We start from the raw sequence: 114,120 nt of genomic DNA, 5'->3' as shown, positions 1-114,120 counted from the left end.
ACCTGCCGGCGGTCAACACCCACCTCGCCGAGCTGGCCACCGGGGTGAGCACCCGCTACGACCCCCGCATCCCCGGCGACCACCCGTGGCTGGGCAAGCTCGCACCGAACCTGGCGCTGGTCGCGGACGGCGTGCGCACCAGCGTCGCCGAACTGCTCCGTCCCGCCCGCCCGCTGCTCCTGCACCTCGGCGACCGCACCCCGCCGACCCACGCGGACGCCGGGGTGGACGCCGGGGTCGACGTCCACCACGCCCGCTGCCCCGAACACCCCGAACTCGACGGGCTCCTCATCCGCCCCGACGGGCACACCGCCTGGATCTCCACCACGACCGACCCGCAACCCGCCAGCACCCTCACCGCCGCCTGGTCGACCTGGTTCGGCACCCTGCTCGCCCGCTGAGCCCCGCACCGCGGACCGACCTCGGGGGCGGAGGCGACCATTCGCCGTCCCCGAGCGGTAGTAGCGGCAAGGCGGTGGGTGATGAGGGCTCGGTGGACGTACCTGAGGGGTTCGAGGAGTTCGTGGCCGGGGCATCGCCGCGTCTGCCGCGCACGGCGCACCTGGTGCAGGCGGCGCTGACGAAGGCGTGGCTGTCGTGGCGGCGGGTGCGGGGCGACCCGGAGCCGTACGTGCGCCGGATCATGGTCACCACCCGCGCCGTCGACGTCGACCACCACACCAACGACGAGAGCGCGCTGAGCGTGGTGTTCTCGGTCGACGGGGAGTCGGCAACCACCACCACAGCCGCCAGGGCGTCGTCGACGGTTCCGGCTACGACCCGGCAGGCGTCGTTCCGGGGGAGCCGGTCGAGATCGAGGTCGTGCCGGAAGGGGCGCGCGGCGACCGGGTGGCGTTGCTGGTGGAACGGGACTGAGGGCGGCCACTGGTCCAGGCCGGGTCGCCCGGCGGTGTCACGCGGTCGACTGGGCCAGCGCGACGAGGATGCCCGCGGGGCCGCGGAGGTAGCAGAGCCGGTAGCTGTTCTCGTACCGCACCAGCTCGCCGAGGAGTTCGGCTCCGTGGGGCCGCAGGCGGTCGAGGACGTCGTCGATGTCGTCGACGGCGAACATGACGCGGTGCGCGCCCAGCGTGTTCGCCGGGGCGTGCGGGTCACCGCCCCGGATCGCGGGCGAGTGGTACTTGGTCAGCTCCAGCCGCCCGTGGCCGTCGGGGGTGCGCATCATCGCGATGTCCGACCGGACCCCCTCAAGCCCGACGAGCCGGTCCACCTCACCGCCCTCGACCGTCGCCTCGCCCTCCAGTTCCAGTCCGAGTTCGACGAAGAACGCCACGGCGGCCGCGAGGTCGTCGACGACGACGGCGACGTTGTCCAACCGCTGGACCGTTCCCCGTCGAGCGCCCTGCGGTTCGGTGCCGGTCATGGTGATCCCTCCTCCGGGACGCGTGTGCGTGTTCGGCTGACGTCCGGCTCAGCCTCTCGCGCGGCCACCCGTTCGTCCAATGACAATGGTGGTGGGTGGGGGGAGTCGATCGGCCCACCGGTGAGGTTCCGGCAACGACGGGAACCGCACGGGCCGACGGTCGTGCTGATCGGCCTACCCCGCGGCCGTGTGGTCGGCGACGAGGTCCGCGATCCGCTCGGGCAGTCCTGGTGAGAACAGGTTGTGGCCCATGCCCTCGATGACGTGCAGCCGCGCACCGGGCACCTGTGCGGCCAGCGCCTCGGCGTGCGCGGTGGCGAAGATGGGGTCCTCGGTGCCGTGGATCACCAGCGTGGGCGCCGTGATGGTGGACAGCGGTACGAGTCGCTCGGCGGTGAACCGGCGGCCCGCGAGGTCGTGGTTGGCCGCCGCGGCGGGATCGTGGGCCCGCTGGTGCGAGCGTTCGACGAACCGCCGCACCGCGGGCTCGTCGAACGGCAGGACCTCGCCGTTGAGCACCCGCCAGGTCCGCAGTTCCGCGTCGAGGCGCTGTTCCGGGGTCGTGCGGGGCGCTCGCGCGGATTCCGCCAGGTGGTGGAGGAACCGGGGCGTCGGCGGCGGCAGCTCGTCCGGCGAGGCGGGTTGACCGGCCATGGCCCGTGCCCAGGCCGGTCCGGGGTTGTTGCCCATGGGGGAGGTCATGATCGTGGTCAGGGTCCGGACCCGTGCCCCGTGGTGCACCGCCAGCCACTGGCCGATCGCGCCGCCCAGGGAGAGGCCGACCACGTGCGCCCGGTCGATGCCGTGCCCGTCGAGCACGGCCAGCGCGTCGGCGACCATGTCCGCCAGCGTGTACGGGTTCGCGCTGAAGTCGACGCGGTCCGAACGACCGGTGTCGCGGTGGTCGAAGCGGATGACCTGGCGGCCGGCGCGGACGAGGCGCGCGACCAGTTCGTCCGGCCAGCCGATGCCCTGGGTCGAGGTGCCCATGACGAGCAGGACACCGGGATCTCCGCGGTCGCCGAACCGCTCGGTCCACAGCCGCGGACCGCTGGACGTCACGTACTTCTCCTCGCCGCTCACCACGCGTCGAACGATAGGCAGCCGGTGCCGCCGAACTCGCGGCCACCACCTCTGCTCTCCCCGGCACGGCCTGGGACAATGACACGGTCGCCGCGGACGAGCCGGTCGGGCTCGACGCGGGCCCGCCTGCCGGACGACCGCCGCCCGCCGTAACGTGCGTCGCCCCTGGGCCGACAACGAGAGGTGAGCACGTCGGTGCCGGACGACCGGCCGGTCAAGCTGGTGAACGTCGGCACGGGGCAGGTCCTGGAGGCCGGTCCGGGTGGCACGCTGGCCGACACCTGGCGCCGGTCCGCGAACGACGCGTCCCAGCGGTGGCGGTTCAGCCGGGTCGACGGCCGCGAACACCTGTGGGAACTGACGAACGTCGACACCCGTGCGAGCCTGACCGAGGACCTGACGCTGGCCGCCGACGGGGTGACCGGCCGGTGGCGCGTGATCCCGGTGGGGGAGCAGGAGTTCGCCGTCGTCTCGGCCGCGAGCGGTCGAGCGTTGAGCAGCGCCGTCGACGACTCGTCGTACTACCACGACCCCCGGCAGCGCTGGAGGATCACGGCCGGCAACGCCGAACGCCCGACGCGCGCGGTGTTCACGCTGGTGCGCGACGAAGAGGTCTTCCTGCCGATCTGGTTGCGCTACTACAGCCGGTTCTTCGCACCGGGGGACATCCACGTGCTCGACCACGGCGGCGCCGACCGGTTCGCCGACGAGTACGGGTTCACCCGGATCGCGGTCGACCAGCCCGTGTTCGGCGCGGAGTGGCAGCGGGAGACCGTCCAGCGCCACCAGCACGACCTGCTCGACCGCTACGACGTCGTGCTGTTCGCCGACGCCGACGAGATCATCGCTCCGGAGCCCTACACCGGCGACCTGGGCGACTACCTCGACAACGTCGACGAGGACTTCGTGACCTGCCAGGGGTACGAAGTCCTGCACCTCACCGACGGCGAACCGGCGTTCGACCCCGAGCGGCCCGTGCTGGCGCAGCGGACGCACTGGTACCGCAACGAGATGTACTCGAAGTCGCTGATCGCGCGAGCCCCGTCGTTGTGGAACCCCGGATTCCACCAGCGACTCGACCAGCGCACGAACGTCGACCCGCTGCTGCACCTGCTGCACCTGCACCGGATGGACTACGACATCTGCCTGGACCGCCACAAGAACCGCGCGGCCTTCCCCCGCGCGGAGAAGGACCGCGCGCGGGGCTGGGGCTACCAGAACCGGATCACCGACCCGGACGGCTTCCGCGAGTGGTTCTACCAGGACAGCAGCGGCGGAGGCGCCATCCGGCCCGAGGAGATCCCGTCCCGCTGGCGCACCGTCGTCTGAGCACGGCTGGTCGGATGAGCACGGCTGGTCGGACGAGGACGGTGACGGCGTCGCCCGGCGGCACGGGCGGAGGTCACCGGTCAGCCCGTCGACGCGATGGCGTCCTTGATGGCTAGCGCGTCGCCGTCGAGGAGGACCCTCTCGCGCTCCGACGACTCGGCGTTGAGCGTCCAGCCGTCTCCCGCGTAGCGGGGGATGACGTGGAGGTGGAAGTGGAAGACCGTCTGGAAGGCGACCTCGCCGTCGCAGAGGAGCATGTTGATCCCCTCGCAGCCCATGCTCGAACGTCGCAGGGCTCGTGCCATGTCACGACCGACCGACCAGACGTGCGCGCTCGTGGCTCCGTCGAGGTCTTCGAGGCCCGCCGCGTGCTCGCGGGGCACGACGAGGAGGTGGCCGGGCGTGACGGGGTTCAGGTCCATGAAGACGACCACGGTGTCGTCTTCGTGCACCACACTGGCCTCGGCCCGTCGCGCCGCGATGGCGCAGAAGACGCACTCCCGCGCTGCCGGTGTTCCGTTCCGCGTCATGCGCGCAATGGTCCCCGGTGAACGAGACGGGCGCGATCCGGTTGTTGCCTGCCTGGTGTGCGAGCGGCTGGGTACGCTGCCGGCACCATGCGACGGCCTTTGCTGTTCCTCGATGTCGACGGGCCGTTGATCCCGTTCGGCGGAAGTGCGCGGGAGTACCCGGTATCCAGTGGTGTCGAGTCGTCCAACCCGTTGCTCGCTCGGGTCAACCCGGCGCTCGGGCCGCGACTGCTGGCGCTCGGTTGCCACCTCGTCTGGGCCACCACCTGGATGGACGAGGCCAACGAGTGCGTCAGCCCGCTGCTGGGCCTGCCCGCGCTGCCGGTGGTCACGTGGCCGGACTTCCCCGAGGACGGTCACGACGCCAGGACCGGGCTGCACTGGAAGACCAGGGGAATCGTCGTGCGCGCGGCCGGTCTTCCCTTCGTGTGGATCGACGACGAAACCACTGACGTCGACCGGACATGGGTGGCGCACCACCACTCCGGGCCCGCGCTGCTCCACACCGTCAGTCCCGGCGACGGTCTCACGAACGACGACGTCGACACCATCGCCAACTGGCTCGAAGCGAACTGACCGAGCGCGCCTGCACGGAGACCGCGCACCGCCGGGGACGGCCGTCCCCGGCGGTGCTGGGACTCAGCGGCCGCCTAGGGCTGGACGCGTTCGAACCGCACCCTGCTCATGGCTCCGGGGAGGTCGCTGAGCACGTACAGCTCACCGTGCACGTCGGTGTCGATCGCGGACGGCTGGGTGGGGAAGTTGCCGATCGTGGCGGTGTCGTAGCCGCCGCCCGCCTTGGGGCGCACGGCGAACACGCGGGTCGAGCAGTAGTCGCTCGCGACGTAGGTCCCCCGCGCCTCCGGGGTGCGGGAGCCCCGGTACACGACGCCGCCGGTCACCGAGCAGTTGTCGTTGTAGTGGTCGTACTCGAAGACCGGGTCGGTGTACTTCACGCCCGGCCTGCACTGCTGCGGGTCGAACACGGGGGTGCCCTCCCGGCAGGACCAGCCCAGGTTCGCGCCGCCCTGCGACGGGCGGATGTGGTTGATCTCCTCGACCAGGCCCTGGCCGACGTCGCCGATCCACAGCGAGCCGTCGACCGGGTCGATGGAGAACCGCCACGGGTTGCGCAGACCGTAGAGCCAGATCTCCGGTCGGGCGCCCGGCACGCGGACGAACGGGTTGCCGGAGGGCACGCAGTAGAGCTTCGTCCCGCAGGTGCGGTTGACGTCGATCCGCACGATCTTGCCGAGCAGGGTGCCGAGGTCCTGGCCGGACTTGTACGGGTCGTTCGCGTGGCCGCCGTCGCCGGTCGACCAGTAGAGGTAGCCGTCGCGGCCGAACGCCACCTGCCCGCCGTTGTGGTTGCCGTACTCGGCGTGCTCCTGGGTGAGCAGCACCTGCGTCCGGTCAGCGGCGCCGATGGGCACGCGCGCCAGGGTCAGCGCGCCCGCGGGCAGGCTCGTGTAGGCCACGTAGAGGATTCCGGTCCTGGCGAAGTTCGGCGCGGGCGTGATGCCGAGGAGGCCGCGCTCGTTGTCCGAGGTGTCGATGCGGTCGCTCAGGTCGAGCACCGGTTCGGCCGCCAGGCCGGTGTCGGGGTGGTAGGAGCGGACGGTGCCGTCCTTCTCCGCGATCAGCATCCGGCCGTCCGGCAGTCCGGTGATCGCGATCGGACGCCGCAGGCCGGACGCCACCTGCTCGGACACGACGGTCAGTTCGGTCAGCGGCACCGCGGGTGGTGTGCCTGCCGCGGCGGTGCCGCCCACCGCCAACGAGGGCGACAGGAACGCGGACAGGGAGAGAACGAGCAGGCAGGCCAGCAGGGTGGCCGGGCGACAACGCCGTCGCAGCATGGGTGGGCTCCTCGAGCAGGGGTGACGGGCACGTTCTGGGAGCGCTCCCAACGTAGCGCGACTCGCCGGCCGCAGCCAGCCGCCGTCTTGGCTCCGCGGCCGGGGTCCGCCGGCGCGTTCGACTATCGTGGCGGTGCGGACCGCCGGGTCGAGGTCCCTCCCGGCAGCCCGTTCGCGTGTCGGACCGTTCCGCGTGATCCGGGGAGCAAGCTCGTGCCGCAGCGTTTCCACCCGTCGCACCAGGAGCCTCCTCCCGACGCCGCCCGCGGTGCCGAACTCCTCCTGATGGTCGGGCTCCCCGGCGCCGGGAAGACCACCCGTGCCGGGGAACTCGCCGCCGCGCACCGCGCGCTGCGGCTGACCCCGGACGAGTGGATGATCCCCCTGTTCGACGGGTCGCAGCCCGACGGCAAGCGCGACCTGCTCGAAGGACGGCTCATCTCGCTGGCGTTGCAGGCGTTGAGGGTGGGGACCGGCGTCGTGCTCGACTTCGGGCTCTGGGGCCGCGACGAGCGGTCGGCGCTGCGCTGGCTGGCGACGTCGGTCGGAGCGTCCTGCCGAGTGGTCTACCTGCCCGTGGACGAGGACGTCCAACGCGCCCGGATCGCACACCGCCGGGAAACCGCTCCGCACAGCACGTTCCCGATGGCCGACGCCGACGTCGACGCGTGGCGACAGCGGTTCCAGGCCCCGGACGCCGGGGAACTGCGCGGCGACCGACCGGTTCCGGCGCCTCCACCGGGGTGGACCGGTTGGCCGGAGTGGGCCGTCGACCGCTGGCCGTCGCTCGACCTGGCACCCGCGTTCCCACCCCGCCCCCCGTAGCCGCTGCCCGGCGTGGCCGCGGGGCGCTACCCGTCGAGGAGCTGTTCGCGCAGGATGTCCGCGTGTCCGCAGTGCTGGGCCAGCTCGCGCAGCACGTGGAGGTACACCCAGCGCAGCGGGAGCGGGCCGCGGCGGTTGCCGTGGACCAGGTCGTCCAGCGCCAACGACGAGGTCGCGCGGCGGGACGCCTCGCACGCGGCCCGGTGCGCCTCCCGGACGGTGGCGATGGTGTCCTCGTCGTCGAGGACGAACGACTCGTCCGGCGTCGCGGGGATGCCGATCTCGGCGCGCGACCGGCGGGTGACGGCCTCGTCGAACCACACCTTCTCGACGAAGGTCGCGTGCTTCACCAGGCCCAGCAGCGTGGTCCGGGACGCCACCAGCGACCGGCGGGCCTGCTCCTCGGTCAGCCCGTCCAGGCAGCGGTCGAGTGCCTCGCGGTGCTCGTCCAGGAAGGCGTCGAACTGGATGCGGACCTGCTGGTCCACCACGTCTTCGGTGGACGTCGCCGGGTGGGGGGACATGCGCGGAGCATCCCAGACCGGCGCCGGCCGCCCGGACGGCCCCCGACGCGGCGGGCTTTTAGACCGTGGTCGAAACGCGTCACCGACCCGGCTCCCCGGTGGGACAGTTCGCGGACCGCGGTCGATCCGCACCTGCGAGGAGGACGTACGAGCAGGCCGCTCGTACCGCGGTGTGCTGCCGCGGTCGCACAGGTGGGTGCGGTCCGGGCGGAGCTGTCGATCGGCAACGGCCGTCTTTCCAGGGGAGGAAGACCAATGCGCAAGGCATCGATCCTGCTGCCGGCACTGCTGGTGGCGCTGACCGGGATCAGCGGGACCGCGAGCGCGACCGCACCCGAGCAGGACCGGGGAACCGACTACCGCCCGGTGGCCGCGGAGGAGGTGACCGTCCAGGCCTGGTCGTGCGCGGCGGGCGACCTCTGCGTGTGGGACGGCTACGACGGCACGGGCAACAGGTGCAGCTGGACGAACGCGGACAACGACTGGTGGAGCACCCCCGTCGTCTGCTCCTGGGCGGACGACCGACCGGTCAAGTCGATCTACAACCGCGGCACGAGCACCAACTACCTCGGCGTGAACCTCTACTCGGCCGCGAACCACGCGGCCTCCAGCCTCGTGCTGTGCGCCTGGCAGGGCACCCAGTGGGAGGCGAGCGGCACCGGCGTGAGGATGCGGTCGCACCGCTGGACCTCGGGCTCCTGCTGACCGGGGGCGCGGCGGGCGAGCAGCGGGGCTGTCAGACGGGTGTCGACGCGTCCCCCCGGTGGGCGGCGGTCTCCACGTCGTCGGCGACCGCCAGCGCGAGTTCGCAGAACATCGAGTCCGCCCAGGAGAACCACGGCCTGGAGAACGACGTCGGGTCGGAGGGGTCGAAGCTCTCGTGGACGTGGCCGGTGCCCGCGTCGGTGTCGGCGATCAGGTGCAGGAGGCGCTCGCGGTCCGCCGCCGTTCCCGTCAGGCCCTCGACGGCCAGCGCGATCGGCCACACCCACCCCGGCCTCGTGTGCGGGCTGCCGATGCCGCTCGCCACGCTGCCGCTGGAGTAGTACGGGTTGTCGGGGCTCAGGACGAACCCGCGGGTCGCCCGCCACACCTCGGCGTCGAGGAGGTCGGGCGCGTGCAGGGGCAGGGAGAGCAGCGAGGGTGTGTTGGCGTCGTCCATGAGGAGCACGCCGCCGAGCCCGTCGACCTCGTAGGCGTAGACGCGCGTGCCGCCGCGGTCGACGATGCCGTGCGCCTCGACGCCGTCGACGAGTGCGCGCGACAGCGCGCGGGCGTCGGCGGCCAGGTCCGCGTCGCGGTAGACCTCGTCCGCGATGTCGGCGATCGCCAGGAGCGCCTGTGCGGCGAACAGGTTGGCCGGGATGTTGTACCCGTGGGTGCAGGCGTCGTCCGACGGGCGGAACCCGCTCCACGTCATGCCCGTGACGGCGACCGGGGTGCCGCGGCCTCCGCGGGCGAGCGTCTCGGTGGGGATCGTGGTCGTCCGCTCGAAGCGGTACGGGGACTCGTCGTGCCGTTGTTCGCGGCGCAGCTGGCCGACGACCGTGCGCAGGACGCGGTGCGCGCGGGCGTCGAACGGTGCGGTGGAGCCGGTCGTCCGCCACAGCCGGTGGGCGAGGGTGATCGGGTGGGCGAGGCTGTCGACCTCGTACTTCTGCTCCCAGACGTGCGGGTCGCCGCACACGTCGTCCGGCTCGTAGTGGGCTCCTGTCGGCCCGTCGTTGAACGCGTTGGCGTAGGGGTCGTGGTCCAGGCACGCGAACTGCCTGCGCACGACGGCCGTGACGAGCGCGGCGAGCGGCGGGCACTCGGCGAGGAACCGCAGGTAGGGCGTGAGCTGCGTGGTGGAGTCGCGCATCCACATGGCCGGGATGTCGCCGGTGATGACGAAGGCGGTGCCGTCCTCGCCGATCGTGGTGGTGTCGCGCAGGGTGCGCAGCAGCGCGGCCTCGACCAGATCACCGATCCGGTCGCCGGTCGCGGCGCGCACGCGGGCCGCGGCGGCCTCGATGGTCCGGACGATCCACGGGTCGATCACCGTTGCCACGGCGTTGTCCCCTCCTCGTCGGTCACGCGCACGCGCGGCGCGTGGTCGGGTTCGTCGGTGTGCTCGGAACTCCAGACGCCGATCTCCACGGGGACCGCGACCGGCCGTCCGGTCGCCCACGAGCCCAGTTCGTCCAGGCCCAGCTCGAACTCGACGGTCCGCGTGCCGGGCGGGCACGTCGTGCGGCGCACGGCGAGCAGGGTCCGGCGGCGCGGGCGCACGCCGAGTTCGTGCCTGCGGCCGTAGAGCGGCACGGCGACGGGCAGCGGGGTCGTGCCGTTGTTGGTGACGTCCACCGCGACCCGCACGGAGCCGCCGGTGCCGAGCGCGTCGGCGGGGATGCTCCACCCCGCCGCGCGCACCCCGGTCACGACGGAGGGGTGTGCTCCGCTGCCGAAGGGGAGACCGACGGGCCGTTCGTGCCCCAGGTAGCCGCGGGCCGTTTCCAGGCGTTCGTCGTGGGCGACCGGGAAGACGCCGTCGGCGACGGGGAACGAGGCGGGCAGCCTGCCCGAGGCGGTGCCGTCGAACAGCGCGCTGGTGATGGCGGCCCCGCCGCTCGGACCGGGGAACGGGACGACGAGCAGCGCGTCCGCGAGGTCCGCCAGCGCGGTGAGCGCGCGGGGCCTGCCGTCGACGACGACGGCGACGACGGGTCTGCCGCTCGCCCGAGCCGTGCGGGCGAGGTCGAGCTGGGCCTCGGGCAGCGCGATCGAGGCGAGGTCGACGCCCTCCCCGTTGGTCGTGTCGTCGGCGGGGCCCTCGACCGCGCCGTTGTCGGCGAACTCGTCGTCGTAGCTCCGGCGGCTCGTGCCGCCGAGCACGAGCACGCAGACGTCGGCGCGCTGCACCGCCTCCTCGACCGCCGCGAGCGCGTCCGGGCCGAGGCCTCCGCGCACGCGGGAACCGGGGGCGTGCGGCACGCGGTCCGCGCCGATCCGCGCCACGAGCGCCGATCGCACGGTCGACGCGGCGGGGTCGTCCGCGGGCCGGGGCGGTGTGTAGTCGCCGAGCTGCGCGTCCAGGTCGTCGGCGTTGGGGCCGATGAGCGCGACCGTGGCCGCGGGGTCCAGCGGCAGCACGCCGTGGTCGTGCACCAGCACCACGGCCTGCCGGGCGGCTCGGTCGACGAGCGCCACGACGTCCCGAGCGGGCACCCGTTCCACCACCGCGGGCTCGCCGATCAGCCCGACCCGGCGTTTGAGCGCGAGCACGCGGTCGACGGCGCGGTCCAGGTCGCTCTCCCGCACCAGCCCGCGGTCCAGGGCCTCCCCGAGGTGGGTGAACGCCTCGTCCCACAGGCTCAGGTCGACGCCCGCGCGCAGGGCGAGCGCCGCCGCGGCGGCGGGATCGGGGGAGCTGTCGCGGAGGCGGTCGATCGCGGTGCCGTCGGCCATGACGACACCGTCCCACCCCCAGTCGCCGCGGATCGTGTCCGTCAGCAGCGCCCGGTTCGCGCTGCACGGCACACCGTCGACGTCGTTGTAGGCGGCCATGAACCCGGCGACACCGCCGCGCGCCGCGGCGTGGGCGGGGCGCAGGTGGACCTCGCCGAGTTCACGGGCACCGATGGGCGCCCCCGACCCGTTGCGGCCCCCGATGCCCGCGCCCTGCGCCGCGAGGTGCTTGGCGACGACGGCGACGTGCCCCGTGCCGATCGGCTCGGCACCGGTCGAGCCGCCCTGCATGCCGCGCACGGTCGCCGCCACCAGCGCGGCGGCGAGAGCGGGGTCCTCGCCGAAGCACTCCTCCGCGCGCCCCCAGCGGGGATCCCGCAGCACGTCGAGACCCGACACGAGGGCGACGTGCGTCCCCCGTGCCCGCGCCTCGGCGGCGACCACGGCCGCGAGCTCCTCGGTCAGCTCCACGTCCATGCCCGCGCCGAGCGCCAGGTTGACCGGCAGCGTCGTCCCGCCGAGCGCCTGGACGCCGTGCGGGGCCTCCTCGACGAACAGCACGGGCACGCCGTCCCCGTGGCGCGTCACGTGGTCCTGCACGGCCGCGTACGCCTCGGCGCTGCGCTCGGGCGGGACGCCGTTGTGCCAGTGGACGGCCGACCACGGGTCGGCGCGCAGCACCCCGTAGAGGGCGCCGAGGCCGCCGAAGCGGTCGACCTCGCGCCGCAGCACGTCGGTCACGCGGGGTGCGCCGTCGATCCAGCGCAGCGCCTCCCAGCCCTTGAGGCGCTGGTTGACCTGGCCGATCCGGCTCTGGAGGGAGAGCGAGGACGCCGAGAGGTGCGGGGTCATCCCTTGACCGCTCCGGAGATCAGGGCGCGCTGCATCTGGCGCTGGAGGACGGTGTAGACGAGGTACACGGGCAGCAGGGTGAAGAGCGTCCCGGCCATGAGCACCCCGTAGTCGGTGCCCGCGTCGACCTTGAGGGTCGGCAGCGCGACCTGGATCGTGCGCTGCGCGGTGTCGGGGCCGATGAGGATCAGCGGGTAGAGGTAGGCGTTCCAGAACGACAGGAAGTTCAGCAGCAGCACGGTCGCGATGCCGGGGACGCAGATCGGCAGGTAGACCTGCCGCAGCACCTGGAGCGCCGACGCGCCGTCCATCGAGGCCGCCTCCTCCAGCTCGCGGGGGATCGCCCGCATGAACGACGTGAGGATCACGATCGACAGCGGCAGCGCGGTCGCGGGCAGCAGGAACACCACGAACGTGCGGCTGTGGAACAGGCCCAGCGACGCCGCGAGCAGGAACGTCGGGAAGAGCGCCGCGAACGACGGGATGAGGAAGCCGAGCGCGAAGACGTTCTCGACGAAGCGACCGAGCCTGCCGTTCGAGCGTGCGAGCGCGAACGAGGCAGGCAGGGCCAGCAGCAGGGTCAGGACGAGCGCGGCGACGGTCGTGATCACGGAGTTCGCCACCGCGAGGACGAGTTCGGCCTGGTCGATCGCCGTGCCGAAGTTCGAGAGGTCCCACGTGCCGGGCAGCGCCAGCGGTGACTCGAAGATCTGCTCGTTGTCCTTGAACGAGGACACGACGAAGTAGTAGAGCGGCACGACCAGCAGGGCGCAGTAGATCCAGGCGAGCGCCCCGCTGGTGATCGAGCCGACGCGGTCGCGCCGGGGACGGAGGGCGGTCCGGGCCATGGTGGACTCCTTCGGTACTGGTCAGTGGGAGGCGCGGAGCACCCGGCGGATGGCTCCCATGCCCAGCAGCCCGAGCACGAAGAGGATGAGGCCCACCGCCTGGCTGTAGCCCAGGTCGGTTTCGACGAAGGCCTTGCGGTAGACGAGGTACGACAGCGTCGTGGTCGACGTGCCGGGGCCGCCCTGGGTCAGCAGCAGCACGGTCTGGGCCGAGTTGAACAGCATCGACAGGAACTGGAGCATCGTCACGACGCCGATGAAGTCGCGGGCGATGGGCCAGTACATGCCCCACGCGATGCGCCAGTCGCCCGCCCCGTCGATGCGCGCGGCCTGCACGATCTCGGGGGCCACGCCGTCGAGCCGCGCGGCGATGAGCACCGCGGAGTAGCCGATCCCGCTCCAGAGCTCGACGGCGATGATCGCGCCGAGCGCGGTCGAGGGGTTGGCCAGCCAGGCGGTGCCGTCGAGGCCGAACGGGCGCAGCACACCGTTGAGCAGGCCGTCGGGGTTGAGGATGGCGTAGAAGACCATCGCGGTCGCCGGCGCGGAGATGAGCGCGGGGATGAAGAGCAGGTAGCGCATCACCCTGTGGCCGCGCGGTTTCTGCACGACGTAGAACGCGAGCAGGAACGCGAGCACGATCATCACCGGCAGGCCCACGACGATCTGGACCGCCGAGTTCCCCGCCGCGGCCCAGAACTTCTCGTCGGCGAGGACGCGGCCGAAGTTCGACAGGCCCGCGAACCCCGGCTCGACGAGCATCCCCGGCCAGGAGAGGAAGCCGATGACGACCATCGCCACGACCGGGCCGATCATGAAGACCGCGTACCAGACGAGCGCGGGCAGGGCGAAGCCGGGGAAGCGCTCCCGCAACGGGGTGCGCGCCCCGCGCGCGGGCGGCGGGGAGGGCTCGGGGGTGGTCGCGGCGCTGGAGGCCACGTCGGTCAGAGCGGTCACGGTGGATCCCTTCCTGAGGCCTGCCCTCACGCCGTGGCGTAGGCCTTCTCGAAGACGTCGACGATGCGCTCGACGGACACCGGGCCGTAGGCCGTCGCGGTGGCCTGGATCATCGGCTCGAACGCGGACTGGGGGATGATCAGGTCGGGCAGCATGACCGGCGACACCTGCGCCGAGGTGAGCCGCGACGCCTGGGCGACGAGCGGGAAGTCGGTGCTGAGCGTGTCGGTGACGCGGCTCATGTCCCGGCCGGAGCCGAGGATCATCGCGTCGGTGACCTCGTCGCTGTAGAGGTACTGGACGAACGGCTGGACGAGGTCGAGCTTCTTCGCGCCGTTCTCGCTGATCCAGATGCCGTGGCCGTTGTAGCTCCGGATCACGCTGGGGTGGTCGAGCACGCCGCCGCGCGACGGCTTGGGCCAGCCGCCGACGACGACCTCCCGCGCGCGGTCGGCGGGCACCTTGGCCAGCGCCGAGGACATCGCCGGGACGATCGCCGCCTTGCCGGTGTTGAACTGCGTCAGCTCGGAGTCGGAGGTGTAGCCCTGCACGTTGTCGATGAAGACGCCCGCGTCGCGCAGTTCGACGAAGTGCTCGACGCCCGCCAGCGCACCGGCGCTCTCGGAGAGCTTGCCGCTGGCGAACACCCGCTTCGACTCCTCGGCGGTGAGGAAGCCCTGGATGATCTGGAGGAACAGCTTCTGGCCGCTCCAGTCGGAGCCGCCGACCGTCACCGGGCCGATCCCCTTGGCGCGCAACGCCTCCGCGGCGACGATGAGGTCGTCGGAGGTCGTCGGGATCCCGACGCCCGCCTGCTCCAGCAGCCTGGTGTTGAACGAGACGGGCCAGTTCGTGCGGGTGAACGGGAAGGCGCGGACGTTGCCGCTCCCGTCGGTCCACTCGGCGACGGCCTCGGGGATGATCTGCTCGCGCAGCCCCCAGTCGTCGAGCAGCCCGGTGACGGGGATCGTGGCCCCGAGGCCGGTCCACGACAGCGTGCGGCCCTGGAGGTTGACCAGCGCGACGTCGGCCTCCGCGCCCGCGAGCGAACTGGTCTCGAACACGATGGGCAGGTCGGAGCCGTTCTTCAGCAGCGCCACCGTGCGGGAGGTGCGCCGCTCGTAGGCGGCGACGGCGTCGGCGAAGACCCGTGCGCCCGCGACCGCGCCGCTGAGCTGGGTGTGCACCGAGAGGGCGCCCGGTTTGCCCGACGCGGGCGTCAACGCCCCGCACCCCGCGAGCAGTGGTGAGGCGATGCCTGCGCCGAGCGCGGCGCGCAACACGGCTCGCCTGCTGATGCCGTGGGTCACGAGTTCCTCCTCGGGCTGCCTTGTAAAGCGATACACATCAAGTGGCGGGCAAGGTATACCGCTTTACATCGCGCGGTCAATTACCTACTCTCGGCCTGGCCATGACTGAACCCACCACCAAGCGCGTGACGATCGCCGCGGTCGCCCGGCTCGCGGGCGTCTCGCCCTCCGCGGTGTCGCACGTCTTCAACGGGCGACCCAACGTCTCCGAGGCCACGGCGATCCGGATCCGCGCCGCCGCCGACGAGCTCAACTGGCGCCCGAACTTCGCCAGCCGCAAGGTTTCCGGGCAGGGCGGCCGGAGCCTCGGGCTCGTCATCGCGCGGTCGCGCGAGACGTTCGGCCGCGACCCCTTCTTCATGCGGCTGCTCGCCGGGCTGACCGAACCGCTCAGCCGGATCGGGTGGGCGCTGTCGCTGACCCTCGTGCAGGCCGACGAGGAGGAGCAGGTCTACCGGCAGTGGTGGGGCGAGCAGCGCGTCGACGCGTTCCTGCTCGTCGACGTGCGCGACGACGACCCGCGGCTGGCGCTGGTCGAGCAGCTCGGCGCGCCCGCGGCGCTGCTCGGCGCCCCCGTCCCCGGCCCCGTCGTCTCGGTCACCGTGCGCGACGGCTCGGCCTTCGCGGAGGCGGTCGAGCACCTGACCGGACTCGGCCACCGCGCCATCACGAGGGTCACCGACGCCCCCGGCCTCGCCCACACCCGCGCCCGCGACCGCGGCTTCCGCCGTGCCGCACGGGACCGCGGTGTCGTGGCGGGCCTGGCCGTGTGGCACCCGGACGCCGAGGACCCCGTCGCAGACCTGCTCGGCAGGCTCGGCGGGGCGACGGCGATCATCGTCGACAGCGAGACGATCGCCGCCGAGATCGTCGCCCACGCCCCCGAGATCGGCGTGCGGGTGCCCGAACAGCTGTCGGTCATCGCCTGGGAGGACTCCTGGGTGTCGTCGATCGCCCGCCCGCGCCTCACGGCCTTCGACGCCCCCGTCGAGGAGAGCGCCCGCACCGCCGTAGCCCTGCTCGAACGCCTCGTCCGCGGCGAAGCCGTCGAGGCGCAGACCGTCAGCGGACGCCGCCTGCTCGTGCGCGAGTCCACGGCGCCCGCCCCGCACACCCACGACCGCGAGGACCGCTCTTGACCACGACCGCGCCCAGGTTCGGCGTCAACTACACCCCGTCGCAGGACTGGATGTTCCAGTGGATGGCCGTCGATCCCGACGCCGTGCGCGCGGACTTCGAGGCCATCGCCGGGCTCGGCGTCGACCACGTGCGGGTCTTCCCGCTGTGGCCCGTGCTCCAGCCCAACCGCACCCTCGTCCGCCAGCGGGCGCTCGACGACGTCGCCCTCGTGGCCGACGTCGCCGCCGAGTTCGACCTCGACATCGCGGTCGACGTCATCCAGGGCCACATGTCCGGGTTCGACTTCGTGCCCGCCTGGCTCGTCAACTGGCACGACGGCAACATGTTCACCGACCGGCTCGCCGTCGAGGCCCAGGCCGCGCTCGTCGCCGCCGTCTACGACGCGGTGCGGGACCGGCCCAACTTCCTGGGGCTGACGCTCGGCAACGAGCTCAACCAGTTCCAGCCCCCCAACCCCGCGGCGATGCCCGCCACGACCGAGCAGGTGCGGCACTGGCTGACCTCGCTGCTCGACGCGCCGCGCGACCGCGACCCGCGCCACGTCCTGGCCCACAGCGAGAACGACCACCTCTGGTACCGCGACGATCACCCGTTCGTGCCCGTGCACGCCTCCCGCCTCGGCGACCTGACGACCGTGCACTCCTGGATCTTCAACGGGACGGCCGCGCGCTACGGCGCGCTCTCGCCGCAGTCGGTGCGCCACGCGGAGTGGATGGTGGAGCTGTCGAAGGCGTTCGCGACCGACCCCGCGCGGAAGGTGTGGCTCCAGGAGGTCGGCGCGCCGTCGATGAACCTCGCCGAGGCGGAGATGCCCGAGTTCTGCGCGCGCACGGTCGAGGCCGCGCTCACGACGACCGACCTCTTCGCGATCACCTGGTGGTGCTCGCACGACGTCTCGCGCTCGCTCGCGGACTACAAGGACCTGGAGTACTCCCTCGGTCTCCTCGACACCGAGAACCGGGTGAAGCCCCTCGGCCGCCGCTTCGCCGACCTCGTCGCCGAGGCGAAGCGCGGCACGCCACCCCCGCCCCGCACGGTCGGTGTCGTCGTCGACGTCGACGACCACGACCTGCCGCTGTCGCGCGCCGCGCTCGGCCCCGGCGGCCCGGTCTTCGAACGCTGGCACGAGCTGCGCGAGCGGGGCGTGGACGTCGCGGTCGTCACGAGCACCGCGGCGGGCTCCCCGGCGGCGCTGCGCGCGCGGGGCATCCGCGAACTGGACCGCGTCGCGGTGCGCTGAGCCACCACCCCGGCGGTCGGGGCCCGTCGTCCGCGCGTCGGACGGCCGGTGGTCAGGGGGTGCCGCCGAGCGCACCGAGGACGGTGCTGACCAGGAGGTCGGACCTGGCGCCGACCTCCTCGGTCGGGTCGGTCGCCGCGCCCAGCTCCGGCGAGCCGGTGGGCAGCGCGTCCACCTCGTGCAGGAGGGCCAGGTAGACCTGCCTGCACCAGCTCGGGCTGCCCGCGGTGATGGCGCCCGCGGCGTGCAGGCGGGTGAAGAGCAGGTCGAGGCCGTCGAGGACCTCCCGGCTGAGCAGGGGCTTGCGGTTGGCGGGGTCGGCGGCCAGCTCGATGGCGAAGCGGTGGCTGATCTTGAGTTCGAACACCCGCTCCGTCAGGCGGTGCAGGGCGACCACGGGTGGTGCCGTCTCCACCCGTGCCTGCTTCATGCTGAGCAGGTAGCGCTCGTTGAGCTGGTCGGTCATGGCCTCCAGCAGCGCCCTGCGGGACGAGAACCGGCGGTGGACGGTGGCGCGGGCCAGCCCCGCCGCGTCGGCGATCCGCTCCAGCGTCGCGTTCGGGTCGACCGCGAGCACGGCCACGGCGGCCTCCAGGATCCGGGCGGTGCTGCGTTCAGCGTCCGCCCGCACCCGGCGCGGACGAGTTGCCTCGGTCATCCCACCTCCAGTGTCGTGCCCAACCCTACCCAGCAGTTAACTGAGACAGATGTGTCGCAGATATTGACAGGGGTTGGACGCCCATGATGCAGTTGCGGCGTCACGTCACCCAGTGGGACAGGGAATCAGCCATGGATCTGCAACTCGCGGGCAAGCGCGTCCTCGTGACCGGTGCGAGCAAGGGCATCGGCCTCGCGATCGTCCGGGCCTACCTCGCCGAGGGCGCCTCGGTCACCGCCGTCTCCCGGCGGCGCACCGGGGAGCTCGACGCCACCGGCGCCACCTTCGTGTCCGCCGACCTGTCCGTGCCCGACGGTCCGAGGCGCGCGGTCGAGACCGTCCTCGCCGCCGACCCGCGCCTGGACGTCCTGGTCAACAACGCGGGCGGCGGCACCGTGCCCGACGGGGCGCTCGAGGACTCCCTGGACGGCGCGGACGTCGACTGGGCGGCCACGTTCGCCCTGAACCTCGGCGCGGCCGTCGAGACCACCCGCGCCGCGCTGCCCGCCCTGGTCGAGGCCCGCGGCGCCATCGTCAACATCAGCTCCGACACCGCCCGCCGCCCGCTCGGCGTGCCGCTCCACTACGCCGCGGCCAAGGCGGCCCTGAACGCGTTCTCCCGCGGGCTGGCGGAGAAGGTCGCGGGTGTCGGGGTCAGGGTCAACGTCGTCACGCCGTCCGGCACGCGCACGGACCTCATGGAGGGCGCGGACGGGTACGTCGCGCAGGTGGCGGCGCACCTGGGGATCGGCCACGCGGACCTGCTGGCGGCCTTGCCCGCGCAGAGCGGCATGGTGACCGGGAGGCTCATCGAGCCGGACGAGATCGCGCGCGCGGTGCTCCTGCTGTCGTCGCCGACGATGCCCAGTGCGATCGGGTCGAACTGGGCGGTGGACGCGGGCGCCCTGAAGACCGCCTGAGGCGGTTCGCCGCCAAGGAGGCCGTCAGGCGGCCGGATCGGGGAGGGCGGTCGGCTCGACGACGGCCAGGCAGCCGGTGGCCGGTGCCGCGCCGCCGGGCGGGTTCCACGTTCCCAGCACCACCCCGGCGACGTCCGGGCCCGACGGGGGAGGGCCGGGGGTGAGCACGCGGAGCAGCCTCACCCGTGCGACGTCGGGCGTCAGCGGGTCCGAGGTGCGCGCCTCGCCGCGCGCCTCGGCGAACCTCGCGGTGCCCCTGCCGCTCGGGTCGGAGGCACCGCCGGTGCGGACCAGGTGGAGCACGCGGTCGTGCCACAGGGGATCCGCCTGGCCGTCGTAGATCCACCGGCGCCCCAGCACGCCGTGCTCCGCCGTCGCGATCAACGCGTTCTCCCCGATCTCCCGCGCCGGGGCGCCCCGGTAGGTCATCGGGATCTGGTACACGGTCTCCCCGTCGGTGAGGAGGTGCGTTTCGAGGCCGACCTCACCGGCCGGGTCCTCGAAGCGGAAGAAGCCGACCGGCGCCAGCACGGGAACGCCGGAACCCCGGTACCACGGCTGGAGCGCCACCCACGGCGGCAGGAAGTCGCTGAACCGCGGCGTCATCGTCGCACCGCCCTGGATCTTCGCCACGGCCCGCCACGCTACCCCGGCACGACGTGCGCGCGGCCGTGGACCGGTGTCGCTCCACCGTCCGCCCCGCGGGGCGTCACGGCTCCAGCGCGGCCAGTTCACCGCGCAGGCGGTCCGCGTCGGCCACGCCCAGCGCGTCGTACAGGTCGAGCGCCCTCAGCCAGTGCCTGCGGGCGGTGTCGAGGCGGTCGGTGGCCCGGGCCACGCGGCCCAGGCCGTGCAGGGCGTTCGCCTCCTCCAGGCGGTCGCCGCGTTCGCGGGCGAGCGCGAGGGCGTCGTGGTGCGCGTCGCGGGCTCCGGGGTGGTCGCCGGTGGCGCACCTGGCTCGGCCCAGCCGGTTCAGCACCTCGGTGCGCAGGGTGGGCTGGGACAGTTCGGCGGTGATCTCCAGCGCCTCGGCGTAGCGGGGGAGGGCGGCGGCGTGGTCGCCGCAGGCCGCCAGCGCCGACCCGAGCCCCTTGAGGGCGAACGCCTCGCCCAGCCTGCTGCCCAGCGCGCGGTACGCGGTGAGGGCCTCCTCCAGCAGGGGCGTGGCCCGGTCGGGTTCGCCGCGCAGGTTGAGCGCGACGCCGGTGTTGGTCAGGGCGTGGGCCTCGCCCAGCGCGTCCCCCGCCTCGCGGAACGCCTCCAGCGCCTCGCGGTGGTTGGCCAGGGCACCGTCCACGTCCCCGCGTCGTTGCAGGACCACACCCAGGTTGAGCAGCGCCATCGCGGCGCGGTGCGGGTCGCCCAGCTCCCGGTTGAGCGCGATGGCCTCCTGGTAGGAGGCGGTGGCCTCGTCGAACCGGCTCAGCGCGTCGAGCATGACCCCGATGCTGCTCAGCGCCGCCGCGGTGCCGGGGCCGTCGCCCAGCTCCCGGCGGAGGGCGGCGCAGCGGCGGAGCCACTCCAACGCCTGCACGCGCTCGCCGAGCTCGCCCGCGGCGATGCTCATGTCGCGCAGCGCGGTGGCCTCGGCGGCGACGTCACCCGCGCCGCGCGCCGCGTCGAGCGCCGCGCGGTGCATCCGCAGCGCTTCCGGCCACTGGGCGGTGGTGTCGAGGTGCCGGGCGGCGAGCGCCGCCAGCCGGGCCGCCACGTCTCCGGCCCCGGTGGCGGCGGCCAGTTCCACGACGGCGACGAGGTTGTCGGCCTCCGCGGTGAGCCAGGCCCGCGCGGCGTCGGCGTCGGCGAGCCAGTGCGGCGGCGGACCGGTGTCCTCCTGGCGGTGGGCCGGGTAGGCGAGGCCGAACGCCGCCGCCGTCGTCGACAGGTAGTGGTCGAGCAGCCGGGCGGTGGCGGGCTCGACGACGTCCGGGGTCGCGGCCTCCGCGAGTTCGCGTCCGTAGTCGCGGAGCAGGTCGTGCCGGTCGTAGCGGTGGTTCCCGCCGTCCTGCACCAGGTTGGCCCGCACGAGCAGGTCCAGCGTCCTGGCGGTCTCGGCGGGCGGGCGGCCGACCAGCGCCGCCGCCGACGGCACGTCGAAGTCCCGGCCGGGGTGGCGGCCGAGCAGCAGGAACAGCGTGGCCGCGTCGGCGGGCAGCCGCCGGTAGGACCAGGAGAACACCGCCCGGACCATGCTGCGCGGGTCGCCGCTGCTGTCGAGCAGGTCCAGCCGGGTCCGCTCGTCGGCGAGCCCGTCCACGACGTCGCGCAGCGTCGTCGCGCGGGCCAGTTCCGCCGCGACGCGCAGCGCCAGCGGCAGCCGCGCGCACCGCTCCACCAGGTCGGCCGCCGCGTCGCTCTCCCAGCGCACGCGTTCGCCCAGCAGCGCGCGCAGCAGGTCCACCGACTCGGCGGTGGACAGCACGTCCAGGTCCAGCCGCTCCGCCCCGTCCAGCACGGACAGCCCGGCGAGCGAGTCCCGGCTGGTGACCACGGCGAAGCACGACCGCGTCGCGGGCAGCAGGTGGCGGACCTGCTCGACGCTGCCCGCGTTGTCCAGCAGCAGCAACACCCTGCGGTCGGCCAGTTCGCTGCGCAGCCTGCTCGCCCGTTCCTCCAGCGTCGGCGGTACGTCGGTGGCGCCCAGCGCCCGCAGCAGGACCGCGGCCGCCTCCGCCGGGGTCAGCGGCGCGTGCGCGTCGTAGCCGCGCAGGTTCAGGTGGAGCTGCCCGTCGGGGAACCGGTCGGCGACCCGGTGCGCCCAGTGCACCGCGAGCGCCGTCTTCCCGACGCCCGGCGTGCCCGCGATGGCCGACACGACCGCCGTCCGGCCCGCCCTCCGGTCGTCGAGCAGCCGGTCGAGCGCGTCCAGGCACGCGACGCGGCCGGTGAACGCGGGGACGTCCGGGGGCAGCTGCCGGGGCGCCGGGCGCGGATCGGTGGGAACGGCGCGGCGCGACTCGTGCTCGTGCACGGCCACGCGCTCCCAGGCGTCGGCCCACGCGGCCTGCTCGGCGGGCGTGGCGTCGAGGGCGATCACGATCCGGTCCACGACCTCGGCGGGCGGCAGCGCGAGACCGGTCAGGTAGGTGTGGACGGTCGAGCGCGGCACCGCGACCCGGCGCGCCAGTTCGGTGAGCGCCACCCTGGTCCGCCCGGTGCCGCGTGCGGCGACGCCCCTCAGCAGGTCCAGTTCGCGCGCGAGGTCCGCGCGTGTTCGGACGCGCCCCGGATCGCCCCTCACTGTCCCCCCTCCGCGCCGGCCGGTGACCGGGCGCGGTCCAGGGTAGCCGGCGGTCCGGCGCAGGGCGTCCAGTTCCGTCCAGACCTTTCCAGGATCGCCCGTTCGGCGGCGCGGGGACCGCTGTACTCGGCTCCGAACTCGAACGACGGAGGAGGAGGGACCGATGGCGAGAATCGTGAAGGTGCTGCTCGGCGTGGTCTTGGTGCTGGGTGGGGTGTTGGGGACGGCGTCGGCGGCGTCCGCCGCGCCGGGGGACTGCTCGTCGGCGGGGTGGGTGCTGCGGTCGGGGCAGGTCACCAACACCTCGACCGGTGCGCGCGTCGGCGTCGTCGCGACCTACGCGAACTCCTGCGACCAGTACTGGGCGCAGGTCAAGCTGGACAAGGCCCTCGGTGAGGGGCAGTGGGCGAACGCGTTCGTCGACGTGTACGTGGACGGGGTGCTCGCGGGCAGGCTGACCTGCGCCAGCGCCGACGGCGGGAACGCCGAGGTGTCCAAGGGGCAGACCAGCTGCTACACCGGGTACTTCACGACGTACTCCTACGGCGTCACGTTCCAGTCGCACGCCTACGCCTACAACTACCCGTCGCGGCTGTTCGCCTCGGGCATCACCGCCCAGCGGTGCAGCAGGCTGATGTGCGACAACTGATCCGGTGACGGTGCCGGTCACGCACGGGGGGTCGTGACCGGCACCACCGGCCGCGCCGGGGGTCAGGCCTGCGGGCTGGTCAGGTGCCTCACCGCGGCCAGGGTCTGGCCGATGGTGGTCGGGAGGTCGGGGTCGCCGTTGCGGTCGAGCCAGCGGGTCACCGCCACCCGGAACGCGGTCACGGCGATCTCGGCCGCCAGCCTGGCGGTCAGGTCGTCGACGCCGCGGTCGCGGAAGCCCTTCTCCAAGGCCTCCGACATCAGCGAGTACTTGCGCAGCTCGCGTTCGCGCAGGGCGGGTTCGGCGTCGATCGCGGCCCGCCTGCGCAGCAGGTGGTCGAGACCGCGGCCCTGGAAGACCTCGGCCGCGGCGGGGGCCAGGCCCTCGGTGATCAGGTCCATCGGGCCGAGCGACGGTGGCGCCTCGGCCAGGAGGCGGGCCACCTGTTCGGGCACCAGGTGCTCGCCCGCGAACAGCACCTCGCGCTTGTCGGCGAAGTGCCGGAAGAACGTGCGGGTCGTGAGCCCGGCCCGTGCCGTGATCTGCGGGACGGTCGTCTCGGTGAAGCCCTGGTCCAGGAAGAGGTCGAGCGCGGCCCGTTCGAGCCGTTCCCGTGCGCCTGGCTGCCATCGACCCATGCGCCGCAGTCTAGTGATGACACGTCGTGTCGTGCTGTGCCATAGTCATGACATGACGTGTCATGACTGGTGGAGGCGACGATGACGGGTGGGATCTGGGTGCTCGGTGCGACCGGACGGGTCGGCCGGGAGGTGGTGGAGCGCCTGCACCGGGCCGGTGCCGAGGTGGTGGTGGCGGGCCGCGACCGGGAGCGGCTGGCACGGGTGGACCCGGACGCGCGGGCGGTCGCCGGCTCGCTCGACGAGGTCTGCGCGCGGCTGGCCACCGAGGCGCCCGACGTCGTGGTCAACACGGTGGGCCCGTTCGCGGTCACGGGTCCGCGGGTCGCGCGCGCCTGTCCACCGGGCACCCACTACGTCGACGTCTCCGACGAGCTGAGCGCGTTCGAGCTGCTCGACGGCATGGACCGGGAGGCGGCGGCGACCGGTCGCACGCTGGTCCCCGGAGCGGGCTTCGGAGTGCTCGGGACCGAGGGGATCCTGCTGCACCTGCTGGCGGGCGAGGACAAGCCCTCACGGGTGCGCGTCGACGCCATCGCGTCGGTCGCGGTCGAACCCGGCGCCCTCGGCGACGCCCTGGCCGCCACGATCGTGCACTCGCTGCGCGACGGTGGCCGCGAGGTGCGGCGGGGCCGGGTGGTGCGCGCCAGGGCGGGCGGTGCCGCCGAGCGGGTCACCACCCCCGACGGCGACGTGGTCACCACGGCTTCCCTGGGCGGCGGCGAACTCTTCGCGGCCTGGCGGGCCAGCGGCGCCCCGTCGGTGATCGGCGCCTCCGCCCTCGTCCCGGCCAACCCGGTCCTCCGGGCGGCCGTGCCCGCGATCGGCGGCGTGCTGCGCCTGCCGGGCGTGGCGGGCTTCGCCACCCGGCGGCTCGCCCGCGTCACGACGACCACGGCCAGGGAACGCCCGCGTCGATCGTCGTGGGGCCGGGCCAGGGTCGAGTGGCCGTCGGGTCGGGTGCGGGAGGGCTGGCTGCGCACCGGCGAGGCCATGGCGTTCACCGTGGACGCCGTCACCGAGGTGGCCCTGCGCCTGGCCAAGGGCGAGGGCCGCCCCGGCGCGTTCACCCCGGCCAGGCTCCTGGGTCCCGAGGTGGCGCGGGCCGCGGGCGGCGAGTTCGTCGTCACGGACTCGACCGGCACCTGAGCACCCGGCCGTCGGTGACGATCTCCGCCGTGCCGTGGGACGACGGCGGTCAGCGGGACAGGGCCGCCGCCAACTCCTCCTCGCTGAACGTGCCGGACAGCACCGGCGGCCGTCGCGGTGTGACCGGTGCCGACGGGGTCGCCAGTCTGCGCAGGTCGATGGGGCGCTCGGTCGTGCTGCCCGCGCGGACCCTCGCCGCCACGGACAGGTGGGGGTACGTGCGGTGCAGGTCGGCCAGCGCGGCGCGCACGCGGTCGGCGGCGGCCCTGGTGGTGTGCTCGGTGGCTCCGGGCAGGACGAGGAGGAACTCCTCCCCGTTGAGCCTGGCCGCCCGGTCGATCGGCCGCAGGTCGGCGCTCAGGACGTCGGCGACGTTGTTCTCCGTGTGGACGGCGGCGCTGGCGCCGTGGGACGCCTCGATGGTCCGCAGGCCGGGCACCTCGATGATCACGATCCCCAGCCTGACCGTGTCGGACACCTCGGTGCCGAGCCAGGCGTTCAGGGAGTCCACCGTGTGCAGACCGGTCCACGGGTCTCGCGCGTCGCGCCGCTCGCCCGCCGCCCGTGCGGCCGCGGACTCCGCCCTGTCCCTCGACCGGACGAGCCGCGAGCTGAGGTGGTGCAGAGCGGCTTCCGAGCGCCGCTCCACCTCGCCGGAGGGGGGTTCGACGATGCTGTCCAGAACGGACTCGAAGCGCCTGCGCACGTGCGGCGGCAGGCGGTCGCCCAAGGCGTCGCGCAGCCGGACGGCCTCCGCGTAGGCCTCCTCCCGCCGGAAGCCCCAGCGCCCGCGGAACAGGCGGCCGGCTTCGAGCGAGGTGCCGTTGAAGTCGAGCTCCTCCAGGTCCGTCGCCACGACGCAGGCGCCGAAGGTCGACGACAGCACGACCACGGACCACTCGAGCGCCAGGTCCTCGTCCCGGCGCAGCAGCACCGGGGTGATGCCCGCGGGGAGGTCGGGACGTGTGTCCGACACCATGCCGACGATCGTCACCGGGGCCAGTGCGGCGATCCTGCGGTAGACCTCCGCCTCCCGCTCGAAGTAGGGCAGCCGCTGGAACATGGCGATCACGATCGCGGATTCGTCCCGGTGCCCGGCCAGCGCCGCCCGCTCGACGGCGTGCGACGCGACCACGAGCGTCCGCTTGGTGAGCAGACCCGCCCTGGCGTTGGTGTTCGGCCCAGCCACTCGTCCGCTCCTGACGTCAACCCCGGAGCTTCGAAACTAGGACCTCCGGTCCAGCAGCCCAACTACACGAACGGGTGATCAGCATCCGGGCGGCACCTCGCCGACGGGTTGCTCCACGAGGCGGGAATCACTGGTCCACTACTTCACTAGTGAAAGGTGTTACCTTGGCGCCAGTCGACGACCGAAGGGAGAGGGGCGTGAACGTGCGAAGCCGGCCTGAGCGGGCGCTTCCGGTCAACGCTCGTGGTGTGGGCAAGCGGTACCGCCGGGGGTGGGCGCTGCGAGAGACGTCGCTGGTGGTCCCGGAGAACCGGATCGTGGCCCTCGTCGGCCCGAACGGCGCGGGCAAGAGCACCCTGATGGGGCTGATCACCGGGCTGCTGCGACCGACGACCGGTGGGATCACCGTCTTCGGGGACCGCCCGGCGGGCAGGGGACTGCACCCCGCGGTCTCCTACCTGGCCCAGCAGAAGCCGCTGTACCAGGAGCTCACCGTGTCCGAGACGCTGCGGTTCGGGGCGCACACCAACCCGACCTGGGACCAGCCGTACGCCGAGCACCTGATCGAGCAGGCCGCGGTGCCGATGAGCGCGAAGGTGGGCACGCTGTCCGGTGGCCAGCGCACCCGCGTCGCCCTGGCGCTCGCCCTCGGCAAGCGCCCCGGCCTGCTGCTGCTCGACGAGCCGCTGGCCGACCTCGACCCGCTGGCCCGCGAGACCGTGCTCCGCACGCTGGTCGCCGAGGCGAGGGCGCAGCGCTTCACCGTGGTGCTGTCCTCGCACGTGCTGGCTGAGCTGGAAGGCGTGTGCGACCACCTCGTCCTGCTGCACCGGGGGCGGGTCCTGCTCGCGGGCGACGTCAACCGGCTCAGCGCGGACGGCACCCCGCTCGGCGAACTGGCCCTGGACCACATGCGCAGGGCGGCACTGGAGGAAGCGGCATGATCTGGGTCTCCTGGCGGCGGCAGCGCCCGCAGCTGATCACCCTGCTCGCGGTGCTGGTCGTCGGCGCGGGCGCCGTCGTCCTGCTGCGGTCGAGCATGATCGACGCCATCAACTCGTTGGGGCTGGCCGATTGTGTCGCGCGGACGGGGCCTGCGTGCCTGGACGGCGAGCGGACGGCCGCCTTCCAGGGAGCGTGGAACACCAGGCTCAACCTGGGACAGGCCGCGATCCTCTGCCTCCCCGTCCTGATCGGCGTCTTCCTCGGAGCCCCCCTGTTCGCCAGGGAACTGGAGCAGGGCACCCACGTCCTCGCCTTCACGCAGTCGGTGAGCCGTACCCGGTGGATGCTCGGCAAGCTCGTCATCGCGCTGGTGCCCGCGCTGGTGCTGCTGGTCGCGATGCAGCACCTGGTCTCCTGGTGGCTGTCCGCGGCCGGGCTGCTCGGCCCGCGCAACAGCGGGTCGTTCTACTTCCTCAACTTCGGGATCGAGCACGTCTCACCCGTCGCCTACGCGCTGTTCGCCTTCGCGCTCGGCGCCTTCCTCGGCGTGGTGTCCCGCCGCACCCTGGTGGCGATGACCGCCGGGCTCGCCGTGTTCGTCGTCGTGCGCTTCGCGCTGTCGGACGTGGTCAATCGCCTCGTTCCCACCCAACGGCTGGAGGTCGGGCCCGGCTCGACCCTGGACGTGTACCGCGACGGCAGCCTGGTGATCGCGAAGGGCTGGCTCGACACCGCGGGGCGACCGGTTCCCGGCGAGCGGGCCACCGCGCTGGTCCAGGCCTGCAAGTCGGCACCGGACGGAGCGCGGAACACGCAGGAGGGGTTCCTCGCGTGCCTGCCGCAGTCCGGTCTGGCCGAGCAGTTCGCGGTCTTCATCCCGGAGAGCCAGGCGTGGCAGGTGCACCTGGTCGACGCGTCGATCTTCGGTGGACTGGCGGTCCTGCTGCTGGTGGGCACCGGCTGGGCGCTGCGACGTCAGAGCTGAGCGTCGTGGGGCCCCTGAGCGGCGGGAGCACCTATGCTGGCCGATGTGATCGAGTTCCGGATCGACCGGCGCTCCGGGGTCTCCACCTACATGCAGATCATCCAGCAGGTCAAACAGGCCATGCGACTGGGGCTGCTGAACCCCGGTGACCGGCTGCCCTCAGCGCGTGAGGTGGTGGAGGCGACCGCCGTCAACCCCAACACCGTGCTCAAGGCCTACCGCGAACTGGAACGGGAAGGGCTCGTGGGAGCCCGCCGCGGCCTGGGCACCTTCGTGACCACGTCGCTGTCCTCCGAGGCCACCACCGGCGACGACGCGCCGCTCCGGCAGGAGTTGGCGGGCTGGATGGGCCGTGCCCGGCAGGGCGGCCTCGTCGTCGAGGACGTCGACGCCCTGTACTCCGCGGTCCGAGACGAGCACTACCCCGCCGAGGAACGATCATGAATCCCCTGACCGCCACCGCCGTGGGCAAGCGCTACCGCAGCCGATGGGCGGTCCGCGACTGCACGTTCGCCGTTCCCGAGGGCAAGGTCGTCGCCCTGGTCGGCCCGAACGGCGCGGGCAAGAGCACCCTGCTGGGCATGGCCGCGGGTCTCGTCCGCCCGACGACCGGTGACCTGAGCGCCTTCGACACCCCGGTCCGGGGCCGGATCCACCCCGACGTCTCGTTCCTGGGGCAGGACCGCTCGCTCTACCGCGACCTCACGGTGCGCGAGCTGACGCGGGCCGTCGGGTCCATGAACGCCCGCTGGTCCGCCGACCGGGTCCACGAGGTGCTCGGGCTGCTGGTGGGCGTGGACCACGACGCGAAGGTCGGCACCCTGTCCGGGGGCACGCAGACCCAGGTGGCCATCGCGATGGCACTGGGGAGGCTGCCCCGGCTGCTGCTCCTGGACGAGCCGCTGTCCGACCTGGACCCGTTGGCGCGCGACGAGACGCTGCGGATCATCATGACCGAGGTCGCCGACCGGGGGACCACGGTCGTGATGTCCTCGCACCTGCTCAGCGACCTGCGCGAGGTGTGCGACCACATCCTGCTGATCGACGAGGGCAGGGTCCAGGTCAGCGGCGGCATCGAGGAAGTCCTGGCGGAGCACCGGATCCTGGTCGGCCCGGCCGCGGAGGAGTCCGCTGTGGACGGAACGCTGATCAGCGCGACCCGCACCGCCCGCCAGTCCACCCTCCTGCTGCGGGGAGCCGAACCGGCACCGGCGGGCTGGGCGAGCACCGAACCCGACCTGGAGTCCCTGGTGATGGGATATCTGCGCGCGTCACGGGCCCGCCGCGGGTAGGCGTGCGCGCCGACACGCACGAAAAACCACTGGGCGACGACCGCGGGCGCAAATCTGTACAGCCAAGGAAAACGGTCGTAAAGTGAGATTTGTGGTGCACACCGACGGCAATCAGCGCAAACCCAACCCGAGGGGTGCGGGCGGTGCCCTGCGCGAGGAGATCGTCCAGGCCGCCGTCCGCCTGGTGCGGGGGCGCGACGGCCTCGCGGGCATCACCCTGCGCAGCGTCGCCCGTGAAGCGCGCATCACCGCACCCTCGATCTACGGCCACTTCGGCAACCTGGACGCCATCCTGGACGCGGTCGTCGACCGCGCCTTCGACGACCTGACCGCGACGCTGGAGACCGCGCGGGCCGCGCACGCCGCCCCGGTGCCGCGGCTGCGGGCGCTCTGCCGGGCGTACGCCTCGTTCGCGGTGGCCGAACCCCGGCTGTACGCGCTGCTGTTCGACCGGGACCAGGTGCCGTCGCTGCGGGCGGCGGAATCGAAGTCGGTGGACACCATGCCCGGCGCGCGCGCCTTCGCGATGCTCCGCGACGCCGTCCGCGCCTGCGTCGCGGCGGGCGACTCCACCAGCGCCGACCCGCTGCGCGACGCCGTGCTGCTGTGGACGGCGCTGCACGGCTACGTGAGCCTGCTGCGCTCCGCGGCCGATTTCCCGTGGCCGTCCAGGGAGGACGTGCTCGACCAGCTCGCGGATCGCCTCGCCCTCGTCCGCTGAGACGGCGGCTACCGGCGGCTCGCTGAGCCGAGCTCGCGCGCGACGTCGGCGGCGAAGAGCCCCGTCTCCTCCGTGGTGTGCGCGCGGATCGCGGGGCCGAGCGCGGACAGGGTGCCGAGCGCGCGCGGCAGCGGGTTCATCGTCAGCTCGACGGTGCAGCGGAAGTCCGACGTCTCCTCGTCCCGCGCGGTCACCCACATCGTCCAGCGGACCTGGACGGTCGCCGGGACGAGGTGGAACAGGTGCACGCGGCTGCGCTCCGACAGCATCTCCACGCGCGACGGCGTCGCGGCGACCTCCCGGTAGTGCTGGACGATCAGGTGCCCGCCGATGGCCTCGACGTTGACCATGCCGCGCACGCCGTCCTGGACGAACGTCCCCGCCGCGCGGTGGCCCCGCGAGCAGGCCTGGTAGTCGGCGTCGGTCAGCGTGAACAGCCAGTGCTCGAGGTCGACCCGGTCGACCGGGGCGTTCAGGACCGCGTGCCCGGTGTGCTTCATTTCCTTTCCCTCGTCCCGCGGAATGGTGGATCCGCCATCACCAAACGACTGTTAAGCGAACGGTAGCGTCAAGCCAAACAGTTGTAAAGCGACGATGGGCGACGTGGGACGCGGGCAGACCGCGCAGTCGGGATCTCCTCAGCGGCACCGCGGCCGTAGCGCCCCCGGTGTTCCGGTCACCGCGCGCGGTAGCCCCGCGAGCGTCAGTGCGCTCGCGCGTGGCTCTCGTCCAGCGGGAGGCCGCGCTGCCGCCCCTCGACGATCGCCAGGAACCGGGAGCACGTCAGGGGATCGTCCGCCGGGCACCGCCTGCCGTGGTCGAGCGCGGTGCGGGCGACGTCGACGCGCCTGCGCTGCTCGGCCAGTTCGGCCAGCTTGTGGTCGATCAGGGCCCGGCGGTCCCGCCGCTCGCCACCGAGGAAGCGCCCGATCTCCGCGAGGGAGAACCCGATCTCGCGGAAGAAGAGGACCACGCCGACGTCGTTGACGGCCGACGCGGCGTAGCGCCGCCTGCCCGCCGCCCGCGCCACGGGCCGCACGAGGCCGAGTTCGTCGTAGTAGCGCAGCGCGCTCGTCGGCACGCCGGTGCGTTCGGACAGCTCGCCGATGGACAGCGTCGGCGTGGCCGAGGTGCTTTCGCTGGCGGACATTGACTTCAAGCGTACTCGAAGTGCTTGGCTCGGCCCATGACGATCGGGGAGAGGGTGTTGGACCGCGTCCTGCGGTGGTGGGGTTCTCGCGGCGGGGTGGCGCAGTTCCACCGGCCGACCGGAGCCGCGGGTCACGTCGCGGGCTGGATCATGGGCAGGCGCTCGTCGAACGTGGCGCGCAACCACTGGGCCGTGCGGCTGCTCGCCGTCGGGCCGACCGAGCGCGTCGTCGAACTCGGCTGCGGTCCGGGCGTGGCCCTCGCGGCCCTCGCCGCCAGGGCGTCCGGGGGACTGGTCGTCGGCGTCGACCACTCGGAGGTGATGATCCGCCAGGCCCGCCGCCGCACCAGGGCCGCCGTCAGGGCGGGGCGGGTGCGCCTGGTGCACGCGCCGGTCGAGGGCCTGTCGACCGTCGACGGGCCGTTCGACGCCGCGCTCGCGGTCAACACGGTCGGCATGTGGCCGGACCCGGTCGTCCGGCTGCGCGAACTCGCCCGGCTGCTGCGGCCGGGCGGGCGCGTCGCGCTGGTGTCGCAGCCCCGCGGCGCCGGGGCCACCGCCGCCACGTCGGCGACGGCCGCCACCGAGTTGACGGGCCTGCTCGCCGACGCCGGGTTCGAGCGGCTCCGGACCGAGGTGCTCGACCTCGACCCGCCCGCGGTGTGCGTCCTCGGGCACGTCGCGCCGTGAGATCCACTGTGGACGGTTATTCACCCTGGGGGAAAACACCTTGACCCGCGCCCCGCCGCTGCGGCTCCATCGTCGTCTGGCCGAACTCCGCGGTCGTGCGCTCCGCGTCCGGCCGCCGCCTCCTGACTGGAAACCGGAGTCCCGCAATGCCCTTGCGCAAGAAGGTCCTGCTCCTCCTGGCCTGCGTCCTGACGCTGCTCACCACGGCGGTCGCCGGCGCGCAGGCCGCGGCCGCACCGACCGCGCTGCCCGCGGGCCAGTTCACCCTGCGGTCCGACTACCACCAGTTCGACACCCTGAACAGCGCGCTCGTGTCGAAGCTCGGTGTCGCGTCGGTCCACGCGGTCATGGCGAACGCCAACCACGACCGGTCGGCCATCACGGACTCGCTGGGCGTCGCGGGCTACGTGGGCGGTTTCACGTTCGACTCCGGCGACAACGGCGACTGCGCGAACTACCCGCAGGGCATCACCACGAGCCGGGACGCCGTGGGCACCGCCAACAGCGGCAACTACGACGGCCACCAGCTCGTGCTGGTCAGCTGGTACACCAAGGACGGCTGCGGGGGCAAGCAGTCCCGCAGCCGGATCACGCTGGTCGACTGGGACGCCACCTACCCCAACAAGTACCGCAAGATCCTGCTCGTGGAACCCACCGGCACCGCCGAGGCGCCGGACTTCAAGGACATCCCCGTGCACGCGGGCGGCGTGTCCTGGTACGGCGACCACCTCTACGTCGCCGACACGGGCCGCGGCATGCGCGTGTTCGACATGAGGAAGATCCTCAAGACCGACACGGGCGGTACCGCGAGCCAGATCGGCAGGCAGTCCGACACCACCTACTACGCCCACAACTACGCCTACGTCCTCCCGCAGGTCGGCACGGTCACCGCCGCCACCACGTCCGACGCCTCGCTCAGGTGGTCGACGATCTCCCTGGACCGTCCCACCGCGTCGATCGTCGTGACCGAGTACACCTGCCAGGCCGACTGCGCGGACTACCCGAACCGCCCCCCGCGCGCGGTCCGCTTCCCGTTCGCCCCCGGAGCCACCACCTTCGCCGCCACGACCACGGCCACCGAGGCGCTCCGGCTGCCCTGGTACAAGCTGAACGGCGTCGCCTCGCACAACTCGCGCTGGTGGTTCGCCTCGTCGGGGGCCAAGAAGCTGTACTACTGGGCGCCCGCCACCGGTCCGGCCACGCACAACTGGGTGGGCGGCGCGGAGAGCATCAGCTACTGGGAGGACGCCACCCAGCCCGACCTGCTCTGGTCCCTCCAGGAGACCGTCGGCCACCGCAACGTGTTCACCGTCGAGCAGGCCACCTACGGCTCCTGACCCCCGTAATGGACACGTCACAACCCGCCGGGGATGAACGACCCCCGTCCGAACGTTCTCCTGGGTGAACACCGAGCAGAGGAGTATCACCGTGACGGAGAAGGCTGTTCTCGCGGGCGGCTGCTTCTGGGGCATGCAGGACCTGTTCCGCCGCCACCCCGGCGTCGTCGACACCCGCGTCGGCTACACCGGCGACCCCAGCACGCCCAACGCGACGTACCGCCGCCACGGCAACCACGCCGAGGCCATCGAGATCGTGTTCGACCCCGAGCAGCTGAGCTACCGGCAGATCCTGGAGTTCTTCTTCCAGATCCACGACCCGTCGACCCGCAACCGCCAGGGCAACGACATCGGTGCGGGCTACCGCTCGGCGATCTTCTACGAGACCGATGAGCAGAAGCGGGTGGCCGAGGCGACCATCGCCGACGTCGACGCCTCCGGCAAGTGGCCGGGCAGCGTCGTCACCGAGGTGGTCGAGGCGAGCGCGTTCTGGGAGGCCGAGCCGGAGCACCAGGACTACCTGGAGCGCTACCCGAACGGCTACACCTGCCACTACGTGCGGCCGGAGTGGCAGCTCGGCGAGCGCTGACCGGGAGCCGCACACGGGTCGAGGGCCGTCCACCGGACGGCCCTCGACCCGTGTCGGGGTATCGCGGGCGTATCGGAAACCGGATACGCCCCCGCAACGGCCCCCCGCCTTCACTGGTGCGATGACCCGAGGTGCACCGTCCCGCCGCACGATCGTGATCGTGCTCGTCGTCCTGGCGACCGCCTGCTCGGCCTACCTGGCGTTCTCCGTGCGGCGGATGCTCTTCATGGCCGCTCCGGCGTGCGTGTCCGGGCAGTGGCGCGGCTGCTTCGGCACGGAGAACGGCGTCGTGCTGATGACGCTGGTCACCCTGCCGGTGGCCGTGCTGGTGGCGTGGGCACTGGCACGTCGGCGGCGGGCCGCCGGGGTCGCGTCGGCGTGGCGCACGTCGGTGGCCGAGGTGGGCTTGGTCCACGGGACGGTGCCGTTCGTGTGGATCACGCTGATGCCGGGGGAGGGGGCGGGCGTCGTGCCCGGTCGGGTGAGCCTGGTCCCGCTGCGGGACCTGGCCACGATGGGGGTGCTGGGCACCGTCGGCAACCTGCTGGTGTTCGCGGCGCTGGGGTTCTTCGCCCCGATGCGGTTCGCGGCGGTGGCGACCGTGCCGCGGGTCCTGCTGCTCGGGGCGGGCTGTTCGCTCCTGGTCGAGACCGCGCAGTACGTCCTCCAACTCGACCGGGTGTCGTCGCTGGACGACGTCCTGGTCAACGCGACGGGCGCCGTGCTGGCCGGGCTGGCGTCGCGCGGGTGGTGGCGCACGAGGGACGGGGTGCCGTCGGACCTGCCCGGCCCCGCGCCCGCGCGGACGGGCTGAGCCGGGTGCCCGTCACGCGCTGCGGGCGACCCGGATTTCGGATCGTGGTCCGCACGCCCGCGCCGGGCTCCCGGAGCACGACCCGCTCAGCGTGCTCGGCGGCTGGAACGCCCGCACCGAGGCCGATCGGCGCCGTTGACGGCGAGACCGCGGCTACCCCTGTTCGGCCGCCTCGATCACCGCGAGGTCGCGCACCGCGTAGCGGTGGTGCTCGGCCTCCTCCTTGAGCACGACCTTGAGGCAGCGGCGCACGACGTACTCCTGGTCGGGGTACGGGTCCGCCGGTTTCCGCCCGCACACCCGGTCGAGTTCGGTGGTGGTGAGCGCGTCGACCACGCGCCGGACCACGGCCATGCGGGCCAGCCGCGGCGCGAGCACCTCGTCGAGCGTCGGCGCGGCGTCGAGGGTGAGTCCCAGCGCGGTCGACTCCTCGGGCGGCATACCGCCCGAGGGGAAGCCCAGCGGGTGGTAGGGCGCGTCCTCTTCGAGGACGGCGTTGCCGAGCCAGGCGTCGGAGGCGAACAGCAGGTGCCGGTGGGTCTCGACGAACGACCACTCGCCATCGACCCGCTCGTGCAGCCGGGCGTCGGGGAGCAGCCGCGCCCGGTCGAGCGTCGCGCTCCACCGGGCCTCGACGGCGGCCCAGGCCGCCCGGTAGTCCTCGACGGAGGAGGCGTCCCGCGCCAGCACCCGCGCGGGGTGCAGGCGGTCGAGCTCACCCTCGACGTAGGCGGTCACGTCGACGTCGTTGACGACGAGGCGCTCGAAGTCGCCGCCGACGTGGACCTCGCCGCCGTAGCAGTCGACGATCTTCAGGCCGGTGACCTCGCAGTCGCGGATCTCCAGGCCTGCGAGGTCGGACAGGTGGATGCGAGCACCGCGGAACCGGTCGCTCTTGGTGTACTCGGGAACCATCGCAGCAGTCTGGCCCACGCGCCCCGCCCGTGTCCGGCGCTCGGGGAACACCAGCGCGGTCGGCCTCAGCCGCGGTCGCGGTCGATGCGGGCGAGCACCTTGTCGGAGACCCGGTGCAGGGTCCGCAGCTCATCCGGGTCGAGGACGTCGATGAACACGTCCAGCACCCGGCCGACGTGTCCGGGCGCCGAGTCGGCCAGGTGGGCGAAACCGGCGTCGGTCAGGATCGCCTGCGTGTAGCGGCCGTTGAGCGGGTCGGGTTCGCGGCGCACGAAACCCCGGTTCTCCAGGCGGGTGACCAGGTGCGACAGGCGGGACAGCTCCGAGCCCGCGAGGTCCGCGAGGTCGCTCATCCGCAGGCGGCGCTCGGGCTGCTCCGACAGGTGCGCCAGCACGTAGTACTCGAGGAAGCTGAGCTTCGAGTCCTGCTGGAGCTGCACCCCCAGCACGGCGGGCAGCGTCTGGAGGAGCCTCATGAACCCGCGCCACGCCGCCAGCTGGTCGCCCGCGAGCCAGCGCGGCTCGGGCACGTCGGACTCCCCTGAAGCGGACATGCGCGCAGTGTACTGAGAGCCCACTATGACTTGAATCTTCATGTCAGCATGGATTAGCGTGACACTTGAAAATTCACGTGTCACCTCCGATCGGCAGGAGCCCCCTGGTGAAGCTGTACGCACTCGAAGAGCACATGGTCACCGCCGACGTGGTCGAGGCGTGGCGGCGGCAGGACCCCGGGCTCTCGGAGCCGATGATGAGGTGGGCCCTCACCGATGAGGTCACGCGCGCGCTGCTCGACGTCGACGACGGACGCGTCGCCGCCATGGACGACGCCGGGATCGACACGGCCGTGTTGTCCCTGTCGACACCGGGCCTCCAGAACCTGCGCGCCGCGGAGGCGACCGCCCTCCAGGGGCCCACGAACGACGCCATCGCCGCCGCCGTGCGCCGCAACCCCGGCCGCCTCCAGGGGTTCGCGGCCCTCGCCACCCCCGCACCGCGCGCCGCCGCCGACGAACTGCGCCGCGCGGTCACCGAACTCGGGCTCAACGGGGCACTGGTGAACGCCCGCTCCGGGGACCGTTCCCTGGACGCGCCCGAGTTCTGGGACGTCTACGAGGCCGCCGAGGACCTGCGCGCACCCCTCTACCTGCACCCGCGCGCCCCGCTCCCGGCCGTCGACCGCGCCTACTACCGCGGTTTCGGGGAGCCGGTGGACGGCATGCTGGCCACCGGGGCGTTCGGCTGGCACTACGACGCCGGGCTGACCGTCCTGCGGATGATCGTCTCCGGTGTGTTCGACCGGTTCCCCGACCTCCAGGTCATCCTGGGCCACTGGGGCGAGGTCGTGCTGTTCTACCTCGACCGCGTCGCGGTCCTGGACGGGCTCGCGGGTCTGCGGCGCCCGATCGCGGAGTACTTCCGCTCCAACGTCCTCATCACCCCCGGCGGCATCTCCAGCCACCGGTACCTGCGCTGGACGCTGGAGACGGTCGGGGTCGAGCGGGTCGTGTACGCCTCCGACTACCCGTTCAACAGGGAGCGCGGAGGGTCCGCGCGGCGCTTCCTGGACACGGCACCGATCAGCGACGACGACCGCGAGCGCATCGCCTCCCGCAACTGGGAAGCGCTCGTCGCGGGCATCCGCCGCTGACCGGTCCCGACGCGTCCCCACGTCCGTCCACTCGACACCGCCACCGCACCGAGAAGGAGCCACCGCGCGTGAGCCAGTCCGAAAACCGCCTGCGGGTCGTGTTCGCCGACCTGCGCCGCGCCGTCGACGACGTCATCCTCAAGCACCAGGTCACCCTCGACGAACTGCTCGCCGCCACCGCGTGGCTGGGGCGGGTCGCCGACGCGGGCCAGTTGTCGTCGGCGAGCATCCTGTTCCACAAGACCGTCGTGAAGGCGACCGAGGGCGTCCCGTACGCCCACCCGGAGAAGGACGGCGCGAGCCACTGGGAGATGGAGGGCCCGGCGCGCATCCCCGGTTCCCCGCTCCTGCGCAGCCCCGCCGTGCTCCCCATGCGCCCCGACGAACCCGGTGAACCCCTCGTCGTGTCCGGAACCGTGCGCTCCACCACGGGCGACCCGCTTCCCGGCGCCGTCCTCGACGTCTGGCAGATCGACGCCGACGACGTCTACTCCGGCGTCGACAGCACCGCCTTCGCGCCGCTGGACATCCCCAACGACTCCACCGGCATCCCCACCCACAACCTGCGGGGGAGGGTCGTCGCCGACGCCGGAGGGCGCTACGAGTTCAGCACCGTCGTGCCCGGCACCGAGACCTTCGGCCTGCCGCCGGACGGCCCGCTCTCCGAACTGCTGGACGCGCTGCGCCTCGACGGCCTCCGCCCGCTGCACATCCACTCGGTCGTCTCCGCCGACGGGTGCCTGCCGCTGACCACCCAGATCTACTTCGACGGCGACCCGCTCGTCGTGAGCACCGTCGAGGGCGCCATCCCGGCCGACGCGGTCAAGTCGACCACCACCCACGACGACCCGGCCGACTACCGCGCCCGCGGACTCGACCGGCCGTACCGCGCGCTCACCTACGACTACGTCCTGCGGCCCGCGCGCACGCCGTGATCGGTGGGAGTCCGGTTCACGACCGGTTCCCCGGACGGAGGTCGCGGCCCGGTGACCCCGCGCCTGCCGTCCGGCTCCGGCGCGCCGCGTCCCCGCGCGCGGAAGGGGGGTCGCGCCAACACGGGCCCGCGCCGGTCAGGCCCGTGACAGCTCCTCGCCCGGCGCGCGGCGGCCCGCCTCCCAGGCGGCCTCGATCATGTGGAAGACCTCGTCCACCGCGGCCCGCGGGTCGGCGGCCTCGCGGGCCACCGAGTAGGCGGCGGTCACGAACCTGGCGACGGCCCGGCAGGCCGTCGCGTTCCCGCCCAGGTCGGGATCGGCGGTCATGGCCGCCGCCAGCGACTCGGCCTGCCGCAGCATCATCGACTGCTCGTACTCCCGCAGGGCGGGGGATTCGTCGATCAGGTGCCAGGTCGGGGCCGCGCCGTCGCCCGTGCAGTGCCGCACCAGGGCGTGGACCTCGCGGCGCAGCGCGGGGACGAGCGGCTCGCCCGGCGCCCGGTCGGTGACCGCCCGCGTGAGGCGCTGCTGGAACTCGTCCCCCCGCTCGAACACCAGGGCCTCCTTGGAGGCGAAGTGGGAGAAGAGCGTGGTGACGGCGACGTCGGCCTCGGCGGCCACGTCCCGGATGCCCACCGCCTCGTACCCGCGTTCCAGGAACAGCCGCAGGGCGGTGTCGGCGATCTTCTGGCGGGTCGCGGCCTTCTTGCGCTCCCGGCGCCCCGTCGGCACGGTCATCCGCGGAGGCTACCAAATCCAAAACCGTACCCGTTCCAAAAAGCTAACCGTTAGTGTTATGTTGGTCGGCATGAGGAGAGTGAGCTTCACCGAGTACGGCGGTCCGGACGTCCTGCGGCTCGTCGACGCCGAGGAGCCCCACGCGGGCCCCGGCGAGGTGCGCGTCGCGGTGCGGGCGGCGGGCGTGAACCCCGTCGACTGGAGGATCCGCGAAGGCCAGTTCCAGCAGGTCCGGCCCCTCTCCCTGCCCTCGGGGATCGGGCAGGACGCCGCCGGGGTGGTCGACGAGGTCGGCGACGGCGTCGCCGGGGTCGAGGTCGGTGACCCCGTGTTCGGCGAGGGCGTGAACACCTACGCCGAGTACGCCGTGCTGTCGGCGTGGGCGCGGATGCCCGACGGGCTCCCGTTCGACGAGGCGGCCGGGTACCCGTCCGTGGTGGAGACCGCGCTGCGAGTCCTGCGCGAGGTCGGGGTGCGGCCGGGGCGGACGCTGCTGGTGAGCGGCGCGGCCGGGGGAGTCGGATCGGCGGTGCTCCAGATCGCCCGCGACCGCGGCATCGCGGTGATCGGCACGGCCGGGCCCGCCAACCAGGACTACCTGCGCGGCCTGGGCGCGGTCGCCACGACGTACGGCGAGGGCTGGGTGGAGCGGGTGCGGCGGCTCGGTCCCGTGGACGCGGCGCTGGACCTGGCCGGGTCCGGTGTGCTCCGCGAACTGGTCGAGCTGACGGGGGACCCGCGCAAGGTGATCACCATCGCCGACCTCGACGAGCAGGGGACCGGCGTCCGGTTCTCCGGTGCGGCCGGGAGCATGTCGGACGCGCTCGCGGAGGCCGTCGACCTCATCGCGCGGGGACGGCTGCACATCCCGGTCGACAGGTCCTACCCGCTCGCCGACGCCGCCGCCGCGCACGTCGACAGCCAGGCGGGGCACACGCGTGGACGGCGGGTCCTGGTCGTCTGAGCCCGCCGCCCCCTGCGACGCGGGGGCGTTCTGCCACGGCGTCCCGACCACGAGGACGCCCGCCACTCCCGCACGACCGGCGGTTCCGGTGCCCACGAGCCACCCCGGCGCGCGCGATCCAGGCGGTGACCGTGCTGGAGCCGCCCGGACCGCCGCGGGCGCCGGGCCGGTCGCCGAGCGCCATCCCCCTGGCGGTGGGCGTGCTGCTCCTCGTCGTCGCCTGGCACCGGACCCGCCCCGGTGACCGGGTGGCGACGGTGCTCGGGGGTCTGAGGCACCTCCCCCTCGGCCTGCCGATCGTCGTGACCGGCAGGCCGAGGGGGAGGTCACCTCACGATCAGGTCCTCCGTGATCCACGTGGTGATCGAGGCGTGCTCGGGCCGCCAGCCGAGTTGCCGGGCGCGGGTGCCGCGGACACGGCTGTTCGACCCCAGGGCGAACCGGGCCAGACCCTCGCCCCACGCGCGCGCCGCGTCCTCCAGCGGCCACGGCTCGACCGGCCCGAGCCCGAGCCGCCGCGCGATGGCGGCACCGATCTCGGCGAACGAGGCCTCGCCGTTCTCCACGAAGTAGAAGCCGCTCGCGTTCGGATCGCCCAGCGCGAGCGAGTACAGCGCCGCCACGTCGTCGACGTGGACGGTCGACCAGGTGTTCGCGCCGACGCCCACCACGCGGACGACGCCGCTGCCGCGGGCCTGCTCGACCAGCGGCACCAGCAGGACGGTGTCGGGGCGCGGTGGACGACCGGTGCCGTAGACGAGCGAGTTGCACAGCACGACCGTGCGCACACCGGTGCTGGCCGCGGCCACGACGTCGGTGTCGATCGCGAAGCGGGCCCGGCGGACCGGGTGCGCGTCGGCGACCACCTCCCCCGCGTCGTCGAACACGGTGGGGGACAAGGCTTCCCCCTTGGCGTCGTCACCGACGACGCTGGTCCCGCTGGTGTGCAGCAACGGCCCGCCGGACCCGCGCAGGCCGCGCAGCAGCGCCTCGACCGCGCCGCGGTGGTCGCTGGCGGCCGCGTTGACCACGCCGTCCGCGCGCTCCGCCTCGGCGGTGAGCAGGTCGGCGTCGTCCAGGTCGCCGATCACCGGCGTGATCCCGGCCCGCGCGACCAGGTGCGCGTCGGCCGGGTCGCGGAGGAGACCGCGCACCGCGTGCCCGTCGGCGACGAGGCGGGCGCCGATGACGCCTCCGAGGAAACCGGTCGCGCCGGTCAGGAAGATGTCCATGGTGTCCTTCTGGGGTGTGCACGGCTCGACGGGTCGGCGGACGGTAGCCGGGGAGGGCGGGGGTGGGGCGAGAGAATTTGCCGTTCCGGCAGCAGTGACGGGAACCTCCTCGGCCGCACGTGCCGCACGACACCGTGGAGAGAAGTGGCACGCGGCCGCAGTTCTGCGGAAATACCTGCGTGTTTATCGAAAATGATCTTTGAGATACTCGCGCCATGTCGCCGCGCGAAGGTTCGCCTTCATCGTCCGCCGTGTCGAATTCGATCTCGGGTGACGTTCAGGGGAACGTGGTCAACGCGGGTACGATCTTGGGCGGAGTGCGCTACGAGCTGGCCAACGACCAGGCCGAGGTCACGCTCCCCCACAGGGCGGGAGCGGTTCCTCCGCGGGCCATGTCGTTCCAGCGACGAAGTGCGACTTCGTCTCGGCTCGGTGGAGCCGACACCACGGTGCTGGTCGGATTGGGAGGCGTCGGCAAGACGCAACTCGCCGTTGACTTCGCCGAACGCCTGTGGGAATCCGGGGAACTCGACCTGCTGGTGTGGGTCACCGCGAGTTCGCGGGAATCCGTGGTGGCCGAGTACGCACACCTCGCGTCCGCCCTCTTCGGGGATGACCGGTCGGATCCCGAACGTGGCGCGCGGCGCCTGCTGACGTGGCTGGCCACCACGTCGTGCCGCTGGTTGGTCGTTCTCGACGACATCCGCACACCGTCGGACGTGAATGGTCTGTGGCCGCCGGGGGCGGGTGGCCGGGTCGTGGCCACGACCCGCCGTCGTGACACCGCCGTGCGCGGTGTCGGGCGCGATCTCGTCGATGTCGGCGTTTTCGCCCCGGAGGAGTCCTACGCGTACCTGCGCACGGCGTTCAGCGATTCCCGGCACCTGTTGGCATCGTTCGTCGAACTCGCCGACGACCTCGGACACCTGCCGCTGGCACTGGCGCAGGCGTCGGCGTACGCGTTGGACAGGCAGTTGTCCTGCGAGGCGTACCGGGCTCGATTCGCCGATCGCAGACGTAGGCTGGCGTCGTTGTTCCCGGAGGTCGGTTCCTTGCCCGACGAACACCGGACGACGGTCGCCACCACCTGGTCGTTGTCCGTCGAACTGGCCGACCAGTTGACCCCCGCCGGTCTCGGCCGCCCGCTGCTCGCCGTGGCCAGCCTGCTGGACCCCAACGGAATCCCGGCGGAGGTCTTCACCACGACCGCTGTCCTGGACCTGCTCGTCAGGGCCACCGGCCGATCGGTCGACGTCGATGACAGCACTGATGGCCTGCACTGCCTGCACCGCTTGAGTTTGATCACGTTCGACTCCACATCGGTTCACACCGTGCGGGTGCACTCCTTGGTGCAACGGGCAACTCGTGACGACCTCCAACCCGGAGCGCTCAAGGGTCTTACCCATGTCGCTGCGCGCGCCCTGAACGCGGTGTGGCCGTCCGTGGAGCGTGACCAGGGTTTCGTGGAGGTTCTGCGCGTCAACGCCGATGCGCTGGAGGTGAACACCGATGGCGTGGTGTGGGACTGCCATTGTCGAAACCTGTTGTTCCGGGCGGCGATCAGTCGTGGGGAATCCGGTGCTGTGGCCGCGGCGAGGGACCAGTTCACCCGGTTCGTGAACGTTGCCCGCGCGCGCTTGGGCGAGGAGCACCCGTACACCCTCCACGCCCGTGACCACTGTGCCCGTTGGACCGGCGAAGCAGGAGGTCCCCGAGAAGCGCTGGCCCAGTTCGAGGCCCTCATCAGTGATTGTCGTCGAGTGTTGGGCGCCGATCATCCGGACACCTTGGAGGTCTACAACAACCTCGCGTACTGGCGCGCGCACAGCGGGGACGTCGAGCACGCGCTGCGGGAATTTCGCGACCTCGTGCAGATCTACACGCAGGTGTTGGGGCCGGAGCACCCCAGCACGTTGACCGCCAGGAGCAACGTTGCTCGTTGGACGGGGGAAGCAGGTGATCCCGCGGCGGCCGTGTCGTGTTTCGAAGTCCTGCTCCCAGATCTCCGCCGCGTTCTCGGTGACGACAACGTGCTCACCATGACGACCTCTCACAACCTCGCGCACTGGCGCGGCGGGAACGGTGACGTCGAGGGTGCCGTCGCAGGACTGGAACGCGTTCTGTCGAGCAGGAGCAAGGTGCTGGGAGATGATCATCCCCACACGTTGTCCACGAGGAACAACCTGGCTTACTGGCGCGCGATCGCTGGCGACACGGCACGGGCCGTGACGGAGTTCAGGGCGGTCCTCGCCGATCGGAAGCGCGTACTGGGGAACGAACACCCTGAAACCCTGGCAACTCTGAGGGAGTGCGCGTACTGGTGGGACAGGGCTGGCCTCTTCGCTGACGCGGCAGCCGCGTACAAGGACCTGTTGATCGGGGCGCGGCAGACGTGGAACGTGGACGACCACTCGGTGCTCACCCTTCACCGGAACATCATCACCTGCCTTCGTGACGCTGGTGACACGTCGGGGATGGTGGAAGGGCTGAAGGCCATGGCGGTCGAATTCGAACGCGTCTACGGGCCCGGTGAGGCCGAGGCCGCTGGCTTCGCGGAGCACATCGCCGCGCTGAGCGGCGCCGGAACCACAGCTGAGTGATCAACGCCGCTGTGTCGAGCAGCGCCACCGCACCGCGGAGGCAACCAGAAGCGGCGATGCGCCCCCGTGCCGGCCTTCCCGCGGCACCGTCGTGCGAAGGCCGGCACGAGGGGAGTGCGAACTCGACTGACGGTCAACCGGTCCACCGCCCGCGCAGCCCGTCCGCGTCGCACAGGGCCGTCTTGTGCGCGAACCGCCCGTCGCGCACCTGGTGGACGGCGAACTCCCCGTCAGATCTGGTTCAGGCCGCCGTCGACGTAGAGGTTGGCGCCGTAGACGAAGCTGCTCCGCGGCGAGGCGAGGAAGAGCACGGCGTCGGCGATCTCGTCCGGGTCGGCGACCCGCCCGGCGGGCAGGCCCGCCGCGACACCGGCCATCATCTCCTCGGCGCGCTCGCCGAAGGCCTCGTCCCACAGCGGGGTCTTCACCGGGCCCGGCGAGACCGCGTTGACCCGGACGCCCCGGCCGCCCAGCTCGGCGGCCCAGGCTCGCGCGTAGGCCCGCACGGCCGCCTTCGACGCGCCGTAGGCGCTCATGCCCGCCGCACCGCCCGCGCCCGCCGTGGAACCGGTCAGGATCACCGCGGCACCGGCGTTGAGCAGCGGGAGGGCCTTCCGCACGGTGAGGAAGGTGCCCTTCACGTTGACGTCGAAGATCGAGTCGTGGACCTCCTCGCTCAGCTCCTCCAACGTCGCGACCGGGTTGATGCCCGCGTTGGCGAACAGCACGTCGACACCCCGCCCGCGCTCCCGCACCCGCTCGTACAGGCGGTCCACGTCGGCCGCGACGCTCACGTCGCCGGGTACCGCGGTGGCGTCGCCGATGGCGGCGACGGCCTTGTCCAGCTCGGCCTCGCGACGGCCGGTGACGAACACGTGCGCACCCTCGGCGGCGAGCCGCTTCGCCGTCGCCAGACCGATCCCGGTGCTGCCGCCCGTCACCACCGCCGTCTTGCCCTCGAACTGCCCCATGTCCTCGTCGCCTCTTCGGTGCTCGAACCAGTGGATCACGTCCCCACCAGCGAACGCCGCGCGCCGGGACCGGACCAGTGCCCCGGCGGACCGGGGTGGTGACAGGTCCCCCCAGGGCGCCTCGCGGGCGGGTTACCGTGGTCCGGTGACCGACAAGCCGAACCACCTGGGCGAGTACCTCCGCGCCCGCAGGCAGCTCGTCACGCCCGAGCAGGTGGGCCTCACCGACCTCGGTGGTCGGCGGGTGCCCGGCTTGCGGCGCGAGGAGGTCGCCATGCTCGCGGGCATCAGCGTCGACTACTACCTGCGCCTGGAACGGGGTCGCGACCGCAACCCGTCCGTGCAGGTCCTCGACTCCATCGCCCGCGTCCTCCTGCTCGACGACGAGCACCTGGCCCACCTGCTGGCCCTCGGCGCGGACCGGCCCCGGCGGACGCGCCGCACGCCGCGGGTGGAGGTGGTGCCCACCGGTACCGCCGTGCTCCTGTCGACCCTGCCGCACCCCGCGTTCGTGGAGGGGCGCTACTTCGACGTCCTGGCCGTCAACGCCCTGGCGACCGCGCTGTCCCCGCGCCTGTCGGTCGGGAGCAACCAGCTGCTCGACGTGTTCCTCGACCCGGCCGAGCGGTGCCTGCACGAGGACTGGGAGGGGATCACGGGCTGCTACGTCGCCAGCCTCCGCCACTCCGCGGGCACCGACACCGACGACCAGCGCTTCGTCGAGGTCATCGGCGAGCTCACCGCCGCCAGCCCGCGCTTCCGCGCCCTGTGGGACCGCCACGACGTGCGCGACCAGCGCGGTGCCCCGATCCCGTTCGACCACCCGCGGGTGGGGCGGATGCGCCTGCACCGCGAGAGGCTCGCGATCAGCGGGACCGACGGCCTCACCCTCGTCGTCTACCACGCCGAAGCGGGTTCCTCGGACGCCGAGAAGCTGGCGCTGCTGGGCTCGTCCGCGCTCGCGCCGGCGGGCGGCGGCTCGCGGACCCCGTGCCGCACGGGGTGATCCCGGCGGTGCGCCCGCCCGTCGGCCGGAAACCCGGTGGCGGACCCGCGACGGGCGCTGCTACCTTCCCGGCGGCCGTGCGAGAGATCGAGGAGGTGGTACCCGTGACCGTTGTACCGACGTGGGTGCTCCCCTCCGGGGTCACGGCCGGGCGCTAGGTCGTCCGGGAGCGCCGCTCACGAGCACTCCCGAAAGGCACGACCCACATGCGATTCACGTCCGAACAGCGCCTCGACGACGGCGTCCTCGAACGCGCGTTCACCCTCGGCGAGGTCCCCGGCGTCCTGTGGACGGCCGGCTCCGCACCGGCCCCGCTGATCCTGCTCGGCCATCCCGGCGGCCTGCGCGGGATGTACCCCAGGCTGGCGGCCAGGGCCCGGCAGTGCGCGGCGGAGGGCTTCGCCGCGGCCACCATCGAACTGCCCTGGGCCGGGGAGCGGCCCCCGTCCGCCGCCGCCGACCAGGCCCGCGCCGACCTGCGCCGGGCGCTGGAGGCCGGCGAGCCGGTCGACGACGGGACCGTTGACCGGCTCGTCCTCCCCCTGGTCGAGCAGGCGGTCCCGGAGTGGCGGGCCCTCCTGGACGCCCTGCTCCCGCTGCCCGAGATCAGCGGCCCGGTCGGGTACTCCGGAGGGGTGATCTCCATCGGGGTCCGGCTGGCGGTGGTCGAGCCGCGCGTCCGCGCGGCCGTCCTGTTCGCCGGGAGCTTCGTGCCCCGCGCGGTGTTCGACGAGGCCCGGCAGGTCACCGTGCCGCTGCTGGTCCTGCTCCAGTGGGACGACGAGGGCAACGACCGGCGGATGGCCCTGGACCTGTTCGACGCGCTCGGGTCGGCGGAGAAGACGTTGCACGCCAACACGGGCGGGCACACCGGCGTCCCCGCGTTCGAGGGGGAGTCCGTGAACCGGTTCTTCGCCCGACACCTGAGGCCGGACCACCGCGGCGGCGGGCGGTAGGACGCGGTTGGCCGGGGTGCCGTCGTCGAGGACGCGTCCCGGCCCTCCGGGCACGGCCCACCCCCAGTGTCTGGGGAGGAAGAACGGGTGCCGGTCGAACGCGGCACCGGAACCGCGGAATTGCGGCGCGGTCGCGAAAGGGGAATCAGGGCAGGGTCACGCACGCCCTGTTGAGGATGACGTCGATGGTGTTGTAGGGGCCGCACGCGAGACCGAGGTGGAGGTCGGGGCCGCTCGGGTTGATCGGGTTGTAGATGTACGGGGCCGAGGTGATCCACCCGCAGTAGCCGCCACCGGCCAGGTCGGCGGTGCGGTTGTCGGCGCTGGTGGTCGCGGTGCCCGACGCGTCGAACCCGCCGACCTGGAAGGTGTCGGACAGGGTGAACGCGGTGCCGGTGAGGTCGATCCTGCCGACACCGCTGGCACCGCCGTCGCAGGACATGGCGACCGCGTAGGGCATGGAGGTGACGACGGAGGCCCCCTGGGACAGCGAGCCGGTGGAGGTGGCGAACGTGAGGTCGTTGATGTCGACGGTCAGGGTCGCCGGGTCGAGGCGCACGCGGGTGAACGTGGTGCGCACGCTCGTGCCCGGTGCCGCGCCGCCCGCGGTGTACTGCGAGAAGTTGGCGGCGCCGAGCGTGACGTACTCCCTCGGGTCGCCCGCCATGTCGTGGCAGTACACCGGCACGAGGTGGGTGCCGGTGTTGAGCAGGTAGTTGCCGTCGCCCGCGATCGGCAGCAGGGCGCGGACGGCGGCGCAGTCGGGAGGAGGGATGGTCAGCGCCTGCCGCGCCGAGGCCGGGGCCGGGGCGAGGACCGCCAGTGTCACCGCGGCAGCCACCGCGACGATTCTCCGAATCATGGTATTCCTTTCCCATGTGGATTCCGTACGGAATTAAAACCCAATGGGAGTAGGTGGTCGATAGGCTGCGGGAGTGACGTGCGGACGCGAATAACGGCGTGATTCGTGATATTCACCGGCATTCGCGTTGTTAGTTCGCCACGATCGAGTGCATTCCTCTGGAAGCGCTTGCCCGGCTCGCCGCGGAGCCGGGCGGGCCCGGCTCACCCGCGCGGCGTGTGCAGCTTGTCCACGCCGATGACCAGCACGACGCGCTGCTGCGTCCGGCCGCCGTACCACGGGTAGGGGCGCCCCAGGTACTTGTGGGCCAGCTTGTCGATGTGCTCCTCGGCGCCCTCGGTCGTGGCCGACAGGACGCGGCCCCGGACCGCCCAGTAGCGCGACGGCGACTCCGGGTCCGCGATGGCCACGGCGACCCGCGAGTCGCGCGCCACGTTGCGCGTCTTCTGGTGGGTGCTCACCGTGTTGATGACGATGTTCTCCCCGTCGGTGTCCACCCAGGTCTCGGTGATCTGGGGCGAGCCGTCCGGCATGAGGGTCGTGAGGAAGCACAGCGCCGGGGCGTGCAGGACGTCGAGCAGGTCATTCGGCAGTGTCACGGTGGACGACCTCCTGGTCGGGTTGTGCTGGCGGGACGCCGTAGAGGCGGTCGATGACGTGCTCGTCCGGCGGTGTGCCGGGCAGTTCGGCGTGGCGGAGCCCGGCCAGCGCCACGGTCAGGGAACGGCGCCACAGGGTGGGGTCGACCTCCCTGGCGGCGTCCATCACCGCGCCTACCATCAGGTGCACGGCGACGAGGTCGCCCGGAACCACCCCGGCGGGCAGCTGACCGGCGCTGACGGCCCGGTCGACCAGCCCCGCCACGAGCGGGGTGATCCTGGCCCGGCCCCGCACCACGAGGTGCGACGCCTGGTTCCCGCTGCGCAGCAGCTCGCCCAGGCCCCGGTTGTCGGCCTCCAGTTCGAACTGCCGCGTCAGGAACCACGTGAGCCCCTCCCACGCGTCCTCGGCCCGGCTCGCCCGCTCGGCGAGGCCGACCACGGCGTCGACGTGCTCGGTGAACAGGGCGTCCACCAGGTCCGTCCGCTCGGGGAACCGGCGGTACACGGTGCCCGTGCCGGTGCCCGCCTCGTGGGCGATCTTCTCGTAGGACACCCCCAGTCCGTCACGGGCCATCAGGGCGAGGGCCGTCCGCAGCAGCAGTTGCCGGTTGCGCTCCGCGTCGCGGCGCAGTGGCCGTTCCTCCATGCGCCGAACGTAGCAACTGGAAACCAGGTTCTCAAGTTGAAATGAGATTCCACTTCTGAGCTACGCTGCCGTCACCGCATCCCGAGGAGGCTCCGTGTCCAGTCAGCTCACGACCGTCGAACCGTTCCGCGTCGAGGTCGCCGACGGGGAACTCGACGACCTGGCCCGTCGACTGGCCGACACCCGCTGGCCCGACCGGGAGACCGGCGCGGACCAGGGTCCCGAGCTGGACCGGCTGCGCGCGCTGTGCGAGCACTGGGCCACCGGCTACGACTGGCGGCGCTGCGAGCGGGAGATCAACGACCTCGGCTCGTTCCGCACCGTCCTGGACGGACTGGGCGTCCACCTCCTGCACGCCCGCTCGCCCGAGCCGTCGGCCATCCCCCTCCTGCTCTGCCACGGCTGGCCCGGCTCCGTGCTGGAGTTCCGGCGCCTGGTGGGCCCGTTGACCGACCCGGTCGCGCACGGCGGGCGGGCGGAGGACGCGTTCCACGTCGTCGTCCCGTCCATGCCGGGCTTCGGCTTCTCCGACAAGCCGACCACGACGGGCTGGGGGCCGTCGCGGATCGCCGACGCGTGGATCGAGCTGATGGGCCGCCTCGGCTACGACGAGTGGGTGGCGCAGGGCGGTGACTGGGGGTCCGCCGTCGTGGAGGCGATCAGCCGCAGGGCGCCCTCGGGACTGCTCGGCGCGCACGTCAACCTGCCGATGGTGTTCCCCACCGCGCAGGAGGTGGCCGACGCGACACCGGACGAGCAGCGCATGATCGAGCGGGCGCGGCACTACCGGTCCTCTCAGGACGGTTACGCGAGGCAGCAGTCCACCCGGCCCCAGACGATCGGCTACTCCCTCGCCGACTCGCCCGCCGGTCTGGCCGCGTGGATCTACACGCTCTTCCAGGACGTCACGGACAACGACGGCGACCCCGAACTGGTCGTCGACCGCGACGAGATCCTCGACGAGGTGATGATGTACTGGCTGCCCAACGCGGGTGCCTCGTCGGCGCGGCTGTACTGGGAAGCGCTCCGGGAACCGGGGCCGTCCTCGGAGCCCAACCCGACCCCCACCGGTTTCAGCGTCTTCCCCGGCGAGGCCGTCCAGGCGTCGCGGCGGTGGGTCGAGCGGCGCTACACCGACGTCCTGCACTACCGCGCGCTCGACCAGGGCGGGCACTTCGCCGCCCTCGAACAGCCCGCCGTGCTGGTCGAGGAGATCCGGACGACCTTCCGCTCCCTGCGCTGACACCGGCTCGGCCGCGGGCGCGAGGTCCGGACGAGGTTCGCGCACGGGCCGGGTGCGACCTCGTCGGTGTTCGGTTCGAAGCCAGGCGGAGAGGGCGTCCCACGAGGCTCGGACGTCCGTCCTGATAGGACTGCTCCCGAGCGGTGGCATCGGCGTCCCGGCCGCGGCGACCCTCACGGCCGAGGCCGCGGCGGCGGCCCTGGACCAGTCGGTCGCGGCCTGCGTGCTCGGCAGGAGCGACCGGGACCGCTGCGAGCCGCACGACCTGCTCCGCGAGTTCGGGCGGGAGATCGAGGCGCTCCTCGCGGAGCCCGCTTGCTAGCGTCGGCGGCTGTCGGGGTGTCGGTGCGGGCGGGGTCGGTGAGCGGTGGATCTTCTGGAGGACGCGCTGCGGGTCTCGGGCGCGCGGGGGTCGCTCGGCGTGCGGCTCGACGCCGGTGGCGAGTGGGGCGTGTGGCTGAGCACCTTCCCCGGAGCCGCGCTGCACGCCGTGTCGGCCGGGACGGCGTGGCTCGACGTCCCCGGTGAGCAGCCGCGGCGGCTGGACGCGGGGGACGTCGTCCTCCTGCCTCCCGGCACGGCGCACGGCCTGTCGAGCGGGCCGGGCGTCAGGATGGGCCCGTGCGATGCGGACGCCGCGATCGAGGCCCGGTCGAGCGGTGGCGTCCTGCGGCTGGGCTCCTCGCCGGTCCAGACCCGGCTGCTCACCCTGCACTACGAGCAGGACCCCGAGGTGAGCACGCTGCTGCTGACCGCGCTCGACGCCCCGACGCACCTGCCCGCCAGGACGAACGCCTCCCTCGACGGGGCCATCCGGCTGCTGGACGAGGAGCTGGCCCAGCTGCGGATCGGGACCACGGCGGCCGTGAACAGCATCATCGACCTGCTGCTCGTGCGGTTCGTGCGCGCCTGGTGGGAGAGCCACCCCGTCGAGCGGTCGAGTTCGTGGCTGGGCGCTGTGCTCGACCCGGTCGTGCGCGACGCGCTGACGCACATCCACGAGCACCCGGAGCGGCCGTGGACCACCGCGACGCTGGCCGCGGCGGTCCGCGTGTCCAGGGCGACGCTGTCGCGGCGCTTCCCGGCCGCGCTGGGGCAGACGCCGGGCGCGTACCTGACCCGCTGGCGGATGGACCTGGCCGCGCTCCGGCTGCGGGACACCGACGAGCCGATCGACGTGATGGCGGGCGCGGTCGGGTACGCCACGCCGCAGGCGTTCAGCCGGGCCTTCCGGCGGGCGCGGGGGTTCGCGCCCGGTGAGTACCGCCGCACCGTCCGCGAGCGGTAGCCGCCTGCGGAGAGGCGGACGGGCACACACCTGACGCTCCCGGACGTGGTCGGCGCGGACGCGGTGATCGAGGCTCGACCTCACCTGTCGTTCCGCTGATGAGGAGATCACCGTGCGAGCACTGGTCGTCGAACACGGCGACGGTGGACCTGTCCGGTTCGCCGACGTCGACGAGCCCCGACCCGCCGTCAACGAGGCGCTGGTGGAGGTCCGGCACATCGGGCTGAACCTCGGCGAGCTGAAGCACGTCGACCAGTGGGCCGCCGGAGCCGTCCACGGTCACGACGCGGCCGGCGTCGTCGTCCGGGCCGCGGCCGACGGTTCCGGTCCGCCGGAGGGCACCCGCGTCGCGGTGGGGATGGCACCGCACGCGTGGGCCGAACGGGTCGCGGTCAGCCCCGCCAGGCTCGGCGTGGTGCCCGCCGGGGTGGAGCTGAGCGACGCCGCCGCGCTGGGCGTCGCCGGGGTGACCGCGCTGCGCGTCCTGCGAACCCGGTCGCTGCTGGCCCGCCGGGTGCTGATCACCGGCGCGAGCGGGGGAGTGGGGCACTTCGCCGTGCAACTGGCCGCGCTCGCCGGTGCGCGCGTGACGGCGGTGGTCGGTGGCCCCGGACGAGCGGTCGGTCTGGCCGAACTCGGCGCGTCGGAGGCGGTGTCCGATCTGTCCACCGTGGAGGGGCGGTTCGACCTCGTGCTCGACACGGTCGGAGGGCCGCTGCTCGCCGGTGCGTGGGACCTGTTGGCGGAGGGCGGCGCGATCCACCTCGTGGGCACCAGTTCGGGGCTCGACACCACGTTCCCGGCGGGCTCCCTGTTCGGGTTCGGCGCGCCGCGGACGATCAACACCTTCGGGGACACGACGTCCCCGGTCGCGGAGGAGTTGACGGACCTGCTCGGCCTGCTGGCCGGGGGCAGGCTGTCGGCCGGGGTCGGGACGAGGGGCGACTGGGAGGACGTCGGCGCCGCCGTCCGCGCGCTGTTCGGCCGCGAGGTGCGCGGCAAGGTCGTCCTCGACCTGTGACCCCGCGCGGTCGGAGCGGGGGTGTCCACGACCTGGTCGCCCGACACCCTCGCGACCGACCGCGTCTCGCTCAGGTGCGCGCAGGGGGACGCGTGACGTCGACCGAGGAGAGGTCGCTGTTCCCCTTGATGAGCGAGATCACCCGTTCGAGGAATTCATTGCGGGTGACCAGGTCGTCCCGGTCGGTGTCGACGGCGTTGAAGTTGGCGTCCGCGTCGGCGTCCGAGATCCCCAGGGTGGAATTGATGGTCCCCCACTCGGCGCGACTGATCTTGCTGTCGTTGTCGGCGTCCGCGGAGTCGAACAGGGCCAGGTGGAGAGCGACGGTGGATTCGAACACCGCGTTGTAGTCGGCTCCGGCGATGAACTCGTCCTTGGTCACGACGCCGTCGGAGTCGCGGTCCAGGATGGACAGCGAGTCCCACAGGGCGGCGACCTTGTCCTTGGCCCTGCCACCCGCCCTGGCCCCGAAGGTCTCCAGGTCGGACCGGTCGATCCCACCGCTGCGATTGCCGTCGAGAAGAGTGAACAGTCGTGTCAAGCTGTCCTGCGACATGGTGCACCTTTTCTTCACTGAGCAAGCCGACGTCGACGCTGCGAAGGCTGGAGTGAATGACGGCAGCGGCGTGCCGGCTTCGGCTATCCGGTCGCTTTTGCATTCCGCGCAAGTCGTGGAAATACCACGGTGCTGAAGCTAACACGTGGTTCAACTAGTGAAACTAGCCCTTTAGAGGGAAGTGCCTGCCAGTCGTGCCGGCAAGGAATTGTGCTAGTCTGGACGTGGTGTCGCGCGGCTTAGCATGGTGCGGATGTCCCTGGTCCGCATTTATCGGGGCACTAGGCTGAATTCGAATACCGGGAATTTCCCAGTAGGCATTCGGATGATCGGGCACCACTGGCCGCTATTGGCGTGATCAGCATTCACAATGGGTGGGCGCACGTGGCGCGGCCGAGGTGCTGGTGCGCGCGGGCATCCGGGACGGGCTCGCGAATTGGGCCCCGAACGGGCGGCGGCTGGGACTTTCGACTCACGACCCCCGTGGTGCCGCGCCCTACCTTCGGCGGGAAGTCCCGGTTCCCGCGGGTGGAGGAGGAAGCTGTGCCAGGTAAGCGGAAGAGGGTCGGAACCGCCATCGCCGCCGCGGCGGTGGCGGTGGTGGGGCTGGTGCTGGTGCCGAACGGCGGGACGGCGGCGGTGTCGCACTCCGGGCACCAGCACGGCGCCGTGACGATGGCGGCGGGCACGTGGATGCCGGTCGATCAGGCGAAGTGGAACGCGCAACTGGCCGCCTTCCAGGCGATGACGCCCAGGCCCGTGCCGCCCAACCCCAATCGGAACCCCGAGTTCAACGCCACGTGCGCCTACAGCCACTCCGCGCCGGACGACCCGATCGTGTTCCCCGGCCAGCCGGGCGCGTCGCACCTGCACTCGTTCATCGGCAACAGCGGCACCAACGCGCGCACCACGTTCGACGACCTGATGCGCTTCACCGCGTCGAGCTGCCAGCCGGTGCAGGACCACTCGGCGTACTGGGTGCCCACGCTGTTCGAGCGTGAGCAGCCGGTGCAGCCCAAGCAGGTGGTGGTCTACTACGGATCGCTGCTCAGCGACAAGTCGAAGACCGTCCCGATGCCGCAGGGACTGCGGATGGTCGTGGGGGACGCGGCGCGCCAGGTGCCGACCCCGGTCGGCGCGGTCAACCAGTTCTACTGCGCGGGTGGCCCGCTGGAGGGGAGGAGCCGCAGCCGGGACGGCAACTGGCCGGTGTGCGACGGCGGCACGCTGCACTTCACCCTGCGCTTCCCCGACTGCTGGGACGGCAAGCACCTGGACAGCCCCGACCACAAGAGCCACGTCGCGTGGGGTCGGGGTGGTCAGTGCACCGCGCAGTTCCCGGTGCCCATCCCGGCGGTCACGTTCTCCATCTCCTACGCGACCAGCGGCAGTGCGGACGGTTTCCGGCTGGCGTCGGGAATGGCGTCGTCCATGCACGGCGACGGGTTCTTCGCCTGGGACGAGGACGCGCTGGGACACCGGGTGAAGGACTGCGTCGTCCAGGTGGTGCAGTGCAACACCGCGGGCGGGTACTGACCCCCCGCGTCAGCTCAGCACGATCTCGTTGACGTCCGGCGCCGAGCCGGTGTCGTTGAAGAACCTGATCCAGCTGTCCCCGGCGGGCACGAACACCTCGACCGACGTGGTCGCCGGGATCAGCAGGCTCGCCGCGCCGGTGAGCCGCCTGCTCTGCGCGGTGCCGTCGTTCACCGCGACCATGAGCGTCCGCGGTTCCTCCGTCTCGTAGACGATCGTCAGGGTGCGGGTGCCCGCCGCGGGCACCCCGGCGACGCGGACGGCGAGGACGTTCGGACCGCCGATGTAGCCGACCCGGCTGCCACCGCGGCAGCTCGCGCACTCGATGACGCGGGCGCCGCTGCGGAGGTTGGCCGGGTCGGCCGCGTGCACGGTGATGCTCGGGAACGCGGCGGGCCGCGAGGACGTCGCCCCGACGGGTGGTGGGGGAGCGGCCTCCGACGGCGTGACGACGGGTGGGGGGACCACGACCCTGGTGATGACGACGGACGAGGTGACGGTGGACGGGGGCGTGGCGGCGGACGGGGGAGCGGCGGAGGGGGGAGCGGCGGCCTGCGGTGGCGACGTCGTCGGCGCGGGCGGCGGGGACGGCACGACCAGCGGCGGCACGAGCACCGCCGTCGCCGCGACCCCGACGGCGAGCACCGTCCACCCCAGACGCCGCAGCACCACCCGGCCGTCCCCGCCGCTCTTCCGGTCCACCCGCTACCGCCTGCTCGTCCAGCGCAGGACGGCCTCGGTGCGGTTGCCCACCCGCAGTTTGGTGAACGCGTGGTGCAGGTGGTTCTTCACCGTCTTCTCGGTGAGCACCAGCCTGCGGGCGATGGCCGCGTTGGACAGCCCCTCCGCCACCAGTCCCAGGACGTCCTCCTCGCGCCTCGTCAGCCCCCACCGGATCCGGTGCTGCCGCTGCCGCTCCAGCTGGTCGTGCCGCGCCCGTTCCCGGTCGGCCTGCTCGCGCACGGCCGCCACGGCGACGGCCGCCGCCGGAGCGGACAGCCAGCTCTGGCCGCGCGCGACCGCGAGCACGGCCCGGAGCAGCTCGTCGGGGTCGAACTCGCCGTGCACCAGGTAACCGCGCGCGCCACCGCGCAGCATCCCGCCCACCAGGTCGGGGTCCGCGTCGCTGGTCAGCACGAGCACCGAGGTGCACCGGCGCAGCTCACCGAGCACCGACAGCCCGTCCGCGACGGGCATCCGGTGGTCCAACAGGGTCACGGCGGGGCGCAGCCGTCGCGCGCTGGCCACCGCCTGCCGCCCGTCCCCGGCCTCGGCCACGACCCGCGTGGACCCGGTGCCGTCGAGGAAGCCGCGCAGCGCGGCTCGCACGATCGGGTTGTCGTCCACGACCAGGACGTCGATCACGACGCCAGCCGAACCGGACCGTCGACGGGCACCGACACCTCGACCGTCGTGCCGCGACCGGGCCTCGACGTCACGTCCAGCGCGCCGCCCGCGTGGCGAGCGCGTTCCGCCATGCCCACGATGCCGTAGTGGTTCCCGGCGGTGAGGGCGGAGAGGTCGCCGGGCACGCGGAAGCCGTCGCCGTCGTCGTGCACGCGCAGGCGGAGCCGGTCGGTGTGGGTGAGGGTGACCGTGATCCGCTCGGGGCGGCCGTGCCGCACGGCGTTGCGCAGGGCCTCGTCGAGGATGCGGCTCAGCTCGTAGCGCACGTCGGCCGGTGGGTCGACCGGTGCGGCGGTGAGGTGCACCGCGACCCCGGACGACTCGCCGCGGTGCTCGCAGATCCGCCGCAGCGTGGCGGCGAAGTCCTGGTCGGGGGCGTCCAGCCGGAGCCCGGTCAGCAGCTCCCGCGCCTCACGGGCTGCCGCGACGGCTCCCCTGGACACCGTGCTCGCGAGCTGCTCGGCGAGTTCGGGGTGCCTGCGCAGCGAGGTCGGCAGCGCGAGAGCGGCGAACGAGACGCCGCGCAGGGTCTTGCTGACCGAGTCGTGCAGTTCGCGCGCGAGGCGGGCGCGTTCCGAGGCGGCGGCCGAGCGCTGGGCCGAGGCGACGACGTCCACGGAGAGGTCGACGTACCGCCCGAGCGCGCCGGTGGCGACCGCGGCGGCGATCCCGGCGAGGACGTCCACCGGCGGGAAGGCCAGCGCGAACACGGCGAGGTGCGGGTTCGGGGGGCCGGTGAGCAGCAGGTGACCGGCCACGGCGTAGCCGAGCGCGGCGTGCGGCACCCAGAGCACCAGCCCGCGCACGCCGAGCACCACCCCGCCGAGCGCGCACGCCCCTGCCGCGAAGCAGAAGAAGGGCACGCCGCCGCGGGAGGCGACCAGGACCCCCAGCACCACGACCGAGTCCACCAGGACCACGGGAACCGGGTGCCGCACCACCTCGGGGCGGCGGGCGAGGACCACGAGCCCCGCGGCCGTGCTGACCAGCACCACGACGAGCACGGCGAGCGCCGTCCGCGGATCGGGGAGCACCCGCAGCCCGACGCCCGCGGCCGTCAGGGTGAGCGCGGCCCGACCGAGCAGCACGGCGCGGCCGAGCGCGGCCGCGGCCACGACCCGGTTGGCGGGGAGAGTCACGCGCCTACCACCTCCCGCCACTCCACATGACCTCGTCGTCGAGGCGACAGCACTGAGGGTGACAGCACTGTAGCGCAGATCGACGTTCTGAGAGAGCGCTCTCTCGGGAGGGAGGAGCTGGTCGACATCACCCTGATCGATAATTTCAGTGTGAACTGAAAATAATCTCGGCCAGCAGCGGTGCCCGCGCACCCACCTCCCGGCTGGGGAACGGGGACGTGGTCACGCGGGCGGCGTGACCGCCCACTGGACGAGGGTCGTGGCGTACCGGGCCGGGTCGACCTGGTGCACCACGTGCACCGCGTCGGGCATCGACTCGTGGTCGACGGACGAGCCAGCCTGACGCGCATCGGCGGTTCCGATGAGCGGAACGCCGGTACCGGTCCGTCGCCCAGGGCGGCCCGCACACGGCGAACTGGGCCTCGAACGGGCCCTGGCCGCCTTCGGGGAGGCGTCGCCGCTCCACGCGCTCGCGGCGCGGGTGGGCCCGCCCAGGAGCACCGCGTCGCGGCTCGGTCACGATGGCCGTGGTCGTCGAGCGCCTGTCGGCCAGGGGCGCGGCGGCGGTGGAGCACCGCGTCGGCAACCAGCTCCCCTGGCGCGGACGGGCATCGGCATCGCCCTGGGCACTGACCGGGGTCCGTCCACGGTGGACGTCGTCGCCCCGCGAGGCTCGCCCGGCCCCCGGTGGCCAAGTGGGACGGTGGTGCCGGTCCGGGGAACGGCACGGGAACGGGGCAGGAACGGCCGGTAGCACGGTGGTTCCAGGCGGCCGACGGCCGCCGGCGGGCCACCGGGTGCTGGAGCGGCCTCGGTGGTCTCGGTCCCGGAACCCGAGAGGATGTCCCATGGTGCTGGTGAGACACGCCGATCCCCGGTCGCTGTTCGCGGTCGGGCAGGTCGAGTGCGACCCCGGTCGTCTCGTGCCGAGCGGTGCGCGGAGGGAGAAGGTCCAGCGGGGCGTGGTGTCCGCGCTGCTGCTGGCGGTCGTGGTGGCGGTGGGCGTCGACGACGCGACGCACCTGCCGGACGGCGGGGCGGGCGGCACGTCGACCGCGGGGGCGCCGAGCCACCGCGAGACACCGCTGTGCTGCTGACACCTCCGTGACCCGGAGGTGAGGCGGGCGCGCCGGGATCGACCGCCACGCACGTCGGCGACGTCGACCCCGAGGGGCAGGCTCAGCCGTTCGCGGCGGACGGGCGGAGCGTCCCGGCGGTGAGGCGGCTCCGGTGCCCCATCAGCCTCATGCTGTGGCGGTAGGCCTGCACGGCGCGTTCGCTCTCCCCGCTCTCCTCCAGGATCTCGGCCAGCTCCGACCACGCGAACGCCGCCTGCCGGGTGGCCTCCGAGGCCTCCAGCAGCAGTGCTCCGCGCTCGCACGCGGCCTGGGCGCCGGCGCGATCCCCTTGGCGCAGGTGGGCCGCGGCGAGGACGAGGTGGGCCCGAGCGCTCTCCAGGCGGTGCTCGGGGCCGAGGACGTCGAGTGCCCGCGAGGCGTGCAGGACGGCGCTCCCGCTGTCGCCCAGCATCACGTTCGCGCGGGCGAGCGCGGTCTCGGCGTGCGCGACGTCGATGCTGCTGCCCAGTTCGGTCAGCACGCTGACGCTCTGCTCCAGGAGCGATCTCGCGGTCTCGACCTCCTGGTCTCCGGGGTCGGACTGGAGCAGGACGCTGGCGTAGGCGTTGCGGATGCGGGCCAGCGCGCGCTCGTTGTCGCCCTCGGAGTAGATCGCCACGGCTTTCGTGATCATCGAGAGCGCCTCGTCCGACCGGCCGCGGCGTTGCAGCACCACGCTGGCGTTCCAGTAGGCGGCGCCCAGCGCCTTGCGGTCGCTGATCAGCCGCGCCTGCTCGACCGCTCGGGAGGCGAGGTACCCCGCCCGGTTCAGGTCACCGCGTTCGGCGTAGATGCCGATCAGGGTGGACAGCAGTTCCACGGACGCCGTGGTGGGCGGCAGGTCCAGCTCCTCCAGTTCGGCGATGGTGCCCTCGGCGACCTCGACGGCGTGCGAGAGGTCGCCCAGTTCGCGGTAGCAGCGGCACAGCGACATCACCAGGGCCAAGCGCTGGTCCAGGCCCGGCTCCTCGGTGATCGCGCCCTGCCGCAGTTCCTCCAGCAGGGCCGTGGCCTCCTCCAGCCTGCCCGTGTGCTCCAGGCACTGGGCCACGCCGAGCGTCGCGGAGGTCCACAGCGACCGGTGCTCGGAGGGGGACAGCGTCGCCCGCACCTTCTCGTAGCCGTCCAGGGCGGTCTCGGCGTCGCCGTTGCGCAGGGTGAGTTCGGCGTACCGGAGTTCGATCTCCAGGTCGGTGTGGTCGGGCTCGTCGACGCCGTTGAGCAGGTAGCCGGGGGTCCGGCCGAGCCGCTGAGCCAGTTGGGCGAGGACGTCACCGGAGGGGACCCGCTTGTCCGACTCCAGCAGCGAGACGTAGCTCGCCGACAGCTCGGGCCGCGCCAGGGCCTCCTGCGACATCCCGGCCGCGCGGCGGAGCCGCCGGATCCGCGCGCCCACCGACTCCGTCGTCGACATCCGGTTCTCCTCCGCGCCTCGGCCTCCCCGCCCCAGTATTGTGACCGGAGTTCCCCTGCTGTCAAGCTGGATCCTGACTGTGGTCATGGCCGGTGGTGACACGCTCGCCGTCCAGGACGGTGTCGAGCAGTGCCTCGGTGGCCGCTCCCAGGTGGTGCATGTCCTGGGTGAGCCGGTAGCACGGGACGGAGCTGACCAGGGTGTCGGTGATCGCGGCCCTGCGGTCGGTCCTGCTGTCCGGGTACCAGTCGGCGAGGAACGGGTCGTAGGACAGCGCGGCCCTCTCGGAGTGGTCGGCGAGCGCCGTCCGCGCCTCGGCGGGCGACAGCCGCCGGACCGCCTGCCCGTCGGCGGAGTCGACGAAGGCCGGGAAGACGACCGCGTCGAGCGTCCCCGAGGCGAGCAGCCGACTGCCGGTGACCTCGGCCAGCTCCTGGCACCGCACCCACACCATGGGCGGCACGGACGGGTCCGGCCCGACGGCGGTCCGCTGCTCGTGGTGCAGGCCGGGGAAGCTGTTGGCGGGGTGGGTGGCGCCGCGCAGCAGGCCGCGCAGGGCGGGCCACCCCTCCGCGAGCGCCAGGAGGGAGTCCGTGCGCACGTTGACGCTGCGGGGGAAGCCGAGCCCGCGCAACCCCGGTCCGTCGCCGTCGCTGACGACCAGGTCGTCGTTCGACACGAAGTCCGCCCCGCCGTGCAGCAGCGCGCTCAGGATGCTCGACGTCTTGCCCGACCTCTTCCCGCCGACGAAGGCGATGCCGCGACCGCCGACCTGGACGAGCCCGCCGTGCAGGAACAGCTCGCCGTCGGCGAAGTGCTCCCAGCGCAGCAGGTTGCGGACGCACCGGAGGAGCTGCTGGGTCCGCCACGGGGACGGATCGCCGCAGACGGCGACCGTCCGGCTGGACCGGTGCGCCCACAGCACCCGGTCGGGCTCGTAGGGGGAGGAGTAGGCGACCCGCGTCCAGCCCCGGCCCTCCGGGGCGGCGGTGAGGGCGAGCACCGCGGGGCGCGGGCGGCCGTCGCGGTCCCCGGCCGGGGTGACGGCGAGGAACGGCTCCGCGAGGCGGAGGAGGTCCGAGAGGGTCGCCTCGTCGCACGTCACGTCGACGTGGTGCCGACCGGTCGACGAGGAGACGACGGAGGTGGTGCGGACGCACGGGAGGATCGTCACGGCGACACGTCCTTCGCTGACGAGCGCGGCGGGTCGACCGCCGCCAGGTGCCGGTCGAGGAGGTCGAGCAGCGGCGTCGTGCGACCCCAGGGGGCCACGGCGTGCAGCGGCTCGGGGCTGAAGCGCTCGGCGTACGCGAGCACGACGTAGGCGTGGAACGCGGCGTACAGGTGCAGCCGCCACCGGGGCGCGCCGCTGCGGCGGGCCAGGACGGCCTCGCCCCCGGTGCCCGCCCAGTGCAGGAGGGACTGGCCGTGCGCGGCGGCGGGATCCCCGCCCCACAGCACCGGGAGGTTCACGCACACGAGCCCGTCGGCGCCGATCACGAAGTTGCGGTTGTTGACGTCCGCGGCCACGAGCCGCGGCACGGGCGCGGCGGCGTCCAGCAGCGGTGCCGCCGCCGTCAGGACGGTGTGGAGCGCGGCGTGGCGGGCGCGGGCGAGGGCGGGAGCCTTGCGGCGCTGCTCCTCCAGGTAGTCCAGGAGGAACGACGACCACGTCGGCCACGGCGCCCGCAGGTCGTCGGAGAGCCTGCCGAAGCCGGTGACCGCGATCCCGGCGACGTCGTCCAGCAGGTCGGCGAGCTGCCCGGCCCACTCGGCGACCGGTCCCGGTCCGCCGAACGCCTCGGCGAGCAGCGGTCCCTCCACGTACTCGGCCAGGACGAGGTGCGTGCCGTCGGGGTTGCGCGACAGGGCGAGCACGGGCAGGGCGCGACGGCTCCCCCGCTCCGCCAGGTAGCGCCGCACCGCGCGCTCGGCACCCGGCTGGCTGGAGCCGTCGAGCAGGTGCTTGACGGCGAACCCGCCCCCGTTCGCGTCGTGCACCCGCCACACCCGGCTGTTCGAGGTGGACAGCAGGACGGGCGTCGAGGTCGGGCCCAACCGCTCGGCGACCCACGTGGTGATCTCGGCCAGCGACGTCATCCCGGCCTCCCGTTCCCCGGTGGCACGAGGAGGACCTCGGGTGCGCCCCGGCCGGGCACGGGCGCGCGGACCTCCGCCACGGCGCCGATCGGCAGGGTCAGCACGGGATCGGTGTGGCCGAACTCGCAGTCGGCCACGACGGGCCCGGAACACCGGCGCACCAGCGGTTCCAGCAGTCGGCGGCTCAGTCCCGGCGTCCACTCGCGCCGGTGGTCCTGGGCGAAGCGGCCGACGAGGAGCGCGGCGGCGCCGTCGAGCAGGCCGCTGTCCGCCAGCACCGCCACCGCGTCGCGCACCCCGTCCGCCGACGCGGAGTCCGACTCCTCCAGGCACACCACGTGGCCGTCCCACCGGACGCCCGCGTGCAGGCCTGCCCGCAGGTCGTCGGCGAGGGTGGCGACGTTCGCGGCCACCAGCGGACCGGTGGCCAGGCCGGGGACCCACGCCGTGCGCGGGGCCGGGCCGCCGACGGCGCGCGGCCGGTCGTCGTGGGAGTCCCAGGGCAGCGTCTCCACCACGACGTCGTCGGTGGACGGCAGTGCGCGGTCACCGTCCTCATCGGACAGACGCGCCCACGCGGAGTCCCAGGTGAAGTCGAGGGTTCCGCCGTGCTCCCCGAACTGCGGCAGCGCGGCCGGTCCGTAGTAGGTCGTCCAGCCGAGGCGGTGGTAGAGCCACAGCAGCAGCGAGGTGGTGTCGCTGTAGCCGACCACCGACGTGGGCGAGGCCGCCAGCACGGTCGGGTCCAGGTGCGGCAGCACGTCCCTGGTGCCGACGCCGCCGACGGTCGAGAACACCGCCCGCACGGCGGGGTCGCGCACCGCGGCGGTGAAGCGCTCGGCCCGCACCCGCGCCGGACCCGCGGTGCTCCCGGAGTCGAGCAGGACCGTCGGATCGGTCCGGGGGACCAGGCCCCGCTCGCGGAGTTCCCGCTCCGCGCGGGCGAGCCGCCGGGGGCAGCGGGCCGCCAGCGGACCCGACAGCGAGAGCAGCGCGACCTCGTCGCCCGCGCGCAGCCGGGGCGGCGTCACGGCCGCGCGGGCGGTCACATCCACGTCGGCACGCCCTTGAGGCGCGGCATGAGGTGGAGGTCGCGGATGTCGTCGTGGCGCAGCACCCACGCCAGGAACCGCTCCAGACCGAGGCCGAAGCCCGCGGTGCGCAGGGGTGCCAGCTCCTTCATCCTCAGGTACCACTCGTAGTTCGCGGGGTCCACGCCGTGCCCGACGATCGCCCGCTCGGTGGCGGCGCGGGTCGTGTGCCGCTCACCGCAGCCCGCCACCTCGCCCAGGCCGAGGAGCAGGTCGGCGCACAGCGCGGTGCCGTCCTCCCCACCCGCCTGGTAGAACGGCACGGAGTTCGCGGGCATCCGGCTGAGCCACACGACCCCGCCGAACCGCTCGATCAGCTGGAGCTCACCCGCCCTGGTGATCGCCCGCACGCCGGAGCCGCGGTCCTCCACGTGCTCGGGGTCGACCAGGGCGCACGCGTCCTCGAAGGTCACCTCGGGGAACCGGGTGCGGCCCGCGATGTCGACCACGTGGTCGAGGCCCCCGGCGAACGCGGCGACGTCGTCGGCGGCGGGGGAGTCGAGCAGCCGCGAGCACAGCGTGGTGACGTGGTCCTCCACCAGCCGCATGACGTCGTCCAGGCCGCCGGTGATCTCGGCCTCGGAGTGGAAGAACTGGTTGAGGTGGGTGCTGTCGGGGTCCTCGCCCCGGAACGTCGGCATGATGTAGTAGGCGCCGCGCAACCCCATGCGCAGCATGAACTCCAGCTGGAACTGCATGGAGTCCGCCAGGTACGTCGGGTCGCCGAACAGGTCGATCCGCACGGGCAGGCTGTCGCTGCCGAGCCCCATGGGGCTGGAGACCGAGTTGACGGTGATCGGCATCAGCACGGGGGCCACGTCGCGCGCCCGGTAGAAGTCCCCGGTGGCGTGGACGAGTTCGGCGTTGACCCTGGTGATCAGCCGGAACCACGCGCTGCTCAGCGTGGTCTCCAGGTCGTGCCCGGTGCGGGCGGTGGCGGTGAACGGGATCGGGGCTGCTGTGGTGCTCATGTCGACACTGCCTTCCTTCGGGACTGGGTTGGGTTCGTCGCTCCGGAGCGGCGCTGCTCAGGACGCGGTGCGGTGGGCGCCGTCCAGCGCGTCGAGCAGCGCCGCGAAGGCCGCCCTCGCCGCGGGGTCGGCGCCACCGGCGAGGGGCGCGGAGGGGGTGCCCCGCTCGGCCCCGGACGCCATCGCGGGCAGCAGCGGGAGTTCCACCAGGCGCGTGCCCGCGCCGCCGGTCTCGTCCAGCAGGGCTCCGGCCAGCCCGGAGTCGGGGAAGGGCTCGGTGCGGGCTCCGCAGCACGGGCACGGGAAGTACGCCATGTTCTCGACCACCGCCGGGACCGCGATGCCGAGGCGGGTCAGCATCGCGAGGCAGCGGCGGGTGTCCTCCAGCGCCATCCTCTGCCGGGTGGTCACGACGACGGCCGCCGCCACGTCGAGCAGGTCGGCGAGCGCCATGTGGATCTCGCCGGTGCCGGGGGGAGTGTCGACCACCAGGGTCTCGACGTCGCCCCAGTCGACGTCGCGCACCATCTGCCGGAGCGCGCCGCGCAGCACCGGACCCTTCCAGGCCAGCGCGCGCGAGGCGTCGGCCAGCAGGCCGGTCGACATGAGCCGCACGCCGCCGCGCACCACCGGGCGGATGCGCCCGTGCCGCACGGCGGGCCGCTCCCTGACCCCGAACAGCACGGGCAGGCTCGGGCCCTGGAGGTCCGCGTCGAGCAGCCCGGTGCGGACGCCGCGGGCGGCGAACGCGGTGGCGAGGTTGGCGGCCACGGTGGACTTCCCGACGCCGCCCTTGCCGCCGCACACCAGGACGACCCGGACCGCGGGCAGCGCGGTCATCGTGGCTCCCCGACCGCGGTCGCCCCGGTGAGCAGGGCGAACGTCCTGACCCACGTGTCGAGGTACGCGGGGGAGGTGTCGAGGTCGTCGCGCAGCAGGCCGAGGCAGGTCAGCTCGACCCACACCGCGCCCAGCGCGTGCGGCAGGCACTCCCGCTCGGCCGGGGAGAGGGGCGCGACCTCCTCGTAGGCGTCGAGGAACCTCCGCACGGCGGCCCGGTCGACCGGTGACCGCTGGTGCGCGGCGAAGTTCGTGGAGTCCTCCGCGTAGCCGAGGACGCAGAACGTCAGCAGCGCCTCGGCGACGTCGTGCAGGCGCGACTGGACGTCGCAGTTGTCGAAGTCCACCACGGCCGCGACCCGGTGGTCCTCGGTGAACAGCAGGTTCCACGGGTTGAAGTCCCCGTGCACCGCCGTGGTGGGCAGCGCGGCGAACCCGGCCGCGGCGGCCTGCCGCTCGACCGGCGCGAGGAGTTCCTCGAGGACGGCGGCGGCGTCGGCCGCGTCCGGAACCACCTTGCGCAGCAACGCGATGTGGTCGGCCGCGAGCGTGAACACGGTCTCGCGCGGCGCGTCGGCGTCGGTCACCGCGGCGGTGTGCAGCCGGGCCAGCACCAGGGCGGCCGACCTGACCTGCTCCGGGTGCGCCCGGTACCTCAGCCCGCTGACGTGGTCGAAGAGGACGAAGTGCTCGTCGCCGAAGGAGGTCCACAGGTCGCCGTCGCGGGTGGGCACCAGGCGCGCCACCGGCACACCGGCCAGCCGCAGCGCCTCCTGGATCCGGGTGGACGCGGAGATCTGCCGCGGGTCGTCGCAGTACCAGGGGACCTGCTTGAGGAAGTACCGCCGGTCCCCGGCTTCCAGGACCGCCTTCTTGCTGGTGTCCGACCGGACGTCCAGGAGGGTGCAGCGGTCGCCGTCGAGGAGGATCGGGAGGAAGCAGTCGGCCTCGGGGAGGGCGTACCGGTCGACGACGAGCCCCAGCACGCGGTCGTCGAGGTTGAGGAAGTCCTTGAACGTCGGCTTCTCACGCACCGGCACGGGCCGCACCCCCCACCGCGACGGGCGCCGCGGCCCCGTCGGACGTCACCCGCCCGCGGATCCGCTCGGCCAGTTCGACGTACGCCTTCGTCCACTCGGGAGCGTCGGACTCCGCGACCTCGCGCGCTGTCAGCCAGGCGAACCCGGCGACCTCGGACACGTCGCGGACGACGGGCTCGGCGTCGGGAGCGGGGGCGCAGAACACGACGTTCACGACGCTGGTGCCGTTCGGGAGGGTGAAGTGCGCGCTCGTCACGTAGTGCGGCGCGCCGACGGGCTCCAGGCCCACCTCCTCGACCGCCTCCCGGCGCAGCGCGTTCTCCAGGACGGCGCCCGGCGCCTCGTCGTGCTCGACCTTGCCGCCGACCAGCGCGAGCCGCCCCGCCGAGTGGCGCTCCCCGCCGCCGCGGCGGATCAGGAGCCACCGCCGCCCCCGCCACAGCGCGACCTCCACGTTGCAGACGTGGAGCGGGTCGGGGGTGCTCATGCCGCGCTCCGGCGTCCGGCGATGAAGATGTTGTTGCCGCGGGCGGCGAGGTCGGGCTCCAGGGCGAGCTTCTTCTCGATCGCCAGGACGTCGGCGAAGACCTCCGGGTCGCCGAGCAGTTCGACCACGGCGGGACTGGACCCGTCCAGCCGCGTCTCCTGGCGCGAGGGGTAGACGGCGCTGGGGAAGCCGGTGAGCAGGTCCACCCGGCAGCCCGCCGCGCCGTAGAGGCCGATGAGCTCGTCGGGGCTGAACAGCCGCAGCGGCGGCATGTCGTCGGTGAACGTGGAGACGCCGGTGGTGGCGGCGCTGCGGGCGGCCTCCAGCCTGCCGATGGCGAGGTTGAAGTAGACGGCGTGGTAGCGGTTGGGTGCCAGCGTCACCAGCGCGCCGGTGTCCGACAGCAGGCCCGCCAGCGAGGTGAGGACGGCGCCGGGGTCGGGCAGGAACCCGATGACGTTGTGGAAGTTCCAGATGACGTCGAACCTCCGCCCGCGCACCTGCTCGGGGAGGTCGCCGAGGTCGCCCCTGACCAGTTCGAGCCGGTCGGCCCGGTCGCCCGTCCGCTTGGTCTCGGCGACCGCGAGCATGTCGGGGGAGAGGTCCACCAGGACGCCGCGGGAGCGCGGGTAGGCGTCCAGCACGCGCCGGGTCCAGCGCCCGGTGCCGCCGCCCGCGTCGAGGAACGTGAAGTCCTCGGGCAGGTCGTCGAGGTAGGTGGTGGTGAGGGTGTGCCACAGCAGCTCGTCCGACAGCCGCCAGTAGACCTGCTGGTCCACCTCGTCGTACCTGTCGGCCTTCTGGTGGAAGTAGGAAATGACGTCGGTGGACAACGGATCCCCAATCTCTGGCTCGGAGGCGCGTGCGTCCACCAATCGTGACTGGAGTCAAGAATGTAGTCAAGCATGGTCTCAAATTCGAATGACTAGAGGCTTGACTCGTGTCATGGGTCTGGCTAGCTTGGTGTCGTCGAGAGCGGCCGGGCGGCCGGGGAACGGCGCAGGCGGCACTCGGCTCGCGATCACCCTCACCGGGAAAGGAGGCCAGCCATGACCCGCAACCACTCCGCCGGACTTCGTCCGCGCATCACCAAGCTCGTCGTGAAGAAGGCTGCCTAGGAGCAGCCGGACGGGGTTGCGCGTCGGCCCCTGTCGACGCGCAACCCCGTCACAACACCCGACCCGACCGCGGGAGGACTGATCCCCTTGCACCGCACGCGCGAGAGCGGCGCGGACGCGCTCCTCACGGAACACCGCCCGTGGCTGCGGACCACCACCCTGTGCGTGGCGCTGGCCAGGGGAAGCCGGGACGACCGGCCCGGCAGGGCAGGCGCGGCGCACCTGTTCGAGCACCTCGTCATGTCGGCCCGCGGCAGCGGAACGGCACTGACGGACCTCGTGGAGGAACGCGGCGGCACGGCCAACGCCACGTCCGGCAACGAGCTGACGCTGTACTGCGCACGGGTGGACAACGAGGACGCGCCGCGGGTCGCCTCCGCGCTCTGGCGGGCCGTCGAGAACCCGCTGATCACCGAGGCGGACCTCGCACGGGAGAAGGGCGTCGTCGCCCAGGAGATCGCCACCGCCCGCGCCGACGCCGCCGACGTGGTGCAGGACGCCTTCCTCGCCGACCTCTTCGGACCCCACCCGCTCGGCCTGCCGGTCGCGGGCGACCTCGCCGACGTCGAGCGCTTCAGCCTGGCCGACGCCGAGTCCGTGCGGGCCGAGGGCCTGCCCCGGCACCGCGTCATCGTGGTCGGCGGCGCCGAGCCGGACCGGGTCCGCGACGCCCTCCCCGCGCACGCCCTGGTGTCCGCGGGCACGGCGCGCACCCCGGGTCCGCCCGCGCCCCGCGCCGCCGCGGACCCCGACGGCACCCGGTGGCCGAGGGACGAGGACTTCGCCTGGGTCGCCGTGGGCGGCCGGGCCGTCCCGGCCCACCACCCCGACCGGGCCGCCTACACCGTGCTCGGCACGCTGCTCGGCTCCAGCCCCGCGTCCTCCCTGTACCGCGAACTGCGCGACGAGGCCGGGCTCGCCTACGCGTTCCAGGCCTGGTCGTCGCACTACTCCGACGCCGGTGCCTGGCGCGTGCTGATGGGGGTGGAGACCGCGAACGCCCCGAAGGCCGTGGGCATCGTCGAGGGCCTGCTGCGCCGGATCGCCCGCACCGGCCCGACGGCCGCCGAGCACGCCACCGCGGTCCGGCAGGCCGTCGGCCAGTGCCTGCGCGACGCCGAGGACCCGTGGCAGCTCGCCGTCGACATCGCCCTGCACGGCGACGTCGGCGACCACCCCTGGTCGCCGGAGGCCGAGCGCGACGCGCTGCGGCGGGTCGCGGTCGACGGGGTGCGGGCCGCCGCGGCCCACGTCGCCGACTCCCTGACGGTGGCGGTGAGGGCATGACGGCCCGCCGCGCGTACCTCGACGCCGCCGAGGAAGCGGGACTCCTGCACCGCGCGGGCGGGCTCGTCGTCATCGCCGACCCCGTCGAGGACCCGGTGACCGGGCGCAGGCGGTGCCTCGTGGAGCACGTCGGCGGGGATGGACCCGACCCGGCCGTCCTGCTCGGCGTCCTGCGCGACCGCTGGCCCGACTGCCAGGAGGCGCTGGTGCGCACCGAGGCTCCGGCCGGGCCGCTCGGGTCGCCGTTCGTCCCGTACCTGACCTACGTGGTGCGCGAGCCCCCGCCGCCCGGCGCCCCACCCGCTCAGACCGGGCCCGTGCTGGTCCGGGCCGGGACACCGGGGGACCGGGCCGCGATCACGTCCATGCTCGCCGAGGCCTTCGACCGCGCCGTCGGGCAGCACGGGCACCGCGCCGACCCGGCCGCCCTCGCCGCCGCGGCCGAGTCCGTCGTGGACGACCCAGCACGCGTCACCTACGTCGCCGAGCGCGACTCCCGCGTCGTCGGCCACGTGACGCTGCTGACCGACACGACCGACGACCCCACCGGCGCGCGGTACGTCGAACTGCTGGACGTGCTGGTCCGCCCCCTGACCGACCGCGAGGCCTCCCGGCGGCTGGTGGCCGCGGCCGAGGCCCACGCCGCCAGGACCGGCACGCCGCTGATGGGCCACGTCGTGCACGTCGCGGACGACCCGGCGCACGCCGAGCGCACGCTGGCGGTGCTGGGGCGTGCGGGCTGGCGGATCGCCCACCACTACTCGTGGGCCGACTTCGGTCGGGGAGGTGGCTGAGGTGCCCACCGAGATCTGCCTCGTGCGCCACGCCGCCTACGACGCGGCCGACGGCCGACGGTCGGCCGACGGCCGCTGGGACCCGCCGCTGTCGCCGGAGGGGCGGCGGCAGGCCGACGCCGTGGCCGCCCGGCTCTCCGCGTTCACCTGGGACCACGTGCGCAGCTCGCACCTGCTCCGGGCGACCGCCACCGCCGAACGGATCGCCGAGGCCTGCGGACGACGTCCCGACCGGGACCCCGCCTGGGCGGAGTTCTCCAAGGGGGAGCTGGAGGGGTTCGGGCCGACCGGCGTCGACCCCGAGGAGCACGCGCGCCACTGGCGGGACGGCGACTGGCGGGCCTGGCCGGGCGGCGAGCGGCGCACCGACTTCCGCGAGCGCGTCCTCACGGCCCTGCACGGCTGCCCCGCCGGGGCCCGGACGGTCGTGGTCACCCACGGCGGTGTCGTCAACGAGGTGCTGTGCGCCCTGCTGGGCGGGCCCCCTCGCGCGCTCTTCCGCCTCGACTTCAGCGGCGTGACCCGGATCGGCCTCGACCGGGGCCGCGCCGTGGTCGCCGCGGTGAACGACACGTGGCACCTGGAGGACTCCCTGTCGGTGCCCCTGACCGTCTTCTCGTCGAAGGACGTGGTCCGATGATCGGGCTCGACCACCTGTACGCGGCGGCGGACCTCGCCCCCGACGAACCGGTCCGCAGGCTGGTCCGCGCCCTCGGCCAGCGGTTGGCGCCGCTCGTGCTCAGCGCGGCCGTCGCCGAGGGGCACGCCCCCGGCCCGCTCACCGCGATGCTGCTGGACCGCCAGCGGCGTCGGGCCCACGTGTACGCCGAGGCCCTGCGGACCGTCCGCGCCGTCGCCGATCCCGTCGTGCTCAAGGGACCCGCCCTGGCGGAGTTCTACCCGTCGCACCTGCGCAGGCCGGTCGGGGACCTCGACCTCGTGGTGGACTCCGAGGAGGAGGTGTGGGCCGCCGCGCGGCGGCTGGTCGACACCTTCGGCGCGACCCCCTCGGTCTTCACGCTGATCGGGCACGGCGGTGCGGAGCACTGCCTCGTGGGCCTGGACTGGCCGTCCGACGACCCCCTCTGCGAGTCCGACCTCGAGGTGGAGATCAGCACCTTCGCCTACGCGGGCGACCAGGCGGGCCTCCCGCTGCGCGTCGGGTTCCCGGCGTCGGTGCCGATGGCCCAGCTGTTCGCCGTCGCGGAGGAGCGGTGCCAGGGACCCTTCACCGTCAAGCACGCGCTGGACTGCGCGGTGCTGCTGGCCGCCCACCCCGATCTGCTGGTCGGGCGGGGGGCGGAGGACTCGATCCGCGCCTTCCACCTCGCCCCCGAACTCCGGGAACTCGTCGCCTCGGCCGAGGACCTGGTCGGCGTCGCCGTCCGGGGGTCCCTCGACGTCCTGGCGGACGAGGAGCGGGAGCGCCGCCGCCGGGCGGGGGCCGCCGACGGTCCGAGCCGGTCGGGCGGTCGCTGGGCGAGCGCCGCCGACGTCCGCTTCGGCGTGCTGCTCCACGGCTACGCCCGCGGCGGGGTCCGCCACCGCGCGGGCGGACCCGCGCCCGGTGGGGACCTCGTGCACACCCCCGTCGGCGACTTCCTCATGCTGGACGGCGTCGAGGTGGCCGCCGCCGACGTGGAGGCCTCCCGCGAGCTGAGCGCGGACCTGCGGTCCGCCGCGACCTCGACCCCGGTGGTCTGAGGCGGCGGCCGTCGAGGTCAGCGCCCTGCGCCGGGTGTTCACCCAGCGCCGCGGGCCCGACCGCGCCGCCCTGGACGGGATCGACCTCCGGATCGGGGAGGGCGAGGCCTCGGCCTGCTCGGCCCCGACGGCGCGGGCAAGACCACCCTGCCGAGCACCCTCCTGCTGCCCACCTCGGCCGGGTGCTCGTGGCCGATCCCCTGGTGCTCGTCCTCGACGAACCCACCAGCGGCATGGACCCCAACGCGGCCCGCGGTTTCCGGGCGGCGGGTCTCGCCGACCGACTCGCTGGTCGTGTCCCGAGGCCGCACCGGCTGGTCGACGGGATCCTCACGTCGGTGGTCACCCTCGGCGTGGTGCCGGCCGCGCTCTCCGGGCTGGGCATCCGCCTGCCCGAGGCCCGAAGCGTTCCTCCCGAGTCACCCGGCGGGCCGCCAGAACTGCCGGGGCGCGTACCCGTCGCGCCGCAGCCAGTGCTCGGTGTAGACGATCCGCTCGGCCTCGACCACGACCAGCGGCCCGGTGGGCGGCTCGTCGAGCGGCAGGGACCGCTCGACGTGGTCGGACTGCCACCGGAACGCCGACCAGTGGTGCTCGTGGCCGGGGTCGCCGGGTTCGAGCACCCGAGCCCGGCCGAACACCTGCGCGCCCCGACTGCTGGCCTGCCCGACCAGCGGCGCGAACACCCCGACGGACACGCGGGGATCGGCGGCGATGTTGCGCATCTTCGGCGACCGGGCCGCCGCCGTGAACATCAGCGCGAAGTCGAGGTGGTGGTAGCGGACGGGTGTCGCCAGTGGACCGTCCACGCCGGACGTGGCCAGCACGCACATGTTCTGCGACGACAGCAGGTTGAGGATCCGTTCGGACAACCGGTCGTGGTCCAGCCGCTTCGTGGGAGCCGGTCCGGCCAGCCAGGGGTTCGTCACGGGCATGGACAACCCTAGCGGAGCGCCTCGCCGCGCCGTGTCGACGCCGCGGCCGGATGCGTTCGCGAACACCCCGCGTGTCTTCGGGCACCTTTCGGTGTACATCCAGCCACATTCGGCGGGAAAGTCGCGAAATCCCGAATCGAGCGTCTTCACTCCCGTGGTGGCGGAGCCGGAACGGGAATGTCGGCTGCCCGCGGGACGCCGTCGTGGACGAGAGGTGGAAATGGGTCGATCCACCGTTATCCGGACAAAGTCACCGGGTTCGGAGTCCACTTCGTCCTCCGGCGGTCTCCCGAGGTGAACAACGTCACCCGCTTTCGGGCCGCGAGCACGCGACCCGGTGAACCTCCGGCGGTGTCGGCACGTGCACCTGGTGGACGTCACCGCGTCATCTAGCAGGACGATCGTTCGGCTAGCATCCCCGTCGCCGCTCCAGCGGTGAATTCGTCGCCGATCAGGACAGCGCACCGGTGCCGCCGCAGGAGGCTTTTGTGAATCCCCAGCAATGGTTGGACGAGTTCGAGGCCAGGCTGGCCGACCTGAAGAAGAAGTCCGAGGACCTCCAGGAGAACTTCACCGCCTCCAACGCGACGGTCACGAGCAAGGACGGCTCCGTCACCGTCACCGTCGGCCCCAACGGCGGCTTGCAGAACCTCCAGCTCGGCCGCCGCGCGATGGAGATGAGCGCCGCCCAGCTGACCGCGGCGATCCTCCAGACGGCCTCCCTCGCCCAGCGCCAGGCCGCCGAGAAGGTGCTCGGCGTCTTCCAGCCCCTCGGCGAGGGCACCGAGGCGATGTCGATGGTCAGCGACGCGATCCCGGCCGACGAGACCGAGGTGGACGAGGACGCGGACATCAACCACGTCGAGGTCGAGGCCGAGGAGCCCGTCGCGCCGCCACCGCCGGTCCACCGGCCCGCACCCGGCGCGCAGCCCGTGCGCCCGCCCGGCAGGCCGCGCCCCGCGGCCGACGACGCGGACGACGACAACCAGCCGTGGTGACCGGCTCCGGTCTCGACAGGAAGTAGGAAGCGACGATGGCCGAGACGCCGATCGACTCCCCTCCCGGTATGCACATCACCGAGGAGAACAAGCTCAAGGGCACCCTGTTCGTCGAGGCCTTCGGCGGCATGATCGACGCGATCAGCAAGGACGCCGAGACCGAGACCGAGAAGGCCCTCGACATCACGTTCAACGCCATCGGCGCGGCCTCGTCGATGGTGATGTTCGCCATGGACCCCCTCGGGTCGCTGATCGGCGCGGGCATCGGCTGGCTGATCGAGCACGTCAGCTTCCTGCGCGACGCCCTCAACCAGGTGATGGGCAACCCGGAGGAGATCCAGGCCAACGTCGAGGCGACCAAGGCCAAGGCCGTGGAGCTGCGCGTGCTGGCCGAGGACCACCGCAGCGGCCTGGCCACGTTCGACGGCTGGACCGGCAAGTCGTCGGAGACCTTCAAGGCCAGCATGGACCAGATGGGCGCGGAGCTCGACCAGCTGGCCAGCGCGGTCGAGACCAAGGCCAAGATCGTCGGGATCACCGGCATGCTGGTCACCGTCCTGCGCGACATCATCCGCGACCTGATCTCCCAGCTCCTCGGCTCGCTGATCGGCGGGGCGCTCATCGCGGCGGCCACCTCGGTCATCACCTTCGGCGCCTCCATCGTCGCCTTCGTCGGCTTCGCCGTCGGCAAGGCCGTCGCGCTCGGCACCAACATCGCCGCCCGCATCGCGCGCGTGGTGGCGTCGCTGAGCAGGCTCGTGGGCAAGATCGGCAACCTCGACGACGTGATGGCGAAGGTCAGCAAGGGCTGGGACCGCTTCGACAACGCCGCCGACGTGGCCGAGATCAGCTACGAGGGCTACAAGGCCTCCGACGACGTGGACGACGCCATCAAGAAGGGCGTCGACGACGACAAGCAGACCGACAAGGTCACCGCGGCCAACGACAGGGCCAAGGAGGCCGCCGCGAAGTACGAGGAGGCCAAGGCCAACGAGATCAAGCAGGCCGACGAGGCCAAGGCCGCGGGCGACAAGCTCGGCAGCGCCTCGGACGAGTACTCCGCGGCCAACGACAAGCTCAGCTCGGCGGCCGACGCGGTCAACGCCGCCGCCGCGACCGGCGACCAGGCCCAGTACGACGCGGCCAAGGCCAAGTACGACTCCGCGAAGGTCGAGGCCGACGCGGCCAGGGCCGAAGCGGCCTCCGCGGCGGACGCCGCGGCCAAGGAGAGCCGCGACGTGAGCGACGCGGCCAAGTCGAGCTACGACGCGTTGCAGGCCGCGAAGCCGTCGGAGGACGCCGCCAAGACCGCCTACGACGAGTACCGGGCGAACAACCCGGCCGGTCCGAGCGGGGCGAACCCGGCGCAGACCGCCGCGGAGACCGACCTCAGCGGCAAGAACGACGCGGCCAAGGCGGCGAACGAGTCCTACGAGAGGGCGAACGTCGACTTCGCGGCCAAGAACGCCGAGGCGGCCGAGGCGAACGCCAAGGCCTACCAGTCCGGGTCGGAGGCCGACATCAAGGCCGCCGAGCGGGCGAGCGACAGCGCGACCGCCGCGGGCGCGAAGGTCGAGGCCGCGGCCGCGGAGGCCAAGACCACCGGCGAGGCCGCCAAGACGAGCTACGACGAGTACCAGAAGAACCACTCGTCCGGCACGCCCGCGCCGACCCAGGCGCCCGCGGACCCGGTGCAGCACGCCAGGGACGTCAACGCGGGCACCAGCATCACCGACGCGGGCAAGGGCGACGCGTTCTTCGGCGGCGCGAGCGATCCGTCCAAGACGGACGTCAACGGCCCCACCGTGCAGGTCTAGGCCCACCAGCCAGCCGCTCAGCGCACCACTTGGAGAGAACCGGTCATGGCTGTCAACTCGGGTAGTCCCAACGTCAACCCGAACGCCACCCCGTCGGTCACCACGAACCCCGCACCCCCGCCGCCGCCCGCGGGGATCGGGTCGGGACCGACGGGGAACTCCGGCTTCTCCCAGAGCGAGTCGACGATGAGCGGCCTCCAGAGCCGGGCGGGCGACATGCAGTCCCGGCTCAGCTCCATCTCCAGCGGCCTGCGCGGGCTCAACCTGGGCATGGGCGCGCTGGGGCCGATCGGCCTGTTCGCGGTGCCCGCGCTGAACAACTCCAATGACAACGCTGTCGCACAGGCCGAACGGGGCTCGAAGGCGTTCGGGGACGTCCAGCAGGGGTTGAAGGCCACCCAGCAGGTGACCGTCTCCACCGACACGAACAACGCGTCCGCGTTCCGGAAGATCGACCCGAACAACAACTTCAAGCCCGTGCCGGGCGGGTCGAACGCCATCGCGTCGGGGCCGAAGCAGGCCGGGGGACAGGTCTCGCAGAGGCCGACCATCCCCGGCGGGCCCGGCGGCGCTCCCCCGTCCACGCGCCCGGCGGGCGGCCCGGTGGTGTCGTCCGCGCCGACCGTGCCCGGTGCGGGTGCGGGCTCGGGTCCGCGCGGCACCGCCGGAGGTCCGGGAGGTCCGGTCGTCGGCAAGGCACCGACGATCCCCGGTGGCGGTGCGACCGTTCCCGGTGGCAAGGCCGGTGGACTCGGTGGCGGTGCTGTCGGTGCGGCGCCGACGATCCCCGGTGGGGCGAGTGGCGTGCCGGGGGGCAAGCCCGGTGGGTTCGGTGGCGGTGCTGTCGGTGCGGCGCCGACGATCCCCGGCGGTGGGGCGACCGTTCCCGGTGGCAAGGCCGGTGGACTCGGAGGCGGTGCTGTCGGTGCCGCACCGACGATCCCCGGCGGTTCGGCCTCCGTTCCCGGTGGCAAGGGCGGGCTCGGTGGTGGGGGCGTTGGCGCGCCGCCGACGATTCCCGGTGGGGCGAACAGCGCGTCCGGTGCCAAGCCCGGAGGGTTCGGCGGGGGACCGGTCGGCGCGACGCCCACCGTTCCCGGTGCGGGCGGGAGTGCGACGCTGCCCACCTCGGGTGCCGGTGGGGGGCCGAGGAACGTCTCCGGCGCGTTGAACCCCGGTGTCCAGACCGGTCAGGTCGGTGGGGCCCCGATGGCTCCCGGTGGCGGTGCGTCGCCCGGTGGTCAGTCGACGGACCGGAGCAGCAAGTTCACCGCGCCGGGTGCGGCGAAGGGCGCGTTCGACCTGCCCAAGGCCCCGGTCGGTGACGGCACGATCTCCAAGGCACCCGTCGGCGGCTCGGGCGCGCCCGCGTCGTCCGTTCCCGGCGGTGCGTCGATCCCGAAGCCGACCGTCCCCCCGTCCGCGTCGGCAGGCGTGACGACCCCCGGTTCCGCCGTGCCGACCCCCGGTTCCGCGGTGCCGAGCACCGGCGTCCAGCCGGGTGGTGCGCCGATGGCTCCTGGCGGTGGTGCGTCGCCCGGTGGTCAGTCGACGGACCGGAGCAGCAAGTTCACCGCGCCGGGTGCGGCGAAGGGCGCGTTCGACCTGCCCAAGAGCCCGGTCGGTGACGGCACGATCTCCAAGGCACCCGTGGGCACGCCCGGCGCCAAGCCCGCTCTCACCCCACCGGTGACTTCCGGGACCTTCACCCCACCGGTGTCCTCCGGGACCAGCGGCATCGAAACACCGAAGCCCACCGGCACGCCGTCGTTCGGCCCACAGCCCACCGGTTCGCCGCTGTCCGGTTCGCAGTCCGCTGGTTCGCCGCTGTCCGGTTCGCAGTCCGCTGGCACGCCGTCCAGCCCGCAGCCCACTCCGGCGGGCCCGCAGGCACCCGCCGCACCTCCGGCAGCGGGCCCGCGACCCGACGTGACCACTCCTGGTTCCGCCGCACCGAGCACCGCTCCCCAGCCGAGCGCGCAGCCCGGTGCCCAGCCGGGAGCCGCCCCGATGGCTCCCGGAGCGGGCGCTGCCGCACCGGGTGGCCAGCCGACGGACCGCAGCAGCAAGTTCACCGCGCCCGGCATGTCGAAGGGCTCCTTCGACCTGGCCACCAGCCCAACCGGCGACGGCACGATCTCCAAGGCCCCGGTGGACAAGCCGGGCACCCCCCTGCCCAGGCCCGAGACCACGCCACCGGTCTCGCCGGCACCGCCGAAGTCCGGCGGCCTGGGCGGCCTCACCCCACAGCCGAGCACCACCTCACAGCCGAGCACCACCCCACCGCTGTCGACCGCACCCACCGACGCGACGAAGTCCGGCGGTCCAGCCGGATTCGGCCCGCAATCCGGCGCCACACCACCGGTGCCGACCGCACCGGCTCCGGTGTCGACCGCGCCGGCGGGCACTCAGCCTGCTCCGGTGTTGACCGCGCCGGCGGGCACTCAGCCTGCCCCGGCATCCACCGCACCGGCCGACACCCAGCCGAAGCCCGCTGCCGAGCCCTCGCCGAAGCCGCTGGTCCCGCAACCGTCTCCGGCGGTCACCACCCCGAGCCCGGCCCCGCAGGTAGACACGCAGTCGCCAAAGGCAGCACCCCTGCCCGCAGCGACTCAGCCATCGCCCGCCCCGGTGCCCAACACGCCTCCGCCGACCACCGACACCCAGCCACCCAAGCCGGCCAGCGCCCCACCAGCGGCGACAGAAGCACCATCACCCAAGCCAGCCGCAGCCACCCCACCCTCCGCACCCGCCGCGTCCCCAGCTCCCGCTCCGACCACCCCGGCTCCGGCCCCAGCCACCCCGAGCCCCGCGCCCGCCGCTGCTCCGGCACCCGCTTCTGCACCTGCGACGCCGATTGCCGCGCAGCAGGTGCCCAGCAGTCCGCCGGTCAGCGCCCAACCTGCTCCGGCGGCTCCTGTTGCCGCGCAACAGACGCCGAGCACCCCGCCGGTCAGCACCCAACCTGCCCCCGCTCCGGCACCCACTCCTGGCCCGACGACGTCGGCCGCTGCCCAGCAGACGCCGAACAGTCCGCCGGTGACAGCCCAGCCCACCCCCGCTCCGGCGACGCCGGTCGCCGCGCAGCAGGTGCCCAGCAGTCCGCCGGTCAGCACCCAACCTGCCCCGGCGGCTCCTGTTGCCGCGCAACAAACGCCGAACACCTCGCCGGTGACCACCCCACCCGCACCGGCCGCCAGTTCGCCCACCTCGGCGAACCCGCCCGCGCCCGCCCCGGCCACGCCTCCACCGACCACCCCCGTCGGAACCCCACCCGCCGACACGCAGTCCCCGAAGCAGACCCCGGCAACTCCCACCACCCAGCCGTCCCCGACCACCCCACCGGCCGGCACCCAACCCGCACCGAGCACCCCGGCACCGAGCACCCCCGCACCCAAGCCGTCCGGCCCGTCGGCCACCGTCCACGACTTCCAGGACAGCCGCACCACCGACCCCACCCCGCCGAACGCCCCGAAGTTCCTCCAGAACATCCTCGGCACCACCCCGGCCCAGCCGCAGGTGGTCCCGATGCTGGTGGTCACCCCGACCACCCCGCCCACCAACACCCCAGCACCCTCACCCACCCCAGCACCCGCCCCCACCCCAACCCCGGCACCCACCCCGCCGCCCGTCCCCACACCGGTGCTGCCGTCGCGCGGCAACCTCCCCGCCTTCATCCAGCAGAACCAGGCCCTCGGCACCATCACCGCCTCCACCGTCAACGGCGGCGCGCGCGTCACGGCCGCGGTGAACGGGCTCCTGCCGTCGAGGCCGGGGGTGACGCCGGTCGGGGTGAACGACGTCGAGACGGCGCTGCACCAGAACTTCGAGTCGTTCCTCGACACCGGCCGCAAGTTCCCGATCAAGGTCGGCCGGAACTGGTACGAGGCGACGGTCAAGGCGACCCTCGGCCCGAGCACCGCGCTCACCGTGCCGGACACGAAGACCAAGGTCGACATGACCGTGAACAGCGGCAACGCGACCGCGCACACGGGCACGGCAGGCACGTCGGCCACGGTCGGCGTCGGCGGCGTGGTCTCCGCGGGTGTCGGGCCGTACGGTGCGGCGTCGGTCAGCGTGCCGCTGGGCAGGCCGGTCGAGTCCACCACGGCGGGCACGGCCACCACCGACCAGCGCGCCATCCGCTCCGGCGAGGGCTCGGTCGAGGCGGTCGTCCCGGTCACCTACACCGTGTCGCTGGCCGACGCGCGGAACAACCCGGTCGGCACGCCCGTCACCGTCGCGTCCACGCCCGCCTCGCCGGTCGACGTGACGCTGCACATCCCCGACGACCTCTCCACCATGACACCGCCCGCCGTGGCGCCGACGCCGGTCGTCCCGGCCAACGGCTGGGGCGCGGCGCTGGAGCACCCGGCGCCGGAGGCCGTGGTCGACCTCGACACCGACCTGGCGTTCGCGACCGTCGCGGCGCAGCTGCACCCGTCGATCACCCGGCTCGGCGCGCCCGGCCGCACCGCGCTGCGGAACTTCCTCGACCCGACGACGATCCGCGACAACCTCGGCCCGGCGCTCAACGGCTGGGTCGTGTCGCCGGACCTGGTCAGCCCGCACGGCAGCCGCGCGGGCGTGGTGCGGATGAGGGCCACCCCGGTCAGCGCGGAACTGGTCGGCACCAACCCGACCACGGTGCTGCGCCTGCACGAGTCGACCGCGACGAGCACCGGTCTGTCCTCGTCCACCAAGAGCGGGTTCGACGTCACCGTGGGCGTCGGCGGCGGCGCGGTCGCGCCCACCCAGGTCGGCGGCACGGCGGGCGTCACCGCCGGGTACTCGGCGAGGACCACCGAGTCGTCCCACGCGGGCACCGGTTCGTCGGTGAGGACCGGCGTCCAGATCAAGGGCGACACCGGCCTCTACAAGGTCACCGTGAACCTGGAGGTCCAGACCCCGCACGGGGCGACGATCACCGTGCCCGCCACGAGCTACGTGCGGCTGGGCGTGCCCGAGGCGAGCAGCGCGGGTCTCCAGGTGCCGCCCGGCACCTCGCCGGACCTGACCACCCCGACCCCCACCCCGCGCTTCGCCCCGCCGTACCTGGCGGCGGCCGCCGCGGCGGGCAACGTCAAGGTCGGCCAGTTCGCGCCCGCCAACCAGGTGCAGGGCCAGGTCGAGGACGCGCTGCGCGGCCTGCCCGGCTTCGACAGCTTCCTGCCGAGCTTCGCCGACCCGAACAGCGCCCCGCGCGACACCGGGCGGAACGCCTCCGACCTCGCCGACCAGATGGCCAACCAGCGCAAGCTGACCACGGAGCTGTCGCCGACCGCGCTGAAGTCCCAGATGGACAGCCTGCTCGGACCGGGCGTGCAGGTCCGGTTGAAGAAGCAGGGCCTGGCGACCAACGAGTACGTCAACGTCACGGTCAAGGCCAGGCTCACCAACCCCGTGCACCTCGGCCAGGCCGACGCCCGCAACGTCCGCGGCGCCGCGTCCACCGGCCCCAGGCTGGACAGCTCCACCACCACGCAGAAGGGCTGGAGCGCGGGCGTCGAGGGCAAGGTCGTCATCCCCTCGACCACGGGGAGCACCAGCGCGAGCCCGGCGCCCGCCGCGGGCGCGAAGTACACCAGCTCCACCTCGACGAAGAACGCCGCGGGCCCGACGGTCAGCAGCACCGCCCTGAACGTCGGCAGCCCGAACTCCCAGCTGTTCCAGCACGACGTGGCGTTCGACGTCGAGGTCACGAAGTTCACCCAGAACCGCTCGTGGGTCAAGCGGGTCACGCCCGGCTCGCCGTTCCTGAAGGTCCCGGAGCCCACCACCGTCGCGAAGACCGCGGGCGGGCCCGCGCCCGCGAACGCCGTCGCGCTGCCCGCGATCACCGGCACGGTCAACCTCTGGGTGTCCGACAGCTCCGCCATGACGTCCGACCCGGCCGTGTTCGCCCCCGGCGCGGCCACCGTGGCCGCCGCACCGCCGAACACCACCATCAGCACGGTGCTCACCTCGCCGAAGCCCGCGGTCGAACCGTGGCTGCACGTCGAGGCCGTCGCCAACACCGAGGCGGTGCGCAACCAGGCCATCGCGGCGCTCAACACCGCGGCGGGCGGCGATTCGGCGCTGGGCGTGCCGGGCACCGACGCCCGCAACCGCATCGACAAGCTGTTCAGCCCGGAGAGCATCAAGGCCAACCTGCGCACGCTGGTGGACAAGGGCGTGACCGAGGGCGGGATGAGGTACGGCCGCCGGGTCGCCGACCGCACCGGCGCCGTCGGCGTGTCGGTGTCGCTGAACAACCCGAAGCTGGTGTCCATCTCGGACGACACCGGCACGGAGAACGCCAGCACCGGCGGTGCCAAGGCCGGGGACGGCAAGACCGGCGCCCGGTCGGTCGACCTCACCGCGGGCGTCAACACGCCGATGAAGCCCGCGACCGGCGCGACCGGGTCGGGCGCGATCGGCGCCACCGCGAAGTGGACGCCGTGGTCGACGTCGTCCACCGAGGCCACCGAGATCGGCGGCAGCGTCGACCGCAACCGGGTCACCCCGGCGGGCGGGCGCACCGTGCTCGTCCAGCTCGACGCCGACGTCACCGTCGTGGGGGAGAGCCGCTCGGGCAACACCCTCTACGGGGGCACACCCCGCAGCTCGGCCTCCGTCGTCACGCTGCCGGGCGGCGTCTTCGTCCGGGTGAGCGAGGACACCGCGCGCGGCATGGGGCTGCTGCCCCCGCTGCCCGCCCACACCACGCCGCCGATGGGCGCGATGACCCCGCCCGCGACGCTGAAGCCCGGCGAGCCGGGCGCGCTCGGCCTCGGCCTGGTCGAGTCGGTGCCGAACCTGTCGGGCCTGGTGCCCGAGCTGAGGACCAACCTCGGCGCGCTCGGCACCGACCTGATGCCGCCGTCGGTCCTCAAGGACTCGATGAACAACCTCCAGCGCCTCACCGACCTCACGTCGGACGCGAGCGTGAAGGCGTTGGTGGACAGCGCGCTCGACGGCGGTGTGCCGCTGCTGGTCCACGACCCCGGCGTGTTCGGCAAGGACACCTACCAGGTGACCCTGAAGGCGACGCTGGGCACGCCCGCGTTCGACGGTGTCGTCAACGACGGCGTCGAGATGGAGCACACCACCACCGGCACCGCCAAGTTCTCCCAGGGACAGGGCAGGGGCACGGGCTGGAGCGTCGGTCTCAGGGTCCCCGGCAGCGGTCTGCCCGCGACCGGGAACCCGAACCTGTCCGGTTCCGCGGGTGCCGTGGCATCGGCCACCCTCGGCCAGGCGCACTCGAACTCCACGACCGGCTCGACCACCGAGCAGGTCGGCCACCTGCGCGCGGGCAGCGGTCCCGCTGTCAGGTACACCGTGCCGGTCACCTTCGAACTGGTGGTGGAGAAGGGGAACCAGGTCGTCGGCCGCGCCACCAGCGGCCCGCCGCAGGACATGTCCGTGCGGGTGCTCGCGGACAACCAGAAGGTCGCGGGCGCGACGCCCGCGAACACGGCGGCGTTCGCCCCGACCACCACGCCGCGCCCGGCCGCGCAGGGCGCCCCCGCCACGGCGAACGCCTGGCAGGCCAACCCCAGCCCGGCGACCCCGACCGCCGCCCCCGCCGTGCTCCCGCCGTCCGCGTCGGTGGAGAACCTGCGCGGCGCGCAGGCGCTGCGGGAGGCCGCGGTCAGCGCGCTGACCGCGGCGGGCGCGAACCGGGGCATCACCGGCAAGGGCACCGGCTCCATGAACGCCCTGCACTCCGCGCTCAGCTCGGAGTCGTTGCAGCCCAACCTGCCCGGCATGCTCACGGGTGCGCTGGAGGTGCCCGGCCTGCACGAGGCCGCGTTGACCGCGAGCACGCACGCCGACGTGAAGGTCTACGCCAAGCTGGTCAACCCCCGGCTCGAAGGCCTCAGCGACGGCGTCAACCTGGAGAACCCCAGGACCACCGTCACCACGACCTCCAGCGAGTCCAAGCACAGCGAGACCGGCGACGTCTCCTTCGGCGCGGCCTCCGGCGGCGTGTCGTCGAAGAACCCCGACGTGGGCTTCTCCACCGGCGGCGTCGAGGGCAGGCACGCGAGCGAGGACAGCTCCGCCACCTCCGGCGGCGCGACCGACAACAGGGTCGCCAACCTCAAGCCGCAGGGCCGTTCCGGCCTGGTCACCTACGACGTCGAGTACCGGGTCGTGGCCGACCTCGGCGGCGGGCGCGTCGGCGTGGTCGACCTCCAGGTGCCCGCCGCGGCCCGCGTGCGGATGCCCGCGCCCGAGGTGGAGACCGCGCTCGGCAAGCCGCTGCCGCCCGCGCTGGACACCGCGCAGACCGGGGTGAAGGACGCGGCGGCGGCCTGGCGCGCCGCGGAGGTCGCCTCCGACGCCGTCCGGCACGCCACCGACGAGACGATCAACCGGCTGGCCCCCGACCTGGCCACCGCGAACGCCGACGTCGCCACCCGGCAGGGCGCCGCGACCACCGCGGACGACAACCTCACCGCGGTCCGCGACAGCCTGCCCGCTCTCCGGGCGAACGCGGACACCGCGGCGCGGGCCGTCGCGGACGCGGCCACCGAGGTGGCCACCCTGGCCGAGGCCAGGGGTGCCGCGACCGCCCGTGCCGACCTCGCCGCCGCGGCCCGTGCCGACGCCGACGCCGCCGTGACCGCGCACACCGCCGCGGTCGCCGACCTCACCGCGGAGGTCGGTGCCGCCACAGCCGCCGTCACCGACGCGAACGCCAGGGCCGCCGCCGCCCAGACGGCGCTCGACACCCACCTGAACGCCCCGCGCCCCGCCCCGGTCGAGGGGCAACTGGCCCAGCCCGACCCGGTCGGCCCCCGACTGGCGGGCGAACTGTCGGACGCCACGATCGAGCTGACCACCGAACGGGGACGGCTCAACGGCCTCACCACGGCGCTGACCGAGGCCAGGGGCGAGCTCGACCAGGCCGTGGTCGACCAGGGCCTGGCCGTCGCCGAGGTGAACGCCGCGGCCGTCGCCGTCGCGGAGGCCGACACCGACCACGCCACCGCCGTGACCGACCTCGACACCGCGCGGAACACCCTCGACACCGAGAACGGCAGGCTCCGGACCGCGAAGGACGAGGCCCAGCGGTTGCAGGACCTGCTCGACCTGGCGAACGCCGACCTCGACACCGCGGTCGGCGCCCAGCAGGACGTCGCCGACCGGATCGCCAAGGCCGAGCAGGCACTGGAACGGGCCAGGAACGCCGCCGACGCCCGGCAGCAGGCGTGGTGGGACGCCAAGACCGGCGTCGACCAGCAGGTCGAGGCGTTCAACACCCCCGCACCGCCGGTGGCGGGCGGCTCCACCCCGCCCCCCGCGCCGCCGAGCGGTGGCGCGCCGCCGGTCCCGACCGCCACCCCGTCGCCGTCCGCGGCACCCGCGCCCGCCCCGCGCGGCCCGTCACCGGAGCGGTCGTTCGACTTCGCACCCGGTACGACGGCGCTGAACCCGGAGCAGTCGGCCACCGTCGACGCGCTCGCCGCCGACCTCGCCGAGTCCGCGGGCAAGCGCGCCGACCGCGGCTACCTGCCGCCCGTGGTCGAGGTGTCCGGCGCGAACGCCCCCGCGGTCAAGGCCGCGCTGGACGCGACGCTCGCCGGGGCGGTCGACGTCGCGATCGCCGAGGGCGGCCGTCCCGACGGCGCCGACGTCCACGTGGACTGGGACCTGGAGCGCCCCGAGGGCTACGTGCCGCCCGAGGCGCCGAAGTCGGTCAAGGTCACCGACACGGTCATCACGGCCTCCGGCCCGCGGGCCCCGCACCCGATCCTGTCCGACCAGTCCTGGCGGCACAGCGACGCCCCGAGCGCCGACTGGTCGCGCCCGAGCAACCCCGTGTCCTCCCAGGACGTCCTCGCCGCCAGGGCCGGCGCACCGGTCCGCACCGTGCGGTCCGAGGACGGCGGCCTGCTCAGCACGAGCACGATCGCACCGGGCAAGGTCGACTTCACGGCGTGGCGCGGCCCGATCGCCTACGACAGGCGCAGCGTCGACGTCGACGGCGTGACGGTGCAGGACTTCACCGTCAAGGTGTTCCTCGACCCGTCGAGCACCGCGACCCCGGCCCAGGTCGACGCGGTCAAGGCGCGCACGGTCGCGGGCGTCGAATCGGTGTTCAACCAGGGCCACCGGCTGCCCGGCGGCGACCAGCTCCACGTCACCGTCGAGTTCACCGCCAACCCCGCCGACGCCCACGGCCACATCGCCATCACCGGCCCCGACGGCCGCGCCAACCAGCTCAACTGGCCCGTGGACACCGATCCGAGGCGGCTCGCGCACGAGGTCGGCCACTTCCTCGGCCTCCAGGACGAGTACCGCGAGACCGGTGCGGCCAAGCCGATCTTCCAGCACCAGGACGGCAAGGGCCGCGTCGTCGCCGACAACGGCCCCATGACCGCGGGCATCGACTCGCCGACCATGGAGATCAAGCCGCGCAACCTGTGGCTGATCGAGACCCGCGCCGACGCGCTCGCCTCGCCCAACGCCGCGCCGCCGTCGGCGTCCTACGACTCGCCGCTGGCGCCGCCCAACGCCCCGTCGCCCGACGGGGCGAAGGTGACGCGGGCGCAGGAGGACGCGCTGAACGTGCAGGGCGGCTACGCCTTCGACGTCGGGGCCGTCGACACGCGCACCAGCCTCGTCGAGTCGATCGCCGTGACGCTGGCGCCGAACTCGCCGGACGCCCGGCAGGCCTTGGTGGACGAGGTGAACGCCGTGACGTCGTCGGCGACGATCGCCGACGTGGCGGCGGCGGCCGGGGTGCGCGTGCACGTGCTGGGAACGGACGGGGGGTTCACCTCGCACGGCCCGATCACCGGCCTCCCGGTGCACGTGGTCGAGAACGGCGTCACGGGCGACGGCGCGCGCTACCACGCGACCAAGGAGAACGTCCACATCGGACGCCCCGGTGTGTCCTACCCCGGTCCGACCACGATCCGGCACGAGGGCGTGCTGAAGACGGTCAACCGCGGCGAGTTCGAGATCGAGACGATCGCGGGCCGCCACCAGGTCCGGATCTACACGGCGGTCGTCAACCCCCAGACGATCACCCCGGACGCCGACGGCAAGCCGACGTCGCAGTGGAAGGACATCCAGCAGGACCCCAAGACCGGTGACCTGACCTTCTCCACGGGCAAGGGCGACGGCCCGCTGTGGGCGGGCGCCGGTCGTCCGCAGCGGGCGTTGCAGTGGCTGACGAAGTACGAGCACACCGACGGCGGCAAGCCCGACCTCCAGAACCCCTCGATCATCAAGCGCCCCGTGCTCCGGTCGTTCCTGGTCCCGCTGGACACGTTCAACAAGATCACCACCGAGACGAAGATCGAGGGCGTCGCCGGACCGACGGTGAACGTCGACCAGCGCGGCGAGCCCAACCAGTTCGGCATCGGCGGCGACCACCTCGCCGAGCTGATCAAGAACGCCGAACCCGGTTCGCTGACCAGCTACCCGGCCAACCCCACGGCCGGGTTCGCCCACGAGTCGCTGGCGGGCCGCGTCACGCCCCTCACCGAGATGAAGGGCAAGGTGGGCCTGAGCCCGGACTTCCGCAGCGACGCCGTCGGCAAGGCCTACGACCCGTGGTTCACCTGGAAGCAGGAGTCCGACGGCTCGTGGAAGTTCGACGGCTTCCGCAACGACGCGCACGGGCTGCACGACATGGCCACCCGGTTGCGCGAGCACGACGTCACCTGGCAGCAGGTCAAGCAGGGCGCCGCGAACCGCACCGACGACGCGCGGATCGAGCCCGACCACGAGTCCATCCCCAACCCCCGTCCCGGTTCCGAGGCCGCGGGGCCGAAGGACCTCGGCTTCGACGCCCGCGTCCAGCGCCTCAACCAGTTCCTCAACGAGGTGGGACCGGCGTCGGTCAACGTCCGCAAGATCACCGACGACGTCCTGTCCACCGGCCCCGCCGCGCTGCGCACCCACCTCGCGGGCAACGGCGTCCCGTCCGTCGACCAGGCCGCCTACCAGCGGGCGCTCGACCAGACCGTCTCCGACGCCGCCAGGGACGCCGCGAAGAACGTCGACGCCGCCGTCAAGCAGGTCAAGGGACCGGTCCAGGACAAGGCGGAGCTGCGAACCCTCATCCGCGACGGGTTCAGGGCGAAGAGCGGGCCCCAGCGGGACTTCACCGCCGAGGTGGCGGACCGGATCGCGACCGACTTCGCCGCGAAGGTCAGGGCGCACCCGAGCCTGGCGCTGCTCGACGACGCCAGCCGAGGGCGGATCGCCGACCAGCTGCGCGTCGACATGGACGCCGCGGTCCGCCAGGAACTCGGCAACCTCGACGGGTTGGACGCCCTCGCGAAGGGCGGCAAGAAGGGCGGCTGGCTCAGCGGTCCCCGTGGCGCGGAGTTCGGCAGGCAGGTGGCCGCGAACATGGCCGCGCGCCCCGCGCCGACCGCGCAGGTGGCCATCGACCCCGACCTGCTGGCGACCGTGGCGGAGAACAAGGTGCTCAAGCCGGTCGTCACCGGCGCGCTCGACGCCTTCACCGGGCAGGACCTCCTCACCAGCAGCCCGGACGACCTCAAGTCCGTGGTGTCCGCGGAGGTGCTGCCCGCGCTGTCGAACGACATCGGGACCGCGCTGCGCACGGACCCCGCGCTGGCACTGGCCGACCAGTCGTTCCGCGACACGATGGCCAACGCCGTGGCGAACAACGCCCGCGCCCGCGCGGGCCTCGCCCTGGCCACGTTCACGTTCGACCGCGTCGACCCGGCCGAGGTCGACGCGCTCATGGCCAGGGTGCCCGAGATCGCCACCCAGGCGGAGATCGGCGCGCTCGTCGCCGCCGACTCCGACCGCGCCGCGTTGGACTTCAACACCAGGACCGAGGGCGCGGACCCGTTCCTCAACTCCTACTTCCAGTGGAACGCCGAGCGCGGCCAGGTGTTCGACGCGCAGCGCGCGGCGGGGGACGACCTCAGCGCGAGCATCAACGCTCCCGACCGGGACCCGCACGCCGTCGTCGACCAGCTGATCGCGCGGTTCGGCGAGCTGGACCGGAAGTTCGACGAGGTCGCCACCGCTCCGCAGCTCACGCCGGGACGCGCGGCGGGCCACACCACGCCGTTCACCTTCTACGAGCACTCGCAGATGGTGCTGGGGCAGTACTTCAAGCTCACCGCCGCGGAGGACGCGGACGCCCGGCTCATCCCGGTCGACGCGCTGGCCAAGGCGATCCTGTTCCACGACATCGAGAAGAACAACGCGAAGAACCAGTTCGGCGACGGCCAGGGCAGGCACGACCGCGAGCCCGAGCACAAGCTCGCCGTCGAGATGATGGACCGCTACCGCGGCCTGTGGGCCAACCAGCGCGAGTTCGCCGCCGCGAGGGCGATCGTGGACTCCGACCCGTTCGGCTTCCACCTGCGCGGCAAGATCACCGCGGACGAGGCGTTCATCTTCATCCACGACCTCGCGGGCAAGGTCGACGGCACGAACCCGGACAACCCGAGGAAGCTCTTCGACGAGTTCCACCAGTACTACCAGGCCGACTTCTCGTCCTACACGCCCGACAGCACGTACGTCGACCGCGACGGGGCCACCAGGAAGGGCCCGAACGCGTTCACCGACCGCTTCCAGCGGGGGGCGGACGGCATCGAGCTGACGGGCGACGGGAGGCACTTCCAGTACGCCGGGAACCACGACGTGGCGCGGAGGATGCGCGACCTGGCCGCGATGTTCGCCGACCCGGCCACCGTCGCCGAGCACCACGCGCGCATCACCGGCCAGGACGTGGCGGCGCCGAACGCGCCCGCCCGCGCCGACGCCGAGGCGTACCCGCGGCCGCCCCACGCGCCCGCCACCGAGCGGGTCGCCGTCCCGGAGGACGCGGACCCGGTGGTGGTGACCGCCGAGGCCCGGCGGGTGATGGCGGACATCACCGAGAAGTACGGCATCGAGGTCGACTCCACCGCGGGTGCCTCCGCGGTCAAGGAGTCCCACCCCGGTACGAGCCGGGCCAACCTGGACAAGGTCACGGCCCGCGGGTGGGACCCCAGGGAGCTCAAGGGGCTCCAGGACGCCCTGGCCCACTACGAGCCGATCCTCGGCGCGGCACGGGAGAGCTCCACCCGCGCGGGCCACCCGCAGGAGCTGACCACCGTCGGCGCGGTCAGCCGGGCCATCAGGGGCACGTCACCGTTCCTGCTGGCCACCGGCGAGTACATCGCCTCGCACACCACGGTCACCCTCTACCCGATGGCCGTGGTCGGGAACTCCTTCGGCGGCGGCGCCGGGGAGGTCGAGGCGACGGCGACCCGCGAGCTGGCGCACGGTCTGCTCCAGTACGCGCTCCCGGAGTACACCGCGAGGTTCGGCACCCGGGACACCGACGGCAAGCCGGTGCTCGCCGCGGGCGCCGAGCCGCCGCACCAGAACACGAGGAACGCGGCGGACGACTTCAAGGAGTCCATCGAGTCGCACGTCCTGGGCGTCTCCACCTTCGCCGGGACCGCGCCCGAGCACGCCGCGGCCATCGCCGACCTCGCGGCCCGGCACCCCGACGTCTTCGAGCGGCGGGGCGTGGAGCCGGCCGAGGCGAGGGCCGAGCGCATCGCCGCGGCGCTGTCGGCCGAGCTGGCGGACTTCAGCGCCAGGGTGGGCACGTGGACGCCCGACGGCGGGCCCGACTTCGCGGGTGAGCCGCCCACCACGGGCTACGGCGCCACCAACCCGGACGAGGACCTGGCCGAGACCGCGATGGTCTACTTCCTCGACCCGGACCGCCTGAGGGCTCAGGCGCCGCAGCGCTTCGCGTTCCTCGACGGCCTCGTGGCGGGCTGGCGACCCGACACCGGTCCGGCGGCCCAGCCGCCCGACGTCCCCGCGCGGTCGCCGTGGACCGCGCCCTCCCCGGTGGACCCGGTGCCGTCGCTGGTGAGGGACGACGACGGCCGGACCAGGTCCATCACCGGCGACCTGTTCAGCGAGCCCGCCACCGTGTGACCCGCCGGGTTCGCCCCGGACCACGGCGCGGGGCCGGGGACCGGTCCTCCGTGGACCGGGCCCGCCGAGCTGCCACCGCTCCCGCTCGGCGTCGGGCACCTGTTCCCGGTACAGGGCAAGGGCTTCCGGCCAGGCTTCGCGGGCGTGGTCGTGCTGGCCGAGCGCGGCGCGCGGGTCGCCCGCGTCGCCCGCGTCGTCGAGGGTGTCGGCGACCTCGGCGGTCGGTCGTGCGTCCGGGGGCGGTCGGCGGGCTTGTTCGGTGTTCTCCGCGCGCGGGCGGGCGGTCGGTCGTTCGTGCGTCCGGGAGGGCCGGTCGGCGGGGTCAGCGGCGGCCGGTGGCCAGGACGACGAGGAACTGGCCGCCGCCCGCTTCGACGGTCGCGGTCACCGGCAGCCCCGGCACCAGGCGGGAGAACCGGTCCACCAGCCAGTCCGCGGCCTCGTGGGCGTCCTGTTCGGTGGGACAGCGGGCCACCATCTCGCGGCCCCCCTTGCGTTCCAGCCGTCCGGCGACGGTGATCAGCGGCGCGGGCTCGACGACGTGCAGGCGGTCCGGCCAGGCGATGACCACCTTGACCGCGCCCTTGCGGGTGTTGCACCCGCGGTGCGCGAGCCGTTCGGCGACCTTGGCCTTCCGGTCGGCGGTCCTGGCGTCGACGCTGGGCCCCCGTGCGTCGTTCACGGACATGTCGGGGTCGACCGGTTCGTCGCACACCCAGCACCGCCAGCCGTCGCGTTCGGCCACGTCGTCGAGGAGACTCACCGGAGCAAACTAGCCTGCCCGGTCGCGGTCCCCGCACCGGCCACCGGCTTCGGTGAACCGAAGAGCGTGTCCCACGGGCCAGGGGCCCTGGTCCTAAGCTGATCATGTGGTGGTGGCGGGTCGTACCCCCGAGCGGATCCCGGCAAACAGGAATTCACCGCTGGTGGTGAACTCCGGGTCGAGTGGAGCACGCGTCGCGTGGAATAGAGGGGTGCGGTCGGTGCGGCAAAGTCGGGCCGTCCGCTGAAGAAGTCGGGAAAGATGCCGAAAGTTCATGGTGCCTCCGCGAATAACGGGCAAGTCATTGCGGATTGCTGGACGTCTGCGAATCGATACCCATCTGCGGATGTGTCTGAGGTTCGTGGCCTTGGCCGGGGCGGCACTCTCGCGACTCTGCCGTGAAGCGTTACTTCGGTCGCGAATAGGAGTAAACCGCTGTCCGCCGTTCGGCTTATTGCCTGCATTGGTCAAGTCGCTATGCTCGGGACTTGGATAAATTGGCTTACGAAGTGTCCGGGTAGTGCCTTGTGCAGGCTCGCGTATTTCTCTTGGTGGAGAATAAGTGATGAAACTGCTGTTCTCTTTAGTGTGCCTCCGGGCAGGGCCGTGAATCGATTGGCGATTCTTGGGAGGTCGCCGCGGGCGCCCCGGAAGCACCGTCCGCCCCAGGCCCCCGCCGCACCCGCGTGACCCCGCCGCCGAGCCGCCCGTCCGTGTCCGGTTCGGACCGTCGCACACCGTCACGCACGTCGAGCGGGAGTTCAGATGACACACGCGGGAAGGACGTCCAGGCCGAGCGGGAAGGCGTTCCGGGGGACGGGGAGCACCAGACCGGGCACGCTGCACGCGGCCACCGTCGTGCCGATCGAGTCGCTGGTCGTCGCGGGTTCACCGAGGTCGGCGGGTGAGGACACCGAGCACGCCAGGGTGCTGTCGGAGGTGCAGGCAGACCTGCCGCCCATCGTGGTGGACAAGCGGACCATGCGGGTGATCGACGGCGTGCACCGCCTGAGAGCCGCCCAGATGCAGGGGCGCCACGAGATCGAGGTGTGCTTCTTCGAGGGCGGGGAGTGCGACGCGTTCGTCCTGGCCGTGTCGGAGAACGTCTCGCACGGACTGCCGTTGACGCTGGCCGACCGGAAGGCAGCGGCGTCGCGCATCATGGGGTTCCGGCCGGAGTGGTCGGACCGGGCCATCGCGCTCGTGGCCGGTCTGTCGGCCACGACCGTGGCCGCGCTGCGGCGCCGTCCAACCGCTCGCGTCGCGCAGTTGGACAGCAGGATCGGCCGGGACGGCAGGGTGCGGCCGGTGGACGGGGCCGAGGGAAGGCAGGCGGCGTCCGCCTTCATCGAGGACCACCCCGAGGCCTCCCTGCGGGAGATCGCTCGCTACGCCGCCATCTCGCCGGAGACCGCGCGCGACGTGCGAGACCGGCTCCGGCGCGGGGAGGATCCCCTGCTGCCCAGGCAGCGCGACCCGCGTCCGCGGGTGAGCGGCGCCCCCGCGGTGGGACGCGACGCCGCGCCGCGGCGGGTGACCCCGGCCGAGCAGTCGCTGCTGCTGGAGAGCCTCCGCAGGGACCCGTCGCTGCGGCTCAACGACGTCGGCAGGACCTTGCTGCGGCTGCTCAGCACGCACAGCATCGACCAGCAGGAGTGGGCGTGGCTGACCGAGGGCGTTCCGGCGCACTGCGTGGACCGCGTGATCGCGGTGGCCCGCGAGTGCGCCTACTCGTGGGGCGACTTCGTGGCCAACCTGGAGCGGTTGGCCGAGGACCTGGCCAACCGCGGCGAATCCGACCGCACCGGATGAGCGCACGACGCACGGGAGGCGGTCCGCCGTGACCGGGGTGGAGGACTGGGACGGGGACGAGCCCGTGGTGCGCTTGCGCCGCTGGCGGGCCACGTGGCCCGACGACGACCCGCACGCCAACTTCAAGGCCGAGGTCGTCTCGTACGGGCTGCTCGATCCGCTCACGACGGTGCGCGGGATGTCGGAGAACCTCGACATCCCGGTCGGTGCCATCGCCCGCTACGTGCTGGCGAAGTGGGCCACCGGCGGGAGCGGGGGACTGCTGGAACTCGGCCCGGTGATGGTGCACAGGCTGTGGGAACCCGTCGCCGCGGCCGAGGCCGAGGACAGCGACGAGCGCAGGCTGGCCGCCTACCACCAGCTCCGGCAGATGCTGTCGTGGCTGAGGCTGCCGCTGGAGGACCCGACGGTGTACCCGGCGCAGGACGCGGGTGCCGAGGCGGGCTGACACCCCTCAGCCGACGGTCGACCCCGCGACCTCCCTGTCCCGCACCGGTTCGCCCGCCGCTGTGGCCGCGGGCGCCAGCAGCACGGCGAGGCAGGCGGTGCACGCGATGCCGATGAACAGCGCCGCGACCGGCCAGGAGCCCTCCACCCCGCCGACGAGCGCGGTGGCCACGAGCGGGACGAAGCTGGAGGCCGTCGCGCCCACCTGGTAGGTCACCGCGATGGCGGAGTAGCGGGTGTCGGCGGGGAACCGGTCGACCAGGAACGCCGCCAGGCAGCCGTACGCCGCGCCGTGGCCGACCGTCATCGCCAGCACGAACGTCAGCACGACGAGGAACGGGTCGTCGGAGGTCAGCCACGTCATCGCGGGCACGGCGGTCGCGGCGGTCACCAGGTAGCCGAAGACCATGACCGGCTTGCGGCCCACCCGGTCCGACAGCGCCGCGTAGAGCGGCACGGACACGCACTGCAACCCGGCGCCCACCACCAGGCCCGTGAGCGGCAGGGTGCTCCCGCCCGCGCTGTGGCCGGAGGCGAACGACAGCAGGTAGACGGTGTACACCGAGACCACCGACCCCACCCCGAGCGCCGCGAGGGCCCCGCACACCACGTGCCGCCACCGGGTGCGCAGCACGGTGAGCACCGGCACCCGCCTGATCCGGTCCGCGGCGCGGACGTCGGAGAACTCCGGGGTCTCCGCGATGCCGACGCGGACGTAGACGCCGAGCACGACGAGGACCACCGACAGCAGGAACGGCACCCGCCAGCCCCAGTCGAGCAGGTCGGCGCGCGGCAGCGTCGACACGGCGCCGAACACCACGGTGCTGGCCAGCAGACCGAGCGGGAAGCCGATCAGCGGCCCGCTGCTGTAGAGGCCGCGGCGGCCCCGCGGCGCGTTCTCCACGGCCAGCAGGACGCCCCCGCCCCACTCGCCCCCGATCCCGATGCCCTGGAGCACGCGCAGCACGACCAGCATGACCGGGGCCCACACGCCGACCTGCTCGTAGGTCGGCAGCAGGCCGATGCCGAACGTGGCCACGCCCATGATCAGCAGGGTGAGCACCAGCATGGACTTGCGGCCGACCCGGTCGCCGAAGTGGCCGACCACCAACCCGCCGAGCGGGCGGGCCACGAACCCGGCCGCGTACGTGGCGAACACCGCGAGCGTGCTCGCGGAGGTCGAGGTGGACGGGAAGAACAGCGGTCCGAGGACGAGCGCCGCCGCGGTGGAGTAGAGGTAGAAGTCGTACCACTCGATGGTGCTGCCGACCGTGCTGGCGATCAGCGCCCGCCGTGTGCTCGTCCGCATCGCCGCCATGGGGCCGCCTTCCCGGTCGTACCGGGCACCAGCATCAGCAGCGACCGGCCCCACCGTCAACGACCGTTGCCGGACAACGCCTTCCGGCCCGGTCGCGGGTGGACCGCCCGCGCCGCACCGGTTCGGTGACCGGTCCGCGAGGATCGACGTGCGGGGGGTGTTGGGCCATGCTCGGCGGATGACCTTCGTGCTCACGGCCGCGGCCCGCGCCCTCTTCGACGGGCCGAACTTCGCTGTGCTGTCCACCATCGGCCGCGACGGCAGCCCGCACTCCAGCGTGGTGTGGGTGGAGCGGGAAGTAGACCACCTGCTGCTCGCGACGGTCCAGGGCAGGCAGAAGGAACGCGACATCCGCCGCGACCCCAGGGTGAGCGTGACCGTCTTCGACCCCGCGCGGCCCTACCACTACGTCGAGGTCCGGGGTCTGGCGACCGTCGAGTTCACCGACGCCGACGCGCTCAACGACCGCCTCGCCAGGAAGTACACCGGCGAGGACTTCAAGTACCACCGACCGGGCCAGGTGCGGGTGGCCGTGCGGATCGAACCCGTCCACGCCACCGGGTCCGCGGTCCGGGCCGTCGCGCCGGAACCCACCGACACCGCGGCCCGATGAGGCAGGACGTGGACCCCTTCGCCCGCCTCGGCCTCCGCGCCGTGGTCAACGCCAGGGGCAGGTACACCACGCTCGGCGGCTCGCTGATGGCCGAGCGGGTCCTCGACGCGATGTCGGCCGCGGGACGGTCCTACGTGGACATGTTCGAGCTGCACCGGCGCGCGGGCGCCCGCATCGCCGAGCTGACCCGCAACGAGGCCGCCTACGTGTGCAACGGGTCCGCCGCCGGGCTGTTCCTGGCGACGCTCGCGTGCGCCACCGGCCCGGACGACGTGGCCATCGCGCGGCTGCCCGTCCTCGGCGACCGGGACGAGGTGGTCATCCACCGCTCGCACCGGATGCCGATGGACCCGGCGATCGAGCTGACCGGCGTGCGGCTGGTGGAGATCGGCAACGTCATGCGCACCGAGGCGGCCGAGCTGCGGGCGGCGTTGAGCGCCCGCACCGCGGCCGTCGTGTACATGGCGGGCGACTTCTTCGCGCAGGGGGCGCTCGGCCTGCGCGAGACCGTGGACATCGCGCACGAGGCCGGGGTGCCGGTGGTCGTCGACGCCGCGGCGCTGCTCCCGCCCGCGACGAACCTGTGGCACTTCACCGAGGAGGTCGGCGCGGACCTCGCCATCTTCAGCGGTGGCAAGGACCTCAGCGGTCCGCAGGCGTCCGGGATGATCCTCGGGCGGGCCGACCTCGTCGACGCGTGCTTCCGGCACGGCAGCCCGCACACCAGGCTGGCCCGCGCGATGAAGGTCGGCAAGGAGGAGATCGCCGGTCTGGTCGCCGCGCTGGAGCTGTACCTGGAGACCGACCACGACGAGCGCCTCGAACGGATGGACGCCGTGGTCGCGACGTGGGTGGACCGGCTCGGAGCGCTGCCCGGCGTGCGCGCCGAGCGCTCCTTCCCCAACTCGATGGGACAACCCGTGCCCAGGGCCGTCCTGGAGGTGGACCCCGCGACGGCGGGCCTCGACGCGCGCGAGCTGGCGCGGCGCCTCGCCGACGGCGAACCGTCGGTGCTCGTCCGGATCCGCCCGCACGAGCGGCGGATCTTCCTCAGCCCGGACACGCTCGACGACGACGAGGCCCGGCTGGTCGTCGATCGGATCAGCGCCCTCGTCACCGGGCGGGGGTGAGGGCGGTCAGCCCCGCGTGAGCGACCGGAGCGCGTGGATCGCCGCGGTGAGGCCGCCTGGCTCGCCCGCGGTGGACACGCGGACCCAGCCGCCGTTCAGGCACCCGTTGAGGATCGCCGGGTAGACGGCCACGCACGCGCCCGCGAGGGCCTCGCGGAACCACAGGTACCCGTCGTCGCAGCCGTGCGGCCGCACCGCGATGTTGATCGAGTGGGTCGGCCGCACCACGTCGAAGTCCAGGGACAGCAGGGCTTCCGCCGCCCGGTCGCGCTGCACCACCAGCGCCCGGTCCCGGCGCTCCCGGTCGGACAGGTACGAGCGGTGGGCGCGCCCGAGCGACTCCGCGGTGAGCCCGTAGGTCCGCTCGAACTCGGCGAGCTCCACCCGGCCGACGCCGTCCAGCCCCTCGACGCGCCAGCGCTCCATCCGCGCCATGACCTCGATCAGCAGGTAGAAGACGGAGGCCGGGCTGCCGTAGCTGGTGGAGGCGTACTCGTAGAACTCGTCGACGAAGTCCCGCCCCGCCACCAGCCAGCCGAGCTTGAGCCCCGGCGTGGACAGCGACTTGGACAGGCTCACCACCCGCACGACCCGCGGATCGGCGCGCAGCGCGCTGCGCCGCACGGGACCGAGGCACTCGTGCGCCTCGTCGAGCACGATCGTCGTGTGCGGACCCGCGGCCCGGATCAGCCGTTCCAGCTCCTCCTCCGCCACGGCCGTGCCCGTCGGGTTGGTGACGGTCTGGAGCAGCACCAGCGGTGTCGCGGGCGTGAGCTGCTCGATGAGCGGTCGCAACGAGGTGCCGCCGCCGGAGGCGCACACCAGCGGCACGAGCCGCACCGGGGACCGCCTGGCCACCGCCTCCATGAGCGGCGGGTAGTTGGGCAGCCCGCACAGCGCGGGCGCGGTCTCCTCGGGGCGGTGCGCGGTCGAGGAGGCCAGCACGAAGTCGGCCACCGCGCTCACCCCGAACGTCCCGCCGAGGGTGAGGCAGACGTTGCCGACGTCGTAGGGGCTCCCGGCCACGGTCGCGTTCTCGAACGCCGCGATGGCCTCCCGGCTCGCCCGCCTGCCGCGCGAGTCGGAGTAGCCGTACCAGTCGCGGTCCAGCGCGTAGGACAGGCACGAGCGCAGCGTCGCGGGCAGGCCGAAGCACGTCTCGTCCACCGAGCCAGACGACAGGATCAGGTGCCGGTCCGAGCGCAGCCGTCCGTAGAGGTCGTCGCGGAAGTAGGAGTTGAACAGCTCCTTGACGAAGCGCACGGTCGTCCGCGACCCGAGCACCTCCTCTGCCGTCACCGTCCTCTGTGGTCTGCTGCTCCGCCAGAGGTCCGCGACCCCGCGGCGCCCGCCCGCCACCTCGGCCTCCACCCTGGAGAGGAAGAGGTCGCGCAGCGCCAGGGGATCGGTGGGGTCGGACACCCTGCCGTAGAGGTCGAGCAGCCGGTCGCCGACGGCCGGGTCGAGGTCGTGGCCGCCACCGGGGACGTGCGCCGCGACGGGCGGCGACGGGAACGGCACGGCGGTGGTCTCGGGCAGCCGCGCGAAGAGCGCGGTCGGAGGCAGGACTTCCGCCGTCACGTGGCAGCCTCCCCGACGAAGTGGCCGATACGCCGTGGGACACTATCCGGGTTGCCGGTTTTCCAGGAGTGGGGAGCACATGGGCGCCGACACCGTTCCCGTCCACGTCCGCGAGTGGGCGGCGCGGGAGTTCGGCCCCGTGTCGTCGTGGCGGCGGGTCGAAGGGGGCTACAGCGCGGCCACGCGGTTCGTCGTGACCACCGGGGCGGGTCGCTCGGTGTTCGTCAAGGCCGCCAGCGACGAGATGACGGCCGGGTGGCTGCGGCGCGAGCACGAGACCCTGTCCGGGTTCTCGGCTCCGTTCGCGCCCGCGCTCCTCGGCTGGTCCGACGGCCCGCTCCCGCTGCTCGTGCTGGAGGACCTCAGCGCGGGGGAGTGGCCCCCGCCCTGGCGCGCCGGTCTGGTCGGCGAGGTCGTGGGGCTGCTGGCCGAGCTGCACGCCCGCCGCGCGCCCGCGCACCTGCCGCGACTCGTCGACGACCGCGACGTCGCCGACGGCTGGGAGGTGGTCTCGGCGGACCCGGAACCCCTGCTGGGACTGGGGATCGTGGACCGCGACTGGCTGGCGGACTCGCTCGACGTGCTCAGGGCCGCCGCGGCGGCGGCTCCCCTGGACGGTGGTTCGCCGCTGCACTGCGACGTCCGCAGCGACAACGTCGTCCACCTCGACGGCCGCACCGTGCTGATCGACTGGGACCGCTGCGCGGTCGGGAACCCGTTGTTCGACCTGGCTTTCTGGGCGCCCAGCCTGCACGTGGAGGGCGGCCCGGAGCCGGAGCGCGTGGTGGGCCGGGCACCGGAGCTGGCCTCGCTGGTCGCCGGGTTCTTCGCCGCCCGCGCGTGGCGACCGCCCCCGCACCCCGGCAGCACCGTGCGCGAACTCCAGGTGGCGCAGCTGCGTTCCGCCCTGCCCTGGGCCGCGCGGGAGCTGGGTCTCGCCCCGCCCCGGTGACCTTGTCGGGACGTCGCGGCGTTCGTAAGCTCCACCGGGCGGGAACCAGGAGCGGAGGAATGGCGATGACCCGGTCCTCGAAGCGGTGTGCGGGCACCTTCCTGGCCGCGGACGACGCCCTCCTGCGAGCCCGCCGCGCGGAGGTCCTGGACCACCCGCGCTGGTACCCCGAACCGGAGTGGCTCCGCTCCTACGCGGTTCCCGCCGCGGACCTGGTGAACGACGAGGCCGTGGTCGAGGGCGTAGCGGGCGCGCTCGACGCGTTCGGCGCGGTCGAGATCGACGTCGACCGTCCACTCACGACGGACGAGTTCGTCTCCTTCGGGTGGCGGCTGGGGCGGCCGATGCCCGAGACGGCACCGGACGTGCGGCCCTACGTCGAGCGGGACGTGGTGCTGAACCTGGTCGCCGAGCACGGCGTCGTCGCCGACACGGGTTTGCAGCCGTTCTCCGAGACGGCGCTGGCGCTGCACACCGAGAGCAGCGGCAAACCCGCGCCCGACCAACCGCGCCACCTGGTGTTCCAGTGCCTGAGCGCGCCCGAACCCGACCGCGGGGCCCAGACGCTGGTGGTGTCCGGGACGCGGGTCCACGACGCGCTCGACGGGGCGGAGCGCGACGTCCTGGAGCACTGCCGCTACGACCTCGACCCGCCGGGCCCGCCGATCCTGCGGGAGCTGTCGGGCCGTCCCTGCTTCTCCTTCCGCGACTTCGCGGACGAACCCCTGCACTGGGTCCACGACGCCGCCGCCGAGGTCGACCCCGAGCGGGTCAACTCCGCGTTCCGCGCGCTGACCGCCGCCCTGTACGACGTCGGGGCGGTGCGCGGGATCCACTGGCGGCCCAACACGGTCCTGGTGCTGGACAACACCTTCGGCTTCCACGGGCGTTCCGCGGGAGCGGGTGGCCGACCACCCGCCGAGCGCAGGCACCTGATGCGCCTGCGGATCCTGGCCTCCTGAAGCGCAACCGTCGACAGAGTGGGAGGACGCCGAGGTGTCCGCTGCAAGGGTCGCACCCCAGCTCGCCGTCGTGGGTCTGGACGGCGTGTCGTTCAACGTCCTCATGCCGATGGTCGACAGGGGTGTCCTGCCGAACTTCCGCAGGCTGCTCGACCTCGGCGCGCACGGCCCGCTGGTGTCGACCGTGCCGTGGCAGACCCCGGTGGCGTGGACGTCGATGGCGACCGGCGTGAACCCCGGTGGGCACGGCGTGTACGGCTGGTGGAACCCCGACCTGCGCTCGGGGGAACTGGTGCCCGCGAGCGGCGCGCGGGTCGAGCGCGCCCGGTACTGGGAGGTGCTCTCCGGCACGGGCGTCGTCGTCGGCGTCGTCAACGTGCCCATGAGCTACCCGGCCAGGCCGGTCCGCGGATTCACCATCGCGGGGCTCGACTGCCCGTCGTCGGCCCCCGAGGACGACCCCCTGCTCGCCTACCCGCGTGGCGTGCTCGACGAGGTCGCCCAGCCGACACCGGACGGCGTCCGGCGCTACCGGGTGATGCCGGAGCGACTCGACGGCGAGGACACCCTCGCGGCGGCGGCGCGGTGGACGGAGGTCGAGCGCCACCGCGCCGACTCCTTCTTCGCGCTGGTCGACCGCTACCGGCCGGGGTTCGTGCAGCTGAACCTCTTCGCGACCGACCACATCGCGCACCGGACCCGGCCGGGAGACCCGGCTCGCGACCTGGCCTACCGCAGCGCCGACGAGTTCCTCGGCCGTTTCCTGGACCTGTACCCCGAGACCGACGTGCTCGTGGTGTCCGACCACGGCTCCTGCCCGATCGACGACTTCCTCATGGTGCACAACTTCCTGCGGGAGCTGGGCGTCCTGCACTTCGGCCCGTGGCTCGCCGACGAGCAGGTGCCCGTCGTCCTCGGTCCCGACGCGTCGGCGCGGGAGTGCGCGCGGCTGGTGGAGCGGTTGCGCCGCGAGGGGCGGGCGTTCCGCGCGGAGCTGTTCGAGCGCCACCGCGACCGCTTCCCCGGCGCGAACGTGGGGTTCTCCACGATCGACTGGGACCGGACCAGCGTCTTCTGCACCTCCGACTACGGCCAGCTGCGGATCAACCGGGAGCGCGGCGCGGGCGCGGTCGTCTCGGACGCGGAGCACGCGCGGCTGCTGGACCGGCTCACCACCGCGTACCTGGACCTGCGCCGTCCCTCCGGGGAACCGCTGGTGGAGCGCGTGCTCCGCCGCGACGAGCTGTACCGCGGCCCCCACGCGGCGGCGGGCCCCGACCTCACCCCGGTACCGGCGGCGACCGACGTGTACTTCTGCCAGGTCTACAGCTTCTACGGCGCGGGGGAGGATCGGCTGGTCGCCCCGATCGGCGACGTCGTCGACCCCGCGCGCACGGGGTGCGCGGGCGACCACCACGCGGAGGGGATCCTGATCGCCGCGGGACCGCGGATCACCGCACGGGGTCGGCTCGCCGAGTCGTCCGTGCTCGACATCGCACCCACCGTGCTGGACCTGTTCGGGGTGGATCCGCTGCCCGAGCACGAGGGCGTGGTGCTGGCGGACCTGCGGGGGCACGACCGGCCGGGGACGGGCGCGAGCGAGCCGGTGGACGAGCAGACCGAGGGGCTGCGGCTGCGGCTGATGTCGTTGGGCTACCGGATCTGAGTGTCGTCGGTGGGGCGGTGGGGTCGGGTCGTGGCGAGGGGGAAGTACTGGTTGGCCTGCTTGGAGCGTCCGATGGACAGGTGCCGGTCGAACAGGGTGCGCTGGGTGGGGGAGTGGAACTCGCCGCAGACGTCGTCGCCGAAGGGAGCGGCGTCCGTCCGCAGGCGCAGCAGGCTGCCCAGTGACGTCACCGCGCCCAGGTCCAGCAGGTCGCCCAGGAACGGGAAGTCCGCGAGGGGGTCGGAGCCGAACTCCGCGCGGTAGTCGTCCACGTCGAACTGCAACTCCAGGAAGCTCGACACCCCGAACGCGCGCCGGTCCTCCTCCGGTGACGGCGTCGACCGGCCCACCACCGGCAGCTCGCCCGCCTCCACCCGCGCCGTCCACGCCCGCAGGTCGAGTTCGTTCATCACCGCCGAGCCGCCGACGTAGCCGTAGGCACCGGGCCCCACGGGCACGATGTCGAACGACACCCCGGCACTGCGCCGGTTGTAGCGGTGCAGGCCCCCTGGGCGGTGGAAGTTGCGCACCCGCTGGTGCGCGTACCCGTGGTCGAACAGCGTCCGCCGGGTCGCCTCCAGCCACCTCCGCTTGTCGTCGTCGCTCTCGGCGAACGACGTCTTCGCGGCCCTGGCCGCGAGCGGCGTCCCGGCGGCGACCTCCAGCGCGTTGAACGAGATCATGCCCGGCTGCCAGGCGAGCGCCCGTGCCACGTCCTCCAGGTGCTGGTCGAGCCGCTGGCCGGGGATGTTGGCCATCAGGTCGATGTTGACGTTGCGCAACCCGGCGTCGCGCGCCATCGCCAGCGCGGCGTCCGCCTGCTCGGCGGTGTGGTGACCGCCCATGGCGGCCGAGACCTCCGCGTTCCAGGTCTGCACGCCCAGGCTGATCCGGGTGGCCCCGGCCGCGCGCACGGCGGCCAGCTTCTCCTCGGTCGCGTCGCGCGGGTACCACTCCACGGTGATCTCGGGCAGGTCGACGAACGGCATGATCCCGCGGATGCCCGTCAGCAGGTCGTGCAGCTGCTCCGCCGACAGCACGCTCGGCGACCCGCCTCCGACGAAGACCGCCTCCACCGGACCGGCCGCCCGGTCGCCGCCGACCAGGTCCTGCCAGAGCCGCAGCTGCGCCAACGCCGTCCTGACGTAGCGGCTCGCCGCGTCGTCCACGTGGTGGCCGGGGTAGAACCGGCAGAAGTCGCAGCGCTGGGCGCAGAACGGGACGTGGACGTAGACCAGCCCGGTCCGGGCGCGCGACGTCCGGCGCGGCCGGTACTCGGCGGCGAACCGCCCCGGCTCGACGCGCCGCGACGGCAGTGGGTAGAAGCCGACCGGTCTCACCCGCTCCGGGTACCGCCGCCGCAGCGCCGTCGTCAGCTCGTCCGCGTCGTGGTCGCCGATCCGCACCGGTGCGCTCCCATCGTCGTCGGAACCGCCAGGAACCGGTCACCGGAGACCAACGTAGGCCGACGCCGCCGCGCGCGGTAGTCGACCGGGTGGGGAGCCTCGCGCGGTGGTCGTCGATCACGTTGACACCGGTGTCCGCCCACCTACGATTCCGGTAGGCAGGGCCCCGACGCGGCGGTCCACTGTGGATCGTCCGGGTCCGGCGCGCCGTCCTTCCCACGGCAAGAGGGGATCATCGTGCAGCAGCCCAACGTCCTGTTCGTCTCACTGGACACCCTCCGGGCGGACGTCGCCTACTCGGGCAGGTTCCCCGGTGTCGAGTCGCTCCGCGCGCGCGGCGTGACCTGCACGCAGGCGATCTCGTCGGCCCCGCTGACCCCGATCAGCCACGCCACCGTGTTCACCGGCCTCCAGCCGCCGGGCCACGGCATCCGGCACCTGCTGCGCGAGCAGCTCAGGCCCGACGTGCCCACGCTGGCCGAGCGCCTCCGGTCGGCGGGGTACCGCACCGGCGCGGTCGTGTCCTGCCCCGGCCTGGACAAGTGGTACGGCCTCGACCGCGGGTTCGACTTCTACGACGACGAGATACCACTGCTGCCCGACGGGCGGAACCCGTTGACGGTCGGCGACGTGAAGATGCGGGGCCTCGCGCTCAAGCGCGCGCCCGTCGTGGCCGATCGCGCGGCCCGGTGGGTCGAGGAGCAGGACGGCCCGTTCTTCCTGTTCGCCCACTTCTTCGACGCGCACTGGCCGTACGAGCCGCCCGAGGACGTGGGCGTCGAGGTGGACAACCCCTACGAGGGCGAGGTCGCGTTCAGCGACCACCACCTGTCCCGCCTGCTGCGGAGGATCGAGGAACTCGGGCACCCGCTGGACTCGATGCTCGTCGTCTGCTTCTCCGACCACGGCGAGGACCTGGCCGGGTGGTACCCCAACGACCACTCCGGGGAACTCGGCCACCCGTACGAGGAGGGGCACGGCTGCCTGCTGTTCGACACCACGCAGCACGTCCCGCTGGTCTTCGCCGCTCCCGGCCTGCCCTCGGGCGCCGAGGTCGCGGCCCAGGTCCGGCTGGTCGACGTGATGCCCACCGTGCTGGACCTGCTGGGGCTGGAGGGGACGGCGTCGGACGGGGAGTCCCTCGAACCCCTGCTGCGGGGGCGGGCGCACGCGGACCGGCCCGCGTACTGCGAGACCTACTTCCCCGAGGAGCGGGCGCGGGCGGGTGACTACCCGGACCTCGAACCGCTGCACGCGATCCGGCTCGCCGACGGCGACGGCCGGACCAAGGTCGTGTGGCACCGGGGGAGCGGTCGCGTGGAGCACTACGACCTCGTGGCCGACCCGCACGAGCTGGACGCGCGGGTGCTGGTCGTCGGGCAGGACGGCGGGGACGCGGCCCTCCCCGCTCCTCCGGAGTAGCGCCCGGTCCGCCGCGGCGGTCGGCTGTCCACCGCCGACCGCCGGGCCTTGGACCTCGCGCGACGATCCCGGTAGCTTGCCGGGTGGACGTCCAACGTCGTCACCGTCACGGGATCCCGTTGGCGCACAACGGATTTCGGCCGTGGTGAGGTGCGGCGTGCTCCCGAATCCACCGACGGGGAGGGTGAAGTCATGGCACGCAAGGTTTCCCTGGCACTTGAGCTGTACACCGACGCCAACGATCTCGTCGACCACCGGTACATGACCCAGATGCGCGAGCAGGACATCACCCCCGTGCCGACGGACCCCTCGTTGCCGCGGTTCACGCTCGTCGTCGGACCGTCGCCGTTCACGATGCCGCGCGGCTGGGAGTTCTTCCTGACCTCCCCCTACGAGGGCGCCACGTACATCGGCACCGTGCTGCACAACGCCGGCTACCCGGTGCGGATCGTCGACGTGCGCTACACCCCCGACCCGCTCCAGGCGGCCTACGACCAGATCGTGGGCCAGACCGACGTGCTCGGGCTCTGCACGTTCGAGGACAACTTCCCGTGGTGCCGCGAGCTGATGGACCGCGTCAAGCTCGCCGAACCGGACGTGCCGATCATCTGCGGCGGCTCGCTCGTGACGTCCGTCCCGCACGTGTTCATGGAGAGCACGGCGTGCGACGTCGCGGTCATCAGCGAGGGTGAGATCACCATCCTGGAGCTGATGGAGAGCTACTCGGCGGGGCGCTGGAGCACCGACCTGCCGACCATCCGCGGCATCTGCTACCGCACCCCGGAGGGCGAGAACAAGCGGACCCGCCCGCGCGGCCAGATGATGGACCTCGACGCGCTGCCGAGGATGCGGCTGGACCTGTGGCCGCAGGCGCACAGCCCCATGGGGTTGCAGCCGCAGATCATCTCCTCGTACAGCAGGGGCTGCAAGATGGACTGCTCCTTCTGCTACCGCACGACCCCGCAGGTGCGGGCGAAGTCCCCGGAGAAGCTCGACCGCGACCTGGCGTGGCTGAAGTCCCAGTACGGCATCGACTTCTCCTTCTTCGTCGACCTGACGTTCAGCTCGCACCGCAGGCAGACCGTGGAGGTCTGCGACGTGATCAAGGACCACGACCTGCGCTGGACCTGCCTGACCCGGTGCGCCGACATGGACAAGGAGCGCGCCACCGCGATGCGCGACTCCGGCGCCGACATCATCCTCTACGGCGTGGAGTCGCTGGGGTCGGAGGTGTTGCGCGAGGCCCGCAAGGGCAACAGCGAGAACCTCACCGTGCGCGCGATGCGCACGACGTTCGAGGCGGACGTCAGGTTCGGCGCGCTGCTCATCGTGGGGCTGCCCAACGAGAACGAGGAGTCGCTCGACCACATGGTCGAGTTCGCCGAGAGCTACAACCACGTGACGAGGGTGAAGTACCTGTCCGCGATGCCGGGCACCACGGTGTACAAGCAGGCGCTCGGTTCGGGGCTGATCCGCTCGGAGATCGACCACCTGAACTGGCTGTCCGTGGAGCAGGCCCTGCACGAGGACGAGTTCCTCAACGTCAGCGAGCTGTCCGAGCAGGCCTGCCGGGACGCGTACAAGCGGATCTACGACGCCTACGAGCCCGGCCCGGTCATGGACTTCAAGCACTACCCCGAGCACTTCCAGTACTTCCACCCGCAGCCCGACGACGGCAAGGCGCGGTCGACGTCGTACGCGGGGAAGGGGTGGCGGAGCAGGTGGAGTTCCGCGGGCCCGGTGATGGTGCCGGACGCCGACCGCTTCACGTTGGACAAGTGCGCCGACCCCGAGGTCGCGAGCAGGGGCAGCAGCCTCGTGGAGTGCGGTGCCAAGACGATGGCGAAGTCCGCGCCCGCGAACTGAGCGCCGCCACGGGGCGGGGAGGAGGCCGAGTGGGGATCGAACGACACCGGTGGCTCGAACCCGGCGCGGGCAGTCCATGACGGACGCCGCACCGGGCGACGGGCCCGTGCTGATCATCGGGACGGAGCGCTCGGGCTCCAACCTGCTGCGCCTCGTGCTCAACGCCCACCCGCGCGTCGCCGTGCCGCACCCGCCGCACTTCCTGCGCTACCTGGCGCCGCTCGCGGACTCCTACGGCGACCTGCGGGAGGACGCCAACCTGCGCTCGCTGGTGGCGGACGCGGTGCTGCTGCTGCGGGTGCACCCGCACCCCTGGGAGCACCCGGTCGACGTCGAGCGGGTCGTCCGGGAGGCGGGCAGGTCCGTGTTCGGCGTCGTCGCGGCGATCTACGACCAGTACCGCGCCGCCGAGGGCAAGGCCCGCTGGGGCTGCAAGAGCACCTTCACCGTCGACCACGTGGACGAGGTCCTCGCGGAACGGCCCGACGCCCGGTTCGTCCTGCTGGTGCGCGACCCGCGCGACGTGGCGGCCTCCGCCCGGCGGTCGGTGTTCTGCCACTACCACCCGGCCCGGACCGCGGCGCTCTGGGCGCGCCAGCAGGACCGGGGGCTGGCCGCGCTCGACCGGCACGGCCCCGCGGTCGTGCACCTGCTGCGCTACGAGGACCTCGTGTCCGGACCGGGCGTGGAGGTCGGGCGGCTGTGCGCGTTCCTCGGCGAACCGGTCGAGGAGGCGATGTTCGCCCACCACACGTCGCCCGCCGCCCGGCGGACGTCGGCGCTGGCGGAGTCCTGGCGCAACGCCGGGTCGCCGATCACCACCACCAGCGTGGGGGCGCACCGGCACGGACTGACCCCCGCGGAGCGCGCGGTGGTCGAGGAGATCGCGGGTCGTGGGATGAGCAGGCTCGGCTACGAGGTCGGTCCGCGCCGCACGCCGGTCGTGCTGCCGTCCGCGCTCGACGTGCGCCTGCGGGACTTCGGGACGCGCGTCCTCGTCGAGGCGCGTTCGCTGCGGCGGGACGACAACGCGCGGCAGCGGCTCGCGCGTGACGCCACGGTCGCCTGGCTGAGGGTCAGGGCACGGCTCCGCTCCCGCGTGCCCGGCCACCGAACCGCGGGCCGGTACAACCGCGTCCGACCGAGGGAGGACATGTCGTGAACGGTGAGGGGCAGTCGGTGGTCGACCACTTCTCCGCGCGGGCGGGCAGGTACGACAGGTCGAGTTCGTGGTGCACGGACGACGACCTCGGCGACCTCGTCCTCCGCTCGGCCAGGCCGTGCCCGTCGGACCGGGTGCTCGACGTGGCCTGCGGCACCGGCCTGGTGTCGAGGCTGTTCGCGGGCCGGGTCGCCGAGGTGGTCGGTGTGGACGTCACCGAGGCGATGGCCGTCCAGGCCGCACCGCACCTCTCCCGGCTGCACATCGGGAGGGCGGAGGCGCTGCCGTTCGACGACGGCGAGTTCGACGTCGTGGTCTGCCGCCAGGGCATCCAGTTCATGGACCTGCCCGACGCGGTGCGCGAGATGGTGCGGGTGACCCGGCCCGGCGGCCGGGTGGTCCTGGTCGACCTCTGCGCCTACGGCGAGCGCGACCGCGACGAGTACTTCGAGGTGCTGAGGCTGCGCAACCCGGTGCGGCGGCACTTCTTCCTGCCGCGGCAGCCCGCCCACCTCCTGGAGTCGCAGGGGTGCAACCCGGTCGAGTCGTACCGGTACGTCTCGGTCGAGGACGTCGACGTGTGGTCCGACAACGGGGCCATCGACGAGAGCAGGCGGGAGGCGATCCGCGAGGTCTACCGGACCGCGTCCGACGACTTCAGGCGGCTGCACTCGGTCGAGGAGACCGGGGGGCGCATCGTCGACAACATGCTGTTCATGGTGACGGTCGGGCACAAGCGCCGGACGTGAGAGCGCGGGGGGACGATGACTGGACCGAGCACGAGGCTGCACCCCGGACTGCGGGCGGCGTTCGCCGCCGAGGCGGTCGCCGTGGTGCGCTACACCTACTTCGCCCAGGTCGCCGAGGTCGAGGGGCACGCCGAGGCCGCCAGGCTGTTCACCGAGGCGGCGCGGAGCGCCGAGTGCGCCGCGCACGGGCACCTGGACTTCCTGCGGTACGCCGGTGACGCCACGACGGACGAACCGATCGGCGAGACGGAGCTGAACGTCGCCTCGGCGGTGAGCGGGGTCCTGCGGGACGCCACCGAGTCCTACCCCGAGCTGGTGGCGGCAGCGCACGCCGAGGGGTTGGCCGACGTGGCCGGGTGGCTGACCACCGTCGCCGCGCTGAAGAACGCCCACACGGCCAAGTTCGAGCGCGTGCTCGCCCAGCTGACCGAGCACGCCTTCGCCTCGGCGCCCACCGGACCCGACCTGGAGTGAGTGCGATGACGACCGACGACACCAGGATCGGGGAGGTGGGCCCGATCGTGCTCACCGGCGACTACGCCGCCGCGTCCATCGTGGTCTTCTCCGGGTTGGAGGCCGTCCGCCGCAACCCCTCGATGTACGTGGGTTCCACCGACGCCGACGGGTTGCACCACCTCGTGTTCGAACTCGTCGACAACGCCGTGGACGAGCACGAGGCGGGCCACTGCGGGGACGTCCACGTGACCGTGCACGACGACGGCTCGTGCTCGGTGCGCGACGACGGCCGGGGCATCCCGACCGACCCGCACCCGGAGACGGGCCGTCCGGCCTGCGAGGTCGTGCTGACCACGCTGCACTCCGGCGGCAAGTTCGGGGGCGACTCCTACGCCACCTCGGCCGGGCTGCACGGCGTGGGCCTGTGCTGCGTCAACGCGCTGTCCCGGTGGTTGGCGCTCGACGTCTGGCGCGACGGGGAGCACGTGTGGCAGAACTTCGCGCGCGGCGAACCCGAGGGCGACCCCGTCCGGGTCGACGGCTCGACCGGCCGGGGCACGCTGATCCGGTTCGGCCCGGACGACGCGGTGTTCGGCGAGCACCGGTTCGACGCGGCCACCATCGCGGACCGGATGGAGGAGGTGGCGTTCCTGCACCCCGGTCTGCGCGTGCGCTTCACCGACGAGCGCACCGGGCGGGAGGACGCGTTCCTGCACCGGGACGGGGTTCGGGGGCTGCTCGAACACCGCAACCGGCACGCGACCGTCGTCCACCCCGCACCGGTCGTGGTGGACGAGCGGTCGGGCTCGCTGGCGGTCGAGATCGCGCTGTGGTGGACCGAGGGCTACGAGGAGGAGGTCTGGAGCTTCGTCAACGGCGTCCGCACCCGGCAGGGCGGGTCGCACGTGGAGGGGTTGCGCGCCGGGCTGGCCTCGGCCGTCAACCGGTACGCCGCCGACAACGGGATGCTGGACACGGTCGCGGGTGAGCGGATCACGACCGTCGACATCCTGGAGGGCCTGACCGCGGCGATGATCGTGCGCATGGACGCGCCGCGCTTCGACGGGCAGGTCAAGCAGCGCCTGCGGACCCCGGAGGTCGCGCACGTCCTGAAGGGAGTGGTCGAACGCGCGCTGTGGCAGGCGCTGCTGGACGATCCCGACCTCGGGCGCCGGGTCGTCGCCAGGGCTCTGGACGCCACCAGGGCACGGCTCGCCGCGCGCCTGGCGGGCCGGACGGCCCGCCACCGACCCCGTGAGCTGGAGATCGACTACGCGGTCTACCAGCGCCAGTTCGGCATCCGCTCGCGCAACTGGCACGACTCGTGCTCGTGGCTGACCGACGACGGCCTGCTCGCCAAGCACGCGGACCTGTGCGACGTGCCCGCCGACACCAGGATGCTGGACGTCTGCTGCGGCAGCGGTGTCGTCGGCAACGCCTTCGCGGGCAGGGTCGGCGAGATGATCGGCCTCGACATCACCCCGGAGATGGTCCGGCTGGCCTCCGACCGGCTCGACCGGGTCGACCAGGGCACGGTCTACGACCTGCCGTACGGGGACGGCTCCTTCGGGCTGGTCGTCAACCGGGAGGTGCTGCACCTGCTCCCGCAGCCGGAGAAGCCCCTCGCGGAGGTCTTCCGGGTGCTGCGGCCCGGCGGCCAGTTCATCGTCGGCCAGATCGTGCCCTACACCGACGAGGACGCGTTCTGGATGTTCCGGATCTTCAAGAAGAAGCAGCCGCTGCTGTTCCAGATGTTCCGGGAGCAGGAGTTCCGGGCGCTGCTGCTCGACGCGGGCTTCGTCGACCTCAGGATGGAGGAGTACTTCCTCTGGGAGTCCATCGACCTGTGGATCGACACCCACGAGACGACTCCCGCCCACCGCAGCGAGATCCGCCGCCTCTACTACGACGCTCCCGCCGAGGTGCGGGCCGTGCACCCGTTCGAGGTGCGGTCGGACGGCTCGGTGCGGGACAGGTGGCGCTGGTGCGTCTACTCCCTGCGCAAGCCGCTCGGCTGACGCCGATGACCGCCCGCACCGAGGTCTCACCCCCGTCGTTCGACCAGCGGCTCGCCGTGCTGCGCGGCCTGCGCGGTGCGGCCGTGCCCGCCTTCACCGAGCGGATCGGCGAACTCGTCGTCGTGGCGTCGAGTTCGCGCGGCGGGTCGAGCATGTTCACCGACCTGCTGCGCGAGTCGCCCGACCTGCTGCACCTGCGGGCGGAGATCAACCCGTTCCTGCGGCTGGCCGGTCTGGACTACCCGGACTCCGGCGACGACGACCGGCTCGAACCCCGGCACTGGCACGCACTGCCGCGAGCGCGCCGCCGACTGCTCGACGAGGAGCTGGCGCTGGACGCGGGCACGCCCGCCGCCCGCGTGGACGACGAGGAGCACCTGCTCGACGTGGCGTGGCGGCTGGCCGTGCAGTGGCCGTCGGTCGACTTCGACCCGCAGTGCGTGGTGCGGGCGGGCAGGCGGGTGCTCGACCGGGTCAGGCGGGAGTCCGGGTGGGACGCGGGCGAACTCCGCGACGGCGGCCGGTTCCAGCGGGAGCTCCTGCACGACCTCGCCGGGGACGGGTACGCCGTGGACCACCGGTACTACGACCTGCCGGGAACGGCCGCGGTGCGACCGCCGCGCGGCGCACCCGGCGACAGGCTGGTCGAGGAACCGCCCTTCGTGGCGCTGCGCGCGTGGCGGCGGGCCGACGAACGCGACTGCGACACCAAACCGCTGGTGGTGAAGACACCGAGCAACGCCTACCGGCTCGGGTTCCTGCGCGCCATGTTCCCGAACGCGCGCCTGCGGGTCGTCCACCTGACCCGCAACCCGGCGGCGTCGATCAACGGGCTGGTCGACGGCTGGCGCCACCCCGGTTTCCACGCCCACCGGATGCCCGAGCCGCTGCGCATCGCCGGTTACGCCGACGAGTGCCCGCAGGACCGCTGGTGGTGGAAGTTCGACCTGCCGCCGGGGTGGCGGCACCACACCGGGTCGCCGCTCACCTCCGTGTGCGCGTTCCAGTGGCGCTCGGCGCACGAGGCGGTCCTCGACGCCGTGCGCGACGGCGGGATCGACAGCGTCCGGGTGCGCTACGAGGACCTGGTGTCGGGGCCGGAGAGCAGGACGCGGTGCCTGGCCCGGCTGTGCGACTGGCTGGGGATCCCGTTCGACGGCGCCTTCGCCCGCGCGGTCCGGGACGGGCTCGACCCGGTGGTCACGACGGCGCCGCCGTCGCCCGGCCGGTGGCGGCGCCGTGCGGAGGAGATCCACGAGGTGCTGGTCCAGGACGTCCTGCGGACGGCGGAGGGGCTCGGGTATGGCGATTCCGCGCACTGGATCTGACGGGCTCAGCACCCACGGCGGTCCGGGGTGGCGGCCGAGGAGCGCGGCGCACGCCGCCGAACTGGGACGGATCTGGACCGAGTGCGGGTGCACGAGCGAGGTCGACCCGTTGCGGGCGGTGGTGCTGGTGCGCCCACCGGACAGCATGGCCTCGGCGGCCGACGCGCGCGCCAACCTCATGGTGGGGCCCGTCGACCTCGGCCTGATCCGCGAGCAGGCGCGGGGGGTCGCCTCCGCCTACGAGGAGCACGGCGTCCGCGTGCACTGGGTCGAGCCGGACGCGCCGGTCTCGCCGAACGTCGTCTTCGCGAGGGACCTGTTCTTCATGACCCCCGGCGGCGCGGTGGTGGCCCGCATGGCCTCGGCGCAGCGGGCGGGGGAGGAGCCGGTCGTCGCGCGGGCACTGGCCGCGCTCGGCGTGCCGATCGAGCGCACGGTCACCGGCACCGCCACCTTCGAGGGCGCCGACGCGCTGTGGCTGGACCGGACGACCGTGGTGGTCGGCGTCGGGTTCCGGACGAACGCCGCGGGTGCCCGTGCGGTCGCGGGAGCGCTGCGCGGGTACGGCGTGGACGTGGTCGAGGTGCGCCTCGGACCGGGCGTCCAGCACCTCCTCGGCAGCGTCGTGTTCCTGGACCACGGGCTCGCCGCCGTCCACGCCGCCGCCGCGGGACCCGGCCTGCGCACCCTGCTCCGCGACCGCGGCTACCGGGTCGTGGAGGTGCCGCCCGACGGGGAACTCCTGACCGCCCGCGGCATGAACCTGGTCGCGCTGGCACCGGGACGGGTGCTGATGCCCACCGCCGCCCCGGTGCTCCGCGAGCGCATCGAGGCGGCGGGGGTGAGCACCCACGTGGTGGACGTGGGCGAGTACGTCAAAGCCGCCGGAGCTCTCGGCTGTCTGACGGGAGTTCTGCACCGGTCGGCGGCCCGCTGACCCCCGACCTCACGGCCAGGGCCACCGCGACCAGCACCGCGAGCAGCGGCAGCCAGCTCGCGGCGACCTGCGTGAGCGGATCGCTGATGCGCAGGGCCTCCGCGGGATCGCGCGGAACGGCCCAGGCGTACGGCCGCAGCGCGATGGCCGCGACGACCACGCCCCAGCCCGCCCACCCCAGCGGCGTGCGGACCGCGGCGGCCAGGAACACCAGCCCCGGCACGACCCACACCCAGTGGTGCTCCCAGGACACGGGGGAGACGACCAGGCCGACACCGGCGGTCACCAGCACGCCCCACTGGTCCTGTCCGCGCCGCCACAGCCTGACCGCCAGCACCAGGCCCAGCACGGCGAGGACGACGGCCAGGCAGGCCCAGACGAGCGTCGTGTCCGTGGAGTGGGCGACGCGCGCGACGACACCGCGCAACGACTGCTGGAACCGGTGCTGGGTGATGGCGACGCGGTCGGCGTCGACGAACACACCGCCCCAGTACTTCAGGGTGTCCGAGGGCAGCACCGCCAGGCTGAGCAGCACCGTGGCCAGGAAGGTCGCCACGGCCGTCAGCGCGGGCCGGAAGCGGCGGGTCAGCAGGAGGTACACCAGGAACACGCCGGGGGTCAGCTTGATCGCCACGGCCAGGCCGATGCCGACGCCCATCGCCCTCGACCGGGACAGCAGGGTGAAGTCCGCGAGGACCAGCGCCACCAGCAGAAGGTTGACCTGGCCGGTCTCCAGCGTGGAGCGCACCGGTCCGAGCCACATCGCGGCCAGCGCGACGACCGCGGCCAGCGCGACGTGCCCGCGAGCCGGTCCCGATCGGACCCAGCGCAGCGAGAGCAGCAGCACCACTTCGAGGAGCAGCACGCCGACGAACGTCCAGGCGATCTTCAGCGCGCCCGCGCCCACGAGGGACAGCGGGATGAACAGGAGCGCCGCGAACGGCGGGTAGGTGAACTGGTAGCCGAAGGGCGGGACGACCAGTTGGTACAGCGGTTCGCCGCTGGTCACCGCCTGGCCGCCGCCGACGTAGACGGCGAGGTCCTCCAGCCAGTCGGGCTTGGCGCCGTTGACCAGGACCGCGAACCACGTGCCCAGCGCGGCGCAGCCGAGCACCAGCGCCACGAGCACGGCGGCGGGGAGCGGGCGCCGTTCGGCGCGGGCGGTCATCGTGGGATCCTGGTGAGCACGAAGGCGTGCACGGTGTCGATCGACTCCTCCGGTGTCTGGATGTGGGCCTGGACGACGAGGTCCGGTTCGGCGGGTGCTTCGTAGGGGTCGTCGACGCCGGTGAGCCCGCTGAGCCCGCCGTCGCGCTGGAGCGCGTACAGCCCCTTGACGTCCCTGCTGCTGCACACCGACACCGGGGTCGCCACGTACGTCTCGACGAAGTCGAGACCGAGGTCGGTGTGTCCGGAGCGGACCTGGTGCCTGCTCGACGCGTACGGGGCGATCACGGGCACGAGGGTGATGACGCCGTGCCTGGCGAGCAGGCTCGCGACGAAGCCGATGCGCCGCACGTTCTCCTCGCGGTCCGACCTGCTGAACCCGAGGTCCCTGGTGAGGTTCGTCCGGACCTCGTCGCCGTCCAGCACCTCGACCCGCCGCCCCTCGGCCCGCAGGCGGGCGGCCACGCCGTCGGCGATGGTGGACTTCCCCGCGCTGGGCAGGCCCGTCAGCCACACGGTGAGACCGGCGGCGGAGGCCCTGGCTCCCTGTGGTGCCGCACCCACCGCCCTCACGATCGAGCACCCCCGTACCGACGATCCCGCTCGACACCGACCTGTCGGCTGGGAACCCTAGCGACGGCGCCCCGGCGGCGGAAGTGTCCACCTCGCTTCGAATGACGTCACTGGACAGCGGCGTTCCCGGACGTCGCCCTGCTGCACGATGAGCAGGCCGAGGTGCCCCCTGAAGGGAGTCGGATGGTCCCGCCGGAAGCGGAGAAGCCGGTCCGCAGGAGCGCGGTGCTGCTCGCCCTGCGCCTGTACGGGAAGGAGTTGCGGCGCCACGGCGCCATGGCGGCGGGGGTGCTCGTGGTGCCCGCGCTGAGCGTGACGTGCCGGGTCTACCTGGCACCGCTGGCGGTGGGCGCCCTCGTGGCGCACCTGGCCGGGGGTGGCCGTGACGTGCTGCCGCACCTGCTGGCCTTCGGCGGGCTGATGCTGCTCTCGGAGGTGTTGTGGCGCCTCGGTGTCCACTGCCTCAACCGCGTGGACGGGCGCGGGATCGAGAACCTGTCGGCGTTCGCGGTGGACGAGCTGCTGGGCAAGGACGCGGCGTTCTTCCACGACAACTTCGCCGGGTCGCTCACGAAGCGGTT

The 114,120-nt window shown here is 73.1% G+C and carries 102 protein-coding genes and 1 pseudogene (1 of these 103 only partly in view); 54 read left to right on the top strand and 49 right to left on the bottom strand.

Annotated features, from left to right (window positions below):
• Positions 1–401: the 3' end of an FAD-dependent monooxygenase gene (locus AC156L_RS37555; RefSeq protein ID WP_484407715.1), read on the top strand. 1,060 nt of this gene lie to the left of the window's left edge; 401 of the gene's 1,461 nt are visible here — the last part of the coding sequence; its start codon lies off the left edge, out of view; the stop codon is at positions 399–401.
• A gap of 512 nt (positions 402–913) precedes the next feature.
• Here AC156L_RS37555 and AC156L_RS37550 read toward each other — a convergent pair.
• Both AC156L_RS37550 and AC156L_RS37545 read right to left on the bottom strand, forming a co-directional pair.
• Positions 914–1,384, bottom strand: a complete 471-nt coding sequence (locus AC156L_RS37550; protein WP_484407714.1) for a VOC family protein — start codon at positions 1,382–1,384, stop codon at positions 914–916.
• Between the two features lie 174 nt (positions 1,385–1,558).
• Positions 1,559–2,470, bottom strand: a complete 912-nt coding sequence (locus AC156L_RS37545; RefSeq protein ID WP_330877965.1) for an alpha/beta fold hydrolase — start codon at positions 2,468–2,470, stop codon at positions 1,559–1,561.
• Between the two features lie 180 nt (positions 2,471–2,650).
• On the opposite strand from AC156L_RS37545, the gene AC156L_RS37540 reads away from it, so the two are divergent.
• Positions 2,651–3,796, top strand: coding sequence for a hypothetical protein (locus AC156L_RS37540; RefSeq protein WP_330877964.1), 1,146 nt, complete (start codon positions 2,651–2,653; stop codon positions 3,794–3,796).
• Between the two features lie 80 nt (positions 3,797–3,876).
• Here AC156L_RS37540 and AC156L_RS37535 read toward each other — a convergent pair whose 3' ends face one another.
• Positions 3,877–4,326, bottom strand: coding sequence for an HIT family protein (locus AC156L_RS37535; RefSeq protein ID WP_330877963.1), 450 nt, complete (start codon positions 4,324–4,326; stop codon positions 3,877–3,879).
• 87 nt (positions 4,327–4,413) lie between these two features.
• Between AC156L_RS37535 and AC156L_RS37530 the strand changes: the two genes are divergently transcribed.
• The gene (locus AC156L_RS37530; protein WP_330877962.1) at positions 4,414–4,902 is read left to right on the top strand and encodes an HAD domain-containing protein; all 489 of its coding nucleotides are present in this window, start codon (positions 4,414–4,416) and stop codon (positions 4,900–4,902) included.
• A 74-nt stretch (positions 4,903–4,976) separates the two neighbouring features.
• On the opposite strand, the gene AC156L_RS37525 is transcribed toward AC156L_RS37530, so the two are convergent.
• A complete protein-coding gene (locus tag AC156L_RS37525; RefSeq protein ID WP_330877961.1) occupies positions 4,977–6,185 on the bottom strand; it encodes a PQQ-dependent sugar dehydrogenase in 1,209 nt (402 codons plus the stop codon).
• Between the two features lie 213 nt (positions 6,186–6,398).
• On the opposite strand from AC156L_RS37525, the gene AC156L_RS37520 reads away from it, so the two are divergent.
• Positions 6,399–7,010, top strand: a complete 612-nt coding sequence (locus tag AC156L_RS37520) for a P-loop nucleotide/nucleoside kinase family protein (RefSeq protein ID WP_330877960.1) — start codon at positions 6,399–6,401, stop codon at positions 7,008–7,010.
• Positions 7,011–7,036: 26 nt separating this feature from the next.
• Here the strand turns inward: AC156L_RS37520 and AC156L_RS37515 are convergent, their stop codons facing one another.
• The gene (locus tag AC156L_RS37515; protein WP_330877959.1) at positions 7,037–7,534 is read right to left on the bottom strand and encodes a DinB family protein; all 498 of its coding nucleotides are present in this window, start codon (positions 7,532–7,534) and stop codon (positions 7,037–7,039) included.
• A gap of 255 nt (positions 7,535–7,789) precedes the next feature.
• Here AC156L_RS37515 and AC156L_RS37510 point away from each other — a divergent pair, with 255 nt between their 5' ends.
• On the top strand, positions 7,790–8,239 hold the full coding sequence (locus tag AC156L_RS37510; protein WP_330877958.1) for a peptidase inhibitor family I36 protein: 450 nt from the start codon (positions 7,790–7,792) through the stop codon (positions 8,237–8,239).
• A gap of 31 nt (positions 8,240–8,270) precedes the next feature.
• Here the strand turns inward: AC156L_RS37510 and AC156L_RS37505 are convergent, their stop codons facing one another.
• The 5 genes from AC156L_RS37505 to AC156L_RS37485 are packed head-to-tail and all read right to left on the bottom strand — an operon-like array spanning position 8,271 to position 14,948.
• Complete coding sequence (locus AC156L_RS37505) at positions 8,271–9,584, bottom strand: glycoside hydrolase family 125 protein (RefSeq protein WP_330877957.1); 1,314 nt, start codon at positions 9,582–9,584, stop codon at positions 8,271–8,273.
• A complete protein-coding gene (locus tag AC156L_RS37500) occupies positions 9,572–11,833 on the bottom strand; it encodes a glycoside hydrolase family 3 protein (protein ID WP_330877956.1) in 2,262 nt (753 codons plus the stop codon). Before AC156L_RS37500 ends, AC156L_RS37505 begins: the two co-directional genes overlap by 13 nt.
• Entirely contained in the window at positions 11,830–12,681 is an 852-nt protein-coding gene (locus AC156L_RS37495) for a carbohydrate ABC transporter permease (RefSeq protein WP_330877955.1), read from the bottom strand. The genes AC156L_RS37500 and AC156L_RS37495 overlap by 4 nt, the downstream gene beginning before the upstream one ends.
• A 21-nt stretch (positions 12,682–12,702) precedes the next feature.
• Complete coding sequence (locus tag AC156L_RS37490) at positions 12,703–13,638, bottom strand: carbohydrate ABC transporter permease (protein ID WP_330877954.1); 936 nt, start codon at positions 13,636–13,638, stop codon at positions 12,703–12,705.
• 26 nt (positions 13,639–13,664) lie between these two features.
• Positions 13,665–14,948 carry an ABC transporter substrate-binding protein gene (locus tag AC156L_RS37485; RefSeq protein ID WP_330877953.1) on the bottom strand — a complete coding sequence of 428 codons (1,284 nt, stop codon included), beginning with the start codon at positions 14,946–14,948 and terminating at the stop codon, positions 13,665–13,667.
• Between the two features lie 101 nt (positions 14,949–15,049).
• On the opposite strand from AC156L_RS37485, the gene AC156L_RS37480 reads away from it, so the two are divergent.
• Both AC156L_RS37480 and AC156L_RS37475 read left to right on the top strand, forming a co-directional pair.
• Positions 15,050–16,087, top strand: a complete 1,038-nt coding sequence (locus tag AC156L_RS37480; RefSeq protein ID WP_330877952.1) for a LacI family DNA-binding transcriptional regulator — start codon at positions 15,050–15,052, stop codon at positions 16,085–16,087.
• Positions 16,084–17,328: a glycoside hydrolase 5 family protein gene (locus tag AC156L_RS37475; protein ID WP_330877951.1), complete on the top strand. Its 1,245-nt coding sequence runs from the start codon at positions 16,084–16,086 to the stop codon at positions 17,326–17,328. Before AC156L_RS37480 ends, AC156L_RS37475 begins: the two co-directional genes overlap by 4 nt.
• Positions 17,329–17,380: 52 nt before the next feature.
• On the opposite strand, the gene AC156L_RS37470 is transcribed toward AC156L_RS37475, so the two are convergent.
• A complete protein-coding gene (locus tag AC156L_RS37470) occupies positions 17,381–17,986 on the bottom strand; it encodes a TetR/AcrR family transcriptional regulator (RefSeq protein ID WP_330877950.1) in 606 nt (201 codons plus the stop codon).
• Positions 17,987–18,117: 131 nt separating this feature from the next.
• On the opposite strand from AC156L_RS37470, the gene AC156L_RS37465 reads away from it, so the two are divergent.
• Positions 18,118–18,906: an SDR family NAD(P)-dependent oxidoreductase gene (locus AC156L_RS37465; protein ID WP_330877949.1), complete on the top strand. Its 789-nt coding sequence runs from the start codon at positions 18,118–18,120 to the stop codon at positions 18,904–18,906.
• A 24-nt stretch (positions 18,907–18,930) separates the two neighbouring features.
• Here the strand turns inward: AC156L_RS37465 and AC156L_RS37460 are convergent, their stop codons facing one another.
• Entirely contained in the window at positions 18,931–19,539 is a 609-nt protein-coding gene (locus AC156L_RS37460; protein WP_330877948.1) for a maltokinase N-terminal cap-like domain-containing protein, read from the bottom strand.
• Positions 19,540–19,615: 76 nt separating this feature from the next.
• Positions 19,616–22,147: an ATP-binding protein gene (locus AC156L_RS37455; RefSeq protein ID WP_330877947.1), complete on the bottom strand. Its 2,532-nt coding sequence runs from the start codon at positions 22,145–22,147 to the stop codon at positions 19,616–19,618.
• A gap of 163 nt (positions 22,148–22,310) precedes the next feature.
• Here AC156L_RS37455 and AC156L_RS37450 point away from each other — a divergent pair, with 163 nt between their 5' ends.
• On the top strand, positions 22,311–22,796 hold the full coding sequence (locus AC156L_RS37450) for a hypothetical protein (protein WP_330877946.1): 486 nt from the start codon (positions 22,311–22,313) through the stop codon (positions 22,794–22,796).
• Between the two features lie 62 nt (positions 22,797–22,858).
• Here AC156L_RS37450 and AC156L_RS37445 read toward each other — a convergent pair whose 3' ends face one another.
• On the bottom strand, positions 22,859–23,434 hold the full coding sequence (locus AC156L_RS37445; protein ID WP_330877945.1) for a TetR/AcrR family transcriptional regulator: 576 nt from the start codon (positions 23,432–23,434) through the stop codon (positions 22,859–22,861).
• An 81-nt stretch (positions 23,435–23,515) separates the two neighbouring features.
• Between AC156L_RS37445 and AC156L_RS37440 the strand changes: the two genes are divergently transcribed.
• Positions 23,516–24,583, top strand: coding sequence for a saccharopine dehydrogenase NADP-binding domain-containing protein (locus tag AC156L_RS37440; RefSeq protein ID WP_330877944.1), 1,068 nt, complete (start codon positions 23,516–23,518; stop codon positions 24,581–24,583).
• A gap of 49 nt (positions 24,584–24,632) precedes the next feature.
• On the opposite strand, the gene AC156L_RS37435 is transcribed toward AC156L_RS37440, so the two are convergent.
• Entirely contained in the window at positions 24,633–25,772 is a 1,140-nt protein-coding gene (locus AC156L_RS37435) for a DICT sensory domain-containing protein (RefSeq protein WP_330877943.1), read from the bottom strand.
• Positions 25,773–26,020: 248 nt separating this feature from the next.
• Here AC156L_RS37435 and AC156L_RS37430 point away from each other — a divergent pair, with 248 nt between their 5' ends.
• The 5 genes from AC156L_RS37430 (at position 26,021) to AC156L_RS37410 (ending at position 29,715) form a co-directional block, all read left to right on the top strand.
• Positions 26,021–26,716, top strand: coding sequence for an ABC transporter ATP-binding protein (locus AC156L_RS37430; protein ID WP_484407711.1), 696 nt, complete (start codon positions 26,021–26,023; stop codon positions 26,714–26,716).
• A complete protein-coding gene (locus tag AC156L_RS37425) occupies positions 26,713–27,702 on the top strand; it encodes an ABC transporter permease (RefSeq protein WP_330877941.1) in 990 nt (329 codons plus the stop codon). Before AC156L_RS37430 ends, AC156L_RS37425 begins: the two co-directional genes overlap by 4 nt.
• A gap of 45 nt (positions 27,703–27,747) precedes the next feature.
• Complete coding sequence (locus AC156L_RS37420) at positions 27,748–28,146, top strand: GntR family transcriptional regulator (protein ID WP_414719972.1); 399 nt, start codon at positions 27,748–27,750, stop codon at positions 28,144–28,146.
• Positions 28,143–28,994, top strand: a complete 852-nt coding sequence (locus tag AC156L_RS37415) for an ABC transporter ATP-binding protein (protein ID WP_330877939.1) — start codon at positions 28,143–28,145, stop codon at positions 28,992–28,994. The genes AC156L_RS37420 and AC156L_RS37415 overlap by 4 nt, the downstream gene beginning before the upstream one ends.
• A gap of 91 nt (positions 28,995–29,085) precedes the next feature.
• Positions 29,086–29,715, top strand: coding sequence for a TetR/AcrR family transcriptional regulator (locus AC156L_RS37410; protein WP_330877938.1), 630 nt, complete (start codon positions 29,086–29,088; stop codon positions 29,713–29,715).
• A gap of 8 nt (positions 29,716–29,723) precedes the next feature.
• Here the strand turns inward: AC156L_RS37410 and AC156L_RS37405 are convergent, their stop codons facing one another.
• Entirely contained in the window at positions 29,724–30,215 is a 492-nt protein-coding gene (locus tag AC156L_RS37405) for a hypothetical protein (protein WP_330877937.1), read from the bottom strand.
• Between the two features lie 203 nt (positions 30,216–30,418).
• A complete protein-coding gene (locus AC156L_RS37400; protein WP_330877936.1) occupies positions 30,419–30,865 on the bottom strand; it encodes a MerR family transcriptional regulator in 447 nt (148 codons plus the stop codon).
• A 36-nt stretch (positions 30,866–30,901) separates the two neighbouring features.
• Here AC156L_RS37400 and AC156L_RS37395 point away from each other — a divergent pair, with 36 nt between their 5' ends.
• The 4 genes from AC156L_RS37395 (at position 30,902) to AC156L_RS37380 (ending at position 34,295) form a co-directional block, all read left to right on the top strand.
• The gene (locus AC156L_RS37395; RefSeq protein ID WP_330877935.1) at positions 30,902–31,555 is read left to right on the top strand and encodes a class I SAM-dependent methyltransferase; all 654 of its coding nucleotides are present in this window, start codon (positions 30,902–30,904) and stop codon (positions 31,553–31,555) included.
• Positions 31,556–31,701: 146 nt separating this feature from the next.
• The gene (locus AC156L_RS37390; protein WP_330877934.1) at positions 31,702–32,892 is read left to right on the top strand and encodes a hypothetical protein; all 1,191 of its coding nucleotides are present in this window, start codon (positions 31,702–31,704) and stop codon (positions 32,890–32,892) included.
• A 91-nt stretch (positions 32,893–32,983) separates the two neighbouring features.
• Positions 32,984–33,481 (top strand): peptide-methionine (S)-S-oxide reductase MsrA, encoded by a 498-nt coding sequence (gene msrA / locus AC156L_RS37385; protein ID WP_330877933.1) that lies wholly within the window; start codon positions 32,984–32,986, stop codon positions 33,479–33,481.
• A 121-nt stretch (positions 33,482–33,602) separates the two neighbouring features.
• Positions 33,603–34,295 (top strand): VanZ family protein, encoded by a 693-nt coding sequence (locus AC156L_RS37380; RefSeq protein WP_330877932.1) that lies wholly within the window; start codon positions 33,603–33,605, stop codon positions 34,293–34,295.
• A 153-nt stretch (positions 34,296–34,448) separates the two neighbouring features.
• On the opposite strand, the gene AC156L_RS37375 is transcribed toward AC156L_RS37380, so the two are convergent.
• Complete coding sequence (locus AC156L_RS37375; RefSeq protein WP_330877931.1) at positions 34,449–35,210, bottom strand: DinB family protein; 762 nt, start codon at positions 35,208–35,210, stop codon at positions 34,449–34,451.
• Between the two features lie 65 nt (positions 35,211–35,275).
• Positions 35,276–35,764 carry a MarR family winged helix-turn-helix transcriptional regulator gene (locus AC156L_RS37370; protein ID WP_330877930.1) on the bottom strand — a complete coding sequence of 163 codons (489 nt, stop codon included), beginning with the start codon at positions 35,762–35,764 and terminating at the stop codon, positions 35,276–35,278.
• Positions 35,765–35,871: 107 nt separating this feature from the next.
• Here AC156L_RS37370 and AC156L_RS37365 point away from each other — a divergent pair, with 107 nt between their 5' ends.
• Both AC156L_RS37365 and AC156L_RS37360 read left to right on the top strand, forming a co-directional pair.
• On the top strand, positions 35,872–36,861 hold the full coding sequence (locus AC156L_RS37365) for an amidohydrolase family protein (RefSeq protein ID WP_330877929.1): 990 nt from the start codon (positions 35,872–35,874) through the stop codon (positions 36,859–36,861).
• 68 nt (positions 36,862–36,929) lie between these two features.
• Positions 36,930–37,796 carry a dioxygenase family protein gene (locus AC156L_RS37360; protein WP_330877928.1) on the top strand — a complete coding sequence of 289 codons (867 nt, stop codon included), beginning with the start codon at positions 36,930–36,932 and terminating at the stop codon, positions 37,794–37,796.
• A 135-nt stretch (positions 37,797–37,931) separates the two neighbouring features.
• Here AC156L_RS37360 and AC156L_RS37355 read toward each other — a convergent pair whose 3' ends face one another.
• Positions 37,932–38,534 (bottom strand): TetR/AcrR family transcriptional regulator, encoded by a 603-nt coding sequence (locus tag AC156L_RS37355; protein ID WP_330877927.1) that lies wholly within the window; start codon positions 38,532–38,534, stop codon positions 37,932–37,934.
• Between the two features lie 70 nt (positions 38,535–38,604).
• On the opposite strand from AC156L_RS37355, the gene AC156L_RS37350 reads away from it, so the two are divergent.
• Positions 38,605–39,498 (top strand): NADP-dependent oxidoreductase, encoded by an 894-nt coding sequence (locus AC156L_RS37350; protein WP_330877926.1) that lies wholly within the window; start codon positions 38,605–38,607, stop codon positions 39,496–39,498.
• 326 nt (positions 39,499–39,824) lie between these two features.
• Here the strand turns inward: AC156L_RS37350 and AC156L_RS37345 are convergent, their stop codons facing one another.
• Entirely contained in the window at positions 39,825–40,730 is a 906-nt protein-coding gene (locus AC156L_RS37345; protein ID WP_330877924.1) for an NAD-dependent epimerase/dehydratase family protein, read from the bottom strand.
• A 215-nt stretch (positions 40,731–40,945) separates the two neighbouring features.
• Between AC156L_RS37345 and AC156L_RS37340 the strand changes: the two genes are divergently transcribed.
• Positions 40,946–43,330: a tetratricopeptide repeat protein gene (locus AC156L_RS37340; RefSeq protein WP_330877923.1), complete on the top strand. Its 2,385-nt coding sequence runs from the start codon at positions 40,946–40,948 to the stop codon at positions 43,328–43,330.
• Positions 43,331–43,560: 230 nt separating this feature from the next.
• Here AC156L_RS37340 and AC156L_RS37335 read toward each other — a convergent pair whose 3' ends face one another.
• Positions 43,561–44,340, bottom strand: coding sequence for an SDR family NAD(P)-dependent oxidoreductase (locus AC156L_RS37335; protein ID WP_330877922.1), 780 nt, complete (start codon positions 44,338–44,340; stop codon positions 43,561–43,563).
• Between the two features lie 106 nt (positions 44,341–44,446).
• Here AC156L_RS37335 and AC156L_RS37330 point away from each other — a divergent pair, with 106 nt between their 5' ends.
• Entirely contained in the window at positions 44,447–45,307 is an 861-nt protein-coding gene (locus AC156L_RS37330; RefSeq protein WP_330877921.1) for a helix-turn-helix domain-containing protein, read from the top strand.
• Positions 45,308–45,513: 206 nt separating this feature from the next.
• On the top strand, positions 45,514–46,263 hold the full coding sequence (locus AC156L_RS37325; protein WP_330877920.1) for a dienelactone hydrolase family protein: 750 nt from the start codon (positions 45,514–45,516) through the stop codon (positions 46,261–46,263).
• Between the two features lie 145 nt (positions 46,264–46,408).
• Here the strand turns inward: AC156L_RS37325 and AC156L_RS37320 are convergent, their stop codons facing one another.
• From AC156L_RS37320 to AC156L_RS37310, 3 genes are all read right to left on the bottom strand, one after another.
• Positions 46,409–47,104 (bottom strand): GON domain-containing protein, encoded by a 696-nt coding sequence (locus AC156L_RS37320; RefSeq protein ID WP_330877919.1) that lies wholly within the window; start codon positions 47,102–47,104, stop codon positions 46,409–46,411.
• A gap of 224 nt (positions 47,105–47,328) precedes the next feature.
• Positions 47,329–47,724 carry a PPOX class F420-dependent oxidoreductase gene (locus AC156L_RS37315; RefSeq protein ID WP_330877918.1) on the bottom strand — a complete coding sequence of 132 codons (396 nt, stop codon included), beginning with the start codon at positions 47,722–47,724 and terminating at the stop codon, positions 47,329–47,331.
• Positions 47,708–48,373: a TetR/AcrR family transcriptional regulator gene (locus tag AC156L_RS37310; RefSeq protein WP_330877917.1), complete on the bottom strand. Its 666-nt coding sequence runs from the start codon at positions 48,371–48,373 to the stop codon at positions 47,708–47,710. Before AC156L_RS37310 ends, AC156L_RS37315 begins: the two co-directional genes overlap by 17 nt.
• A 94-nt stretch (positions 48,374–48,467) precedes the next feature.
• Between AC156L_RS37310 and AC156L_RS37305 the strand changes: the two genes are divergently transcribed.
• From AC156L_RS37305 to AC156L_RS37290, 4 genes are all read left to right on the top strand, one after another.
• Positions 48,468–49,616 carry an epoxide hydrolase family protein gene (locus AC156L_RS37305; RefSeq protein ID WP_330877916.1) on the top strand — a complete coding sequence of 383 codons (1,149 nt, stop codon included), beginning with the start codon at positions 48,468–48,470 and terminating at the stop codon, positions 49,614–49,616.
• A 52-nt stretch (positions 49,617–49,668) separates the two neighbouring features.
• Entirely contained in the window at positions 49,669–49,938 is a 270-nt protein-coding gene (locus AC156L_RS37300) for a hypothetical protein (protein WP_330877915.1), read from the top strand.
• 45 nt (positions 49,939–49,983) lie between these two features.
• The gene (locus AC156L_RS37295) at positions 49,984–50,904 is read left to right on the top strand and encodes an AraC family transcriptional regulator (RefSeq protein WP_330877914.1); all 921 of its coding nucleotides are present in this window, start codon (positions 49,984–49,986) and stop codon (positions 50,902–50,904) included.
• Between the two features lie 112 nt (positions 50,905–51,016).
• On the top strand, positions 51,017–51,925 hold the full coding sequence (locus AC156L_RS37290) for a zinc-binding dehydrogenase (RefSeq protein ID WP_330877913.1): 909 nt from the start codon (positions 51,017–51,019) through the stop codon (positions 51,923–51,925).
• 70 nt (positions 51,926–51,995) lie between these two features.
• Here the strand turns inward: AC156L_RS37290 and AC156L_RS37285 are convergent, their stop codons facing one another.
• Complete coding sequence (locus AC156L_RS37285) at positions 51,996–52,481, bottom strand: EF-hand domain-containing protein (RefSeq protein WP_330877912.1); 486 nt, start codon at positions 52,479–52,481, stop codon at positions 51,996–51,998.
• 543 nt (positions 52,482–53,024) lie between these two features.
• Here AC156L_RS37285 and AC156L_RS37280 point away from each other — a divergent pair.
• A complete protein-coding gene (locus tag AC156L_RS37280; RefSeq protein ID WP_330877911.1) occupies positions 53,025–54,017 on the top strand; it encodes a DUF1996 domain-containing protein in 993 nt (330 codons plus the stop codon).
• Between the two features lie 9 nt (positions 54,018–54,026).
• On the opposite strand, the gene AC156L_RS37275 is transcribed toward AC156L_RS37280, so the two are convergent.
• The 3 genes from AC156L_RS37275 to AC156L_RS37265 are packed head-to-tail and all read right to left on the bottom strand — an operon-like array spanning position 54,027 to position 56,563.
• Positions 54,027–54,719 carry a carbohydrate-binding protein gene (locus tag AC156L_RS37275; protein WP_330877910.1) on the bottom strand — a complete coding sequence of 231 codons (693 nt, stop codon included), beginning with the start codon at positions 54,717–54,719 and terminating at the stop codon, positions 54,027–54,029.
• Positions 54,720–54,722: 3 nt separating this feature from the next.
• Positions 54,723–55,382: a response regulator transcription factor gene (locus tag AC156L_RS37270; protein WP_330877909.1), complete on the bottom strand. Its 660-nt coding sequence runs from the start codon at positions 55,380–55,382 to the stop codon at positions 54,723–54,725.
• Positions 55,379–56,563 (bottom strand): sensor histidine kinase, encoded by a 1,185-nt coding sequence (locus AC156L_RS37265; protein WP_330877908.1) that lies wholly within the window; start codon positions 56,561–56,563, stop codon positions 55,379–55,381. The genes AC156L_RS37270 and AC156L_RS37265 overlap by 4 nt, the downstream gene beginning before the upstream one ends.
• Before the next feature lie 848 nt (positions 56,564–57,411).
• Here AC156L_RS37265 and AC156L_RS37260 point away from each other — a divergent pair.
• Entirely contained in the window at positions 57,412–57,660 is a 249-nt protein-coding gene (locus tag AC156L_RS37260) for a hypothetical protein (protein ID WP_330877907.1), read from the top strand.
• A gap of 82 nt (positions 57,661–57,742) precedes the next feature.
• Here the strand turns inward: AC156L_RS37260 and AC156L_RS37255 are convergent, their stop codons facing one another.
• The 9 genes from AC156L_RS37255 to AC156L_RS37215 all read right to left on the bottom strand — a co-directional run bounded on the left by AC156L_RS37255 (position 57,743) and on the right by AC156L_RS37215 (position 66,457).
• Positions 57,743–59,095, bottom strand: a complete 1,353-nt coding sequence (locus AC156L_RS37255; protein ID WP_330877906.1) for a helix-turn-helix domain-containing protein — start codon at positions 59,093–59,095, stop codon at positions 57,743–57,745.
• Positions 59,096–59,156: 61 nt separating this feature from the next.
• Positions 59,157–60,269 carry a hypothetical protein gene (locus AC156L_RS37250; RefSeq protein WP_330877905.1) on the bottom strand — a complete coding sequence of 371 codons (1,113 nt, stop codon included), beginning with the start codon at positions 60,267–60,269 and terminating at the stop codon, positions 59,157–59,159.
• Positions 60,266–61,195, bottom strand: coding sequence for a hypothetical protein (locus AC156L_RS37245; protein WP_330877904.1), 930 nt, complete (start codon positions 61,193–61,195; stop codon positions 60,266–60,268). The genes AC156L_RS37250 and AC156L_RS37245 overlap by 4 nt, the downstream gene beginning before the upstream one ends.
• Positions 61,192–62,250 carry a S66 peptidase family protein gene (locus tag AC156L_RS37240; RefSeq protein WP_330877903.1) on the bottom strand — a complete coding sequence of 353 codons (1,059 nt, stop codon included), beginning with the start codon at positions 62,248–62,250 and terminating at the stop codon, positions 61,192–61,194. Before AC156L_RS37240 ends, AC156L_RS37245 begins: the two co-directional genes overlap by 4 nt.
• Positions 62,241–63,257 carry an asparagine synthetase A gene (locus AC156L_RS37235; RefSeq protein ID WP_330877902.1) on the bottom strand — a complete coding sequence of 339 codons (1,017 nt, stop codon included), beginning with the start codon at positions 63,255–63,257 and terminating at the stop codon, positions 62,241–62,243. Before AC156L_RS37235 ends, AC156L_RS37240 begins: the two co-directional genes overlap by 10 nt.
• A 57-nt stretch (positions 63,258–63,314) precedes the next feature.
• The gene (locus AC156L_RS37230) at positions 63,315–64,097 is read right to left on the bottom strand and encodes an Mrp/NBP35 family ATP-binding protein (protein ID WP_330877901.1); all 783 of its coding nucleotides are present in this window, start codon (positions 64,095–64,097) and stop codon (positions 63,315–63,317) included.
• Positions 64,094–65,137: a phosphotransferase gene (locus AC156L_RS37225; RefSeq protein WP_330877900.1), complete on the bottom strand. Its 1,044-nt coding sequence runs from the start codon at positions 65,135–65,137 to the stop codon at positions 64,094–64,096. The genes AC156L_RS37230 and AC156L_RS37225 overlap by 4 nt, the downstream gene beginning before the upstream one ends.
• Entirely contained in the window at positions 65,124–65,624 is a 501-nt protein-coding gene (locus tag AC156L_RS37220) for an NUDIX hydrolase (RefSeq protein WP_330877899.1), read from the bottom strand. Before AC156L_RS37220 ends, AC156L_RS37225 begins: the two co-directional genes overlap by 14 nt.
• Positions 65,621–66,457 (bottom strand): class I SAM-dependent methyltransferase, encoded by an 837-nt coding sequence (locus AC156L_RS37215; RefSeq protein WP_484407708.1) that lies wholly within the window; start codon positions 66,455–66,457, stop codon positions 65,621–65,623. Before AC156L_RS37215 ends, AC156L_RS37220 begins: the two co-directional genes overlap by 4 nt.
• 372 nt (positions 66,458–66,829) lie before the next feature.
• On the opposite strand from AC156L_RS37215, the gene AC156L_RS37210 reads away from it, so the two are divergent.
• Genes AC156L_RS37210 through AC156L_RS37195 form a run of 4 tightly spaced genes read left to right on the top strand, consistent with a single transcriptional unit; the run spans position 66,830 to position 70,527 of the window.
• Positions 66,830–68,029 (top strand): M16 family metallopeptidase, encoded by a 1,200-nt coding sequence (locus AC156L_RS37210; protein WP_330877897.1) that lies wholly within the window; start codon positions 66,830–66,832, stop codon positions 68,027–68,029.
• Complete coding sequence (locus tag AC156L_RS37205; protein WP_330877896.1) at positions 68,026–68,823, top strand: hypothetical protein; 798 nt, start codon at positions 68,026–68,028, stop codon at positions 68,821–68,823. The genes AC156L_RS37210 and AC156L_RS37205 overlap by 4 nt, the downstream gene beginning before the upstream one ends.
• Position 68,824: 1 nt before the next feature.
• Positions 68,825–69,463 (top strand): histidine phosphatase family protein, encoded by a 639-nt coding sequence (locus tag AC156L_RS37200; protein ID WP_330877895.1) that lies wholly within the window; start codon positions 68,825–68,827, stop codon positions 69,461–69,463.
• A complete protein-coding gene (locus tag AC156L_RS37195) occupies positions 69,460–70,527 on the top strand; it encodes a nucleotidyltransferase family protein (protein WP_330877894.1) in 1,068 nt (355 codons plus the stop codon). The genes AC156L_RS37200 and AC156L_RS37195 overlap by 4 nt, the downstream gene beginning before the upstream one ends.
• A 419-nt stretch (positions 70,528–70,946) precedes the next feature.
• On the opposite strand, the gene AC156L_RS37190 is transcribed toward AC156L_RS37195, so the two are convergent.
• A complete protein-coding gene (locus AC156L_RS37190; RefSeq protein WP_484407706.1) occupies positions 70,947–71,462 on the bottom strand; it encodes a pyridoxamine 5'-phosphate oxidase family protein in 516 nt (171 codons plus the stop codon).
• Positions 71,463–71,950: 488 nt separating this feature from the next.
• Between AC156L_RS37190 and AC156L_RS37185 the strand changes: the two genes are divergently transcribed.
• On the top strand, positions 71,951–72,460 hold the full coding sequence (locus tag AC156L_RS37185; RefSeq protein ID WP_330877892.1) for a YbaB/EbfC family nucleoid-associated protein: 510 nt from the start codon (positions 71,951–71,953) through the stop codon (positions 72,458–72,460).
• Positions 72,461–72,495: 35 nt separating this feature from the next.
• On the top strand, positions 72,496–74,277 hold the full coding sequence (locus AC156L_RS37180; protein ID WP_330877891.1) for a WXG100 family type VII secretion target: 1,782 nt from the start codon (positions 72,496–72,498) through the stop codon (positions 74,275–74,277).
• A gap of 17 nt (positions 74,278–74,294) precedes the next feature.
• On the opposite strand, the gene AC156L_RS37175 is transcribed toward AC156L_RS37180, so the two are convergent.
• The 4 genes from AC156L_RS37175 to AC156L_RS37160 form a co-directional block, all read right to left on the bottom strand.
• On the bottom strand, positions 74,295–74,939 hold the full coding sequence (locus tag AC156L_RS37175) for a hypothetical protein (protein WP_330877890.1): 645 nt from the start codon (positions 74,937–74,939) through the stop codon (positions 74,295–74,297).
• A 579-nt stretch (positions 74,940–75,518) separates the two neighbouring features.
• Positions 75,519–75,764 (bottom strand): hypothetical protein, encoded by a 246-nt coding sequence (locus AC156L_RS37170; protein WP_330877889.1) that lies wholly within the window; start codon positions 75,762–75,764, stop codon positions 75,519–75,521.
• Positions 75,765–75,821: 57 nt separating this feature from the next.
• Complete coding sequence (locus tag AC156L_RS37165) at positions 75,822–76,520, bottom strand: hypothetical protein (protein ID WP_330877888.1); 699 nt, start codon at positions 76,518–76,520, stop codon at positions 75,822–75,824.
• A gap of 369 nt (positions 76,521–76,889) precedes the next feature.
• Positions 76,890–77,819: a hypothetical protein gene (locus AC156L_RS37160; RefSeq protein ID WP_484407705.1), complete on the bottom strand. Its 930-nt coding sequence runs from the start codon at positions 77,817–77,819 to the stop codon at positions 76,890–76,892.
• On the opposite strand from AC156L_RS37160, the gene AC156L_RS37155 reads away from it, so the two are divergent.
• The gene (locus tag AC156L_RS37155) at positions 77,806–89,211 is read left to right on the top strand and encodes a hypothetical protein (protein ID WP_484407703.1); all 11,406 of its coding nucleotides are present in this window, start codon (positions 77,806–77,808) and stop codon (positions 89,209–89,211) included. The two genes, AC156L_RS37160 and AC156L_RS37155, sit on opposite strands and share 14 nt — an antisense overlap.
• Before the next feature lie 322 nt (positions 89,212–89,533).
• On the opposite strand, the gene AC156L_RS37150 is transcribed toward AC156L_RS37155, so the two are convergent.
• Positions 89,534–89,974, bottom strand: coding sequence for a hypothetical protein (locus tag AC156L_RS37150; protein ID WP_330877885.1), 441 nt, complete (start codon positions 89,972–89,974; stop codon positions 89,534–89,536).
• Positions 89,975–90,739: 765 nt separating this feature from the next.
• On the opposite strand from AC156L_RS37150, the gene AC156L_RS37145 reads away from it, so the two are divergent.
• On the top strand, positions 90,740–91,786 hold the full coding sequence (locus AC156L_RS37145) for a ParB/RepB/Spo0J family partition protein (protein ID WP_330877884.1): 1,047 nt from the start codon (positions 90,740–90,742) through the stop codon (positions 91,784–91,786).
• A gap of 28 nt (positions 91,787–91,814) precedes the next feature.
• On the top strand, positions 91,815–92,234 hold the full coding sequence (locus AC156L_RS37140; protein WP_330877883.1) for a DUF6027 family protein: 420 nt from the start codon (positions 91,815–91,817) through the stop codon (positions 92,232–92,234).
• Positions 92,235–92,240: 6 nt separating this feature from the next.
• Here AC156L_RS37140 and AC156L_RS37135 read toward each other — a convergent pair whose 3' ends face one another.
• On the bottom strand, positions 92,241–93,542 hold the full coding sequence (locus AC156L_RS37135) for an MFS transporter (RefSeq protein WP_330877882.1): 1,302 nt from the start codon (positions 93,540–93,542) through the stop codon (positions 92,241–92,243).
• 187 nt (positions 93,543–93,729) lie between these two features.
• Between AC156L_RS37135 and AC156L_RS37130 the strand changes: the two genes are divergently transcribed.
• Together AC156L_RS37130 and AC156L_RS37125 are read left to right on the top strand one after the other, a co-directional pair.
• Positions 93,730–94,164: a PPOX class F420-dependent oxidoreductase gene (locus tag AC156L_RS37130; protein ID WP_330877881.1), complete on the top strand. Its 435-nt coding sequence runs from the start codon at positions 93,730–93,732 to the stop codon at positions 94,162–94,164.
• Positions 94,161–95,294 (top strand): aminotransferase class V-fold PLP-dependent enzyme, encoded by a 1,134-nt coding sequence (locus AC156L_RS37125; protein WP_330877880.1) that lies wholly within the window; start codon positions 94,161–94,163, stop codon positions 95,292–95,294. The genes AC156L_RS37130 and AC156L_RS37125 overlap by 4 nt, the downstream gene beginning before the upstream one ends.
• 6 nt (positions 95,295–95,300) lie before the next feature.
• Here the strand turns inward: AC156L_RS37125 and AC156L_RS37120 are convergent, their stop codons facing one another.
• Positions 95,301–96,875, bottom strand: coding sequence for a pyridoxal phosphate-dependent aminotransferase (locus tag AC156L_RS37120; protein WP_330877879.1), 1,575 nt, complete (start codon positions 96,873–96,875; stop codon positions 95,301–95,303).
• 79 nt (positions 96,876–96,954) lie between these two features.
• Here AC156L_RS37120 and AC156L_RS37115 point away from each other — a divergent pair, with 79 nt between their 5' ends.
• The 3 genes from AC156L_RS37115 (at position 96,955) to AC156L_RS37105 (ending at position 100,455) form a co-directional block, all read left to right on the top strand.
• Positions 96,955–97,827, top strand: a complete 873-nt coding sequence (locus tag AC156L_RS37115) for an aminoglycoside phosphotransferase family protein (RefSeq protein WP_330877878.1) — start codon at positions 96,955–96,957, stop codon at positions 97,825–97,827.
• Positions 97,828–97,892: 65 nt separating this feature from the next.
• The gene (locus tag AC156L_RS37110; protein ID WP_330877877.1) at positions 97,893–98,789 is read left to right on the top strand and encodes a TauD/TfdA family dioxygenase; all 897 of its coding nucleotides are present in this window, start codon (positions 97,893–97,895) and stop codon (positions 98,787–98,789) included.
• Between the two features lie 34 nt (positions 98,790–98,823).
• Entirely contained in the window at positions 98,824–100,455 is a 1,632-nt protein-coding gene (locus AC156L_RS37105) for an alkaline phosphatase family protein (RefSeq protein WP_330877876.1), read from the top strand.
• Here the strand turns inward: AC156L_RS37105 and AC156L_RS37100 are convergent.
• Entirely contained in the window at positions 100,443–101,861 is a 1,419-nt protein-coding gene (locus tag AC156L_RS37100; protein ID WP_330877875.1) for a coproporphyrinogen-III oxidase family protein, read from the bottom strand. The genes AC156L_RS37105 and AC156L_RS37100 overlap by 13 nt on opposite strands.
• A gap of 237 nt (positions 101,862–102,098) precedes the next feature.
• Between AC156L_RS37100 and AC156L_RS37095 the strand changes: the two genes are divergently transcribed.
• From AC156L_RS37095 to AC156L_RS37060, 8 genes are all read left to right on the top strand, one after another.
• The gene (locus AC156L_RS37095; RefSeq protein ID WP_330877874.1) at positions 102,099–103,283 is read left to right on the top strand and encodes a sulfatase; all 1,185 of its coding nucleotides are present in this window, start codon (positions 102,099–102,101) and stop codon (positions 103,281–103,283) included.
• 192 nt (positions 103,284–103,475) lie between these two features.
• Complete coding sequence (locus tag AC156L_RS37090; protein ID WP_330877873.1) at positions 103,476–105,149, top strand: B12-binding domain-containing radical SAM protein; 1,674 nt, start codon at positions 103,476–103,478, stop codon at positions 105,147–105,149.
• A 76-nt stretch (positions 105,150–105,225) separates the two neighbouring features.
• Positions 105,226–106,311, top strand: coding sequence for a sulfotransferase family protein (locus tag AC156L_RS37085; protein WP_330877872.1), 1,086 nt, complete (start codon positions 105,226–105,228; stop codon positions 106,309–106,311).
• Positions 106,308–107,060: a class I SAM-dependent methyltransferase gene (locus tag AC156L_RS37080; RefSeq protein ID WP_330877871.1), complete on the top strand. Its 753-nt coding sequence runs from the start codon at positions 106,308–106,310 to the stop codon at positions 107,058–107,060. Before AC156L_RS37085 ends, AC156L_RS37080 begins: the two co-directional genes overlap by 4 nt.
• A 15-nt stretch (positions 107,061–107,075) precedes the next feature.
• On the top strand, positions 107,076–107,534 hold the full coding sequence (locus AC156L_RS37075; RefSeq protein ID WP_330877870.1) for a ferritin family protein: 459 nt from the start codon (positions 107,076–107,078) through the stop codon (positions 107,532–107,534).
• A 5-nt stretch (positions 107,535–107,539) separates the two neighbouring features.
• Positions 107,540–109,534, top strand: coding sequence for a methyltransferase domain-containing protein (locus AC156L_RS37070; protein ID WP_330877869.1), 1,995 nt, complete (start codon positions 107,540–107,542; stop codon positions 109,532–109,534).
• A gap of 5 nt (positions 109,535–109,539) precedes the next feature.
• The gene (locus AC156L_RS37065; protein ID WP_330877868.1) at positions 109,540–110,862 is read left to right on the top strand and encodes a sulfotransferase family protein; all 1,323 of its coding nucleotides are present in this window, start codon (positions 109,540–109,542) and stop codon (positions 110,860–110,862) included.
• Positions 110,837–111,799, top strand: a complete 963-nt coding sequence (locus AC156L_RS37060; protein ID WP_330877867.1) for a dimethylarginine dimethylaminohydrolase family protein — start codon at positions 110,837–110,839, stop codon at positions 111,797–111,799. The genes AC156L_RS37065 and AC156L_RS37060 overlap by 26 nt, the downstream gene beginning before the upstream one ends.
• Here the strand turns inward: AC156L_RS37060 and AC156L_RS37055 are convergent.
• The gene (locus AC156L_RS37055; protein ID WP_330877866.1) at positions 111,738–112,967 is read right to left on the bottom strand and encodes a glycosyltransferase 87 family protein; all 1,230 of its coding nucleotides are present in this window, start codon (positions 112,965–112,967) and stop codon (positions 111,738–111,740) included. The two genes, AC156L_RS37060 and AC156L_RS37055, sit on opposite strands and share 62 nt — an antisense overlap.
• A complete protein-coding gene (gene cysC / locus AC156L_RS37050) occupies positions 112,964–113,530 on the bottom strand; it encodes an adenylyl-sulfate kinase (protein ID WP_330877865.1) in 567 nt (188 codons plus the stop codon). The genes AC156L_RS37055 and cysC overlap by 4 nt, the downstream gene beginning before the upstream one ends.
• Positions 113,531–113,722: 192 nt before the next feature.
• On the opposite strand from cysC, the pseudogene AC156L_RS37045 reads away from it, so the two are divergent.
• Positions 113,723–114,120 (top strand): annotated as a pseudogene (locus AC156L_RS37045) (ABC transporter ATP-binding protein); the annotation flags it as partial.

It is taken from the genome of Umezawaea sp. (genome assembly GCF_057122925.1).
This window is presented reverse-complemented; position numbering and strand designations above follow the sequence as displayed.

What these genes read in the sequence shown, in the direction of transcription:
- AC156L_RS37550 (WP_484407714.1), bottom strand. Translation starts at nt 1,384, where the DNA reads ATGACCGGCACCGAACCGCAGGGCGCTCGACGGGGAACGGTCCAGCGG.
- AC156L_RS37535 (WP_330877963.1), bottom strand. Translation starts at nt 4,326, where the DNA reads ATGACGCGGAACGGAACACCGGCAGCGCGGGAGTGCGTCTTCTGCGCC.
- AC156L_RS37530 (WP_330877962.1), top strand. Translation starts at nt 4,414, where the DNA reads ATGCGACGGCCTTTGCTGTTCCTCGATGTCGACGGGCCGTTGATCCCG.
- AC156L_RS37525 (WP_330877961.1), bottom strand. Translation starts at nt 6,185, where the DNA reads ATGCTGCGACGGCGTTGTCGCCCGGCCACCCTGCTGGCCTGCCTGCTC.
- AC156L_RS37515 (WP_330877959.1), bottom strand. Translation starts at nt 7,534, where the DNA reads ATGTCCCCCCACCCGGCGACGTCCACCGAAGACGTGGTGGACCAGCAG.
- AC156L_RS37510 (WP_330877958.1), top strand. Translation starts at nt 7,790, where the DNA reads ATGCGCAAGGCATCGATCCTGCTGCCGGCACTGCTGGTGGCGCTGACC.
- AC156L_RS37500 (WP_330877956.1), bottom strand. Translation starts at nt 11,833, where the DNA reads ATGACCCCGCACCTCTCGGCGTCCTCGCTCTCCCTCCAGAGCCGGATC.
- AC156L_RS37495 (WP_330877955.1), bottom strand. Translation starts at nt 12,681, where the DNA reads ATGGCCCGGACCGCCCTCCGTCCCCGGCGCGACCGCGTCGGCTCGATC.
- AC156L_RS37480 (WP_330877952.1), top strand. Translation starts at nt 15,050, where the DNA reads ATGACTGAACCCACCACCAAGCGCGTGACGATCGCCGCGGTCGCCCGG.
- AC156L_RS37470 (WP_330877950.1), bottom strand. Translation starts at nt 17,986, where the DNA reads ATGACCGAGGCAACTCGTCCGCGCCGGGTGCGGGCGGACGCTGAACGC.
- AC156L_RS37465 (WP_330877949.1), top strand. Translation starts at nt 18,118, where the DNA reads ATGGATCTGCAACTCGCGGGCAAGCGCGTCCTCGTGACCGGTGCGAGC.
- AC156L_RS37450 (WP_330877946.1), top strand. Translation starts at nt 22,311, where the DNA reads ATGGCGAGAATCGTGAAGGTGCTGCTCGGCGTGGTCTTGGTGCTGGGT.
- AC156L_RS37445 (WP_330877945.1), bottom strand. Translation starts at nt 23,434, where the DNA reads ATGGGTCGATGGCAGCCAGGCGCACGGGAACGGCTCGAACGGGCCGCG.
- AC156L_RS37440 (WP_330877944.1), top strand. Translation starts at nt 23,516, where the DNA reads ATGACGGGTGGGATCTGGGTGCTCGGTGCGACCGGACGGGTCGGCCGG.
- AC156L_RS37425 (WP_330877941.1), top strand. Translation starts at nt 26,713, where the DNA reads ATGATCTGGGTCTCCTGGCGGCGGCAGCGCCCGCAGCTGATCACCCTG.
- AC156L_RS37415 (WP_330877939.1), top strand. Translation starts at nt 28,143, where the DNA reads ATGAATCCCCTGACCGCCACCGCCGTGGGCAAGCGCTACCGCAGCCGA.
- AC156L_RS37405 (WP_330877937.1), bottom strand. Translation starts at nt 30,215, where the DNA reads ATGAAGCACACCGGGCACGCGGTCCTGAACGCCCCGGTCGACCGGGTC.
- AC156L_RS37400 (WP_330877936.1), bottom strand. Translation starts at nt 30,865, where the DNA reads ATGTCCGCCAGCGAAAGCACCTCGGCCACGCCGACGCTGTCCATCGGC.
- AC156L_RS37395 (WP_330877935.1), top strand. Translation starts at nt 30,902, where the DNA reads ATGACGATCGGGGAGAGGGTGTTGGACCGCGTCCTGCGGTGGTGGGGT.
- AC156L_RS37390 (WP_330877934.1), top strand. Translation starts at nt 31,702, where the DNA reads ATGCCCTTGCGCAAGAAGGTCCTGCTCCTCCTGGCCTGCGTCCTGACG.
- AC156L_RS37380 (WP_330877932.1), top strand. Translation starts at nt 33,603, where the DNA reads ATGACCCGAGGTGCACCGTCCCGCCGCACGATCGTGATCGTGCTCGTC.
- AC156L_RS37375 (WP_330877931.1), bottom strand. Translation starts at nt 35,210, where the DNA reads ATGGTTCCCGAGTACACCAAGAGCGACCGGTTCCGCGGTGCTCGCATC.
- AC156L_RS37370 (WP_330877930.1), bottom strand. Translation starts at nt 35,764, where the DNA reads ATGTCCGCTTCAGGGGAGTCCGACGTGCCCGAGCCGCGCTGGCTCGCG.
- AC156L_RS37355 (WP_330877927.1), bottom strand. Translation starts at nt 38,534, where the DNA reads ATGACCGTGCCGACGGGGCGCCGGGAGCGCAAGAAGGCCGCGACCCGC.
- AC156L_RS37350 (WP_330877926.1), top strand. Translation starts at nt 38,605, where the DNA reads ATGAGGAGAGTGAGCTTCACCGAGTACGGCGGTCCGGACGTCCTGCGG.
- AC156L_RS37345 (WP_330877924.1), bottom strand. Translation starts at nt 40,730, where the DNA reads ATGGACATCTTCCTGACCGGCGCGACCGGTTTCCTCGGAGGCGTCATC.
- AC156L_RS37340 (WP_330877923.1), top strand. Translation starts at nt 40,946, where the DNA reads ATGTCGCCGCGCGAAGGTTCGCCTTCATCGTCCGCCGTGTCGAATTCG.
- AC156L_RS37325 (WP_330877920.1), top strand. Translation starts at nt 45,514, where the DNA reads ATGCGATTCACGTCCGAACAGCGCCTCGACGACGGCGTCCTCGAACGC.
- AC156L_RS37310 (WP_330877917.1), bottom strand. Translation starts at nt 48,373, where the DNA reads ATGGAGGAACGGCCACTGCGCCGCGACGCGGAGCGCAACCGGCAACTG.
- AC156L_RS37285 (WP_330877912.1), bottom strand. Translation starts at nt 52,481, where the DNA reads ATGTCGCAGGACAGCTTGACACGACTGTTCACTCTTCTCGACGGCAAT.
- AC156L_RS37260 (WP_330877907.1), top strand. Translation starts at nt 57,412, where the DNA reads ATGGTGCTGGTGAGACACGCCGATCCCCGGTCGCTGTTCGCGGTCGGG.
- AC156L_RS37255 (WP_330877906.1), bottom strand. Translation starts at nt 59,095, where the DNA reads ATGTCGACGACGGAGTCGGTGGGCGCGCGGATCCGGCGGCTCCGCCGC.
- AC156L_RS37245 (WP_330877904.1), bottom strand. Translation starts at nt 61,195, where the DNA reads ATGACGTCGCTGGCCGAGATCACCACGTGGGTCGCCGAGCGGTTGGGC.
- AC156L_RS37235 (WP_330877902.1), bottom strand. Translation starts at nt 63,257, where the DNA reads ATGAGCACCACAGCAGCCCCGATCCCGTTCACCGCCACCGCCCGCACC.
- AC156L_RS37230 (WP_330877901.1), bottom strand. Translation starts at nt 64,097, where the DNA reads ATGACCGCGCTGCCCGCGGTCCGGGTCGTCCTGGTGTGCGGCGGCAAG.
- AC156L_RS37220 (WP_330877899.1), bottom strand. Translation starts at nt 65,624, where the DNA reads ATGAGCACCCCCGACCCGCTCCACGTCTGCAACGTGGAGGTCGCGCTG.
- AC156L_RS37205 (WP_330877896.1), top strand. Translation starts at nt 68,026, where the DNA reads ATGACGGCCCGCCGCGCGTACCTCGACGCCGCCGAGGAAGCGGGACTC.
- AC156L_RS37195 (WP_330877894.1), top strand. Translation starts at nt 69,460, where the DNA reads ATGATCGGGCTCGACCACCTGTACGCGGCGGCGGACCTCGCCCCCGAC.
- AC156L_RS37190 (WP_484407706.1), bottom strand. Translation starts at nt 71,462, where the DNA reads ATGCCCGTGACGAACCCCTGGCTGGCCGGACCGGCTCCCACGAAGCGG.
- AC156L_RS37180 (WP_330877891.1), top strand. Translation starts at nt 72,496, where the DNA reads ATGGCCGAGACGCCGATCGACTCCCCTCCCGGTATGCACATCACCGAG.
- AC156L_RS37155 (WP_484407703.1), top strand. Translation starts at nt 77,806, where the DNA reads ATGCTGGTGGTCACCCCGACCACCCCGCCCACCAACACCCCAGCACCC.
- AC156L_RS37145 (WP_330877884.1), top strand. Translation starts at nt 90,740, where the DNA reads ATGACACACGCGGGAAGGACGTCCAGGCCGAGCGGGAAGGCGTTCCGG.
- AC156L_RS37135 (WP_330877882.1), bottom strand. Translation starts at nt 93,542, where the DNA reads ATGCGGACGAGCACACGGCGGGCGCTGATCGCCAGCACGGTCGGCAGC.
- AC156L_RS37130 (WP_330877881.1), top strand. Translation starts at nt 93,730, where the DNA reads ATGACCTTCGTGCTCACGGCCGCGGCCCGCGCCCTCTTCGACGGGCCG.
- AC156L_RS37125 (WP_330877880.1), top strand. Translation starts at nt 94,161, where the DNA reads ATGAGGCAGGACGTGGACCCCTTCGCCCGCCTCGGCCTCCGCGCCGTG.
- AC156L_RS37115 (WP_330877878.1), top strand. Translation starts at nt 96,955, where the DNA reads ATGGGCGCCGACACCGTTCCCGTCCACGTCCGCGAGTGGGCGGCGCGG.
- AC156L_RS37110 (WP_330877877.1), top strand. Translation starts at nt 97,893, where the DNA reads ATGACCCGGTCCTCGAAGCGGTGTGCGGGCACCTTCCTGGCCGCGGAC.
- AC156L_RS37090 (WP_330877873.1), top strand. Translation starts at nt 103,476, where the DNA reads ATGGCACGCAAGGTTTCCCTGGCACTTGAGCTGTACACCGACGCCAAC.
- AC156L_RS37085 (WP_330877872.1), top strand. Translation starts at nt 105,226, where the DNA reads ATGACGGACGCCGCACCGGGCGACGGGCCCGTGCTGATCATCGGGACG.
- AC156L_RS37075 (WP_330877870.1), top strand. Translation starts at nt 107,076, where the DNA reads ATGACTGGACCGAGCACGAGGCTGCACCCCGGACTGCGGGCGGCGTTC.
- AC156L_RS37070 (WP_330877869.1), top strand. Translation starts at nt 107,540, where the DNA reads ATGACGACCGACGACACCAGGATCGGGGAGGTGGGCCCGATCGTGCTC.
- AC156L_RS37065 (WP_330877868.1), top strand. Translation starts at nt 109,540, where the DNA reads ATGACCGCCCGCACCGAGGTCTCACCCCCGTCGTTCGACCAGCGGCTC.
- AC156L_RS37060 (WP_330877867.1), top strand. Translation starts at nt 110,837, where the DNA reads ATGGCGATTCCGCGCACTGGATCTGACGGGCTCAGCACCCACGGCGGT.
- AC156L_RS37055 (WP_330877866.1), bottom strand. Translation starts at nt 112,967, where the DNA reads ATGACCGCCCGCGCCGAACGGCGCCCGCTCCCCGCCGCCGTGCTCGTG.